Consider the following 110,850-nt stretch of genomic DNA (forward strand, 5'->3'; position numbering starts at 1 on the left):
CAGAACTGGATCGGCAAGAGCTTCGGGGTGAACTTCGGCTTCCCGTATGAAATCGACGGCGAACAGAAGCTGCTGCGCGTGTTCACCACGCGCGCCGACACGATCATGGGCGTGACCTTCTGCGCGATCGCCGCCGAGCATCCGCTCGCCACGCGCCTCGCGCAAGGCAAGCCGGAGCTGCAGGCGTTCATCGAAGAGTGCAAGCGCGGCGGCGTGGCCGAAGCCGACGTCGCGACGATGGAAAAGAAGGGCATGGGCACCGGCTTCTACGTCACGCATCCGCTGACGCAGGAACAGGTCGAAGTGTGGATCGGCAACTACGTGCTGATGAGCTACGGCGAAGGCGCGGTGATGGGCGTGCCCGCGCACGACGAGCGCGACTTCGCGTTCGTGAAGAAATACGATCTGCCGATCAAACAGGTAGTGGCAGTCGAAGGCAAGGAATTCTCGACTGACGCCTGGCAGGAATGGTACGGCGAGAAGACCGGCACGCTGGTCAACAGCGGCAAGTACGACGGCCTCGCATACGAAGCAGCAGTCGACCAGATCGCGGCAGACCTGAAGGAACTCGGCCTCGGCGACAAACAGATCACGTGGCGTCTGCGTGACTGGGGCGTGTCGCGTCAGCGCTACTGGGGCACGCCGATTCCGATCATCCACTGCCCGGCGTGCGGCGACGTGCCGGTGCCGGAAAAAGATCTGCCGGTGGTGCTGCCTGAGGACCTCGTGCCGGACGGCACGGGCAATCCGCTCGCGAAGTCCGAAGCGTTCGTGAACTGCGCCTGCCCGAGCTGCGGCGGCGCGGCCAAACGCGAAACCGACACGATGGACACCTTCGTCGACTCGTCCTGGTACTTCTACCGTTACGCGTCGCCGGATGCGAAGACCATGGTCGATGAGCGCACCGACTACTGGGCGCCGATGGACCAGTACATCGGCGGTATCGAGCACGCGATCCTGCACCTGCTGTACTCGCGCTTCTGGGCGAAGGTGATGCGCGACCTCGGCCTCGTCAAATTCGGCGAGCCGGCCAAGAACCTGCTCACGCAGGGCATGGTGCTCAACGAAACGTATTACCGCGAAAACGAAGCGGGCAAGAAGACCTGGTACAACCCGGCCGACGTCACCGTGTCGTTCGACGACAAGGGCCGCCCGGTCGGCGCGATCCTGAACGTGGACGGCCAGCCGGTGGTACTCGGCGGCGTCGAGAAGATGTCGAAGTCGAAGAACAATGGCGTCGATCCGCAATTGCTGATCGATCAGCACGGCGCGGACACCGCGCGTCTGTTCGTGATGTTCGCGGCTCCCCCCGAGCAACAGCTCGAGTGGTCCGGTTCGGGCGTGGAAGGCGCGAGCCGCTTCCTGCGCCGCGTGTGGAATTTCGGTCACACGAACGAAGCCGCGTTGCGTGCGGGCGGTCAACTCGACGCCGCGCAATTCGGCGAGGCCGACAAGCTGCTGCGCCGCGAGATCTACAGCGTGCTGAAGCAGGCCGACTTCGACTATCAGCGTCTGCAGTACAACACGGTGGTGTCGGCCGCGATGAAGATGCTCAACGCGCTCGACAGCGCGAAGAGCGCCCAGCCGGCCGTGCTGCGCGAAACCTACAGCGTGATGCTGCGCGTGCTGTACCCGGTGGTGCCGCACCTGACGTTCCAGCTGTGGCAGGAACTCGGTTACGCCGACGAATTCGGCTCGCTGCTCGACGCGGCATGGCCGAAGGTCGACGAGAAGGCGCTGGAGCAGGCCGAGATCGAACTCGTGCTGCAGGTGAACGGCAAGGTGCGCGGCGCGATCACCGTGGCGAAAGACGCGACTCGTGAAGCGATCGAGCAGCTCGCGGGCGCGCATGAGATGGTCGCGAAGTTCAGCGAAGGCAAGGCCCCGAAGAAGATCGTCGTGGTGCCGGGCCGTCTCGTGAACGTGGTCGTTTGACGGTCCACGAAAACATGTCGGCAGACAGGACGCCGCCGCGCGCGGCGGCGTTTGTCTGCGCTGCGGAATCTACTGCGAACCGGGAGCCAATGTGACTCGCAGATCGTTTTTGACGCTGGCTTGCAGCGTGATGATGTTGTCGGCCTGCGGCTTCCAGCTGCGCGGCCAGCAGGACTACGCATTCAAGCGCCTCTATGTTTCGGGCGGTTCCCCGGCCGCCGTCGCGCGGCTCACGCGCATGGTGCAGGGTGGCAGCGACACGGTCGTGGTCAACTCGCCGGCCAATGCCGACGCGCTGCTGCGGATCACGCAAGGCCGTAGTACCAGCACGCTGACGCTGAACTCGCTGGGCGTGGTCGCGGAATATCAACTGAATCTGTCGATGACCTACACGCTGACCGGCAAAGACGGCACCATCCTGATTCCGTCGAGCGTGATCGCGCTGAACCGCGCGATGACCTATAGCGACCAGTTCTCGCAAGCGAAGGCCGCCGAGTCCGACATCCTCTTCGCCGATATGGAAAACGACGCGATCGACCAACTGATTCGCCGGTTGGGGGTCGTGCGCTCGCTGAATCCGGCGCCGGGCGAAGGTGTGCCGGCCGTCGCGCCGCGTGCGCCGTTGCCGCCGCCGCCGCTGTGAGCGTGATGGCGTATCCGCTGCCGTGTGTGATTCACCACACCTGTTCAACCTCGCCGACCAGTAGCCATGCAACTGCGACTTGACGCGCTCGAAGCGCATCTCGCGAAGGGACTCGCCGGACTGTACGTCGTGTACGGCGACGAGCATCTGCTCGCGCAGGAAGCGTGCGACCGGATTCGCGCGACGGCACGCGCGGCGGGGTTCACCGACCGCTCGGTGTTCACGGTCGAGCGCGGTTTCGACTGGAGTTCGCTGCTCGGCGCGAGCCAGTCGATGTCGCTGTTCGGCGACCGCCAGCTGGTCGAGCTGCGCATTCCGTCGGGCAAGCCCGGCAAGGAAGGCGCGGATGCGCTGAAGGCGCTCGCCGCCGCCGTCAACGACGACGTGCTGACGATGGTCACGCTGCCGCGGCTCGACGCGGCCACGCAAAAGTCCGCGTGGTTCACGGCGCTCGCCGATGCGGGCGTTGCGTTGAAGATCGATCCGGTGGAGCGCGCACAGTTGCCGAACTGGGTCGGGCAGCGGCTCGCAGCCCAAGGCCAGCGCGTCGCGGCCGGCGAAGAAGGGCGGCGCGCTTTGGCGTTCATCGCCGAGCGGGTGGAAGGCAATCTGCTCGCCGCGCATCAGGAAATCCAGAAGCTCGGGCTGTTGTATCCGGCCGGCACGCTCGGCTTCGAACAGATTCATGACGCCGTGCTCAACGTCGCGCGCTACGACGTCTTCAAGCTGAACGAAGCGATGCTGGCAGGCGACGTCGGCCGCCTCGCGCGCATGCTCGACGGGCTGCGCGGCGAGGGCGAGGCGTCGGTGCTGGTGTTGTGGGCGGTCGTCGAAGAAGTGCGCACGTTGCTGCGGATCAAGCGTGGCGTCGCTGCCGGCAGGCCGCTCGCGATGCTGGTGCGCGAGAACCGCGTGTGGGGTCCGCGCGAGAGGCTGATCGGGCCGGCGCTGTCGCGCGTCACCGAAGGGGCGCTGGAGAAGGCGCTCGCTTTGGCGGCGCGGCTGGATCGGCAGGTGAAGGGTTTGTCCGGCAGCACGCCGGGCAATCATCGCAACGATCCGCCGCCCGATCCGTGGGACGGTCTCTTCGAACTCGCCATGACGGTGGCCGCGCCGAAAGCCGCGCCGGTTCCGCCGCCGCGACCTCGGGCTGGCACCATGACGCCGGCGCGAAGGCCAGCGTGAACCGGGGCGTGAAGGGCGCGTAGCGGCGCTGGATCGCTTCGCGCAAAGGTTGGTCAAGTGCGGCGCCGTCAGCGTGTCGCGATGTGCTCCTCAAGCGCCGCATTTGCCGCGCTGTTCGCCACCGCGTCTGCCAGCGCATTAGCCCATTCAGGCGCGCGCAGGTTCGACTCAGGCCACGCAGCCCACACCGCCTTCGCGAGCAAAGCACCTGCACCCGACTTACAATCGTTTCTTCTTTCGCCAATCCTGCCAGTCCGCCGCACATCGACGTGCGCGGCACCACGAGAATGACCATGGATATCGACCAGTACATGACCGACCTCGGCCGGCGCGCGCGCCAGGCTTCGCGCGCGATGGCGCGAGCCTCGACGGCGGCGAAGAACGCCGCGCTCGCGGCCGTCGCGCAGGCTATCGAGCGCGATGCCGCGCTGCTCAAGGAAGCCAATGCGCGCGACCTCGCGCGCGCCCGCGACAAGGGACACGACGCCGCGTTCATCGACCGTCTCACGCTGTCGGACAAAGCGTTGAACACGATGGTCGAAGGCTTGCGGCAGGTCGCGTCGCTGGCCGATCCGATCGGCGAGATCAGCAATCTGAAGTACCGGCCGAGCGGCATCCAGGTCGGCCAGATGCGCGTGCCGCTCGGTGTGATCGGCATCATCTACGAATCGCGTCCGAACGTGACGATCGACGCCGCGGCGCTGTGCCTCAAATCCGGCAACGCGACGATTCTGCGCGGCGGCTCGGAAGCGCTCGAATGCAACACCGCGCTGGCGAAGCTGATCGGCGAAGGGTTGCAAGCCGCCGGTTTGCCGCAGGACGCCGTGCAGGTGGTCGCCACGTCGGATCGCGCGGCGGTCGGCAAGCTGATCACGATGACCGAGTATGTCGACGTGATCGTGCCGCGCGGCGGCAAGAGCCTGATCGAGCGGCTGATCAACGAAGCGCGCGTGCCGATGATCAAGCACCTCGACGGCATCTGCCACGTGTATGTCGACGATCGCGCGGATCTCGCCAAGGCGCTGAACGTCTGCGACAACGCGAAGACGCACCGCTACGGCACCTGCAATACGATGGAAACGCTGCTGGTCGCGCGCGGCATCGCGGCTGACGTGCTGCCGCCGCTCGGCAAACTGTATCGCGGCAAGGATGTCGAGCTGCGCGTGGACGCGGCGGCACGCGCGGTGCTGGCGGATGCGGGTGTCGGTCCGCTCGTCGATGCGACCGAGGAAGACTGGCGCACCGAATACCTCGCGCCGGTGCTCGCGATCAAGGTGGTCGACGATCTCGACGCGGCGATCGATCACATCAACACCTACAGCTCGCACCACACCGACGCGATCGTCACGGAAGACCACGATCGCGCGATGCGCTTCCTGCGCGAAGTGGATTCGGCGAGCGTGATGGTCAACGCTTCGACGCGTTTTGCCGACGGCTTCGAGTTCGGCCTGGGCGCGGAAATCGGCATTTCGAACGACAAGCTGCATGCGCGCGGCCCGGTCGGGCTGGAAGGCCTGACCTCGCTCAAATACGTCGTGCTGGGTCACGGCGAAGGCCGTCAATAAGGCGGCATCATTTCTGGGCGCGGTGACAGGCGGGTGTGCCTGGCTGCGCCAGCCACAACGTTGCACGAGGACCGCTGATGCTTTGGGTAAAAACGTTTCACATCGTCCTGGTTGCCTCCTGGTTTGCCGGCCTGTTCTATTTGCCGCGCATCTTCGTCAATCTGGCGATGGAAACGGAACCCGCCGCTACCGCGCGCCTGCTGATCATGGCGCGCAAGCTGTTCCGCTTCCAGACGCTGATCGCGGTGCCGGCGCTGGTGTGCGGATTGTGGCTGTGGCTCGTGGTCGGCATCGGCAGCGGGCAGGGCTGGATTCACGCGAAGGTCGGCGTGGTCGTGCTGCTGGTCGTTTATCACGCGTATTGCGGCGTGCTGCTGCGGACATTCGAGCGCGGCGAGAATCGTCGCTCGGACAAGTGGTATCGGATGTTCAATGAGTTGCCGGTGTTGGGGATGCTCGCGGCGGTCGCGCTGGTCGTGATCAAGCCGTTCTGATTCCGCGCTTTTCATACGCGGCAGTGAACAACGAAGAAGGGCGGTTTGCCGGTTGATCGGCAAACCGCCCTTGTCGTTTCTGGCGTGCTGCTTTGCATGGGCGCTGCCGCGCCTCACCCGTGCGAGTCCACCCTGCGCCGGTGAATCACCTCCTTGGTCTGCGCGAGCTTTTCCAGCAGTTCCGGACCACGGCTGAGCGCCACGCCCACCGCCAGAATGTCGCCGATCGCCAGATGCGACACGCGCGAGGTCATCGGCGAAAAGATATCCGTGTCCTCGTCGACGTTCGCGAACAGGCCGACCGTCGCGAGGCGTGCCAGCGGCGAATTGCCGTGCGTAATCGCAATCACCTTCGCGCCCGCGTTGAGCGCGGCCTTCGCGGCGTCGATGATGTCGCGCGTGCGGCCGGTGTTCGAAATCGCGATCACGACGTCGCCTTCGCCCAATAGCGCCGCCGACATCAGAAACGTATGCGGGTCCGAATACGCGACGCTTGGCATGCCGAGCCGGAAGAACTTGTGCTGCACGTCGAGCGCGGCGATGCCCGAGCCGCCCGCGCCGTAAAACTCGATGCGACGCGCCTGCGCCAGCATCTCGATCGCCGCCGCCACGCTGTCCGACGACAGATTGTTGCGCACCTGGATCAGCGCGCCGATGGTCCGGTCGAGCACCTTAGCGGCGACGCCCGGCGTCGGCTCGTCGGGCCGCACGTCGCGATAGACGGCGGGCACCTCGGCGGCAATGCCCTGCGCGAGCCGGATCTTGAACTCCCGAAACCCCGAAAAGCCGAGCGCATGACAGAACCGCGCGATGGTCGGCTGGCTCACGCCCGCACGGGCGGCGACTTCGGTCATCGACAGGTCGAGCACCTCGCGGGGTGCTTCGATCACGTAATCGGCCAGCTTGCGCTCGGAGGGGCGCAGCTGCTCGCGCATCTCTTCCACCTGGGACAGCATCATTGGAAAACTCGCACTATGCTGAAGAATGCGTGGACTATATCTGATTGCATGAGAAGGTACAAAAACTACATATCTGGCTCTAGGTGTAATCCCTAGGTTTTTATCATTCAGCGCTTACTGGCTTCCAGTAAGGCGCAGCGCGACATGACCCAATGCCGCGGCGCAACAGGAAGCGGCGTTGCGATCGTGTAGTTTTTCTACTAAGATGGCGTCGTCGGTTGATCCGACGCCCCGCGATACCTACCTGGCAAAGTGCGCGCGCGCCTGCCGCCAGCGACGAAGGAGCTCCGATGGTTTCCCCGCATTCGCAATTGTTGAAGGTCACGCGGCGCGTGATCGAGCGCAGCAAGCCCACCCGTGACGCGTATCTGGCCCGCATCCACCATGCGCAAGGCAAGTTCCCGGCGCGCGGCGCACTCTCGTGCGCCAACCTGGCTCACGGTTTCGCCGGTCTCGAGGGCAACGACAAGCTCGTCATCAAGCAGATCCGCGAGCCGAACATCGGCATCGTGTCCTCGTACAACGAGATGCTGTCGGCCCACGCGCCGTACAAAAACTACCCGGACATCATCAAGCAGGCCGCGCGTGAAAACGGCGGCGTCGCGCAATTCGCGGGCGGCGTGCCGGCCATGTGCGACGGCATCACGCAGGGCAACGCGGGCATGGAGCTGTCGCTGTTCTCGCGTGAAGTCATCGCGATGGGCACGGCTGTCGCGCTCACGCACAACATGTTCGATGCCGCGCTGTGCCTCGGCATCTGCGACAAGATCGTGCCGGGTCTGCTGATCGGCGCACTGCAATTCGGTCATCTGCCGACCATTTTCGTGCCGGCCGGCCCGATGGCGAGCGGCCTGTCCAACGACGACAAGGCGAAGACGCGCCAGCAGTTCGCCACCGGCCAATGCGGCCGCGACGCGCTGCTCGAAGCGGAAGCGGCCGCGTACCACAGCCACGGCACCTGCACGTTCTACGGCACCGCCAACAGCAACCAGATGCTCATGGAAGTAATGGGCCTGCATCTGCCGGGCTCGGCCTTCGTGCATCCGCATACGCCGCTGCGCGACGCGCTGACCGCGCAGGCCGCGCGCCGCGTGCTCGATCTGACGGTGGAACGCGGCAACTACATGCCGATCGGCCACGTGGTCGACGAGAAGGCGGTGGTCAACGGCATCGTCGCGTTGCTGGCGACAGGTGGCTCGACCAATCACACGCTGCACCTCGTGGCGATTGCGCGCGCGGCGGGCATCGTGATCGACTGGGACGACTTCGACACGCTGTCGCAAGTGGTGCCGCTGCTCGCGAAGATCTACCCGAACGGCAAGGCCGACGTGAATCACTTCCACGCGGCCGGCGGCGTCGCGTTCCTCGTGCGCAATCTGCTCGAAGGCGGCTTGCTGCACGACGACGTGAACACGGTCGCGGGCAAGGGGCTCGCGCATTACACCGAAGAGCCGAAGCTGCTCGACGGCAAGCTGCAATGGGTGCCGGCCGTCGAGGCGAGCGCGGACACGGCGGTGCTGCGCGGCATCGACGAGCCGTTCCAGCCGGACGGCGGCTTGCGCCTGATGCAGGGCAAACTCGGTCGCGGCGTGATCAAGATTTCGGCGGTGGCGGCGGCGCATCGCAAGGTGAAAGCGCCGGCGATCGTGTTCGATTCCCAGGAAGCGGTGCAGGAGGCGTTCGACAAAGGCGAGCTGAAGCGCGATTTCATCGCCGTGGTGCGCTTCCAGGGCGCGCGGGCAAACGGCATGCCCGAGCTGCATCGTTTGACGCCGCTGCTGGGTGTGTTGCAGGATCAGGGTTTCCATGTCGCACTGGTGACGGACGGCCGCATGTCCGGCGCGTCGGGCAAGGTGCCGGCGGTGATCCACCTGTCGCCGGAAGCGTTGCTGCAAGGCCCGATCGGCAAGGTGCGCACGGGCGACATGCTGGTGATCGACGCCGAAGCGGGCGTGCTCGACATCGAGATCGACGCGGCCGAATGGGCCGCGCGCCCGAACGCCGAGCCGCTGCATCAGGCGGAAAACGAAGTCGGCTTCGGCCGCGAACTGTTCGGCGTATTCCGCGCGGCGGCGGCGCCGGCGGAGCAGGGCGCGTCGGTGTTCGGCAAGATGGTGGGTGAAGACGCAACCCCGCGCGCGGATCAGCATGCAACGCATCGCGGTGCCGCGGCCAAAGCGCATACCGACAAACACACAAGCACCACGCAAACGAGCTAAGTGCTGCAGAAACAAGGAGTCTGACTATGACGTCGAAAACAGTAAGCGATATCGTGCGCCTCGGCCCGGTGATTCCGGTGCTCGCGTTCGACTCGGTCGACCAGGGCGAACACGTGTCGCGCGCGCTGCATGCGGGCGGCGTGAAGGTGCTGGAAATCACATTGCGCACGGCGGCCGGGCTCGAAGCGATCGAGCGCGCGAGCCAGCTGGCCGAGGACATCGTGGTCGGCGTCGGCACGATCACGAAGCCCGAGCACTGCGCGCAGGCCAAGAAGGCGGGCGCGCAATTCGGCGTCTCGCCGGGCCTCACGAGGGACATGCACAAGGCCGCGCAGGATGCGGGCTTGCCGCTGCTGCCGGGTGTGATGACGCCCACCGACATCATCACGGCGCTGGAGCTCGGCTACGAGATCGTGAAGTTTTTCCCGGCGCAGCAAGCCGGCGGCGTGCCCATGCTGCAGGCCTTCCACGGCCCGTTCCCGACGTTGAAATTCTGCCCGACCGGCGGCATCACGGCCGAAACGGCGCCGCATTTCCTGTCGCTGCCGAACGTGGTGTGCGTGGGCGGTTCCTGGCTCACGCCGAAGGCCGCGCTGGCCGCGCAGAACTGGGACGAAGTCACGCGTCTCGCACGGGCCGCCAGCCAGTTGGCCGCGCCGGCTCACTGAGCGCCGCGCGCACAACAAGCTGCCCAGCAGCGCTGACACGCAAAAGAGCCTCGCCGATACAGCCGCCCGGCTGTCGCGCCGAGGCTTCTTTGCGACTTGCATAGCGGATTCACGCGCGCTATCAGGAAACAAACAGTAAAATTCAGCGTCCGCGCGGTCAGCCGGGTTTTCGGCACCGCACAGGCCGCCGCGAGACGAAGTGCTGACCGTGTTCCGCACTCAAAATCAATAACGCAAAGGAGGAGCTTCATGGAAGCTGTCCACGGCAGCATGCTGCTGGTTTACGGGGTGATCGCGATCGCCTTGCTGATCTTGCTGATCACGCGCTACAAGGTTTATCCGTTCCTTGTTCTCATCATGGTGTCGCTGCTGCTCGGCCTCGTCGCCGGCATGCCGATGGCCACCATCGTCAAATCGTTCGAAACGGGTAACGGCAACACGCTTGGGCATATCGCGATCGTGGTCGGTCTCGGCACGATGCTCGGCAAGATGATGGCCGAATCGGGCGGCGCCGAGCGCGTCGCCACCACGCTGATCGACTTCTTCGGTGAGAAGCACATTCACTGGGCGATGATGGTCGTCGCGATCATCGTCGGCTTGCCGGTGTTCTTCGAGGTCGGTTTCGTGCTGCTGATTCCGATTGCGTTCAACGTCGCGAAGCGCACCAACAAATCGCTGCTGCTAGTCGGCCTGCCGATGGTCGCGGGTCTGTCCGTCGTGCACGGCCTGCTGCCGCCGCACCCGGCCGCGATGCTCGCGGTGCAGGCGTATCACGCGGATATCGGGCGGACCATTGCTTATGGTCTGATCGTCGGTGTGCCGACCGCGATCGTCGCCGGTCCGCTGTTCGCGCTGATGATCAGCCGCTACATCAAGTTGCCGAAGGAAAACGCGCTGGCCGCGCAATTTCTCGGCAGCGCCGCCGACAACGGCGACGCGAAAAACGGCGCGGCAAGCACGGCGCCGAAGCGTGAATTGCCGAGCTTCGGCGTCACGCTGTTCACGATCCTGTTGCCGGTGATCCTGATGCTGATCGGCAGCTGGGCCGATCTGATCTCCACGCCGAAGACTCTGCCGAACGATCTGCTGCGTTTCTTCGGCAACTCGGACGTCGCGCTGTTAACGGCCGTGCTGGTCAGCTTCTGGACCTTCGGCGCGAGCCGCGGGTTCAACCGCGAGCAGATCCAGAAGTTCTGCGGCGAATGCCTTGCGCCGATCGCGGGCATTACGCTGATCGTCGGCGCGGGCGGCGGCTTTGGCCGCGTGCTGATGGATAGCGGCATTTCGAAGGAAATCGTCAACGCGGCGACGTCGGTGCATATGTCGCCGCTGCTGTTCGGCTGGCTGGTCGCTGCGCTGATCCGTCTCGCCACCGGGTCGGCCACGGTCGCGATGACCACCGCATGCGGCATCGTCGCGCCGATCGCGGCGGCGGGCGCGGTGCAGGTCAAGCCGGAATTGCTCGTGCTCGCCACCGGTTCGGGCTCGCTGATCTTCTCGCACGTGAACGACGGCGGCTTCTGGCTGATCAAGGAGTACTTCGGTATGACGGTGGGGCAGACCTTCAAGACATGGTCGCTCCTCGAGACCATCATCTCGCTGATGGGTTTGGGCCTGACCTTCGCGCTCGCGGCGGTCCTGTAAAGAAGTAAGGAGTTTCTGATGATTTTGATCGCAATGGGCGTGTCGGGCGCCGGCAAGACGAGAATTGGCGAAATGCTGGCGGAGCGCCTGCACTGCGCATTCACCGACGGCGACGCGTTTCACAGCGCCGCCAACAAGGAGAAGATGCACCACGGCATTCCGCTCACCGACGAAGACCGTTGGCCGTGGCTGAAAACCATCCGCGCCGCGATCGAAGGCAAGCAGAAGGCAGGCGAGACGGCGGTGTTCACGTGTTCGTCGCTCAAGCGCTCGTATCGCGACATCCTGCGCGACGGCGACAAGGACGTATGCTTCGTCTACCTGAAGGGCTCGCGCAAGGTGCTCGAAGAGCGTCTGACTACGCGCACCGGACACTTTTTCGATCCGTCGCTGCTGCAAAGCCAGCTCGACACGCTCGAAGAGCCGGGTGCGGACGAGGCGATCACGGTGAGCATCGAACTGTCGCCGGAAGCAATCGTCGACGACGTGTTGAAGCAGGTCGAAGCGCGGTGAGTTTGCGCTGGCTCATTCGCTCGTCGTTGTAGAGACGAAAAAAAGCCGCTCCTCGGAGCGGCTTTTTTATGCCCGCCTCTCGCGCGGACGAGGCGGCCTTGCATCGAGCGGCGAATCAGCCGATGCGCTTCGCCAGTTCGACCGCCTTGCCGATGTACGAACCCGGCGTCATCGCGAGCAGGCGGTCTTTTGCGTCCTGCGGAATCGCGAGGCCGCTCACGAAGGTTTGCAGCGCTTCACGCGTGATGCCCTTGCCGCGCGTCAGTTCCTTCAACTGCTCGTACGGGTTCTCGATGCCGTAGCGGCGCATCACCGTTTGCACCGGCTCGGCCAGTACTTCCCAGCAGTTGTCGAGGTCTTCGTTCAGACCCTGCGCGTTCACTTCGAGCTTGTCGAGACCGCGGATCAGCGAGTCGTACGCGAGCAGCGAGTAACCGAACGCGACGCCGATGTTGCGCAGCACCGTCGAGTCGGTCAAATCGCGCTGCCAGCGCGACACCGGCAACTTGTCGGCCAGATGGCGTAGCGTGGCGTTCGCGAGACCGAGGTTGCCTTCGGAGTTTTCGAAGTCGATCGGGTTGACCTTGTGCGGCATCGTCGACGAGCCGATTTCGCCGGCCTTGGTGCGCTGCTTGAAGTAGCCGACCGAGATGTAGCCCCACACGTCGCGGTCCAGATCCAGCAGGATCGTGTTGGCGCGCGAGACCGCGTCGAACAGTTCGGCCATGTAGTCGTGCGGCTCGATCTGGATCGTGTACGGATTGAACGTGAGCTTCAGGCGCTGCTCGACCACTTCGCGCGAGAATGCTTCCCAGTCGAACTCCGGATACGCCGAGAGATGCGCATTGAAGTTGCCGACCGCGCCGTTCATCTTGCCGAGCAGTTCGACCTTCGCAATACGGTCGATCGCGCGTTCGAGGCGCGCGGCGACGTTGGCCATTTCCTTGCCGAGCGTGGTCGGGCTGGCCGGCTGGCCGTGTGTGCGCGACAACATCGGTTGAGCGGCGTGAGCATGTGCCAGCGCGACGAGGCGTTGATGCACCGAGCGCAGCGCGGGCAGGATCACGTGTTCACGCGCGCCGGCGAGCATCAGGCCGTGCGACGTGTTGTTGATGTCTTCCGAGGTGCACGCGAAGTGGATGAACTCGCTCGCGCGTTCCAGTTCTTCCTGACCCTTGACCGATTCCTTCAGCCAGTACTCGACCGCTTTCACGTCGTGATTCGTTACGCGTTCGATGTCCTTGATGCGCGCGGCGTCGTGCGCGGTGAAGCGCTCGGCCAGTTGCAGCAGGAATTGCTCGGACGCTTCGGAAAAGCGCGGCACTTCGGCGAAGCCGGCGCGCGACAGCGCGATCAGCCAGTGGATTTCAACGGTCACGCGATTGCGCATGAAGGCGGCTTCCGAGAGCCAGTCGCGCAGGGCTTCGGTTTTCGACGCATAGCGGCCGTCGAGCGGGGAGAGCGCGTTGAGCGCGAACAGGGTGTCGGGGCGGGTGTCGGACATGATGGGGACCGGGTCGAAGCGTTGAGCGCTCAGAGAGCGGATCGGGAACGGAGGGAACCGCGAATTTTACCACTGTGCGGGTGGCAGGCCGTTGGCGGCCGCGAATTTGCCGCGCGCGAGGCCGTGAGGCGCGGAGCGTGGCGGCTTTGCAGCCTGTTCGTAGCTTCCGCTGCGTGACCGCGGCACGCCGCCCCGCGACCTGGCTCGTCACGCTGGAGGCGGATCCACAGCCACAGCCACAGCCACAGCCACAGCCACAGCCACAGCCACAGCCACAGCCACAGCCACAGCCACAGCCAAAGCCAAAGCCAAAGCCAAAGCCGCGCCTCGACCCGCAGCGCCACGCTGCGCCCGCGCCGCTAGAATGCTGTCTTCTTCCTCCTGCCCGGCAGCACACTTCGCATGGAACTGAAATGGCTCGAAGACTTCGTTTCGCTCGCGGAAACGCGTAGTTTCAGCCGCTCGGCCGAACTGCGCCACGTCACGCAACCAGCTTTTTCACGGCGCATCCAGGCACTCGAAGCGTGGCTCGGCACGGAACTGATCGACCGTTCGGTTTATCCGACGCGGCTCACGGCGGCCGGCCAGGTGTTCAACGAGCAGGCGCTCGCGATGCTGTCGCAATTCCACGAGGCGCGCGCGCTGCTGCGCGGCCATACGGCGACGCCCCAGGCAACCATCGAATTTGCCGTGCCGCATACGTTGTCGCTCACGTATTTTCCGCGCTGGCTGCAACGCATCGAAGCGCAGATGGGCCCGATCCATACGCGGCTGCGCGCGCTGAACGTGCACGACGCGGCGTTGTCGCTGGTGGAAGGCGGCTGCGATCTGATGATGGGCTATCACCATCCGAGCCATCCGGTCGCGCTCGATCCGGCTCGCTACGACATGCTGACGCTCGGCAACGAGCCGATCAGCCCGTTCTCGGCGCCGGGCCGCGCCGGCCGGCCGCGCCACACGTTGCCGGGCACGGCCGAGGCGCCCGCGCCGTATCTGTCCTACACGCCGAACGCGTATCTGGGGCGCATGACCGAAGTGATCCTCGCAAATGCGCCCGAGCGTCTGTACCTGGACCGGTTGTACGAGACCGACATGGCCGAAGGGCTCAAGGCGATGGCGCTGGCCGGCCATGGCATCGCGTTTCTGCCGCACAGCGCGGTGGAAGACGCGGTCGCCGACGGCAAGCTGATCCGCCTCGATCGTGCGACACGCGGCACGCCGGAAGGACAGCTCACGCTGAGCATGGAGATTCGCCTCTACCGCGACAAGCTCGCGGCGAAAAGCGACGATGCGCGGCAGATACTCGTGCGGCAGTTGTGGGAGGTGGTGTCGGCGGAACTGGGGCAGGACGCAGCATAAAAGGCACCGCGAGGGCACCGCCAGGGGACGGTGAAACCTGCGCCGCCACGACGTGAATTTGCAGCTTTCCGAAGGTTATGCAAAAAAAACATAATCGGATAAGGAAACGGCATTGGATTTCAAAACGACGTTTTTCGACAATGCACGTATTCGATCAACGCCGGAGCGTTCATGTCTTCCCAGCAGCAAGCCGCCCAAGCAGTCCAATCCGCAGCATCGTTGCAGTCCGTTCCCTCCTACCTCAACAGCGAAGACCTCGGCCCCTGGGGCAACTATCTGCGCCAGGTCGACCGCGTCGCGCCGTACCTCGGCTCGCTGTCGCGCTGGCTCGAAACCCTCAAGCGCCCGAAGCGCATCCTGATCGTCGACGTGCCCATCGAACTCGATAACGGCACCGTCGCGCACTTCGAAGGCTATCGCGTACAGCACAACGTGTCGCGCGGTCCGGGCAAGGGCGGCGTGCGGTATCACCAGGACGTGACGCTGTCGGAAGTGATGGCGCTGTCCGCGTGGATGTCGGTGAAGAACGCGGCCGTGAACGTGCCGTACGGCGGCGCGAAGGGCGGCATCCGCGTCGATCCGCGCACGCTCTCGCGGGGCGAACTGGAGCGCATGACGCGCCGCTACACGAGCGAGATCGGCATCATCATCGGACCGAATACCGACATTCCCGCGCCGGACGTGAACACGAACGAGCAGATCATGGCGTGGATGATGGACACGTACTCGATGAACCAGGGCCAAACGGCGACCGGTGTGGTGACCGGCAAGCCGATCACGCTCGGCGGTTCGCTCGGCCGCCGCGAGGCGACGGGCCGCGGCGTGTTCGTGGTGGGCTGCGAAGCGGCGCGCCGCATCGGCTTCGATATCGAAGGCGCGCGCATCGCGGTGCAGGGCTTCGGCAACGTCGGCGGGATTGCCGCGCGGTTGTTCCAGGAAGCGGGTGCGAAGGTGGTCGCGGTGCAGGATCACACCGGTTCGCTGTACAAATCGACCGGCATCGATGCGGGCGCGTTGCTCGAACACGTCGCGAAGACGGGCGGCGTGGGTGGTTTCCCTGAAGCGGACGCCGTGAGCAACGAGGAATTCTGGACCATCGAATCGGACATCCTGATTCCGGCTGCATTGGAAAACCAGATCACCGAGAAGAACGCCGGCAAGATCAGGACCAAAATCATTGTGGAAGGCGCCAACGGCCCGACCACCACGGCGGCCGACGACATCCTGCACGATCGCGGCATTCTCGTGATTCCGGACGTGGTGGCCAACGCGGGCGGCGTGACGGTGTCCTATTTCGAATGGGTGCAGGACTTCTCGAGCTTCTTCTGGACCGAGGACGAGATCAACCAGCGTCTGGAGCGCGTGATGCGTGAGGCATTTGCCGCGGTATGGCAGGTGTCGAGCGAACAGAACGTGTCGGTGCGGACCGCGGCGTTTATCGTCGCTTGTAAGCGGATTCTGCAAGCGCGCGAAATGCGCGGCCTGTATCCCTGATTTACGTTTGAACGGCGAGTGCGCTACCCTGCGGATTCGCCGGCAATTTTTGCCTTGACGCGGTCCACGAGACGGCGTGTCGTACCCGGCGGGCGGCATCGGATCGATGCCGCCCGCCTTTGCATATCCGGAACCGGTCCGCGGATCGGTCGAAGGCGTCCCGCGCCCGTAGCGGCGCGCGCGCAACAACATGGTTTATAGCCATACTTTCAGAATAATTACTTTGCTAAACTGGCGCCGGTTCTTGCCAAGGAGATCACAACATGAAGGTTAAAAAAGCTGCGCTGCTGCTCGCGACTCTCGGACTGTTTACGGTTGGCGCGCAGGCGCAAGACGCGGGTACGCTGAAGAAGATCAAGGACACGGGCGTCATTTCGCTGGGCCACCGCGAATCGTCCATCCCGTTCTCGTACTACGACGACAAGCAGAATGTCATCGGCTACTCGCAGGAATTCGCCATGAAAGTGGTGGAAGCCGTCAAGCAGAAGCTGAACATGCCTAACCTGAAGGTGAAGCTGACTCCGGTGACGTCGCAAAACCGTATTCCGCTCGTGCAGAACGGCACGGTGGACATCGAATGCGGCTCGACCACGAATAACCTCGAGCGCCAGCAACAGGCCGCGTTCTCGAACACGATCTTCGTGATCGGCACGCGCATGATGACCAAGAAGGACTCCGGCATCAAGGACTGGGCGGACCTGAAGGGCAAGACGGTCGTCACGACCGCCGGCACCACCTCCGAGCGCCTGCTTCGCAAGATGAACCAGGACAAGAGCATGGGCATGAACATCATCAGCGCGAAGGACCATGGCGAGTCGTTCCTGACGCTGTCGACGGGCCGCGCCGCGGCGTTCATGATGGACGACGCACTGCTCGCGGGCGAACGCGCGAAGTCGAACAACCCGAACGATTTCGTGATCGTCGGCACGCCGCAATCGCGTGAAGCGTACGGCTGCATGATGCGCAAGAACGATCCGGAATTCAAGAAGGTCGCCGACGACGCGATCGCCAAGGTCCAGACCTCGGGCGAAGCCGATGCGATCTACAAGAAGTGGTTCGAATCGCCGATCCCGCCGAAGGGCCTGAACCTGAACTTCCCGCAAAGCGACGATATGCGGGCGCTGTTCAAGAATCCGAATGACAAGGCAATCGATTAAACCTCAGGTGTTTTTTTGAAACGCTGAACGAAACGGAAGGAGCCACGCGCTTCTTCCGTTTCTTTTTGCTGGAGTCTTGGTCATGTCATATCACTGGAACTGGGGCATTCTGCTGAGTCCGGTCTCCACCGGCGAGCCGACCACGTATCTGGGCTGGTTGTTCTCGGGCCTCTGGGTGACGATCACCGTGTCGCTGGCGGCATGGGTGATCGCGCTGATCGTCGGCTCGCTGTTTGGCGTGCTGCGCACGGTGCCGAACAAGTGGGCGTCGGGCATCGGCACGGTCTACGTCGCGATTTTCCGTAACATTCCGCTGATCGTGCAGTTCTTCATCTGGTATCTGGTGATACCGGAGCTGCTGCCCGTGTCGATAGGCAACTGGTTCAAGCAACTGCCGCCAGGCGCGCAGTTCTTCTCGTCGTCGATCATCTGTCTCGGGCTGTTCACTTCTGCGCGCGTATGCGAGCAGGTGCGCTCGGGCATCAACGCGTTGCCGCGCGGCCAGCGCGCCGCGGGTCTCGCGGTGGGCTTCACGCAATGGCAGACGTATCGCTATGTGCTGCTGCCGGTCGCGTACCGGATCATCGTGCCGCCGCTCACGTCCGAATTTCTGAACATCTTCAAGAACTCGGCGGTCGCCTCGACGATCGGTCTGCTGGATCTGTCCGCGCAGGCGCGCCAGCTGGTCGACTACACGTCGCAGACCTATGAGTCGTTCATCGCGGTCACGGTGGCGTACATGCTGATCAATCTGGTCGTGATGCAATTGATGCGCTGGGTCGAAGCCAGAACCCGGTTGCCCGGCTATATCGGAGGCAAGTGATGCACCATTTCGACTGGAGCGGTATTCCGGGCGCACTGCCTACGCTGTGGACCGGCGCCATCGTCACCTTCAAGATCACGCTGATCGCGATCGTGTTCGGCATCGTCTGGGGCACCATTCTCGCGATGCTGCGGTTGTCGTCGTTCAAACCCTTCGAGTGGTTCGCGAAGGGTTACGTGACGATCTTCCGTTCGATCCCGCTGGTGATGGTGCTGCTGTGGTTCTTCCTGATCGTGCCGCAAGTGCTGCAGAACGTGCTCGGGCTGTCGCCGGATATCGACATTCGCCTTGCCTCGGCAATGGTCGCTTTCTCGCTGTTCGAGGCCGCGTACTATTCGGAGATCATCCGCGCCGGCATTCAATCGGTGCCGCGCGGCCAGGTCAACGCGGCGTTCGCGCTCGGCATGACCTACGCGCAGTCGATGCGCCTGATCGTGCTGCCTCAGGCGTTCCGCGCGATGGTGCCGCTGCTGCTCACGCAGGGTATCGTGCTGTTTCAGGATACGTCGCTCGTCTACGTGATCAGCCTCGCCGACTTCTTCCGCACCGCCACGAATATTGGCGACCGTGACGGTACGAACATCGAGATGGTACTGTTCGCGGGCGCGTGTTATTTCGTGATCTGTGTGGTCGCGTCGAGCCTCGTCAAAGGTCTTCAGAAAAAGGTCGCAAGATGATCTCTATCAAGAATGTTTCGAAGTGGTACGGTCAGTTTCAAGTGCTGACCGACTGCACGACGGAAGTCAAAAAAGGTGAAGTGGTGGTGGTGTGCGGGCCGTCAGGCTCGGGCAAGTCCACGCTGATCAAAACCGTCAACGGTCTCGAGCCGTTCCAGAAGGGCGAGATCGTCATCAACGGCCAGTCGCTGACCGACAAGAAAACCAATCTGTCGAAGCTGCGTTCGAAGGTCGGCATGGTGTTCCAGCACTTCGAGCTGTTCCCGCATCTGTCGATCGTGCAGAACCTGACGCTCGCGCAGGTGAAAGTGCTCGGCCGCTCGAACGACGAAGCCACCGCGAAGGGGCTGAAGCTGCTCGATCGGGTGGGCTTGCGCGCGCATGCGGACAAGTTTCCGGGGCAGTTGTCGGGTGGTCAGCAGCAGCGCGTGGCGATTGCGCGCGCGTTGTCGATGGACCCGATCGCGATGCTGTTCGACGAACCGACTTCGGCACTCGATCCGGAAATGATCAACGAAGTGCTCGACGTGATGGTCGAACTCGCACAGGAAGGCATGACCATGATGTGCGTCACGCACGAAATGGGCTTCGCGAAGAAGGTCGCGCACCGCGTGATCTTCATGGACAAGGGCTTGATCGTCGAAGATGACCGCAAGGAAGACTTCTTTGCGAATCCGAAGTCGGATCGTGCGAAGGATTTTCTGGCGAAGATCCTGCACTGAGTTTCGTGTGCGGACCGGCCGGTATGGGCGGGCTCGTGCTGACCGAAAAAAAGCCGCTCCCTGGAGCGGCTTTTTTTTTGCTGGCGGGTGCGCGATCAGTCGCTCAGGACTCGAAGGCCGCGGCGTCGTCAGCCGCTTCGAGGTCGGCTTCGCTGTCGTGAGCCATGATTCCCGTCCCGGCGGCCGACGCCGCGATCGTCGTGGCCGAGGCCGACGCATCCAGCGTGGGATTGCGCAGCTTCTCCAGGACCGATGCCGGCACCGGCACGTTGATGCGGCCGATCACTTCGCCATGCTGGAACATCATCAGGTCGCCCGGCTCGAATGCGCTCCAGATTTCGTTGTCGGTCAGCGGCTTGGTGGCGATCACCGCGACGCGGTCTTCGGGCGTCGTGTACTTGGCGAAGTCGATCGAGACGTCGGCGTCGACCAGATGCGCGGTCGAAAACGGCCAGCGCCGCACGATGTAATGCAGATGCGTCGAGCAATGCGCGAACAGCGCCTGGCCGTTCGACATCAGAAAATTGAACACGCCGAATTGCGTGATTTCACGCGTGAGCGTTTCGAGCGTGGCGAACAGTTCGTCGAGCGGCGGCTGTTGCGCGCCCGGAAACGCCTTGCGCAAACCCTCCAGCAACGCGCAGAAAGCGAGTTCGCTGTCGGTCGTGCCGACCGGCTGATACACGCCCGACAGTTGCGGCGCATAGTCTTTCAGATCGCCGTTGTGCGCGAAGATCCAGTGACGCCCCCACAGTTCGCGCATGAACGGATGGCAGTTTTCGAGCAGGATGTGCCCTTGCGTCGCCTTGCGGATATGCGCGATGGTGTTCTTCGATTTGATCGGATAACGCTTGACCATCTCGGCGATCGGCGAGGTGGCCGACGATTGATGGTCGATGAACAGGCGGCAGGCTTTATCTTCGAAGAAGGCGATTCCCCAGCCGTCGGCATGGTGATCGGTGACGCCGCCGCGCGCCGCAAAGCCGGTGAACGAGAACGTGACGTCCGTCGGCGCGGCGCAGTTCATTCCGAGAAGTTGGCACATGTTGCGGGTAAGCCTGTGAACGGGGCGAGCCGTTACAATGATGATTTTCCAAGCATATCACCGAGCCAGAAACGCCAAATAGCGAAATTGACGTGTGTTTGGGCCGCAACAGGGCGGTTTGACCGGGTCGATTGGCTTTTGTCGCCGAATCTCGTTCCCCCTTTCGCCATGACCGCTCCCAACGTTTCCCTCGATTCCCGCGATTCCATTACGCTCGCCCGTCCCGACGACTGGCACCTGCACGTTCGCGACGGCGCGATGCTGGCCGCCGTGCTGCCGGACACCGCGCGCCAGTTCGCCCGCGCGATCATCATGCCGAACCTGAAGCCGCCGGTCACGACCACGGCGATGGCCCAGGCATACCGCGAGCGGATCGTCGCTGCGATCCCCGAAGGCGCGAAGTTCGAACCGCTGATGACGCTGTACCTGACCGACAACACGCCGCCCGACGAAATCCGCCGGGCGCGCGAGAGCGGCTTCGTGCATGGCGTGAAGCTGTATCCGGCGGGCGCGACCACCAACTCGGACGCGGGCGTCACCGACATCATGAAGTGCGCGAAAACGCTCGAAGCGATGCAGGAAGTGGGCATGCCGCTGCTGGTGCACGGCGAAGTAACGGATTCGTCGATCGATCTGTTCGACCGCGAGAAGGTGTTCATCGACCGCGTGATGACGCCGCTGCGTCGCGCGTTCCCGGCGTTGAAGGTCGTGTTCGAGCACATCACGACGAAGGACGCCGTGGACTACATCCGCGAAGCCGGTGTCGCGCCGGAACTGCTGGGTGCGACGATCACCGCGCACCATCTGCTGTACAACCGCAACGCGATCTTCCAGGGCGGCATTCGTCCGCATTACTATTGTTTGCCGGTGTTGAAGCGCGAAACGCATCGTGTGGCGCTGGTCGAAGCGGCAACATCGGGCAATCCGCGCTTCTTCCTCGGTACCGATAGCGCGCCGCATCCGAAGGGTTTGAAGGAGCACGCGTGCGGTTGCGCGGGCTGCTATACGGCGCTGCATGCACTGGAGCTCTACACGGAAGCATTCGACAAAGCCGGCGCGCTCGACAAGCTCGAAGGTTTTGCGAGCTTCTACGGTGCGGATTTCTACGGCCTGCCGCGCAATGCGGAGCAGGTCACGCTGTGTCGTGAGGAATGGACGTTGCCGGCCGAACTGCCGGTCGGCGATACGCCGGTGGTGCCGCTGCGCGGCGGCGAGTCGATCGGTTGGCGTCTGGTTTGAGGTTGAGCTAGATGCAGGTGCAAGACGCGGGGCAGAGAGAAGGGCAGCAGGTGGGGCCGCAAGCGGGCTTCGCCGCGATCGACTGGTCGCAGCCCTGGTTCGCGCAGTTCGCCGGACGCGGCCGGCGCTGGCAGCAGGCCGCGCTGACGAGCTACGCCGCGTTGCTCGCCGAAATGAACGCCGATGCCGCCCAAATGCGGCAGACCACGGGGCGTGGCCAGCGCCTCGCGTTCATCGCGCAGGACGATCTGCCGCCCGGCGCAGCGTACGAAGCGCACATCGCGTCGACCGGCTGCGTGCCGACGCGCCATAACCTGCACGACTTCTTCAATGGCTCGATGTGGTTTGCGTTTCCGCGCATCAAGGCGGCGCTGAACGCGCGGCAGTCGGCGGCCATCGACGTGTTGGGCGTCGGCCCGACCCGTGGCGGCGTGCGCGATACGCTGACCTTGTTCGACGAGAACGCATTGCTGTTCGCCTGTGCCGATCCCGCCTTGAGTGCCGCGCTGCGCGGCTTTGACTGGCGGACCTTGTTCGTGACCCGGCGCGAGGCGTGGGGTTCGAGCTGCGAAGTGCGCTGCTTCGGCCACGCGTTGCTCGAAAAATCGATCGTGCCGTTCAAGGCCTGCACCGGGCATGCGTGGATCGTCGACGTTCCGCCCTCGTACTTCGAATGGAACGCCGCCGCGCGCGATGCCTGGCTCGATGAATCGGTCAGCACGGCGCTGCTCGACACCGACGTGCTGACGAGCCGGATGTTCGCGCCGCTGCCGGTGCTGGGCATTCCGGGCTGGTGGCCCGAGAACGGCTCGCCCGCGTTTTACGACGACGTGTCCGTGTTTCGCGCGGGTCGCCGTAGCCGTCTGGCCTAGGCACCCGAAAGTTTCGTGCGGGTCGTGCCGCACGAGCCCACCCTCGCTTTGGCGGCTTGTTCGAATCCCACGCGGCCCTTTCTCTAGCCATTCGGCTATTTCCACCGTCGAAACGGCTCGCCTGCCGCGCAGGTGTTAAAATCCGCCGCAGCAAAGCAGGCCAGGCAGTCGCGGCCTTGGCGGCTTCGGCCAAAGAGGGCGAGGAAAGTCCGGACTCCACAGGGCAGGGTGATGGCTAACGGCCATCCGTGGCAACACGCGGAACAGGGCAACAGAAAGCAAACCGCCGATGGCCCGGCGCAAGTCGGGATCAGGTAAGGGTGAAACGGTGCGGTAAGAGCGCACCGCGGCTGCTGCAAGGCAGACCGGCACGGTAACCTCCACCCGGAGCAATTCCAAGTAGGCAGGCGCGCATCTTCGAGATGCAGGACGGGGCCCCCGTCTCGTCTGCGGGTAGGAAGCTTGAGCGCGTCAGTAATGGCGCGCCTAGAGGAATGGCTGCCACGCGCGTCGCGTTTTCGGACGTTGCGCGTGCACAGAATCCGGCTTATCGGCCTGCTTTGCCACCCCAACAAGAAATGCCGGCGTCCGTGAGGACGCCGGCATTTTCATTTGCTGCGCGTAGTTCGTGCGGGAGTACAGCGGCTGCGGGGGCGCCAGGCCTGGCAGTCCACCGCCGCGCTCAGTTCGCGACGATGTCGAACGAGTGCGTGAGTTCGGCAGTTTTGGCGATCATGATCGACGCCGAGCAGTATTTGTCGTGCGACAGATTGATTGCGCGCTCCACGGTGGCCGGGTTCAGATTCTTACCCGTCACGGTGAAGTGAAAGTGGATCTTGGTGAACACCTTCGGATCTTCGCTGGCGCGTTCCGCCTTCAGCGTGACCGAGCAGCCGGCGATTTCCTGACGGCTCTTCTTCAGAATCATCACGACGTCGTAGGCGGTGCAGCCGCCCGTGCCGAGGAGAACCATCTCCATCGGACGCGGCGCGAGATTGCGGCCGCCGCCTTCGGGCGCGCCGTCCATCGCAACCAGATGGCCGCTGCCCGTCTCGGCCGCAAATGCCATCCCGTCCTGCCCCATCCAGCTTACTTTGCATTCCATGCTGTGCTCCACCGCGCTTCGCTAATATCGAGACGGCATTGTAGCCCGCGATCTGCGGATCCGCCCGGGGCGACTTCCGTCGAAAATTATGCGGGATGGCGGCTTGTGTGTTGCGGTGCGGCATGTTCAGCCGGGGTCGGGAATTCCCTGGCGTGTTTAGGGGTTTTACTCTAGAAGATGTTCGCTGGAGGAGGCCGGCAGAAGGGTGTTGGTGTTTGATCTAAAAGGAAATTTGAGGTGCCTGACAGTCTTCGCTCGAATGTCACAATGTGAAATCGCATTTCGCAATTCAAATGTTCTTGCATCGCACAAGGGTGACTCATATAATCCATCCCATCGTTGCAGCAGTTTTGCAACTCCGCTGTCTCCTCCACCTCCTCCTTTGGTGGATTAAACCCGAACCAATCGTTCGGGTTTTTTTTCGCCTGCGGTAAGCGTGAACTTATCTCGCCTCAAGGCCGATTCCGGACGCTCCGGGCTCGAAATAGCCGCTGTCGCCGGCCGGATCGCCCGCCCGGTTTCGTCAAACTTCCGTACGTTTTGACTTGCCGTAGCAAATTCCTTTATAATTCAGGGCTTTTCCGCATCCGCGCCCGCGGAGGAAGAACCAGGGAGAGCCTGCACGCGCCTCGATGCGCACATTACAAGCAGGAAAAAACACATTGGGCGCAGCAATTTTTTTGGATCGATCATGAAGACGTTTTCCGCAAAAGCCCATGAGGTGACGCGCGAATGGTACGTGATTGACGCGACGGATAAGGTTCTCGGGCGTGTCGCCAGCGAAGTGGCACACCGTCTTCGCGGCAAGCACAAGCCTGAATTCACTCCCCACGTCGACACCGGTGATTTCATCATCGTTATCAACGCCGGCAAGCTGAAGGTCACGGGCAACAAGGCTACTGACAAGAAGTACTATCGCCACTCGGGTTACCCGGGCGGTATCTATGAAACGACGTTCGGCAAGATGCAGGAACGCTTCCCGGGCCGCGCGCTCGAGAAAGCGGTCAAAGGCATGCTGCCGAAGGGCCCGCTCGGCTACGCGATGATCAAGAAGCTGAAGGTCTACGCTGAAGCAACGCACCCGCATTCGGCGCAACAGCCGAAAGCGCTCGAGATCTAAGGGGAGCCCACATGATCGGTAACTGGAATTACGGCACGGGCCGCCGCAAGAGCGCCGTCGCACGCGTGTTCATCAAGGCAGGCAAGGGCGAGATCATTGTGAACGGCAAGCCTATCGCCGATTACTTCTCGCGCGAAACGTCGCTGATGATCGTGCGTCAACCGCTGGAACTCACGAACCACGGCGTCACGTTCGACATCAAAGTCAACGTGAACGGTGGCGGTGAAACGGGTCAAGCCGGTGCGGTTCGCCACGGCATCACCCGCGCGCTGATGGACTACGACGCAACGCTGAAGCCGGAACTGTCGAAAGCAGGCTTCGTGACGCGTGATGCTCGTGAAGTCGAACGTAAGAAGGTCGGCTTCCACAAGGCACGTCGCCGGAAGCAATTCTCGAAGCGTTAATCGTTTCGAGTGCGAGCCGGCTGCAAGGCCGGTGCGCAGCAAAAGCCGCCAACGCTTTCGCGAAGGCGGCTTTTTTTATGCTTTTTGATGGTCATGCGGTCCGACGTCGTGACAACGGCGTGGCCGCTGGAGCGAAGATTTTCGCCGTTCGGGCCGGCTGGTGGCGGCAATCGCGCCGACTGTGCGTGTCCCGCGAAGAACCCATTGATTTTGTGGGCTTCAGCACGATATCGAGATCAGCCCTACAATAGCGGCTAGAAGCTTTTTGGAGAGTTCGAATGAACGCAGTCACCGAAACACCCGTGACCGAGATGCCCGCCCCCTTCGTTTTCACCGACGCAGCGGCTGACAAGGTCAAGCAACTGATCGAAGAAGAAGGCAATGCGGACCTCAAACTGCGCGTTTTCGTGCAGGGCGGCGGCTGCTCGGGCTTTCAGTACGGTTTCACGTTCGACGAAGCCGTCAACGAAGACGACACCGTCATGAACAAGAGCGGCGTCCAGCTGCTGATCGATTCGATGAGCTACCAGTACCTGGTCGGCGCTGAGATCGACTACAAGGACGATATCAACGGCGCGCAATTCGTCATCAAGAACCCGAACGCTACGACCACGTGTGGTTGCGGTTCGTCGTTCTCGGTTTGATCGCCGTCAGGAAACAGGTTGTGTAAAAAACGGGGCCACGCGGCCCCGTTTTTTATTGTCCGCGCTCGTCACCGCGCTTCACTCATCGCGGATAAACCGCTCCGAGCACGCGTTCAGCCGTCGCGCCAGTGACGGCCGGCAAATTGCCCGGCGCTCGCGCGATGCAGCGCATCGCGAGCCACGCGAAGGCCAGCGCCTCGACCTGGCTCGGTGGCACGCCCAGCGCGTCGGTCGTCATGACCGGCACGCCGCTCACGCCGCTGTCTTCCAGCGCCTGCTTCAACGCCTTCAGGAGCTCAGGATTCCGAGCACCGCCGCCGCAAACATAAACCGCTCTCGCATCCGACGCGTGCCGCTCGATTTCGCGAGCAATCGTCACCGCTGTCAGCGCGACGAGCGTCGCCTGCACATCGGCCGGTTCGAGTGCGGAGAACGGTTGAAGCTTCGCGTCGAGCCATTCGGCATTGAACAGATCGCGGCCGGTGCTTTTGGGCGGCTGCTGCGAGAAAAACGGTTCGTCGAGCAAGGCGTTCAGCAGCTTGCGATCGACCTGGCCGCCGGCCGCGAAATGGCCGTTCTCGTCGAACGGCTTGCCGAGATGGCGCTGCGCCCATTCGTCGAGCAGCGCGTTCGCCGGTCCGCAATCGAAACCGCGCACGCTGCCGGTCGCGTTCAGGATCGTGATGTTGCTGATACCGCCGAGATTGCAGACCACACGCGTTTCGTTGTCCGCGCCGAACACCGTCGCGTGAAAAGCCGGCACGAGCGGCGCGCCCTGGCCGCCGGCCGCGACATCGCGGCTGCGGAAATCGGCGACCACGTCGATGCCCATCATCTCCGCGAGCAGCGCGGGGTTGTTGATCTGCCGCGTGTAGCCTTTTTCCGGCCGATGCCGCACGGTCTGCCCATGCACCCCGATCGCGCGCACTTCGGCGGCCGAGATGTGGCTGTTGCGCAGCAGTTCATGGCAGCACACGGTGTAACGCGTGGCGAGCGCATTGGCGGCCAGCGCTTCGCGCTCGATCTCGTTCTCGCCCGGCTGCTGCAGCGCGAAGAGCGCCTCGCGGATGCCCGCGGAAAAGCCGACAAACGCCTCGGCCAGTACCTCCGGCGGCTTTCCTGCGGCAAACCGGACAGCCACGCCGTCCACACCGTCCATGCTCGTGCCGGACATCAAGCCAAAGTAGATGCCGTCTGCGGGGTCTTGCGCCACGTTGCTGCTCCTCTCGAGGGTTCGATGCGATCCGTTTTAGCAGATTATCGGTGCAAGCGCGGTCGAAATATCAGCGCCACGACGCTGCCTGCGCGCCGCACCGCGCGCAAATCATGCGCTGCCGTCCCGCTGCGGGGCTGCTTATAGCCAGCTTATGGCCGCGTCAGTGGGCGCGGCGGCGCGTATCTATGGGACAATCTCACTTTTTCGCGACTTCACGTTTCCAGCATGAGCACCGAGTCCACCAAGCCCAATCCCGCCACCGCTTTTCCGATCACCGATGAAGTCCGCCACGCGCTCGCCGTCACCAAGCGCGGTGTCGACGAACTGCTGATCGAAGACGAATTCGCGCAAAAACTCGCGAAAAGCGCGGCGACCGGCAAGCCGTTGCGCATCAAGCTCGGGCTCGATCCGACCGCGCCCGACATCCACATCGGCCACACGGTTGTGCTGAACAAGATGCGCCAGTTGCAGGATCTCGGCCACACGGTGATCTTCCTGATCGGCGATTTCACCTCGCTGATCGGCGATCCGTCGGGCCGCAACGCGACCCGTCCGCCGCTCACGCGAGAGCAGATCGAGTCGAATGCGAAGACCTATTTCGATCAAGCCGCGCTCGTGCTCGACCGCGACAAGACCGAGATCCGCTACAACAGCGAATGGTCGATGCCGCTCGGCGCCGACGGCATGATCAAGCTCGCGTCGCGCTACACGGTGGCGCGCATTCTGGAGCGCGAAGACTTCACCAAGCGTTTCCAGGGCGGCGTGCCGATCTCGATTCACGAGTTCCTGTACCCGCTGATGCAAGGCTACGATTCGGTCGCGCTGAACGCCGACCTCGAACTCGGCGGCACCGACCAGAAATTCAACTTGCTGGTGGGTCGTGAGTTGCAGAAACAGTACGGGCAGGAACAGCAGTGCATCCTGACGATGCCGCTGCTCGAAGGGCTCGACGGCGTAGAGAAGATGTCGAAGTCGAAGAACAACTACATCGGCATCAGCGAAAAGCCGACCGACATGTTCGGCAAGCTGATGAGCATTTCCGACGTGCTGATGTGGCGTTACTTCGAACTGCTGTCGTTCCGTCCGATGGACGAAATCGCCGGCTTCAAAAAAGAGATCGAAGCAGGCCGCAATCCGCGCGATTTCAAGGTGCTGCTCGGCCAGGAAATCGTCGCGCGCTTCCACTCGCAAGCCGACGCCGAGCGTGCGCTCGAAGATTTCAACCATCGCGCGAAGGGCGGTGTGCCGGACGATATCCCGGCGGTGACGCTCGCGGGCGCGCCGCTCGCAATCGGCCAGTTGCTCAAGCAGGCCAATCTCGTGCCGTCCACCAGCGAAGCGCTGCGCAACATTGAGCAGGGCGGCGTGAAGATCGACGGCGCGACCGTGTCCGACAAGGGCCTGAAGGTCGAAGCGGGCGAGTACGTGGTGCAGGTCGGCAAGCGCCGCTTCGCGCGCGTCACGCTGACGGCCTGATCGTCCGCTGATGCGTCGAACCTTGCCCCCGTCGAAGACGAGCCGCCGATGATCGCGCTGATCCAACGCGTGCGGCGCGCCGAAGTGCGTGTGGCCGATCGGGTGACCGGCGCGATCGACGCGGGTCTGCTCGCGCTCGTGTGCGCCGAACGGGGCGACACGGAGGCCGCCGCCGACCGGCTGCTCGCCAAGGTGCTCGGCTACCGCGTGTTCAGCGACGCGGCGGGCAAGATGAATCTCTCCGTGCAGAATCTCGACGGCGCCGGGCGCGCGGGCGGCCTGTTGCTCGTATCGCAATTCACGCTGGCCGCGGATACCAACAGCGGCCTGCGGCCGAGCTTCACGCCGGCCGCGCCGCCGGACGAAGGCAAGCGATTGTTCGACTACTTCGTGTCTGCCGCGCGCGGGAAGCATCCGATTGTCGAGACCGGCGAATTCGGCGCGGATATGCAGGTCTCGCTCGTCAACGACGGGCCGGTCACGTTCTGGCTGCAGACGAACGCCTGAGCCAGCCGTCGCGTCTCCATCCCGATGCGCGTCGCCTCGCGCGCCTTACCCTCCAGCCGTTTTTGCGACAATAGCGGCTCGGCATAACCGGCGAACGACGCCCACTTCCATCTCATGACTACGCAGATCCTGTTCATCCGGCACGGCGAGACCGACTGGAACCGCATCAAGCGCATTCAAGGCCACATCGACATTCCGCTCGCGACGACCGGGATCGCCCAGGCGCAACGTCTCGCGCGCCGCATCGCCGGCGAGGCGGAGCAGGGCGCGCGGCTCGACGCGATCTATTCGAGCGACCTGCAACGCGCACAGCAAACCGCCCAGCCTATCGCCGACGCACTCGGCTTGCCGCTGCAATTGCGCGAAGGTCTGCGCGAGCGCTCCTACGGCGCGTTCCAGGGCCACGACAGCGACGAGATCGCGCAGCGTTTCCCCGATGAATATGCGCACTGGCAAACCCGCGATCCCGGTTTCGCGCCCCCTGAGGGCGAGTCGCAGCGCGTGTTCTACCATCGCGTGGTGCACGCTATCGAGCCGCTGATTGCCGCGCATCCGGGCGGGCGCGTCGCCTGTGTCGCCCATGGTGGCGTGCTTGACTGCGTGCGCCGGCTCGCGAGCGGTTTGCCGCTCGATGCGCCGCGTGACTATCCGTTGCTGAACACGAGTGTGAACGTGGTCGATTTCGACAACGGCGCGGCGACCATCGTGTCGTGGGCGGACGTGGCGCATCTCGACGCGCCTGCCGAGGACGACGGTTTCAGAAAGGCAATCCCGCAACCGGGACGGTAATTGAATTGAAGCGCTGCGGTTCGGGCGGAGTCGCCCGCCGCACGCATATCGAGCGGCGCGGTGACGTACGGAACCGCACGCGCAGGCCGGGTGGTTAGCCCGCCGAAACCTCCATCAATCAGATTCGGGCGCGGCAGCCACACGACGCCGTGCGCGTTTCGACACGCCATTCACCAGCGCCCAACGGATAACCGGCGCGACGACGCGCACACCCGGCCGCGCGAACGTACGGCGCAGCGCCGCATAGCGTTCGAATCCCAGCATCGACTGCGCCCAGTCCGGCAGAAGATCGACCCCGGCGTTGAGCATCAACGTACCGGCGGGCCGCATCGCGATGCTCGGCGCGGGCGCGCTCATCAGAATTTTCGCGACTTCGTGGGTGCGTTCGCTTGCTACCAGCGCAGGCCGCATCGCCTGCAAGTAGGTGTCGATCTCGGCGCGCGAGCGCGGAATGTGCTCCGCGCCAAGCATCTCAGCGACGCGCGCGGTTTCCGCAAAATACTGATCTTGCGCGGCGACCGGCAGCCGCGGATTCACGTAGCGCAAGTGCGCGGTCATGAAGCTCGACACTTCGGCGACATGCACCCACATCAGCAGCGCAGGCTCGCTCGCGCGATACGGCTGCCCGTCCGGCGCAATGCCGCTCACGCCGAGGTGGATGCGCTTCACGCGTTCGATCAGCGCCAGCGCATCGTGCTGGTTGCCGTAGGTCGTACCGGCGATGAAAGTCGCGGTGCGGCGCAAGCGCCCGAGAATATCGGTGCGGAAGGTCGAATGGTCCCACACGCCGGCGAGCGCCAGCGGGTGCAATGCCTGAAGCAGCAGCGCGCTGATGCCGCCCGTCATCATCGAGGTGAAGTCCGCGTGGACTTTCCAGCAGACGGAGTCCGGCCCGAAGAGGCCCGGGTCGCCCGGCGGCGACGAATAGTCGAGCATGGGGCCGCTGCCGCTCGTCAGATGCGTGACGCCGGCAGCGAGTTTCGAGCGGAGTCTGCGCGTGAGCAACTGGGCGATTCCACCCGATGAGCCGGAGCGCCGCGTCGTCTGGTCGGACATGCTCGGCGGCCCCGTTACGTGCGGCTCACGGCGTGCCTCACTGCGCGGCCGAATCCCACAGGCCGGGCAGTGCACTCGACGCGTCCGGCGCGGCGAGACCGAAATGCCGGTAAGTCAGCAGCGTGGCGACGCGGCCGCGCGGCGTGCGCTGCAGGAAGCCTTGCTGGATCAGATACGGTTCGAGCACGTCTTCGATCGTGTCGCGCTCTTCGCCGATGGCCGCCGCCAGATTGTCGACGCCGACCGGGCCGCCGTCGAACTTGTAGAGGATCGCTTCGAGCAGCTTGCGGTCCATCAGGTCGAAGCCGACTGCGTCGACGTCGAGCATTTTGAGCGCGGCGTCGGCCACTTGCGCGGTGATGTTGCCGTCCGCTTTGACCTCGGCGAAGTCGCGCACGCGCCGCAACAGACGGTTCGCGATACGTGGCGTGCCGCGCGCGCGTTTGGCGATTTCGAACGCGCCGTCCGGATGAATCTGCGCGTTCAGCAGCGACGCCGAACGCGTGACGATGCGCGCCAACTCCTCGGCGTTGTAGAACTCGAGCCGCGCGACGATACCGAAGCGGTCGCGTAGCGGATTGGTCAGCATGCCCGCGCGGGTGGTCGCGCCGACCAGCGTGAACGGCTGCAGGTCGAGCTTCACGCTGCGCGCGGCGGGCCCTTCGCCGATCATGATGTCGATCTGATAATCCTCCAACGCCGGGTACAGGATTTCTTCGACGACCGGCGAGAGCCGGTGGATTTCGTCGATGAAGAGGACGTCGTTGGCTTCGAGATTGGTCAGGAGCGCGGCGAGGTCGCCGGCGCGTTCGAGCACCGGCCCCGACGTTTGCCGCAGATTGACCCCCATCTCCCGCGCGATGATGTGCGCGAGCGTGGTCTTGCCGAGGCCCGGCGGGCCGAACAGCAGCACGTGGTCGAGCGATTCGGAACGGCGTCTGGCGGCCTCGATGAAAATTTCCAGCTGGCCGCGGACTTTTTCCTGCCCGACATATTCTTCGAGCTGGCGCGGGCGCAACGCGCGCTCGAACGCTTCTTCGTTCGGCGAGACGGGCGTGGCCGCGATGATGCGCTCGGCGGCGAGTTTGTCGGTTTCGATCATGCGGGCATTGTACCGCGCGTGGTTCGGAGGAAGGCCCGTTGGGGGCGTTCCAAAGGAAGTCCGTTTTGAAGGGGAGGCCGCTGCGAGATCAGGCCGGGAACGGCCGAGTGGCGCCGCTACCCATCGATGCTGCCTTCCTCAGCGTGCGCCCCGCAAGTGCGCTTCCTTCGGAGAGTGAGCGTGCGAAGTTTTATCCATCGCATGCGGCGCACGTTTCCACAGCCCCATCACCCCTTCGACAACGCCTTCAACGCGAGCTTGATCCCCTCGGAAACGCCAGTGCCGGCCGGCACGTTCTTGACGGCCGCCAGCGCTTCTTTTTCGGAGTAGCCCAAGGCGAGCAGCGCGTTGAGGATGTCGGACGCGTGGTCGGATGCCGAGGCCGCGCCCGCCATCGCGCCGAGGTCGGCGCCGAGCTTGCCCTTCAATTCGAGGAGCAGCCGCTCAGCCGTCTTCTTGCCGATGCCCGGCACACGCGTGAGGCGGGCCGCGTCCTGCATCGTGACGGTCTGTGCGAGTTCGTGGACGCTCATGCCCGACAACACCGCGAGCGCCATGCGTGCGCCGATGCCGGAAATTTTCAGCAGTTCGCGGAAGGTCGAACGCTCTTCGGCGGTACCGAAGCCGTACAGCAGATGAGCGTCTTCGCGCACGATCATCTGCGTGAGCAAGACGACGCGCTCACCGTTCGACGGCAGGTTGTAGAACGTGCTCATCGGCACATCGACTTCGTAACCGACGCCGTTGCAGTCGATGAGCAGATGCGGCGGGTTTTTTTCCAGCAGAACGCCGGCAATGCGACCGATCATGGCGAATTCAATTTCGAGAGAAAGGGCGAGTGTAGCGCAGCGAGTGAGCGGCGCGCGATGCGCAATCGCGTCGACCGACGTCGACCAGCGTCGACCAGCATTGGCCGCCGTTGACTCGCGCGAGCCGCGTCCCTGGACGGGGATCCCTTTTGGCGGGTACTCAACCCATTCACGCGCGGCGTTGCTGCTGGGCATGCGTCGCGTGGCGAGCGACAGGCGGGGTGCCCGGCACTCTCGAAAGCTGCGAGGCGTAGCCATTGCAGTTCGTGCCGCGCCGCGCAGTGCGAATAGCACGCTGGCGTTTTGCACAGCCACCAAAGTGACCAAAGCGCTGACAGCTGTTGTCGATCAACGCACCCAGCCGCCCACCTGCTACCCCACCAACCGTCCGCGCCTCACCCGCAGCCCCTTCTTCGCCAGCGCAGGCGCGATGCCCCCCAGCGTGCTCAGCGTCGTGCCGCCATGCGCATGACAGATCGCCATGCCGAGCGCGTCGGCGGCATCGGTGCCGGGTACGCCCGACAGGTTGAGCAGCCGCACCACCATCTGCTGCATCTGTTCCTTGGTCGCGCGGCCGTAACCCACCACGGCCTGCTTCAACTGCAGCGCCGTGTATTCGGCGACCGGCACGCCGCCCGCCACCAGTCCGCAGATCGCCGCGCCGCGTGCCTGGCCGAGCAGCAGCGTGGATTGCGGATTGACGTTGACGAACACTTTTTCGATCGCCGATTGATCCGGTGAATGCTGGCGGATCAGCGTCGAGATGCCTTCGAAGATGGTGCCCAGACGCGAGGGCAGATCGGCGTCGGCGGTTTTGATGACGCCGCTCGCGACGTAGCTGAGGGTATGACCGCTTTGGTCGATCACGCCGAAGCCGGTGACGCGCAAGCCGGGGTCGATGCCGAGAATTCTCATGAGGTGCCGCAGATGCGCTAAAAACCAGGTGCTTGCGATACTACAACACGCACGCCGTATGACGGTCGGCAGGCGGCGTTGCCGGCGGAATAAAAACTGCTGCAGCACGGCGAGGAGGCTTTTCGCAGATGGAGCGCTATCGGAATCTCAGCGGCGATTCGGGCGTCGATGCGTATGAACTCGGCGACGACTTCATCAAGGTTCGCTTCAGGCCGGGCGTCGTGTATTGGTACACGACGGCGAGCGTCGGCGCGCGGCATCTCGCGGTGCTGAAGCGTCTGGCGCAACGCGGGCAGGGGCTTGGCACTTACATCAGCCAGCATCCGGATGTGAAGGGCGGCTACGCCAGAAAAGAGCCGGACGACTGAGTTGCGCGCAGAGCGTGCGACGCGCGCATGCACCTGGCCAGCCAGGCAAAGCGGCGACACCGCGGCGCCAAAGCAAGGAGACGGCTCTGATACGAAGCGAAAGCGGTCCAAAAAAGAAAACGGCCCAGTGGAAAATCCACCAGGCCGTTTTTCTGAACTTCAGCACCTCAACCGTCATCCGGCAAGATGCACCGCATCAGGTACGAGAAAGGGGCACTAGGCAGCAAACACCGCCGGTCAACCCCGCGTCGATCAATGACGGAAGTGACGCACACCCGTCAACACCATCGCGATGTTGTGCTCGTCTGCGGCGTTGATCACTTCGTCGTCGCGCATCGAACCGCCCGGTTGAATCACGCAGCTCGCGCCTGCCGCCACGACCACGTCGAGGCCGTCGCGGAACGGGAAGAACGCGTCCGACGCCACTGCCGAACCCGTCAGCGTCAAACCGGCGTTCTGCGCCTTGATGCTGGCGATGCGCGCCGAGTCCACGCGGCTCATCTGGCCCGCGCCGACGCCGAGCGTCATGCCGTTCGCGCAGAACACGATCGCGTTCGACTTCACATACTTCGCGACGCGCCATGCGAACAGCAGATCATCCATTTCCTTCGGCGTCGGATGACGCTTGGTCACCACGCGCAATTCATGCGGCTGCACGTTCTTCGAATCGAGCGATTGCACCAGCAGGCCGCCGCCGACGCGCTTCAGATCGAACGCGTTATGGCCTTCGCCCAGCGCAATTTCGAGCAGACGCACATTCTGCTTCGCCGCGAACACCTGGCGTGCTTCGGTGCTGAACGACGGTGCGATCAGCACTTCGACGAACTGCTTGGCCACCGCTTGCGCCGCCGCTTCGTCCACTTCGCGGTTGAACGCGATGATGCCGCCGAATGCCGAGGTCGGATCGGTCTGGAACGCCTTCGAATACGCTTCATGCGCGTTTGCGCCGACTGCCACGCCGCACGGATTCGCGTGCTTGACGATCACGCAGGCCGGCACGTCGAAGGTCTTCACGCATTCCCACGCCGCGTCGGAATCGGCGATGTTGTTGTACGACAGTTCCTTGCCTTGCAACTGGTTGTAGTTCGCCAGTGCGCCGGCCGGCACGCTGAGGTCGCGGTAGAACGCGGCGCTCTGGTGCGGGTTTTCGCCGTAGCGCAGGTCCTGCACCTTGTCGAACGCCAGGTTGAACGTGGCCGGGTACGTGTTGCGCGAGGCGTGTTGCAACTCGTCGGTCAGGCTCGTCAGGTAGTTCGTGATCGCGCCGTCGTATTGCGCGGTATGCGCGAACACCTTGGTGGCGAGGCGGAAATTCGTCTTGTACGACACCGCGTTGCCGTTCGCGCGCATTTCCTCGAGCACGACCGCATAGTCGGCCGGATCGACCACCACGGTCACGTCCCGATGATTCTTCGCGGCCGAGCGCAGCATGGTCGGGCCGCCGATGTCGATGTTCTCGATCGCGTCTTCCAGCGAGCACTCTTCCTTCGACACCGTCTGCACGAACGGGTACAGGTTCACGACCAGCAGGTCGATGGTCGGAATGTCGTGCTTCTCAAGCGCCGCCATGTGTTCCGGCAGGTCGCGGCGCGCGAGGATGCCGCCATGCACCTTCGGATGGAGCGTTTTCACGCGCCCGTCGAGCATTTCCGGGAAGCCCGTGTAGTCGGCGACTTCGGTGACGGAGAGGCCCGCGTCCGCGAGCAGTTTCGCGGTGCCGCCGGTCGACAGGATCTTGATGCCGAGGTCCGACAGCGACTTGGCGAAGTCGACGATGCCGGACTTGTCGGAAACGGAGATGAGCGCTTGCTTGATCATGATGAAGACGAAAAGCCGAAGAGAAACGTGGCGGGGCGCCCGAAAATTACAACAAACCGTGCTGTTGCAGTTTCTTGCGCAGCGTATTGCGGTTGATGCCGAGATACTCGGCGGCCAGCGACTGATTGCCGCCGGCCTGCTCGAGCACCACTTCGAGCAGGGGTTTTTCCACGCATGAAATGACCATGTCGTAGACGTCGTGCGGATTGGAGCCGTCGAGATCCTGGAAGTACATACCCAGGCTGTCGCGGACAGATTGTTCGATATTGTTCTTGCTCATGCTGCCAGTCGGTCGGTGTGATCCTCGCCCTTGTTGTCGAGCCCGGGGTTGCCAGGTGACTCGTCGACGTAGACGAGGCGGTCGGAGATCGCCTTTTGTGCGTCAAAGAATTCGTTGACGGCGAGGAGTTGTTCGCGCGTGGTGTCCAGCGTATTCATGCGATGCCGGAACACGTTGGCGCCAGAAAGGCCGCGAGTGTACCAGCCGATGTGCTTGCGCGCAGTGCGGACACCCGTAAATTCCCCGTAGAACGCGTAGTGATCTTCGAGATGCTCGTTCATCACCTGCTGGATTTCGTCGATGCGCGGCGGCGGCAGCAACTCGCCCGTCTGCAGGAAATACTCGATCTCGCGGAACAGCCACGGGCGCCCCTGCGCCGCGCGGCCGATCATGATCGCGTCGGCGCCGGTGACGGCCAGCACCTCGCGCGCTTTGTGCGGCGAGGCGATGTCGCCGTTGGCGACCACCGGGATGCGCACCGACGCCTTGACTGCGGCGATGGTCTCGTATTCGGCGTCGCCGTGATACAGGTCGGCGCGCGTGCGGCCGTGCACGGTCAGCATCGAAATGCCGGCGTTCTCGGCCAGATGCGCGACGCTCAACGCATTTTTGTTGTCGCGGTCCCAGCCGGTGCGAATCTTCAGCGTGACGGGCACCGCGTCCGGGCCGACGCCCACCGCGCCGACCACCGCCTCGACGATGCGCTGCACCAGCGGCTCGTTCTGCAGCAAGGCCGAGCCCGCCGCCACGTTGCACACCTTCTTGGCCGGACAGCCCATGTTGATGTCGATGATCTGCGCGCCGTTCGCCACGTTGTAGCGGGCCGCTTCGGCCATCATGGCCGGATCGGCGCCGGCGATCTGCACGGCGATCGGCTCGACCTCGCCCGTGTGGTTGGCGCGGCGCATGGTCTTTTCGCTCTTCCACAGTTGCGCGTTCGAGGCGACCATTTCCGATACCGCATAGCCCGCGCCCAGCCGCTTGCACAGCTGCCGGAACGGCCGGTCGGTCACGCCGGCCATCGGGGCGACGAACAGGTTGTTACGCAGATTGTGCGAGCCGAGAGTGGGCATGACGTGGACGCGCGCCTGGCCGATCGTTCAATATTTGACAATCGGCACAACGCGAAATGCGAGGGAAAACCGGTATTTTAGCGTTAACAGCTAAGCGACACCCGACATGTCCGTGTCGTAACCCATTAAATCTTCTATGAAAGTGCGCCGGTTCATAGAACCGGCGGCACTCGTATGGCTTTCCCGGAGCTGCTCAAAAAAGCCGCAGCGTGGAACCCAACAGCATGTTCAGCGGCGCTGTCCGAACATCATCTGGCGCGCCAGCGCGGTTTTCACCGGCGGCGCGAACTCGAGCGCGGTGAGCGCGAGGCCGCGCATGATCGCGAGCGGCGCGAAGTCGACGGTGAACAGGCGCGCGAGCGTGTCGGTGGCGCCGATCGTCATGCGCCGGTCGAGCGCGCGGCGTTGTGCGAAGGTCGCCAGCGCAAGCGGAGTCGGGCCTTCCGCCGACAGCGCGTCGGCGAGCGCGTGCGCATCGCGCAGGCCGAGATTCAAGCCCTGGCCGGCGACGGGATGCAGGGTCTGCGCTGCATTGCCGATCGCGACGATGTGGCCGTTCACGAGCGTTTCGACCGCGTTCAGTCCCAGCGGGAACGACGCGCGGCCCTTGATGTGCGTGAAGCGTCCCATGCGGTCGCCGAACGCGGCGCCGAGTTCGCGCAGGAACGCGTCGTCGGAAAGTTGTGCGCGGCGGGCGGCTTCGTCGGGCGCGCAGCACCAGACCATCGCATAATCGGCGCCGCGCACGCCGCCCATCGGCAGCAACGCGATCGGGCCTTGCGACGTGAAGCGCTCCCACGCCACGTGCGGTTGCGGCGCGGACACGCTAACGGTGCCGACCAGCGCGGTTTGACCGTAGTCGCGCGAGCCCTTACCGGCGGCGCTTCCAGTCGCGCTTGCGGCCGCGCTCGTACCGGCTTCGGCTTTGGCATTGCCGGCGCCGTCCCCGGTCGCGTTCTTGCCATCCTCTCGCTTGCGCATTTTCTGATCGCCGAACAACCCGCCTTCGGCATTGACCAGAATGCGCGTGCGCAACCGGCGCGTGACGCCCGCGGTTTCTATCGGCAGTGTCACGCCGTCGAGTTCCTGGACCGGCTCGGCGGCGGCCGTGGAGCGGAACCAGTGCACGGAGGTGGCGCGCACGGCGTCGGCGAGACCGTGCACGATCGAGCCGTAGCGCAGCACGTAACCGAGCGCGGGCAAGCCGTGCTCGCCGTGATCGATCAGCGTGCGGCCGAAGTGGCCGCGCTGCGACACATGGATGCGCTGGATCGCGGTGGCGTCGGCGGGCCAGCGCAGCGGTTCGAGAATCATGCGGCTGCCGTGCGACACGGCGATCGCGCGCGGATCGGCGATCGAATCTTCCGGCTCGCGCGCGTCGATCAGCGCGATCTTCAGCGTGCGCGTCACGCTGCGCCGCGCGAGCCAGCCGGCGAGCGCGAGCCCGACCGGGCCGGCGCCCACGATCGTCACGTCGAAATCGAAGGAATGAGCGGCGGGCTTCAGAATCACCGTCGACGGAGAGGCCTCGTGCATGGCGGGTTAAATCCTAGTTCCGTGAGCCGCGTCATGGGCCGCGCGGGCTTCCTGCATCAGCGCTTCGATCTCGTCGGCGGCGACCGGCACGTCGCGCGTGATCAGCTCGCAGCCGTCCGGGGTGACGATCGCGTCGTCCTCGATGCGGATGCCGATGTTCCAGTAGCGCTCGGGCACGCCTTCGCCGGGCCGAATGTACAAGCCAGGCTCGATGGTCAGCGTCATCGACGGCTGCAGCGTGCGCCATGGCAGCGCGCCTGCTTCGTCGCGCGGCGCGCCGCGTTCCCGATAGTCGCCGACGTCGTGCACGTCCATGCCGAGCCAGTGGCCGGTGCGGTGCATGTAGAACGGTGCGTACGCGCGCTCGGCGATCACGTCGTCGACCGACGCGAACTTCTCGCGCCCGATGATGCCCGTGTCGAGCAGCCCTTGCGCCAGCACGCGCACGGCGGCCTGGTGCGGATCGTCGAAGGTGGCCCCGGCACGGGTCGCGTCGACGGCGGCCTGCTGCGCGGCCAGCACGATGACGTAAAGCTCGCGCTGCGCCGGCGTGAAGCGGCCGCTCGCCGGGAAGGTGCGGGTGATGTCCGACGCGTAGCCGTCGAGTTCGCAGGCCGCATCGATCAGGATCAGGTCGCCGTCCTGCGCGATTGCGTTGCCGGCCGGGTAGTGCAGCACGCAGGCGTTCGCGCCCGCCGCGACGATCGACGTATAAGCCGGCGCCTGCGCACCGAATTTGCGGAACGCGTAGAGCAGTTCCGCTTCGAGTTCGTACTCGCGCACGCCGGGGTGGCAGGCGGCCATCGCACGGCGATGCGCGACGGCGGAAATCTGCCCGGCCCGGCGCATGATGGCGAGCTCGTGGTCGTCCTTGACGAGCCGCATCTCGTCGAGCAGCGGCAGCAGGTCGCGTGCGGCCATCGGCGCGACGATGCCGCCGCGGCTTTGCGCGCGCACCGCGTCGAGCCAGCCGCGCACCTGTTCGTCGAGTTGCGCCGAGCTGCCGAGCGCGTAGTGCAGCGCCGGTTTGTCGGCGAGCAGTCGCGGCACTTGCGTGTCGATTTCGCTTACCGCGAACGCGGCGTCGAAGCCGAACGCCGTGCGCGCGCCGTCGGGTCCGAAACGGAAGCCTTCCCACGTTTCGCGCTCGACGTTTTTCTCGCGGCAGAACAGTACCGAGGCCGGCTCGCCGGGTGCGGCGCTTGCGTCGAGCACCAGCAGCGCCTCGGGTTCGGTGAAGCCGGTCAGGTAGTAGAAATAGCTGTCGTGCCGGTACGGATAGTCGGCGTCGCGATTGCGCAGCGCTTCCGGTGCGGTGGGAACGATGGCGACGCCGCCGCCCGCGGCGCGCAGCGCGGCGAGTACGCGCTCGCGGCGCGTGCGATAAACGTCGATGGCGATGGTGGGTTCGGTCGGCTGGTTCATCGTGCGATTGTAGCGCCCAACGCGCGGACTTATTTTGCGCGCGCACCGGTGGCGGGACGGTCGCCGGCATGTTGCAATCCGTCCACAGCGCGCCCGCGCACCGCTTGCGAAGACAGGGCGTGACGCTCGTGAAAGCCCCGGAGCACTTATACTTTCGCCGGATTCAGTTAAAGGCAGATGGTCATGATGAAACTCATCGGTTCGCTCGGCAGCCCCTTCGTGCGTAAAGCGCGGATCGTGCTGGCCGACAAGAAGATCGACTACGAACTGGTGCCCGAGAACGTCTGGGCGCCGGACACCCGGATTCACACGTTCAATCCGATCGGCAAGGTGCCGTGCCTCGTGATGGAAGATGGCGAAGCCGTGTTCGACTCGCGGGTAATCTGCGAATACGTGGATATGCTGTCGCCGGTCGGCAAGCTGATCCCGCAGTCGGGACGCGAGCGCGTCGAAGTGCGCTGCTGGGAAGCGCTCGCCGACGGCGTGCTGGACGCGGCGGTGCTGATCCGTCTCGAAGGCACGCAGCGCACGCCCGAGCAGCGCGTGGAGGCATGGGTCGCGCGGCAGCAGCGCAAGATCGACGAAGGTCTGATTGCGATGTCGCAGGGGCTGGGCAGCAAGTCGTGGTGCGCGGGTAATCACTACACGCTCGCGGACATCGCGGTGGGTTGCGCGCTGGGTTATCTGGACTTCCGCATGCCGGCGCTCAACTGGCGCGAAGCGCACCCGAATCTGGACAAGCATTTCCAGAAGCTTTCGCTGCGGCAGTCCTTCATCGACACGGTGCCGGCGAATTGAGCGGAGCGCTCAGTCGCGGCAAGATTGAGTTCAGGCGAGCGGAAAGAGGTTGTTCAAGCTCCTGAAAGCCTGAACGAAATAGTGCGTGCGAGTTGAAAAGTCGAAAAGTTGAAAATGCGCCTGCCCGTCAGGCGCATTTTTTTGCGCGGATGATTCGCAGCGGCGTTCCCCGCACGGCCCGGTGCCGGAACCGCGCACGTGAATCGCCCACGTGAACCGCGTGCAAGGGCGGCGGCGCCTATGATTTTGCGTAGGTGATTCGCCGCGCCGCTCGATGCCGCAAGCCGCAAGCCGTATGCATGACCCACATGCCCGAGCGGCGGCGCGCACGCATGCGGCCTGTCGCGACGCCCCGCCGCTTAATGCTTGCCGTTGCGGCGCCGTGTAATCCCCGGTCCGAACGCGAAACCGAACGCGAGCATCAGCAGCGACACCGCGAGCACCGTGTTGTTGCCGCTCGTCACATACGGCGTGTTGCCCGAGGTGCCTTGCACTTTCAGGTCGAGCGAGCCGACCGTGTACGGTGTCAGGCGGCCGAGCACCCGGCCGTTCGCATCGATCGCGGCGGTCATGCCGGTGTTGGTCGCGCGCAGCATCGGCCGGCCGGTTTCCAGCGTACGCATGCGCGCAATCTGCAGATGCTGGTCCAGCGCGATCGTGTCGCCGAACCATGCGAGATTGGTCGAGTTGACCAGCACGCCGGCGGGCGTGGTGCTCTCGCGGATGGTCCGCGCAATCTCTTCGCCGAAGATGTCCTCGTAGCAGATGTTCACCGCCACCGGCTGGTTGTGCACCATGAACGGCTTCTGCACCGGCGCGCCACGGAAGAAGTCGCCGAGCGGAATGTTCATCAGATTGACGAACCAGCGGAAGCCCCACGGCACGAATTCGCCGAACGGCACGAGGTGATGCTTGTCGTAGCGGTACACGTCGTGCGAGCCGGGCGTGACGCCGAACAGGCTGTTCGTATAGTCGACCACCCGGCCATCCGGGGTGATCGTGCCGCCGATCGCGCCGAACAGGATCGCGCTGCCGGTCGAGTCGGAGAACTCGCGGATCGACGCCGCGAACGGCGCAGGCAATTGCTGTGCGAGTACGGGAATCGCGGTTTCCGGCGTGACGATCAGATCGGCCGGCTTCGACGTGATCATCTGCTGATACTGGTCGATCGCCGCGCGCATGCCGGCTTCCTCGAACTTCATCTCCTGCTTGACGTTGCCTTGCAGTAGGCGCACGGTCAGCGGCGCGTTGGCCGGCACGGTCCATTGGACGAGCGGCAGCAGCAGGCCGGCCGCAATCAGCGCCAGCGCGACGCCGCCCGGCACAGCGCTGCGCGCCGCGCCGCGTGGCGCTGCTTGCCCGCCGTGCCCGGCAACATTGCGGTTGGCGCGCGCCGCCGCGCCGCGCGGCTCGCGTGAAGACCCCGAAGACCGTTGAGGCAACAGCGGCAACACTGCCTGCGCGATCAATGCGGCAGCCAGCGCCAGCACCCAGCCGACGCCATAGACACCCGCCACCGGCGCAAACCCCGCGAACGGGCCGTCCACTTGCGCGTAACCGCTCGCGAGCCACGGAAAGCCGGTGAACACCGTGCCGCGCAACCATTCGCCGATTGCCCAGGCGCTCGCAAAGGCCAATGCGCCGTGCCAGGTGGGGGAGAACGGCTGGTCGTCAGCCGCCGCGCCGTTACGCGCATGACCCGCGCAGAACGACCAGATGCCTGCGGCCAATGCCGGATAGAGCGCCAGATAGAGCGAAAACAGCACGACCGCCGCGCCCGCGAGCGGCGCGGCCATGCCGCCGTAGTCATGCATGCTGACGTACAGCCACCACACGCCCGTTATGAAATTGCCGAAGCCGAACGCGCCGCCCGTCAGCGCGGCGCTTTTCCAGCCGGTGGCGCGGGTGAGCCACCCAAAGAAGAACACGAAGATCGCGAGTTGCAGCCAGCCGCCGTGCGGCGTCGGCGCGAACGACAGCGTGTTGGCCGCACCCACGGCCAGCGCGACCAGGTAATGCCAGCGCGGCAGCGTGCGGCCACGCGGTTCGTCGGCAGCAGCAGGAGAAGTGCTCACGCCGCGGCGCGAACGGGAAGTCATCGGGTCGGCCATTGTTGCGCGGTCGGCTTGAGAAGTTGAAAAAGCGGGTTGAAAACTGAAGACGTGCGAGCAGCGAGGCTCAGGTCTGCACGTGCTGCGCGTCGCGCTCGCGCTGGCCGGCCAGCGGATCGCGGCGCACCAGCAGCATGTGAATCTGGCGGGCGTCGCCGCGCAGAATCTCGAAGATCAGATCGTCGATGCGGACTTTTTCGCCGCGATGCGGCACCCGCCCGAAGTGATGCGTGACGAGCCCGCCGATGGTATCGACTTCCTCGTCCGAGTAGTGCGTGCCGAAGGCCTCGTTGAACTGCTCGATCTCGGTCAGCGCGCGCACGCGGAAACGCCCGTCCGGCGAGGCGATGATGTTGCCGCTTTCCTCGTCGAAATCGTATTCGTCCTCGATGTCGCCGACGATCTGCTCCAGCACGTCTTCGATCGTGATCAGGCCGGCCACGCCGCCGTATTCGTCGACCACCACCGCGAGGTGATTGCGATTCACGCGGAAGTCGTGCAGCAGCACGTTCAGCCGCTTCGACTCCGGGATGAATACCGCGGGGCGCAGCATGCCGCGCACGTCGAATTCTTCTTCGGCGTAGTAGCGCAGCAGGTCTTTGGCCAGCAGCACGCCGATGATGTTGTCGCGATTGCCCTCGAAGACCGGATAGCGCGAATGCGCTTTCTCCAGCACGTACGGGATGAATTCGGCGGGATTGTCCGCGATGTTGATCGCGTCCATTTGGGCGCGCGGCACCATGATGTCGCGCGCGCTGAGTTCGGTCACCTGGAACACGCCTTCGATCATCGACAGCGAGTCGGCGTCGATCAGGTTGCGCTCGTGCGCGTCCTGCAGAATTTCCAGAAGCTCGGCGCGCGAGTCGGGCTCGGGCGAGATGAAGTCGGTCAGACGCTCGAGGAGCGAGCGCTTTTCCTGCGGTTTGTCGGTTTGGCGTCGACTGGGATACGTGTCGTTCATGGTAGTGCGCCCGGCAAGACTGGGCGCGCTGTTACAGAGCATTAAGGATACACCAGGCACATGGCAGGACCGTGTCCCGCCGGGCTGGGCGATGGGTGAAGCGGCGCCGTCGCGAGCGGCGGGGCGTGGGTCCATCCTAACTGATTACGCGCGGAAAAGCGGTTTTGGGCAAAAAAGTGGTGGTTGTGGCGGGAGGAGCGGGCGGATGCAGGGGCTGCGTTTTCTCTGCGAGTTGAGGGCAAACGGACGCGGGGCCAAGGCCAAAGGTTCGGAGTCGGGGGCAAGACGCTGGAGGCTCGCTCGCTCTTGCAGGCTGCAACGGTTTTCCGCGCCTCGCGCGCAAACACGAGGGGACCGCAGGACTGCCGGCTAACAGCGCATCGGAAGCAAAAAATTCAGCGAACGTATCGCGCTCGTCTGCCTCAACGCCCTCATTGCGCCGATTCTTATCCGGACACCTGCCCGGCTTGCCGAGCGGCGTCGCGTTCGCGGCCTTCCTCCTGGCAACGTTCCAGCAGCGCTTCGAGCGCGCGGTCGGGCATGCCGCTTTCGCGCAGCGCGTGGACCGTGCGGCTGACGTAATCGAGCGTGGTGCCATAGCGGCCGCACGCGCAGCCGAACACGGTCTTGACGACTTCGTCGCGCAGCTTGCCGGTGTAGCTCGGCACGTCGCGGCGCATCACGAACGCCAGCGCGTCGACGCGCCGGCCGTCGGCGAGCACGCACGGCAGCCAGGCGGGGCGATAGGAGCCCATCGCCATTTCACGGCGCCACAGGGCTTCGAGGTGCGGTGCCGAACCCTCGGCGGCGAGCCGGAACGCGATGCCGGTGCAGGAGCCGCCGCGATCGAGAGCCAGCACGAGGCCCGGCTGCTCGGGCGTGCCGCGATTCACACGCGACCACAGATACAGCCCGCGGTGATAGCCGTGCACCTTCGATCGGCTCGCCTCGACGGTGGGCAGGCCGGGATTCCAGATCAGCGAGCCATAGCCGAACAGCCACAGGTCGCTCTTGCGGTCCCAGTCTCGCAGGGTGCATTCGAGCGACGCGCGCAATTCCTCGTCGCTCAGAAGCCGCGACTCTCCGAGCGCCGGCGGATAGTCCGGGCAGGGCGTGCGGGTGTCGGCTTCAGGGGACGAGGTGCTCACGGTGTGGGTTCGAACGTGGATGGACGTTGGCGAGAGGCGGGCGGCGCGACGCTGATCGACGCCTACTGATACGGATCGGGAAACCCGAGCTTACCGAGGATCTCGGTTTCGAGCGCTTCCATTTCCTCGGCTTCTTCTTCGACCTCGTGGTCGTAACCCTGCGCGTGCAGCGTGCCGTGCACGAGCAGGTGCGCGTAGTGCGCGACCAGCGGCTTGCCCTGCTCGGCGGCTTCCTGCTCGATCACCGGGCAGCACAGGATCAGATCGCCGGTCACCGGATCGTCTTCCGACTCGGCGTACGCGAAGGTCAGCACGTTGGTCGAGTAGTCCTTGCCGCGATAGGTGCGGTTCAGCGTGCGGCCTTCTTCGGCATCGACGAAACGCACCGTCAGTTCGCCGTCCGCGAACAGCGCCGCTTTGACCCAGCCGGCCACGGTGGCGCGCGGCAGTAGCGCCTTGTGTTCCGGCCAGGCTTTGGCGGCGGGGAATTGCAGATTCAACGTCAGTTTCGGGGCGCGGCTCATGCGGTGTCGGTGTGGTGCGTGGTTGGCGTGTCTTGCGCTTGCGCTTGCGACGGCGGCAGCGCCAGTGCGCGCGGATTCGCGTCAATCACCGCGAATCCGCCGGACTGGCGGTTTTCTGCGAATGCGCATCGTACGCCTCCACAATTCGCGCGACCAGCGGATGCCGCACCACGTCCGCGCTCGTGAAGCGCGTGAGCGCAATGCCGCGCACGTCCGCGAGCACCTGCTGCGCTTCGATCAACCCGCTCTTGTGGCCACGCGGCAAGTCGACCTGGGTCGTGTCGCCGGTGACGACCGCCTTCGAGCCGAAGCCGATCCGCGTGAGGAACATCTTCATCTGCTCGGGCGTGGTGTTCTGCGCCTCGTCGAGGATGATGAACGCGTGGTTCAGCGTGCGCCCGCGCATGTACGCGAGCGGCGCGATTTCGATCATCTGCCGCTCGAACATCTTCGCGGTCTTGTCGAAGCCGAGCAGGTCGTACAGCGCGTCGTACAGCGGGCGCAGATACGGATCGACCTTCTGCGCCAGATCGCCCGGCAGGAAACCGAGGCGCTCGCCCGCTTCGACCGCGGGCCGCGTCAGCACGATGCGTTTGACCTGGTCGCGTTCGAGCGCATCCACCGCGCAGGCCACCGCGAGGTAGGTCTTGCCGGTGCCGGCCGGCCCCACGCCGAAGGTGACGTCGTGCGAAATGATCTGCTTCAGATACTCGCGCTGCGCCGGCGTGCGACCGCGCAGATCCGCGCGCCGCGTGTAGAGCTTCGGGCCGAGTTCTTCGAGGTCGTCGTCGGCTGCGTCGGCGGGCTGATCGAACGGATGGTCCGGATTGCCGGGGAAACGCGGGTCGCCGGCTTCGTCGCCATTGCCGTTCGGGCGATGGCGCGCCGGATGCCGCACTTCGACGAGCGCGAGCTGGATGTCGTCGACCGACAGCGGCTCGCGCGCGTTGTTATAGAAATTTTCGAGCGCGGTGAGCGCGAGTTTCGAGCCGCGTCCGCGGATCGCGATGCGGTGGCCGCGGCGCTGCAAGGTCACGTCGAGCGCCTGCTCGATCTGCCGCAGATTTTCGTCGAGCGGTCCGCAGAGGTTGGCGAGCCGCGCATTGTCTTCGCGCGGAGCGGTGAATTCCAGATGCTGCTGAGCGGTCTTCAAGGCGGTGGGTCGATCCTGTCGGTTTCAGTACGGCTTAGTGAGTGGTGGTGGCGTCGTCATGCACCAGCACGAGCTCACCACGCAGCGAATGTGGGTACGCGTGAACGATTTTCACGTCGACCATCTGGCCGATCAGCCGCGCGTGCGAGGCGAGCGGCGCCGGGAAATTCACCACGCGGTTGTTCTCGGTGCGGCCCGCGAGTTCGTTCGGGTCCTTGCGCGCCGGGCGCTCGACCAGAATGCGCTCGATCTTGCCGACCATCGACGCGCTGATGCGCTGCACGTTTTCTTCGATGGTCGCCTGCAGATGCTGCAGACGCTTGAGCTTCACTTCGCGCGGCGTGTCGTCGTGCAGATTCGCGGCCGGCGTGCCGGGACGCGGGCTGTAGATGAACGAGAAGCTGGTGTCGTACTTCATCTCGTGCACCAAAGCCATCATCTTGTCGAAGTCTTCTTCGGTCTCGCCGGGGAAGCCGACGATCATGTCCGTGGACAGCGACAGGTCCGGGCGGATCGCGCGCAGCTTGCGGATCACGGACTTGTATTCGAGCACCGTGTAGCCGCGCTTCATCGCCATCAGGATGCGGTCGGAGCCGTGCTGCACCGGCAGATGCAGGTGGCTGACGAGCTTGGGCACCTTCGCGTAGGTGTCGATCAGACGCTGCGTGAATTCCTTCGGATGCGACGTGGTGTAGCGAATCCGTTCGATGCCCGGAATGTCGGCGACGTATTCGATCAGCGTCGCGAAGTCGGCGATCTCCGATGAGCCTAGCGTCAGGCCGCCACGATAGGCGTTGACGTTCTGCCCGAGCAGCGTGACTTCGCGCACGCCCTGGTCGGCGAGACCGGCGATTTCGGTGAGCACGTCGTCGAGCGGACGCGACACTTCCTCGCCGCGCGTGTATGGCACGACGCAATAGCTGCAGTACTTGCTGCAGCCTTCCATGATCGACACGAACGCGCTCGGGCCGTCGACACGCGCGGGCGGCAGGTGATCGAACTTCTCGATTTCCGGGAACGTGATGTCGACTTGCGCGCGGCCGCTTTCGCGACGCTTGTCGATCATTTGCGGCAGACGGTGCAGCGTTTGCGGACCGAACACCAGATCGACATACGGCGCGCGCGCGACGATCGACGCGCCTTCCTGGCTCGCCACGCAGCCGCCCACGCCGATGATCAGATTGGGATTCGCTTCCTTCAGCTCGCGCACGCGGCCGAGGTCGGAGAAAACTTTCTCCTGCGCTTTTTCGCGCACCGAGCAGGTGTTGAACAGGATCACGTCGGCGTCTTCCGGCGTGTCGGTCTTGACGAGCCCTTCAGCCGCGCCGAGTACGTCGACCATCTTGTCGGAGTCGTACTCGTTCATCTGGCAGCCAAAGGTCTTTACATAAACTTTCTTGGTCATCGAATTTTCGCCGGTCGCAGTGGTTGATCTGGGGGCGTCGTTTAAGAGGTGAAGGGGCCGAACGTGCGGGCGGCGGGCGGAGCAGGCCGCCGGGCGGCGATTCAAGCGCTTTGGGGCTCGAAGCCCGCGCGAGGCCTGCTGTTCGAGGCCGACTCGAGGGCCCAATGCCTTGCGCCTGCGCGATCCGCATGCACGTCTGCAGCGTAACGCAACATTATAGCCCTTCACGGCATGCGGGTTTCGGTGCCCGCACCGCGGCCCGGCCGCTCCGGCGGCAAGCCCAGCAGGCTTTCCAGTTCGCCCGACACCTGCGCGAAACGCTCGCTCAGGAAATCCAGCAGCACCCGCACGCGTGGCGCCATGAAGCGGTTGCGGTGATAGAGCGCGTGCAGCGGCGCATCCGGATAGCGCCACTGCGGCAGCAGGATTTTCAGCCCGTCGGCGCGCAGGTCCGCTTCCACGTCCCACATCGACTTGATCACGATGCCGTAGCCGCGCAGCGCCCATTCGCGGGCCACCGCGCCGTCGTTGGTCTCGCGGGCCGACTCGGCTGGCACGGTGTAGTTCTGCTCCTCGTCGCCGCGCGTGAAACGCCACTCGTTCGCAAGCCCCGAGGCTGTGCTCAGCACGATGCAATCGAAGTTGACGAGGTCGTGCGGGTCTTTCGGCTCGCCCTTGCGAGCGATGTAAGCCGGCGACGCGCACAGCACGCGCCGGTTCGGCGCGAGCTTCCTCGCGACCAGCGAGCTGTCCTGCGGCACGCCGAAGCGGATCGCCAGATCGATGTCCTCCGCCACCAGATTCGCCAGCGAGTCCGACAGCGTCAGCGCGAACGTCACTTCCGGATAAAGCGCGTTGAATTCGTCGAGCCAGTGCATCAGCAGATTGCGGCCGAAGTCCGAGGTCGCCGACACCCGCACCTTGCCGCGCACCACGCCCTGACCGGCTTGCAGCGCCGCTTCGGCGTCGTCGAGCGATTGCAGCGCCTGGCGGCAGCAGTTCAGGTAGAGGCGGCCTTCGTCGGTGAGCCGCAACTGGCGCGTGGTGCGCTCGAAGAGGCGCGCCTTCAGCCCGGCTTCGAGCTTGGCGAGCCGCGCGCTCGCGGCGGCCGGGGTGAGCCCCATCTTGCGGCCCGCCGCCGAAAGGCTGCCTTGCTGCGCCGCTTCGACGAAGAGGCGAATGTCACCGAGGTTATCCATCGTGGTCTCTTTCAAATAGCATTTGAAAATGCTTCAAATGCTACGCCAATTATCAAATTGTCGTCGCCCCGTGACAATGCACTCCTCGAAAACCCTGATTCCGCGCGCATAGCAGCCCGCGCCACCCCAGCCATGCAACTCGATCACGCAACGATCGTCACCCCCGATCTCGACACCGTCCGGCGTTTCTTCGTCGAGATCGCCGGACTGACCGAAGGCGCGCGGCCGCCATTTCCGGTGGCCGGTTACTGGCTGTATGCGAACGGCCGGCCGGTGCTGCATCTGATCGGCACAACCGCAACCGCCGCGGCCGGCAGGTCAGCGTCACGCATCGACCATCTCGCTTTCCGGCTGGACAGCGCCGCCGAATGGCAGGCCTTGCTCGCGCGCCTGCACGCGGCCGGCATCGACTACCAAACCGCGCAAGTCCCGCAGATGGGCGCGCAAGCCGCCGAACAGCAACTGTTCGTCGCGCTGGCGCCCGGCGTCGTCATCGAATTCGTGACGGCGTTGCCGCATGGCCAACGTCACGCACAACGTTAAAACCTGGAGTAGAAAAAATGCCCATTCCATTACTGGCGCTGGCGATCAGCGCATTCGCGATCGGCACGACCGAGTTCGTCATCATGGGTCTGCTGCCCGAAGTCGCGCACGATCTCGCGGTGTCGATTCCGTCGGCGGGTTTGCTGGTGAGCGGCTATGCGCTCGGCGTCGCAGTCGGCGCGCCGCTGCTCGCAGTGGTCACCAGCAAGATGCCGCGCAAGCTCGCGCTGCAATTGCTGATGGGTGTGTTCATCGTCGGCAATACGCTGTGCGCGGTGGCGTCGGGCTATTCGGTGCTCATGATCGCGCGCGTGGTCACCTCATTCGCGCACGGTTCGTTCTTCGGCATCGGCGCGGTGGTGGCGGCGTCGCTCGTGCCGGCCGAGAAGCGCGCGAGCGCCATTGCGCTGATGTTCACCGGCTTGACGCTCGCGAACGTGCTCGGCGTGCCGTTCGGCACTTTCATCGGCCAGCAGTTCGGCTGGCGCATGGCGTTCTGGATCGTCAGCGCGTTCGGCGTGGTGTCGCTGCTGGGTGTCACGGCACTGGTGCCGGATCGTCACGATGCGGGCCCGGTCGGGCTCGGTCATGAAGTGCGCGTGCTGAAAGACCCGCAAGTGTGGACGGCGCTCGCGATGACGGTGCTCGGCTTCGGCGGCGTGTTCGTCGTGTTCACCTATATCGCGCCGATTCTCGAACAGGTGAGCGGCTTCTCGCCGCGTGGCGTGACGCTGATCCTGGTGCTGTTCGGCGTGGGGCTGACGATCGGCAACATGGTCGGCGGCAAGCTCGCGGACCGTGCGCTGATGCCTTCGCTGATGGGCATTCTCGCCGCGCTCGCGGTGGTGATGGCGCTGTTCGCGCGCACCAGCCATTCGCAGGTGGCCGCGGCGCTGACGATTTTCGTGTGGGGCATTGCCGCGTTTGCCACCGTGCCGCCGTTGCAGATGCGCGTGGTCGAGAAAGCGGCGGCAGCGCCGAATCTGGCATCGACGCTGAACATCGGCGCGTTCAATGTCGGCAATGCGGGCGGCGCGTGGCTCGGCGGGCTGGTGATCGATCACGGTCATTCACTCGATACGCTGCCGTGGGTCGCGGCGGCGGTCAGCGTAGCGGCGTTGCTGCTGACGTGGTTCGCGGCGCGCATGGATGCACCGGCAGCGAGTGTGGCGCAGCGTGTAGGCGTGCACGAGCGCGTGTGATCGGCTAAGCCACGCGGACACTCGACGACAATGTTCGCGCGTCCGCATGACGACGTGCGACCGCCGCTAACCAGCGCCCCCGCCCATATGAAAAATGCGCACAAGCTTTGCGGGAATCGTCCTCCGCAATGCTGATAACAGTGTGAAGATAACTTCGTTGGGCACGGCGGGACGCGATGCTATCTTGCTTCCACTAACCGCTTGCGCGCCGTCAGGTGGCGCTTTGGAGGCAATCATGCATTCCCCGCTCGCGCTGGTTCGCGACCCCTCGGCCGACCTCGATGCGTTGCCGCGTGCCGTCGAACCCTTCGATGCACTGGAACATCTGGTCGGCGTCAACCTCGCCCGCCTGCGCGCCGAACGGCAACTGTCGCTCGATGCGCTGGCCCGCGCCTCCGGCGTGTCGCGTGCGATGCTCGCGCAGATCGAATCGGCGCGCAGCGTGCCGTCCATCAAGGTGTTGTGCAAGGTGGCGGCGGCGTTGAAGGTGTCGGTGGCGGCGTTCTTGCGGCGTCACGCGACCAACGGCTTCGAGCATCTGCCCGCGGAGCGCTCGACGCGCGTGGTCAGCTCGAACGGGCGCTATTCGGCCCGGCCGCTTTATCCCGATGCCGAACCGGCTGCCGCCGAGTTTCACGAGCTGCGTATCGCGCCGTTGCATACCGAAGCCGGCATCCGCCGTGCGCCGGGCACGACGGTCAACCTGGTGGTCAGCGAAGGCACGCTGGAAGTCAGCGTGCACGACCAGCGCCAGTTGCTGGCGACCGGCGACGCGATTGTGTTCGATGCCGATCAGCCGCACAGTCTGCGCAATCCGGGCGACACCGAAGCGCGTGCGTTTCGCGTGACGCTGAACGCGGAGACGCCGCCGCGCTGGGACGTGCCGGCGCAGCACGAAGCGCGCGACGGACGTCATGAAGCGCGGCACGAAGCCCGGCATGAAGCCCGGCACGCCACGCCGCACGAGAGCGCGCCGCTCTGATGGCTTTTGCCCGATGCAGGCGCCTCGCGTGGGAGCCTCCATCGGACCAGTAGGGTTGCGCTGCAGGTCTCGCGCGACTGTTGTATGCTTCGCCAGCCGGTCGATCCGGCAATCAGTGCGTCTTCAGGGCGGGGTGAAATTCCCCACCGGCGGTAGGCCGGCAGCGCGAGAGCGTGAGCCGGTGAGCCCGCGAGCGCCCGCGTCGTGCGGTCTTCGGAGTATCGGAGGACCCAGCGGGGTCAGCAGATCTGGTGAGAAGCCAGAGCCGACGGTCAGAGTCCGGATGGAAGAAGATGTGCAGATAGTCATGTGCGTGTCCGTGGCGCCGCCCGTGGTTGGGGCGGGGCGTGAGCTTCGCCTCGCGCGGAGCTCGACGGCGCGTCGCTGTCTGTTTGCAATGCCCTGAAACGTTTTTCGCCCAACTTTTGCGATGAGCGTTTCAACCATGTCCTTTGCTACTTTTCCTGCTCCGTCGACGTTTGCGCCCGACGCATCCGCCGATCTCCCGCTGCTCGACACCGAAGTTCCGCCGCGTATCGCCGCCGCATTGCAAGCGATGCGCGATGGCCGCGCCGTCGTTCTGCAAGACGACCACGACCGCGAGAACGAAGCCGATCTGATCGTGTCGGCCGAGCGTCTTTCCGTCGAAACCATGGCTTTGCTGATCCGCGAATGCAGCGGCATCGTTTGCCTGTGCCTGCCCGACGACAAGATCCGCGCGCTCGAACTGCCGCCGATGGCCGTCAACAACGAAAGCCGTCACGGCACCGCGTTCACAGTGTCGATCGAAGCACGCGAGGGCGTGACCACCGGCGTGTCCGCGCTCGATCGCGTAACGACGATTCGCGCGGCGATCGCCGATCACGCGAAGCCCGCCGACATCGTGCGTCCGGGCCACGTGTTCCCGTTGCGGGCAATGCCCGGCGGCGTGCTGGCCCGCCGCGGCCACACCGAAGGCACGGTGGACCTCGCGATTCTCGCAGGTCTGAAGCCGGCCGGCGTGCTGTGCGAATTGATGAACGCGGACGGCACGATGACGCGCGGCGCGGACGTCGAGCGCTTCGCGGCGCAACACAATCTGCCGATGCTGACGATTGCCGAGCTCGCCGAGTTTCGTGAGGCGCTGGCGCAGGCGCGCGAATGCGTCGCCGACGAAGCGTGAGATGCGACGCGCGTCGCGTCGTGTTGGTGTGACGTGATGGGTGCTGCAAAAACGAAAGGCCGGTTCTTTCTCGAACCGGCCTTTGTTTTGTCGGCGCCGCTTGAGTTGAAGCTGGAGACGCCTGCATAACGGCTACATGACGCGTTCTACAACGCCGGCCCGCTACGACTGCACGTCGCCGAACTCGCCGCGCACGCCGGCTTCGATCAGCGCGGGCAATTCATCCATGTGCCGCATGATGCGCGTCATGCCCATCCGGCGCAGCGCGTCCGCATAGCCGTTGGGGATATGGCTCGCGCCGACGAACGCGATCGTCTTCATGCCCGCCGCGCGCGCCGCGTTCAAACCCGCGACGCTGTCCTCGACGACGACGCAGCGCGACGGCTCCACGCCGAGCGTTTGCGCGGCGAACAGATAGACATCGGGATAGGGCTTCGGCCGCGCCACCTGTTCGGCGCTGAAAATCCGTTCGCCGAAGATCTGTTGCAAACCTGCGCGCCGCACCGACGCGCTCACGCGCGTCATGCGGCTGTTCGACACGACCGCGGCCGGCAGCGTCACGCGTTGCAAAGCCTCGCGCACGCCGTTGATCGGGCTCAGCGACGCCGCGAGCTCCAGCTCGACGTTGTGTTCGATGGTGTCGAGAAAATTGGCGGGCAGCGTGATGTCGAAGGACTTTTCGATGCCTTCGAGAAAGCGCGACGTCTGCTGGCCAAACGCGGTTCTGACGACGGGCTCGAAGTCGAGGCCGGGAAAGGCCACGGTGAGCGTTTCAAACATCACGCGGTCGGCGATGACTTCGCTGTCGACGAGCACGCCGTCGCAATCACAGATGAGGTGGTCGATCATGCCTGGAAACGGAAAGCGGGGAACGCGGGAGCAGGATGGTTGCAAGCTCGGGCGCGGAGATTGAAAGCGTCATGATACGTGCTTTCAATTTCCGCGCAGCTGGATGCCGGAGATGATCGGTGAAGCCGCCGAATTCGCGGCGTCGCGATGGCGAACGCGGGTTGGCAATGAAGCGGACGGGACACTCGTGCACTCAGGGTGCCCAGAGCACTCGAGTGCCGGGGCGAGCCAAGGCACTCAGCACCTCCAGCGCCCTCAGTGCATATCCGCCCACGCCTTCGCGGCGCGGACCGCGCGCCTCCAGCCGTCGAGGCAGGCCTTGACTTCAGCGTGCGGCAACGCCGGCGAGAAGCGGCGCTCGAGCTTCCACTGCTGTTGCAGTTCGTCGACGTCCTTCCAGTAGCCGACCGCGAGACCGGCGAGATACGCGGCGCCCAATGCGGTCGTTTCCGGCACCTTCGGGCGCACGGCATCGACGCCGAGAATGTCCGCCTGGAATTGCATCAGCAGATTGTTCGCGCAGGCGCCGCCGTCCACGCGCAATTCGCCGATGCGAATGCCGGCGTCCGCTTCCATCGCCTGCAACACGTCGAGCGACTGGTAGGCGATCGAGTCGAGCGCGGCGCGCGCGATATGCGCGGAGCTCGTGCCGCGCGTCACGCCGAACAGCGTGCCGCGCGCATGCGCGTTCCAGTGCGGCGCGCCGAGGCCGGCGAAAGCGGGCACCAGATACACGCCGTCGCAATGCGGCACGCCGCGCGCGAGCGTTTCGATCTCGGCGGCGTTCTTGATGATGCCGAGGCCGTCGCGCAGCCATTGCACCACCGCGCCGCCGATGAAGATGCTGCCTTCGAGCGCGTAGTTGATCTTGTCGCCGATCTGCCACGCGATCGTGGTGACGAGATTGTTCTTCGATTCGATCGGCTTGTCGCCGGTGTTCATCACGAGAAAGCAGCCGGTGCCGTAGGTGTTTTTCACCATGCCCGACTTCGTGCACATCTGGCCGAACAGCGCGGCGTGCTGATCGCCGGCGATGCCCGCGAGCGGAATCTTCGACGCGAATACGGTGGTCCTGGTCGGCCCATACACTTCCGACGACGGCCGCACTTCCGGCAGCATGCTGCGCGGAATGTCGAGCGCGTCGAGCAGTTCGTCGTCCCACTTCAGCGTGTGGATGTTGAACAGCATCGTGCGCGACGCGTTGGTCACGTCGGTGACGTGCAGGCTGCCCTTCGTGAAGTTCCACACCAGCCAGCTGTCGACAGTGCCGAACGCGAGCCGGCCTTGCCGTGCTTTTTCGCGCGCGCCTTCGACGTTGTCGAGAATCCAGCGGATCTTGGTCGCCGAGAAATAGGAGTCGATCGGCAGGCCGGTTTTCGCGCGGACCTTCTCTTCGAGCCCTTGCACCTTGAGCTGGTCGCAGAAATCGGCGGTGCGGCGGTCCTGCCAGACGATCGCGTTGTAGACCGGGTGACCGGTTTCCCGATCCCACACGATGGTGGTTTCGCGTTGATTGGTGATGCCGATCGCGGCGATCGAGGTGCCGTTCATGCCGGCGCGCGTCACGGCTTCGGCGGCGACGCCGGCCTGCGTCGACCAGATTTCCTGCGGATCGTGCTCGACCCAGCCGGGGTGCGGATAGATTTGCTGGAATTCTTTCTGGGCGATCGACACGACATTGCCGAGCCGGTCGAACAGCATCGCACGCGAGCTGGTGGTGCCTTGGTCAAGCGCGAGGATGTACTGATCCTGCATTGTCTCTTCTCCATGCGTGGGCGTTTCCCCGGCTTGCCGACCGGCGCTGGGAGCCGCCTGTTGTTTTAGCCGGGCTGCAATCGTGAATGAGATTGTGCGGCCCGAGCTGGTCCAGCCGAAAGGGGGAGTTGACCGGAGGCGGGGCCGGTCTTCGCAGACTATGCGCGCAGTCTATGCGCTTTGCCGCGCGGGTTCGCGGGCGAACCACGCGTCGATGTCGTGCGTGATCGACGCGAGCGTGCCCGGCTCGACGTGCAGCCCGAGTTTCGAACGGCGCCACAGCACGTCCTGGGCGCTGCGCGCCCATTCGGTGTCGCGCAGGTAAGTCAGTTCGGCTTCGTAGAGCCCCGGCGCGAACGCCCGGCCGAGATCGGCCACCGAGCGCGCTTCGCCGATCACCCGTGCGGCGCGCGTGCCATAGGCGCGCGCGAGCCGGTGCGCCAGCTCGGCCGGCAGCCACGCATGCTGCTGCCTGAAGCCGGCGAGGAAGCGGTCGAAGTCCGCGTGCGGAATATCGCCGCCCGGCAACGGCGCGCCGACGGTCCACGCGGGCGCGCCATTGTGCAACGCCTGCGCGAGCGTGTCGACGGCTTGCTCCGCGAGTTTGCGGAAGGTCGTGATCTTGCCGCCGAACACCGACAGAAGCGGCGCTTCGCCCGCGGGTGCGTCGAGTTCGAGCGAGTAATCGCGCGTGACCGCCGACGGGTTGTCCGCGCCTTCGTCCTCGAGCAGCGGACGCACGCCGGAATAGGTCCAGCGCACATCGGCCGGCGAGATCTTCTGCTTGAAGTAGCGGTTGATCGAGTCGCACAGATACTGCGTTTCGCCGGCGTCGATCGCCACTTGCGACGGGTCGCCGCGATATTCGAGGTCGGTCGTGCCGATCAGCGTGTAATCGCGTTCGTACGGAATCGCGAAGATGATCCGCTTGTCCGGGTTCTGGAAGATGTACGCGTGGTCGTGTTCGAACAGGCGCCGGGTGACGATATGGCTGCCTTTCACGAGTCGCACGCTGTGCGACGCCTGGCGGCCGAGCGCGCCCTGCAACAACTCGCCGACCCATGGGCCGGCGGCGTTCGCTATCGAGGCGGCGCGCACGTCGAGGGTGGTGCCGTCAGCGCGCCGCAGTTGCGCGCGCCATTCACCGCCCGCGCGCACCGCGCTCATGAGCTTCGTGCGCGTCAGAATCGTCGCGCCGTGCTCCTGCGCGTCGAGTGCGTTCAGCACGACCAGACGCGCGTCGTTGACCCAGCCGTCCGAATACACGAAACCGCGTTTGATCGAGTCGATCAGGGGCGCGCCGGCCGGATGTTTGCGCATCGAGATGCCGCGCGAACCGGGCAGCAGTTCGCGTTTGGCGAGGTGGTCGTACAGGAACAGGCCCGCGCGAATCAGCCAGGCCGGGCGCAGATCGGGCATGTGCGGCATCACGAAGCGCAGCGGCCACATGATGTGCGGCGCGGCGCGCAGCAGCGTTTCGCGCTCCTGCAGCGCTTTGCGCACCAGGCCGAACTCGCGGTATTCGAGGTAGCGCAGGCCGCCGTGGATCAGCTTGGTGCTGGCCGATGACGTATGCGCGGCCAGATCGTCCTGTTCGCAGAGCAGCACCGACAGGCCGCGACCGGCCGCATCGCGTGCGATCCCTGCGCCGTTGATTCCGCCGCCAACGACGAGCAAATCGTATCTCGAGCCTTGCGTCACCTGCTGTGTCCCCTGCGTCACGTTTGAAAAGTCGTATGGAAAGTTCACCGAACACCGTGTGTTCGTTTTCGAACTTTAATGAACATATTCGAAAAAGTAAAGTTCGCTTTATCTGAACGCGCCTTGGCCGAACGACCAGGGGAGTGGCGCAACGGGCGGCCACGGACGATACTCTCGGCAGCAGCCATTTCGAGGTGAACTAATGCGTGGACTTTTGATGATCGGCGCCGCAGCGCTTCTCACGGGGTGCGTCAGCTCGCCGAGCCTGACGGGAACAATGGGCGCGCCGTCGTTCGAAGCGTTGCAGCAGATGTGCACGGCGCAACCCGTCGACTACGGCAAGGACGCGCAAGGCGTCTACGCGGCGCTGTTCGACGCCTACGTGGCGAACCGGCGCGGCGCGTTGTCGAAGGACGATTTCTGCGCGTTCCAGGCGGCCATCGCCCAGCGTCATGCGAGCGAAGGTATGAGCGCCGATCCGCAGGTGCGCAATCAGTGGGTCGAGTTTTTCACCGCCCAGCGGGCCAAGGCGCTGAGCTGGCGCTCGGCGGTCGATCCGACCTTGCGCAGCGGTTGAGCGGTCTTCGCTGCGTTTTCTTTTCCGCGCAGGCTGGCTGCATGGGCCCCTATCTTTAGCCGGGCGGGGCGGCGGGGCGGACCAGATCGCGCATCGTCAAGCTTCGCGCGCCGCGCGTGGCGAACGCATTCCCGGCCAAGCGTCGCGTCGCGGAATTGCCGGATGCCGGCCGGGGAGAGCGGTTTTGACAGGCGCGAGGGCCTGAGGTCCGTCGCGTCAATTCACGGGTGTCAATGAGTCGGACACGACGACGCGACAAAGCGGCCGCCTGACCGGCGGCCGCTTCGTTAAGGCATAGAAAATACCAGGCAATCGACAGGGAGCGAGGGTGCGTACGAACTGCGTACGACGCACCCTGCCGTCATTGCAAGACCGCGCGCCGACTGCACAAAACAGCGACAAGCTTTCGCGACATCAGGAAAAACGCTTGATAGCCCGCAGCGCGTTATCGCCGGTTTCCGTCACACGCCACTGTTCGTTGCCCGACGCGAGTCGTTCGAGCTCTACCAATTGGCGTTCCAGCAGCGCGTCGAGTTCTTCCCGGCCCATGTCGACCTGATTGGGGGCGTCCTTGACGAGCAACAACGTGGCGAATTCATGCGGACTCAGCATCGTTCTCTCCATGTCAAGCAAACGCGGACGGCCTTGCCGGCGACTGGCCAGATGCCAGTGAAGTCCGCTAGAGGATCAGGCGGGAAGTACGGCTCACACGACACATTCACGCAACTGGCGCTACGCAGAACGCGGAACGCACAGCGGGAACTGGAGTGTAGTCAACCGCACGTTAAACGCCAAATGCGCCCCCGCAAATATTCCCTTTGACAATTGGAGGGGCCGGCGGCGGTTGGGAATCGCGGCCTGATCCTTGATTTCACTCGAAGTTTTGCGTGCGCTGCAGCATGACGCAGAACGCATGTCTAACCCGCGACGTACACCTGACAGTTGGCGGCGGTGAGGGTTTCGACCATCTCCGCGGGGGGCGCGGCATCCGTGAAGAGTGCGTCGACCTGGTCGAGATGGCCTTGGCGGACCAGCGCCGGGCGGCCGAATTTCGAGCTGTCGGCGGCGAGGAATACGGTGCGCGCGTGCTGGATGATTGCCTCGGCCACGCGCACCTCGCGGGTATCGAAGTCGCGCAGGGTGCCGTCCGTTTCGATGCTCGACGTGCCGATGATCGCGAAATCCACCTTGAACTGACGGATGAAATCGATCGCCAGTTCGCCGACGATGCCCTTGTCCCACGGCCGCACGATGCCGCCCGTCACCAGCACCTCGCAATCCGGGTAGCCGCTCATCATGCTCGCGACGTTCAGATTGTTGGTGATCACGCGCAGCCCGCGATGCCGGTTGAGTGCGCGGGCGACTTCCTCGGTCGTCGTGCCGAGGTTGATGAACAGCGACGCCTGATCGGGAATGTGAGTGGCCACTAGCGCTGCGATGCGCCGCTTCTCGTCATGGAACATCCGCTGGCGGGCGGTGTACGAGACGTTCTCGGAACTGGTCGGCAGACTGGCGCCGCCGTGATAGCGGCGCAGCAGGTTCATGTCGGCCAGCCAGTTGACGTCGCGGCGGATCGTTTGCGGCGTCACGTCGAAGTGCGCCGCGAGGTCGTCCACGGTCACGAAGCCGTCGCGTTGCACCCACTCCAGCAATTCCTGTTGCCGGGCATTGAGAGTGAGGCGGGGGTCTCGGGTCATGTGTCTCGGGTCGTGGGATTTTTCGGGCGCTGCCCGCCGCCGGCGCGATGCGCCGAGCCGGAAACGGGTCATGCGTGAACGGGTTGTGACTATTGTAAGACCATCGGACCCCATGTCTGCCAACTCGTGCGACATGCATAAGCCGCGTGACGGCAATCGTCTGACCCATTCAGGCGCCAAGCGCATTTATTCATTTGATAAATGAATTTGTTTTTTGGGCCGGTTCGCGCTGCAATCCACGGTTTCGCGTTTTACCCCTGTTTTCATGATTCCCCTCGTATCCGGCGGTTTTCCTCGCGCCGGATCGCGCTTTCGAGAGTGTTCGACATGACTGGCTTCAACTGGCAAAACCCCTATCCGACGCCGCGTCTGCCTGTATTCGCGCGCAACATCGTTTCGACTTCGCATCCGCTCGCCGCGCAAGCCGGGCTGCGCATGCTGTGGAAAGGCGGCAATGCCGTCGATGCGGCGATCGCAGCGGCCGCCGCCATCACGGTGGTCGAGCCGGTGTCGTGCGGCCTTGGCGGCGACGCGTTCGCGCTGGTGTGGGACGGCAAGAAGCTGCATGGCCTGAACGCGTCGGGCGTGTCGCCGGCGGCGTGGAACGTCGACTACTTCAAGCGCAAGTACGGCGAAGAAAACGGTCTCGCGAAGCAGCCCAAGCGCGGCTGGGATGCGGTGACGGTGCCCGGCGTGATCGCGGGCTGGGAAGCTCTGCATCAGAAGTTCGGCACGCTGCCGTTCGCCGACCTGATGGAGCCGGCCATCGAAATCGCCGAGCGCGGCCATGCGGTGGCGAGCATCGTCGCCTACAAGTGGGCGGCAGCGGTGCCGGAGTTGAAGGACCTGCCGGGCTTCGCACAAACCTTCATGCCGCGGGGCCGCGCGCCTGAAGTGAGCGAGCTGGTGCGCTTTCCCGGCCACGCGAAGACGCTGCGCAAGCTCGCCGAGCAAGGCCCGCGCGCGTATTACGAAGGCGAGATCGCCGAGCAGATCGCGGCGTTCGCGCGCGAAGGCGGCGCGGCGCTCACGCTCGACGACCTGCGCAACTACCGCGCGGACTGGGTCGAGCCGATCGGCAAGGAATATCGCGGTCACACCGTGCATGAGATTCCGCCGAACGGCCAGGGTATCGCGGCGCTGATCGCGTTGGGCATCCTCGAAAAGTTCGACGTGAAGTCGCTGGCGGTCGACAACGTCGAGTCGCAGCACTTGCAGATCGAAGCGATGAAGCTGGCGTTCGCCGACGTCTACCGCTACGTCGCCGATCCGGGCTCGATGGAGGTCACACCGGAGCAGATGCTCGACGACGCGTATCTCACGTCGCGCGCGAAGCTGATCGACCACAAGCGCGCGACGCAGTTCGACTTCGGCATGCCGAAGGCGGGCGGCACGATCTACATGTCGGTGGCGGACGAGCGCGGCATGATGGTGAGCTTCATTCAATCGAATTACATGGGCTTCGGCTCGGGCATCGTGGTGCCGGATAGCGGCATCGCGATGCAGAACCGCGGCTGCGGCTTCTCGATGGACCCGAAGTCGCCGAACGTGGTGGAAGGCGGCAAGCGCCCGTTCCACACGATCATCCCGTCGTTCCTCACGCAGCAGGTGAACGGCCAGCAGGAAGCGGTGATGAGCTTCGGCGTGATGGGCGGCGACATGCAACCCCAAGGCCATCTGCAATCCATCGTGCGGATGCTCGATTACGGTCAGCAACCGCAGGCCGCATGCGACGCGCCGCGCTGGAAGGTCAACCGCGACTTCACGATCGACATTGAATCCACGCTCGATCCGAAAACCGCCGAGGCATTGCAGAAGCTGGGCCACACGATCAAGTCGGTCGACGATCCGTACATGGACTTCGGTTCGGGCCAGTACATCTGGAAGCTCGATCGCAACGAGCCGGAGCGCGGCTATGTGGCGGCAAGCGACAGCCGCCGCGACGGGTTGGCCGCCGGGTTCTGATCCATCCACACGTGAGGCGCGGCGCAGCCGGGGAGGCCGCTTCGGGCAGCGCGCCGGCGGCGCCTCGCTGCGTTTGGGGAGGCCGCGGGCGGCGCGCATGGCATAGCGCCGAATGGCTCCCGTCGCATTCGCGGTGGTCGGTATGTGAGCCACCCGGGGCGCCGCTTCGCGTGAGCGCCGCCGTCGAACGACATCGGCCGCCTCGCGCGTCACGCACGTCAGTCACGTTTCAGATACACCCCGCACGCCAGGCATCGGGCGTCAAAGCAGGCATTGAACAAGGCAGGAGACATCATGCACACCCACGCGTCGCCATCCGCGACAGTTTCCCCTCACGCGTCGTCCGCACCGCTTTCCAAAGCGATGGTGCGGCGGATCGTGTTTTCGTCATCGGTCGGCAATGCGCTCGAATGGTTCGACTTTCTGGTCTACGGCTATTTCGCGACCATCATCGCCAAAGAGTTTTTCCCGATGCAGGACGAGTGGCTCTCGACGCTGCTCGCCATCGCCACGTTCGGCATCTCGTTCCTGATGCGTCCGTTGGGCGCGGTCGTGCTGGGCATCTACGGTGACCGCAAGGGCCGCAAGGCGGCGCTCACGCTCGCCATCGCATTGATGATGGTCGGCACGTTCACGATGGCCGTGATGCCGCCGTATGCGTCGATCGGCATCGCGGCGCCGTTGCTGATCCTGCTCGCGCGGCTCGTGCAAGGCTTCGCGGTGGGCGGCGAGTTCGGCAGCGCGACGGCCTTCATGGTCGAGCACAGCGCGTCGCGCCGTGGTTATTACGCGAGCTGGCAATTCGCGAGCCAGGGCCTCGCGGCGATCACCGCCGCCACCTTCGGCTCGCTGTTGACCGCATGGATGTCGCCCGAGCATCTCAGTAGCTGGGGCTGGCGCCTGCCGTTCGTGTTCGGTTTGCTGGTCGGGCCGGTGGGCTTCTACATCCGTTCGCATCTCGACGAGACGCCGGAGTTTATCGAGTTGCGCAAAGCGCGCGAAGCGGCCGGCGAGCGCAAGGACGCAAGCGAAGCAAAGGGCGTATCGTTTGCCAACCAGTGGGTCAACCTGGTGCTCGCGATCGGCATCGTCGCGCAGTCGACGGTCGGCGTGTACGTGCTGCAACTCTACATGCCGATGTACGCGGTCAAGCAGTTGCACATGTCGGCGGCTGCGTCGTTCGGTGTGGTGGTGCTTAACGGCGGACTGCAATTCATCTTCTCGCCGGTGATGGGCGCATTGTCCGACCGCATCGGGCGAATTCGCATCATGCTGACTACGTCGATCCTGATGGGCGTGATGATTTACCCGATGTTCGCGTGGCTGCAGTCTCATCCCACGATCGGCTGGCTGATGGCGCTGCAGGCCGTCGCGGGCATCTTCAAGGCCGCTTACTCCGGACCGATGCCCGCGCTGATGTCGGAGATCTTCCCGACGCACGTGCGCTCGACCGGTCTCTCGATCGGCTATAGCATCGGCGTGACGATCTTCGGCGGCTTTGCGCCGACGATCGTCGAGACCTTCATTCATTTGACCGGCGACAAGCTTGCGCCAAGTTATTACGTGCTGCTTGCAGCGGTGCTGTCGGGCGTGTCGTTGATCATCGTGGCGCAGCGCATGCGCCGCGTGCGTCCGCTCCAAGGCGTGCAGCCTGCCTGAGCGCCGCGCATCGCGGCGTGTGCGGGCGGGGGCGCGGTCGCTTGATGGCTCCGGCGTTTGCGCGGTGACTCACGAGGTTCACAGGCTTGATGCCCTGCCTTAAAGCCAGCTCTTCTGAGCTGGCTTTTTTACGTCTGGCGCCCGATGTTTTTTCTTCGACCGAGCGTGTCGACTATCTCCGAATTGGAACTGAGTCCGTCCGGCATGGTCTGTGCTGAGTTGTCTGCAGAGTTGGTTAACACCGGCTAAGATGCAGACAGAAGGGGTTAACTCTAATTCAAGCGCTGTGTCCGACATAGCGAACCGTCACGGCGCATGCGGGGCGGTTTCGCGCAGGCAGCACGAGTCGGGGCAGCATTCGGAGCAAGACACGATGCATACCGAGCTGAACCATGTCATGCCCTGGCGGATCGAGGACATCGACCTCACCCGGATTGATCGGCAGAAGGCCGTCGCTAACGAAGACCTGCTGCTGCTCCTGTGCGCGGCTTCGTTCATTGAAAGCGGCACCGATCTTTACACGAGCAATCTGAGTACTTTTTTCAACGGCGATCCCGAAGTCTCGGCCTGGCTGAACAACGAGTGGGAGCCGGAAGAAATGCAGCATGGCCGGGCGCTCAAGACGTATGTCGCCTACGTGTGGCCCGAATTCGACTGGGACACCGCGTTCCGCAACTTCATGGACGAGTATTCGCTGACCTGTTCAGTCGAAGACTTCGAGAAGACCCGCGCGCTCGAAATGGTCGCGCGCTGCGTGGTGGAGACCGGCACGGCGACGTTGTACCGCGCAATCGGCGAATGTTCTGATGAACCGGTGCTCAAGCAGATCACCGACAACATCCGCACCGACGAAGTCCGTCACTACAAGCACTTTTTCAAGTTCTTCAAGAAGTACAACCGGATCGAAGGCAACGGACGGCTCGCGGTACTCGGCGCGTTGATGCGCCGCGTGATGGAAATCAAGAACGAAGACTCGGAGATAGCGCTGCGTCATGTGTTCGCGATTCGCTATCCGGAGCGCGTGCACGATTCGGCGTATAACCGTGAACGCGCCGCGCGTATCAATGCGCTGGTGCGGCGCAACCTGTCCGCCGACATGTGCGTGAAGATGCTGCTCAAGCCGCTCAATCTACCGGCGAAGATTCAGCCGGGCGTGCACTATCCGCTCGCGAAGATCACGCAGCATGTGTTCTTTCGTTGAGTCGCCGGCGAGCCGCGTGTCTTAGGCTGACTCACGCGCAATTACGCAACGACATGCAGAAGAATGGCCCGTCAACGCGGGCCATTCCTTTTTCGAGGCATGATTGAGCCTTACCCACTTTCAATCGGATCGACAGCATGAGCGATTCTTCCGCACCTGCACGCCCGCTCGAACAGAACGTGTTCGACGAATGGCCCGATGCGGTGCGTGCGTTGTTCGACGGTTCGTCGCTGGCGAGCAAGACGGGGTTCACCGCGTCGCTGCTGAGCGTCGATACGAACGGCCACGTGCGCACGTCGTTGCTCGGTGTCGGCGAGTTGTATGCGCCCGATTCGCGCACGCTGTGCATTGCGTTGTGGCCGCAAGCGCGGGCGGCGCGCGCGATCGCGCAAAGCGGACGCGCCGCGCTGAGCTTCGTCTGCGACGCAGCGTTCTATCAGGTGCAGTTGCTTTTCACGCCGCTGGCCAGTGTCGCTGGAGACGACAGCGGGTTGGTCTATCTGATCGGTTCGATCGATACGGCCGAGGCGCAAAGCGTACGTTATGCGCGCCTGACGAGCGGCATCACGTTCGAACTGGAGGGGGAGGGAAGTGCGGTGCTCGACCGTTGGGAACGGCAGATCGAGCACTTGAAACAGGCGGCCGCTTCGGCCGGCCGTTAGTCCTCGACTCGCGAGGACTGAGCGGCCGGCCGGCAGCCTTGCCGCTTAACGGCCGCGCTGGCCGCTGCGCGACGGCTGGCCGCCACGCGGTGCGTCGTTGCGCGGCTTCGCGCCGCCCAGCAATGCACCCGGATTGCCGCCTTGCGGCTTGTTGGCGTGCGGCTTGCGCGGCGCATGTTGCGCAGCGCTGCCTTCATGTGCGACGGCGCGCGGTCGGTCGTCATGACGCTGACCGTCGCGGCGCGGCTGACCGCCGTTGCCCGCCGGCTTCGCACCCTGTGGCTTCGGCTGCTGCTGGCCGTTCGCCGGACGCTGGCCCGAACGCTGAGCAGGTTTCGCCGCAGCGGCGCCATCACGCTTCGGCGCGCCTTGACCTTGACGCGGCGAACGACCACCGCCACCGCCGCCACCACCCTGGCCGCGGCGCAGGATCGGTTCCGGCTTCGCGGTCGGGTCCGGTTCGAAACCGGCGATCACTTCCTGCGGCACCGGTCGCTTGATCAGCTTCTCGATGTCCTTCAGCAATTGCAATTCATCGACGCACACCAGCGACACAGCTTCGCCCCTCGCGCCCGCGCGGCCCGTGCGGCCGATGCGGTGCACGTAGTCTTCCGGTACGTTTGGCAGGTCGAAGTTGACCACGTGCGGCAACTGATCGATATCGATGCCGCGTGCGGCGATGTCGGTCGCGACCAGCACCTGCAGCGTGCCATCCTTGAACTCGGCGAGTGCGCGCGTACGGGCCGACTGGCTCTTGTTGCCGTGAATCGCGAGCGCGCTGATGCCGTCCTTGGTCAGTTGCTCGGCAAGGCGGTTCGCGCCGTGCTTCGTGCGCGTGAACACCAGCACCTGGAACCAGTTGTGCTGCTTGATCAGATGCGTGAGCAGCTCACGCTTCTTGTCGCGGTCCACCGGGTGAATCTTTTGCGCGACCGTCTCCGCCGTCGTATTGCGGCGGGCCACTTCGATCAGCGCCGGCGAGTCGAGCAGGTTGTCGGCGAGGGTCTTGATCTCGTCGGAGAACGTGGCCGAGAACAGCAGGTTCTGGCGCTTCGGCGGCAACTTGGCGAGCACGCGCTTGATGTCGTGGATGAAACCCATGTCGAGCATGCGGTCGGCTTCGTCGAGCACGAGAATCTCGAGATGCGACAGATCGATGGTCTTCTGCTGCATGTGATCGAGCAGGCGGCCGGGCGTCGCGACGACGATGTCCACGCCGCTGCGCAACGCGCCGATCTGCGGATTGATGCCCACGCCGCCGAACATCACGGTCGACTTCAGCTTCAGATACTTACCGTAAGCACGCACGCTTTCTTCGACCTGCGCGGCCAGCTCACGCGTCGGCGTGAGGATCAGGGCGCGCACCGCGCGCTTGCCCGAGCCGGTGGCGACGGCCGGCATCGAATTGAGACGCTGCAGGATGGGCAGCGTGAAACCGGCGGTCTTGCCGGTGCCGGTCTGCGCGCCGGCCAGCAGGTCGCCGCCATTGAGCACGGCGGGGATTGCTTGCGTCTGGATGGGAGTCGGAGTGGTATAGCCGAGTTCGTGTACAGCGCGGACCAACGGTTCGGACAAGCCGAGGGAATCAAAAGACATAAATGCTCTTTGCAATGCAGTTTCGCGAACGGCACACATGGGCTCGGGCAGGCATGAATGCAGCATGAACATGCCAGCATGGCACGTTCGATGCCCAAGCCCAGTTCCGGTCGCAGAGAAATCGGCGGCACGCTCAAACACGTGCCGAATGCTTCAACGCGCTATGCAGACACGTTGACTGGCCTTAAGTTGCATTTCGTCGCCGTGGGGTGTCACGCGACATAGCGCGCAACACTGACGAATTGACACAGACTGCCCGCCAGTACGAACAGGTGCCAGATACCATGTCCATGCCGGATGCGCTCGTCGTTGATGAAGAAGTAGATGCCGGCGCTGTAGATGACCCCGCCGGCCACGAGCCAGGCGGTACCCGCTGCGGGTAAGGCTTGCAGCAGCGGATGGACGGCAACGAGCGCGAGCCATCCCATCAGGACATACAGCACCATCGAAACGCTGCGGGTGCGTCGCCCGAGCGTCAGTTCCTGCACGATGCCGAGAGCGGCAAGCCCCCAGCTCACGCCGAATAACGACCAGCCCCACGGCCCGCGCAAGGTGACAAGCGTGAACGGAGTGTAGCTGCCGGCGATCAGCAGGTAGATCGCCGAATGGTCGCATTTCTGCAGGACCGCTTTGACACGCGGGTTACGCGCGCTGTGGTAAAGCGTCGAGATAGCATACAGCACGAACAGCATCGCACCGTATACCGCGAAGCTGACCACCTTGTACGCGTCGCCGTCGAGCGCGCCCATCGTGACGAGCGTCACCAGCCCCACCACCGACAGCACGGCGCCGACGAGATGGGTCATGCTGTTCAAACGCTCACCGACATGCACGGCTCTTTCCTCCTGCGCGGTTTCATCAGGGTAAATACCGACATGATACCGGTCTTGCAAAAACGAAGGGCGCGGCCGCGAATTTCGCAGGCCGCGCCCCGGGTGCAACGAAGGCTGCTTAGTCGAGCGGCGCCGAACGCAGATCGGACACTTGCTGCGGCGACACCGCCGTGCCGTGGTTGCCCCACGACATACGGATGTAGGTCACGACCGCGGCGACTTCCGTGTTCGACAGCGACTGTGCAAACGGCGGCATGCCGTACGGATGCGGGTTCGCTTCCGTGCTCGGCGGATAACCACCGTTCAGCACCATGCGGATCGGGTTGACCGCCGACGGCATCTGGATCGACTGGTTGTTCGCGAGCGGCGGGAACGACGGCGGCATGCCGAGGCCGTTTTCCGCGTGGCACTTGGCGCAGTTGTCAGCGTAGATCTTCGCGCCTTGCTTCAACAGTTCACCGCCGAACTTTTCCGACGTTTCGAGCTGCAGCGGTTCAGGTGCCTCGCTCTTTTGCGGAATCGTCTTCAGGTACGTGGCCATCGCGTTGATGTCCTCGTCGCTCATGTACTGCAGGCTGTTGTGAACCACTTCAGCCATCGGACCGAACACGGCGCCGCGATTCGACACGCCGGTCTTCAGCAGGTCGGCGATGTCCTTCAGGTCCCAGTCGCCGAGGCCGGCTTCACGGTTCGACGTCAGCGACGGCGCGTACCAGTTCTGCAGCGGGATCAGGCCGCCCGCGAAGGCCGCCGAATTGACCGGGCCGCCCATCGCGTTGATCGACGTGTGGCACATGCCGCAATGGCCGAGGCCTTCGATCAGGTAGGCGCCACGGTTCCATTCGACCGACTTGGTCGGATCCGGCTTGAACTCGCCTTCACGGAAGAACAGCGTGCGCCAGCCGATCAGCATGTTGCGCTGGTTGAACGGGAATTTCAGTTCGTGCGGACGGCTCGGCACGTTGACCGGCGGGACCGAGCGCAGGAACGCATAGATCGCGTCGGAGTCGGCACGCGTGACCTTCGTGTAGCTCGTGAACGGGAAGCCCGGATACAGCAGGCTGCCGTCCTTCGAGCGGCCGGTGTGCATCGCGCGATAAAAGTCGTCCTGGGTCCACTTGCCGATGCCGTACTGGTCGTCGGGCGTGATGTTCGGCGTGAACATCGTGCCGAACGGCGTGGCCATCGGCAGGCCGCCGGCGAACTGCTTGCCGCCGCGCACCGTGTGGCAGGCGATACAGTCGCCGGCGCGGGCGAGGTACTCACCCTTCTTGATCAGTTCGGCCTGATCGGCGGGCGTGGCCGCCATCGCCGAGCCGTTATGCAGGTTGTCGCCGCCCGACCACAGGACGGGAACGAGTGCGGCAGCCGCAACCACGACGACTGCCGAGAGGGCGAACAAGGACTTGCGTTTCATGTGAGTGTCTCTCCCGGTGCCTTATTGCGGTTCGCTGCCGCAGGCAAGCGGAGTCTTCAACGAGCGGGCCGGAGCCGGCACGGGGTTTTGTGGGGCCTGCTGCGTGGAAAGCCATGCCGCAACGGCGTTCACGTCTTCGTCGCTCAGGCGCGTGGCGATGGTGTGCATGCAATCAGGCGCGATGGCATGACGTGTACCCGAGCGCCATGCGCCAAGCTGCGCGCTGATGTAGTCGGCGTGCAGGCCGACCAGACCGGGGATGGCCGGCTCCATGCCGGTCAAGGCCTTGCCATGGCAGGCCGCGCAAGCCGGGATCTGCTTGCCCGCGTCGCCGTTCAGCACGAGCTGCTGGCCGCGCGCGAGCGTGGCCGACGACACCGTCGGCTTGGCCGGCGGCGGATACGGCGGGCGCTGCTGCGAGAAGAACGTCGCGATCTTATGAAGGTAGTCATCCGAAAGATACGTGACGAGGTAATTCATGGGCGGATACTTGCGACGCCCTTCGCGGAAGTTCTGCAACTGGTTGAACAGATAGTCGGCCGGCTTGCCCGCGAGGCGTGGGAAGTAGTCGTTGTCGGTACCTTGCCCATGCGAGCCATGGCACGCCGTGCAGCCCTGCACGCGCGCTTCCATTGTGTCGGGGGCCTTCGGTTGAGTCTGCGCTTTCGCAGCGCTATAGACACCCGCGGAGCCGATCAGGAGAAGGGCGAGCAACGGGCGGAAAAGGCGTCTAGAAGACACGCGTAACTCCATCAAAATCGGGGACCTGACCGAACTTCGAGCGGCTCGGTGTGAAGGGCAGCCGGCGCTGCGGCGACGCAGCATTCTATCATTGAAGGGTCATGGTGACTATTTGCCACATTAGAGAAGGTTCCTGGTGTAACAGCTATGCGACAGTTTGACGCGGAATACCGCCTCCTGCGGCGTTTTTCGTTATCTCAATTTAGCTGTTCCTTGCTTTTCCGTTCCTCCCCGTCAACGCCCGCGCGCGCCATGCCGTTCAACAAACCTGGTTGAACCGATGCCCGCGCGATCCATCGAAGCGTACACTTCCGGGCTCGCCGGCCGCTGTCCGAGCCAGATGCGCCCGGCTCGACACTCACCGTTTTCCTGTTCATCCGCTATCGGCCTTACATGAAGCTATTCCATTTTTCCCGTCCGGCGCTGCGTGCGTTGATGGTCGGCGCTGCGGCGCTGGTTGTGACGTCCGCCGCATCCGCGCATGCGCATCTGGCGTCGAGCGACCCGGCGGCCAACGCCGACGCCGTTGCGCCCACCGCGGTGACGATCCATTTCACCGAGCCGCTCGAGCCGGCGTTCAGCAGAATCACGCTGGCCGATGCGAGCGGCAAGGCGGCCACGCAGGCCGTCTCGGAAGTCGATAAGCAGGATGCCAGGGTAATGCGCCTGCCGCTGCCGCAGTTGAGCGCGGGCCGCTATGCGGTGCACTGGATCGCGGTCGCCACCGATGGCCACCGTACTCAAGGCGACTTCGCGTTCAACGTCAAATGAGCGTCGACGGATTGTGGATCGGGCAGGTCGCCATGGCCGCGCTCATGAACGTCGCGTTTGCGTTTGCCGTCGGTTCAGCGCTGCTCGGCGCGTGGCTCGCGAACGACGCCCAGCAGAAAATCTCCCCCGCGCGCCCGGCCTGGATGCGCGCGCAACGTTCGCTGCTGACCGCCACAGTCGTGCTGGTCCTCGCGGACCTCGGCTGGCTGCTGTATCAGGCGGCGTCGATGGGCGGCGTCGCGTTGCCGGCCGCGTTCGGCGTCGTGCCGACCGTGCTGACGCAAACGCATGTCGGCTACGGCTGGAGCGTCGCGTTTGCCGGCGCGCTGGTGCTGCTCGGCACGGCGATGACCAGTCACACGGGCATGCTGCGCAATGCGCTGCTGTGGCTCGCCGTGATCGCGGTCGCGGCGGGCAAGGCATCGCTCGGGCATGCGGCCGATGCCGGCGTGGCGTCGGCGGCAATCGGCATGCAGACGCTGCACGTGCTCGTCACCAGCGTGTGGGGCGGGCTGGCGATGGCGGCGGGGCTGGCGGTCCTGCCGGCGCTCGGCACCTCGACCGCGCGCGGCATGCTGATCCGTACCGCGACCCAGGTGTCGAATGTGTCGGTGATGGCGGTGGGCTTCGTGTTGCTGTCCGGCATCTTCAATGCCGTGCGCGGCTCGGGCGGCTCGCTCCAGGCGATTCAGTTCAGCACGTGGGGTCATGTGCTGACGCTGAAGCTCGTGCTCGTCGCGATGGCGCTCGTGCTCGGCGGACTCAACCGTTTCCTCGCGCTGCCGCGCCTGCGCCGCACGGCGTCGACGATGGATGCGCATACCTTCGTCAACGTGCTGTACCTGGAGGCGCTGGCGATGATCGGTGCGTTCGTCGCGGCGGCGGTGCTGTCGCATAGCGTGCCGGCGTTCGCGGCATTGGGGTGAAGCCGGCGGGCGGTCGAGCCGGGTTGAATTGAGCTGGGCAGGCGGGGGAGGGCGAGGCGTGTGATGTTGCGCGGATCTGTGCAACGCGCGCGTGAAATCGCCAACGCCTGGGTGCGGGACAGCCGCGCCGCGCAAGGATTTTTACGGCGACAAGCGTCTGCGCCTCAGGCTTGCAAACGGCTGCGTCTCAAGACTCTTGCGGTGCGCGTCCGGGCGCCCATTGTCCGCTCGTCCGCCTTGCTTCATCCCTGCAACGGGACACCACAAAAAAGCGCCGCACCGCCAGAGCATGCGGCGCGATACACACGGTCGCCTGGCGGTGGCCAGCAATCCGCGACTGCTCTTCAGGCGGCGAGCGCGTCGTGGCTCACCCGTTCCAGCGTCTCCTCCGGAAACATCTCCTGCTGCAACTCGCCGCTGTCGCCGAACCATTGGCAGATCAGCCACTTGCCCGGCGCGAACAGCATCGGGCCGCGCCAGGTGGTGGTCATTGGGTGTCCGCCGGATCTGAGCTTCAGCGTTTCGCCCATGTGATACGCAGGTTTCGCGCATCTCTTTGCCAGTCGCATGGTGAGCATTCGCTTGATGAAGCCGCTTATTCGAGACCGAGCCGATGGCCGACGATCGGCGCGCAAAAGAGCGCGATCGCGCAGCCTGCGGCCTTGCCTTCGAGTTCGGCGCTGGCAGCGCGTGTGCCGTACGCATGCGTCAGCAGATCGAAGAGTTGTGGCAGGCAGTAGACGACGGCGGCGGCAATGAAGCATTTCTCGACCACCGAGATGCGCCAGCCGCGTTCGAACGCCAGCATCGCGCCGAGGATGCGCAGCACGCCGAACGCGACCAGTGCGCCGACGGCCGCCTGTTCGCGGATCAGATAGTCCGGAAGGAATTCGCCCATGATGTGCCCCGATGCGTGCGTTGTTTGCAAGCATTTGAGCGAGGAGCGGGCCATGCGTATGTCTGATGCCGTACAAATGGCTTGAAAGCCTTGATGGATAAGGCTTTGCGAGAAGTGAAGCCGGGCGATTAAAGGGCCGTGAATGGTGTGTTTCAGCGTACGCGGCCCGGGATGTTACGTTACTGCGAAGGCCCGCGCGTCACGTCGCCGTAACACACGGGCGGGTCGTCGTAACGAGGCTTAAGCGGTCCGCTTGATCTTGCCCAGGACGAGTAGAGGACCATGCGCAGACCGCGCCGGGCGCATTCATGAACGTTGACGCGAGGCCGGCATCGCAGGCCGACACCGGCTTGCCGGTCAAAGCGAACATGCCGCCCGCAGGCGGCATATCTTCACACTCTTACCATTCGGCGACGCTGCCGTCCTCGTGACGCCACACCGGGTTGCGCCAGCGATGTCCGACCTTGGCCATCTCGCGCACCTTCTCCTCGTTGACCTCGATGCCGAGGCCCGGGCCTTGCGGAATCGACACGAACCCGTCTTCGTACTTGAAGACTTCCGGATTCTTGATGTAGTCGAGCAGGTCGTTGCCCTGGTTGTAGTGAATGCCGAGGCTCTGTTCCTGGATGAACGCGTTGTAGCTGACTGCGTCGATCTGCAGGCAGGTTGCCAGAGCGATTGGGCCGAGCGGGCAATGCAGCGCGAGCGCGACGTCGTACGCTTCGGCCATCGATGCGATCTTGCGGCACTCGGTGATGCCGCCCGCGTGCGACGCGTCCGGCTGGATGATGTCCACGTAGCCGCCCGACAGAATGTGCTTGAAGTCCCAGCGCGAGTACAGACGCTCGCCCAGCGCGATCGGCGTATTGGTCTGGTTGACGATGTCGCGCAGCGCTTCGGCGTTTTCCGACAGCACCGGCTCTTCGATGAAGAGCAGCTTGTACGGGTCGAGCTCTTTCGCCAGCACCTTCGCCATCGGCTTGTGCACGCGGCCGTGGAAGTCGACGCCGATACCGATGTTCGGCCCGACCGCCTCGCGCACCGCCGCGACGTTGTTGATCACGCCTTGCACCTTGTCGAACGTGTCGATGATCTGCAGTTCTTCCGAGCCGTTCATCTTCACCGCCTTGAAGCCGCGTTCGACCACCGCGCGCGCGTTGTTCGCAACGTCGCTCGGACGGTCGCCGCCGATCCACGAGTACACCTTGATCTTGTCGCGCACCTGGCCGCCGAGCAGGGCATGCACCGGCACGCCGTGATGTTTGCCCTTGATGTCCCACAACGCCTGGTCGACGCCGGCGATCGCGCTCATCGTGATCGGACCGCCGCGGTAGAAGCCCGCGCGATACATCACCTGCCAGTGGTCTTCGATCAGCAGCGGGTCTTTGCCGATCAGATAGTCGGACAGCTCTTCCACCGCGGCCGCGACCGTGTGCGCGCGGCCTTCGACCACCGGCTCGCCCCAACCGACGATGCCTTCGTCGGTCTCGATCTTCAGGAAGCACCAGCGCGGCGGAACGATGAAGGTTTCGAGCTTGGTGATTTTCATGGTGTGCGTCTCCTTGCGGCCTGGGTGCCATGCGAAATATTTCGAGGATTCACATGCTACAACAAAAGTACGTTTAAGTACTATTAATAGTATTATTCGCCAAATAGTGGCCGCGGGTGGCCGCAGAGGGAGGGCGCCGGGTTAAAGCGGCCGGTCGTCGAACGCGGGATGATGCCCGGACGCTCCCGTCGGACGCTGCGTTCCGTGATCAATAAAAGGCGCCGCAAGGCCGTTGGGAGAAAGCTATTCAGCACGATCTGCATGGGCGCGTCGCCCATCTGCTGGCGACCGCGATTCTGCGCGGCGACTACGCGCCCGATTCGATTCTGCCGCGCGAGGCGGAGTTGATGGAGACGTTCGGTGTCAGCCGCACCGTGCTGCGCGAAGCGCTGCGCACGCTGACATCTAAAGGGCTGATCGAATCGCGGCCGCGCGTGGGCACACGCGTACGGCCGAAGCCCGCGTGGAATCTGCTCGATGCCGATCTGCTCGACTGGTACTCGCGCGTCGCCGAGCCGATGGCGTTTGCGCTCAAGCTGCAGGAAATGCGCGAGATGATCGAGCCGTATGCCGCGGCTCTGGCGGCGGCCTCGCACACGGACGACACCTTCCGCGCGCTCGCGGCCGCACATGCGGCGATGGCGGCGGCGCGCAACGTCGATGAGTGGGTGCGCGCCGATCTGGCATTTCATTTGAGCGTGCTGACCGCGTGCAGCAACGAATTGCTGATCCCGCTCGGTACGCTGATCGAGCGTACGTTGGAGGCGCAACTGCGCCTGAATGCGAAACGCGCGGACGTGTTCAACGCGTCGCTGGCCGAGCATACGGCGGTGTTCGACGCGATTCGCGAGCGCAACGCCGATGCGGCGCGTGCGGCGATGGCGTCGTTGCTCGGGGTGACGCGAGGGCGGATCGAGGGGTGAGCGTAGGCGCGTGGCTGCGTTCAATCCATCGCGGCATGCGCGACCGACGCATCGGGCGCCTTGTGCGAAGGGCGGATCAACAGCAGCAGCGGGATCACCAGCAACGTCGCTACGAACATCAGCTTGAAGTCGTTCAGGTAGGCGATCATCGAGGCCTGCTGCGTGATCGACGCGTTCAACGCCGCGATGTCGTAGGCCGAGCCGCTGCTGAGCATCGGCTGCATCGCCGGATTGAACGGCGTGACGTTTGCCGCGAGATCCGCGTGCGAGATCTGCGTGTTGCGCGTTATCAGCGTCTGCACGATCGAAATGCCGATACTGCTGCCGATGTTGCGCATCAGGCTGTAGGTCGCGGTGCCGTCTGCGCGCAGCTCGGGTGCGAGCGTCGAGAAGGTCAGCGCGCTCAGCGGCACGAACACGAGACCGAGCCCGAAGCCCTGAATCACGCCCGGCCACACGATGTCCGACGCCGACAGCACGATCGTGTAATGCATCATCTGCCACAACGCGAACGCCGAAATCAGAAAGCCGGCGAGCAGCAACAGCCGCGCGTCGATCCGTTTCAGCAGGCGTCCTGCGATCAGCATCGCGACCATCGTGCCCGCGCCGCTTGGCGCGGTGACGAGGCCGGTGGTCGCGACCGGATAGTTCATCAGATTTTGCAGCATCGGCGGCAGCAGCGCGCGCGTCGCATACATCACCGCGCCGATCACAAAGATGAAGAAGGTGCCGGTCGCGAAGTTCGGGTCTTTCAGCAGCTTGTATTTGAAGAACGAGCGCTCGCCGACTGTCGCCGTGTGCACGAGGAAAAACGCAAAGCTGATCGCCGCGACGAGCGCCTCGATGACGATCTCAGTCGACGCGAACCAGTCGAGCTGCTCGCCGCGATCGAGCATCGCCTGCAATGCGCCGATCGCGAGACCGAGCGTGATGAAGCCGAACGCGTCGAACTTGACGTCGTGTTTCGGCTCGCGCGAGGGCAGGAAGGACGCCACGCCGAATAGCGCGAACGCGCCGATCGGCACGTTGATGAAAAACACCCAGCGCCAGTTATAGCTGTCGGTGAGCCAGCCGCCGAGCGTCGGCCCGAGAATTGGCCCGACCATCACGCCCATGCCCCACACCGCCATTGCCTGGCCCTGCTTTTCGCGCGGGTTGATGTCGAGCAGGATCGACTGGGACAGCGGCACGAGCGACGCGCCGAAAACCCCTTGCAGCAAACGCGACGCGACGATCTGCGTCAGCGTTTCCGACAACCCGCACAGCGCCGACGACACCGTGAAGCCGCCGATCGCGACGATCAGCAGGCGCTTCACGCTCAGTCGGTCGGACAGCCAGCCGGTGAGCGGTGTGGCGATGGCGGCGGCGACGATGTACGAAGTCAGCACCCACGTGATCTCGTCCTGCGACGCGGACAGTGTGCCCTGCATATGCGGCAGCGCCACGTTCGCGATCGTGCTGTCGAGCGTCTGGATCAGTGTCGCGAGCATGATCGAGAGCGTGATCATCGGCCGGTTGAGCGGCGTGGTCGCGCTCGCCGGTGAGGAGGCGGAGGACATGAGTGAGCGGGGAAGTCGATATAGTAAGCATGCTTAGTATATCGGGTGCACGCGCGGCCGCCATCAGGAGTTATGCGGAGGCTGAATTACGCCCGCAGCCGCGCTCGAAGGCGCGAGGCTTTCGTATAATCCGCGCATGAAAACCCAACTCGAAGAGCGCTTCGGCTTTCTGGTTTCCGACGTCGGCCGGCTGGCAGGCAAGCGCTTCGACGACCTCGCGAAATCCTCGGTCGATCTGACGCGCGCGCAGTGTCGCGTGCTTGCTTATCTCGCGCATTACGGCGACATCAATCAGGCGCGGCTCGCGGATCTGCTCGAAGTCGCGCCGATCTCGGCGGGCCGGTTGCTGGACCGGATGGCGGAGGGCGGCTGGATCGAGCGGATCGCCAATCCACAGGACCGCCGTGAGTATCTGGTGCGTATGACGCCCAAAGCGGGGCGTACGCTCGGCAAGGCGCGCAAGGTGGGCGATGAGGTCGCGCTCGAAGCGCTCAACGGCTTCACCGATGAAGAGGCCCGGCAACTGATCGCGCTATTGCAGCGGGTGCGCGGCAATCTGAGCCGGCTGGTGGATCGCTGAGGCACGCAGGCGGCGCGGTGGCCCGTGCTTGACGATGCGCGGGCTCATCGCCTGTGCCGTCACTTCGATTCGCTAGCCGGTGCTGTCCCCGATGGCGGGACCAGTTCGAAGCAGGCGGGCGCTTTCGTTCGCGCGTCCGGCTGCTGCGGGTCGATACATTTGAACGCGCTCTGATCGCGCTGCACGAAGATCGTGTCGGCCGGACCGGCGGCGCCGTGCGCGCCATTCACGACGGCGGCGATCTTGTAGCCGTCCTGCAGCAGCGTGGACAGGGTGATCGGGCTTGCGCGCCACTGACTGTCCGTCGGTGTCTGGGCCTGCGCCGTCAACGTGGACGTGACGCCTAGCAGCGCGATGGAAACGGTGGCCGCGGCGAGCGCGGTGGTGCGGAACGTCATCAAGAAACCTCCTTGAAGTTGCGATCGGGAAAGTCAAAATAAAAAAGCCGCTAAACCTTGAGGGTCAGCGGCTCTTTTGCAACTGGCGAAGAATCAATGGGAGGACGATAACTCACTCCATTGAAGACATCGGTTTGACGATGGTAACACGAGCGGGAGTGACGGCTTTGCGGGCAGTAGTTCGCAAGAGACTGGCGCAACTCGCACGCCGATTTGCCGCAGCACATTCGTCGCTGAAAAACGAAAGGCCCGCTCTCGGTTAAGAGAAGCGGGCCTTGCGAGTGATGCTGGTGGCGAATCAGGGACTCGAACCCCGGACCTGCGGATTATGATTCCGTCGCTCTAACCAACTGAGCTAATTCGCCGAAAGAAGCGAGATTATGCTGACCGCGCCGGAGGCTGTCAACCCCCGGCGCGCAACTTTTTTAAATTACCCGGGCCATCATACGCATCAGTCCTTCGCGTAGATGTCCGAGTCTTTGGTCTCCCGCACGAACAGCATGCCGATCACGAACGTAACTAGCGCGATCACTATCGGATACCACAGCCCCGAATAGATGTTGCCCTTTGCCGCGACGATCGCGAACGCCGTGGCCGGCAGGAACCCGCCGAACCAGCCATTGCCGATGTGATACGGCAGCGACATCGACGTATAGCGAATCCGCGTCGGGAACATTTCCACCAGCATCGCCGCAATCGGACCGTAGACCATCGTCACGTAGATCACGAGGATCGTCAGGATCACCACGCTCATCGGCCAGTTGATCTGCGAGGGATCGGCCTTCGCCGGATAGCCCGCGGCCTTCAGCGTCGCGGCGAGCGTCGTGTCGAACAGCTTGCCTTGCTCCTTCGCATCGGCGGCGCGGCCGTCGAACGTGTTGACCACCGTATCGCCGACCCGGATCTGCGCCTGCGTGCCCGCCGGCGCCGCGACGTTCTCGTAGTTCAGGCCCGCCCGCGACAGCGCGCTCTTCGCGATGTCACAGGAGCTCGTGAACTTCGCCGTGCCGACCGGATTGAACTGGAACGAGCACTGCGCCGGGTCCGCGATCACGACGATCGGAGCCCGCAGCGTTGCGGCTTCCAGCGCCGGGTTCGTGTAGTGCGCGAGCGCCTTGAACAGCGGGAAGTAGGTGAGCGCGGCGATCAGCAGGCCCGCCATGATGATCGGCTTGCGGCCGATGCGGTCCGACAGCGAGCCGAAGAACAGGAAGAATGGCGTGCCGATCAGGAGCGCGATTGCGATCATGATGTTGGCGCTGCTGCCGTCGACCTTCAGTGTTTGCGTCAGGAAGAACAGCGTGTAGAACTGGCCCGTGTACCACACCACGGCCTGGCCGGCGGTCAGACCGATCAGCGCGAGAATCACGACCTTCAGATTCTTCCATTGGCCGAATGCTTCGGAAAGCGGTGCCTTGGACGTCTTGCCCTCCGCCTTGATGCGCTCGAACACCGGCGATTCATGCAGTTGCAGGCGAATCCACACCGACACGGCCAGCAGCAGAATCGAGGCGACGAACGGAATGCGCCAGCCCCATGCGCCGAACGCGTCTTCGCCCATTGCCGTGCGCACGCCGAGAATCACCAGCAGCGACAGGAACAGGCCGAGCGTGGCGGTGGTCTGGATCCAAGCCGTATAGAAGCCGCGGCGTCCCGCCGGCGCATGTTCCGCCACGTAGGTCGCGGCGCCGCCGTACTCGCCCCCGAGTGCGAGGCCTTGCAGCATCCGCATGGCGATGAAGATCACCGGCGAAGCGATGCCGATCGCCGCGTAGCCCGGCAGAAAGCCGACCAGGAACGTCGACAGGCCCATGATCACGATCGTGACGAGGAACGTGTACTTGCGCCCGACCATGTCGCCGAGCCGCCCGAACACGATCGCGCCGAACGGCCGGACCGCGAAGCCCGCGGCAAAGCTGAGCAGCGTGAAGATGAAAGCGGCCGTCGGATTGACGCCGGAGAAGAAGCTTTTGCTGATGAAGGCCGCGAGCGAGCCGGCCAGATAGAAGTCGTACCACTCGAAAATCGTCCCTAGCGACGATGCGAAGATCACCCGCTTCTCCTCGCGCGTCATCGGCACGTGCGAGATTTGCCCGCCAACGGTAGCCATATGCTGTCTCCAATATTGATATGCACGCGGAGCGCCGGTAAAAGCGTTCCCGTGAAACCGATTATTGGAGTGGAAACTTACGGCGCACTGACGTGGCGAGGTGAATGAGCAGAATCCGAAATGCAGGCTTCGGTTTGGCAACGTCTGTTAAATGCCTGGAAAATTTCCGCAAGATTCGCCTAACGTATCTCAAAAACCCGTGTGCGAGTTTTGCCGTTCAGGGCGCGTTAGGGTAAGTCCCGCCCCGCTCATGCACATGCAAACTGACACGCACGAGCGTCCCCGCAAGCCGCGGCGACTCCTGATAGACGTTGTCTTCGATGGCCAGCACGCCGCCGTGCATGGTCGCGATCTCGCGGACGATCGCCAGCCCCAGCCCGCTGCCGTCGCCTTCGCGGCCGAGAATCCGGTAGAAGCGCTCGATCACCCGCGACCGTTCGGCGACCGGAATGCCGAGGCCGGTATCTTCGACTTCCAGATGCACCAGCCGTGCCGCCGCTTCGTGTCTCACCCGAACGGTGATGCGCCCGCCCGTCGGCGTGTAGCGGATCGCATTGTCGATCAGGTTCGACAGCATTTCGCGCAGCATCACCGGATTGCCGTCGACTTCGACGGGTCCGTCGGGCGCTTCGTAGCCGAGGTCCATCTGCTTGGCGAGCGCGGCCTGCACCCAGTCGCGCACGGCGTTGCGCGCGACCTCGCTTACCTCGACCGGCGCGAATATCTGCCCCGACATACGGTTTTCCGCACGCGCCAGCGCCAGCAACTGCGTGACGAGCCGCGCGGCGTGCTCCGAACTGGTGGCGATCTGTTCGAGCGAGCGGTGCACTTCCGCCGACACGTCCTGGCGCAGCGCCAGTTCGGCCTGCATGCGCAAGCCGGCGAGCGGGGTTTTCATCTGATGCGCGGCGTCGGCGATGAAGCGCTTCTGCAACTCCATGTTTTGTTCGAGGCGCGTCAGCAGATCGTTGAAGGACGTCACCAGCGGCTCGATTTCCGGCGGCGCGCGGCGCGCTTCGAGCGGCGACAGATCGTCCGGGCGCCGCGCGCGGATGTGCGCCTGCAGCGCATGCAGCGGCGCAAGGCCGCGCGACAGGCCGAACCACACCAGCAGGATCGCGAGCGGCAGAATCACGAACTGCGGCAGGATCACGCCTTTGATGATGTCGTTGGCCAGCTGGCTGCGCTTGTCGAGCGTTTCGGCGACCTGCACCAGCACGGGCTGCGCGCCGGGCGTGCGCGGAAACTCGACGGTCGTGTAGGCGATGCGGATGTCGTTGCCGTGCAGCATGTCGTCGCGGAATTCGACGATGCCCGGCGGCGGCCGGTCCTCTTCATGCGGCAGCGGCATGTCGCGCTCGCCGCTCACCAGTTCGCCGCGCGTGCCGAGCACCTGATAGAACACGCTGTCGACGTTGTCGGCGCGCAGGAAGTCGCGCGTCGAGTCGGGCAGCGACAGTTCCGCGACGCCATTGACCGGATGGATCTGGCGGGCGAGCACGTAGGCGTCGGTTTCGAGCGCGCGGTCGAACGGGCCGTTCGCAATCGATTTGGCGACCAGGTAGGTGACCGCGAGGCTCATCGGCCAGAGCAGCAGCAGCGGCGCCAGCATCCAGTCGAGAATTTCGCCGAATAGCGAGCGCGGGCGGGCTGCGGCGGCGGCCTCGGTTTCGTCGGGCGGGGCGAACGGATTGGCGTAGCGCTCGTCGCGCGCCTCGTCGAGGTCCGCCGCGTGCGCCGCCGGGGCGCGATCTGCGCGCGCGGACATGGATGCCCTCTATTTGTAGTGATGGCTCGCCGGCATCGCGCCGGACGGCGGCGAGGCGGGCGGGTCGGGCTCGGCGGGGGCGGGGGTGCCGGCGCCCGCGCCGGCGGGCGCCGCGGCTTTTTCGAGGCAGTAGCCGAGGCCGCGCACGGTGATGATGCGCACGCCGCTCGGCTCGATCTTCTTGCGCAGGCGGTGCACGTAAACTTCGATCGCGTTATTGCTGACTTCCTCGCCCCATTCGCACAGGTGGTCGACGAGTTGTTCCTTCGAGACCAGCCGGCCGATCCGTTGCAGCAGTACTTCGAGCAAGCCGAGTTCACGCGCCGACAAGTCGATCACCTGCTCGTTCACATAGGCGATCCGGCCAACCTGGTCGAACGACAGCGAGCCGTGCCGCACGACCGTCGGGCCGCCGCCCGCGCCGCGCCGCGTCAGTGCGCGCACGCGCGCTTCGAGTTCGTTTAGCGCGAAGGGCTTTGCCATGTAGTCGTCGGCGCCGAGGTCGAGGCCTTTGACGCGTTCGTCGACGCTGTCCGCGGCGGTCAGGATCAATACCGGCATGTGCGAATTGCGCGCGCGCAGGCGGCGCAGCACCTCGAGCCCGGACATGCGCGGCAGGCCCAGATCGAGGATCAATAGGTCGAAAGTCTGCATTGACAACGCGGTATCGGCTTCCACGCCGCTCTTCACGTGATCGACCGCATAGGCCGATTGGCGGAGTGATCGGACCAGACCGTCCGCGAGTATGCTGTCGTCTTCGGCAATCAGAATTCGCATGATGCGCCAGCCTGGCCTTGCCGGCACCGTGGGTGTTCCCGGCGCACAGCGGTCTCCGAAAATTATTGTGGGTAGTTTGGGCAGTGCGACGGTAAAAATGCGCGTTCGCATGAGAATCGCACTTGCCAAAACTACTGTTTTTTTATACAGTGTCTGGGTTTCGTGTGCTGTCCTTCAAAAATGGACGGTACACCTGCCTCAGACGCCGTTCATCATAGCAAAGGACGATTCATGGAAGAAAGCAAGAAAGGCTCGGCTGGACTGACTGCTGAAAAGAGCAAGGCGCTGGCTGCCGCGCTCGCGCAGATCGAAAAGCAGTTCGGCAAAGGGTCGGTCATGCGGCTCGGCGCAGGTGAGGTAGTCGAAGACATCCAGGTGGTTTCAACCGGATCGCTCGGCCTCGACATCGCGCTGGGCGTCGGCGGTTTGCCGCGTGGCCGTGTGGTCGAAATCTATGGTCCGGAATCGTCCGGTAAAACCACGCTGACGCTGCAGGTCATCGCCGAAATGCAGAAGATCGGCGGCACGGCGGCGTTCATCGACGCGGAACACGCGCTGGACATCCAGTACGCGGGCAAGCTTGGCGTGAACGTGAACGACCTGCTGGTTTCGCAGCCGGACACCGGCGAACAGGCGCTCGAAATCGCCGACGCGCTGGTGCGTTCGGGCTCGATCGACATGATCGTGATCGACTCGGTCGCGGCACTCGTGCCGAAGGCTGAAATCGAAGGCGAAATGGGCGACTCGCTGCCGGGTCTGCAAGCGCGTCTGATGTCGCAAGCGCTGCGCAAGCTCACCGGCACGATCAAGCGCACGAACTGTCTCGTGATCTTCATCAACCAGATCCGCATGAAGATCGGCGTGATGTTCGGCAACCCGGAAACCACCACGGGCGGCAACGCGCTGAAGTTCTACGCATCGGTGCGTCTGGACATTCGCCGGATCGGTTCGATCAAGAAGAACGACGAAGTGATCGGCAATGAAACGCGTGTGAAGGTCGTCAAGAACAAGGTGTCGCCCCCGTTCCGCGAAGCGATTTTCGACATTCTGTACGGCGAAGGTATTTCGCGCCAGGGCGAAATCATCGACCTGGGTGTACAGGCCAAGATCGTCGACAAGGCCGGTGCCTGGTACAGCTACAGCGGCGAGCGGATTGGTCAGGGCAAGGATAACGCGCGCGAATTCCTGCGTGAAAATCCGGACATCGCTCGCGAGATCGAAAACCGTATCCGCGAATCGCTGGGCGTCAATGCAATGGCGGAAGCCGTGACCGGCGCAGGCGCTGAAGTCGCGGACGAAGAAGAGTAAGCATCAAGTGATACGCAAGGGCCGACCGTTGTCCGATGGCGGACGCCATTCGGCCGGCCCGCGCGATGAAGGCGACGATCCGTTCGATCCATTCGAATCGTTCGACGCACACGACCGCGCTGCGGGCCACGGCCAGCAGCGCGCGCAGTCTGAACCCTCGCAGTCCTCAACCTCGGACCCTTCCGAGACCACCTACACCCGTTCGCGTCGCACACCTGGCGAAGCGAGACCGGGGCAAGATGAAGCAAAAAAATCCCAACGTCCGGCACGTTCGCTGAAAGGGCGCGCGCTCGGCTATCTGTCGCGCCGCGAATACAGTCGCGCCGAACTCGCACGCAAACTGAAGCCATTCGTTGAAGAAAGCGATTCGCTCGACACGGTGCTCGACGCGCTGGAGGCCGAAAACTGGCTGTCCGACTCGCGTTTCGCGGAAAGCCTGGTTCATCGTCGCTCGTCGCGGCTGGGCGCGAACCGGATTCTCGGCGAACTGAAGCAGCACGCGCTCGACCAGACACTCGTCGAAGAAGCCAGCGCGCAATTGCGTGAGACCGAACTCGTGCGTGCTCAGGCCGTCTGGCGCAAAAAGTTCGGCCAGCTTCCCGAGACGCCCGCCGAGCGGGCCAAGCAGACGCGATTTCTGGCGGCGCGCGGTTTTTCGGGCGCCACGATCGGCAAAATCCTCAAAGGCCTCGACGAGGAGTGGGGCGGCGAATAGCCGCGTTGACTTCGGGCATCGTTTTTGGGCCGCCCCTTCCGGCCTCACACCCATTTCCTTCGAGATAGGCGCCCAGCCTCGCTGCCCGTCCTTGCGGATTCCAACCTGTCTCAAATACCCAGTATGCTAAAATTCGTGGGTTTTCCAATCCGGCCTTTCCTTCCCGCATGCCGCTTTCCCCGCCAGTGTCCCGTCAGTTGCGCCATCGTCGCGCAATCAGAGCGGAAGCCTATGAGCGAGCCGATGGCCTGTGGGATGTGGAAGCGTGCTTGACCGACGAAAAACCACGCGATGTGGCGCTTGCGTCGGGCGTCCGGCCCAATGGTCAGCCGATCCATGAACTCTGGCTTCGCATCACCATCGATCGCAAGCTCAATGTCGTCGACGCCGAGGCGTCGTCCGACTGGGTGCCCTATCCTGGTTTGTGCCAAGTCAGCAATCCCGCCTACCGTGCCCTCATCGGGCTCAATCTCCAGCACAATTTCCGTCGCGATGCTGCCCGTTTGCTCGGCGGCACGGCCGGTTGCACGCATCTCACCGAGCTGTGTGCGATTCTGCCGACCGCCGCGATTCAGGCATTCGCCGGCGACGTGTGGAACACCGGTGACTCCAATGGCGGCACGCGAGGCGCGAGCGCAGGTTCAGGAGACGAATCGTCTAACAGCACAGGCGAGCATTCCAACGACAAACCGCCATTCCAGCTGGGACGCTGCCACGCGCTGCGTTTCGACGGCGAGGCGGTGCAACAGTTTTATCCGCGCTGGTATGGCCACGCACCGCATTCAGTGGATCGCGCGGCATCGTCAGGCGAGGGCGGCAACGCGTCCGGCATGAACGACGGCAGCGGAAACGAAGTTCAATCCAACTCTCAGACTGAAGGGAATCACGCATGAAGATTCACGAGTACCAGGGTAAGGAAATCCTGCGGAAATTCGGCGTCGCGGTACCGCGCGGCAAGCCGGTCTTCTCGGTGGATGATGCGGTCAAGGCCGCGGAAGAGCTCGGCGGCCCGGTATGGGTCGTGAAGGCTCAGATCCACGCGGGTGGCCGTGGCAAGGGCGGCGGCGTGAAGGTCGCCAAGTCGCTGGAACAGGTTCGCGAATACTCGAACCAGATCCTCGGCATGCAGCTCGTCACGCACCAGACCGGTCCGGAAGGCCAGAAGGTGAACCGTCTGCTGATCGAAGAAGGCGCTGACATCAAGAAGGAACTGTATGTCGGCCTCGTGATCGATCGCGTTTCGCAGAAGATCGTCGTGATGGCATCGAGCGAAGGCGGCATGGACGTCGAGGAAGTCGCGGAAAAGACGCCTGAGCTGATCCACAAGATCGCCGTCGACCCGGCGACCGGTCTGAAGGATGCTGAAGCCGACGAACTCGCAACGAAGATCGGCGTGCCCGCCGCTTCGCTGCCGCAAGCGCGCGCGATCCTGCAAGGCCTGTACAAGGCATTCTGGGAAACCGACGCATCGCTGGCCGAAATCAACCCGCTGATCCTGACCGGCGACGGCAAGGTCATCGCGCTCGACGCCAAGTTCAACTTCGATTCGAACGCACTGTTCCGTCATCCGGAAATCGTCGCGTACCGCGATCTGGACGAAGAAGATCCGGCTGAAGTCGAAGCATCGAAGTTCGACCTCGCATACATCTCGCTCGACGGCAACATCGGCTGCCTCGTGAACGGCGCTGGCCTCGCAATGGCAACGATGGACACCATCAAGCTGTTCGGCGGCGAACCGGCGAACTTCCTCGACGTGGGCGGTGGCGCCACGACCGAGAAGGTCACGGAAGCGTTCAAGATCATGCTGAAGAACCCGAACCTGACCGCGATTCTGGTCAACATTTTCGGCGGCATCATGCGCTGCGACGTGATCGCGGAAGGCGTGATCGCGGCGTCGAAGGCCGTGTCGCTGAAGGTGCCGCTCGTGGTCCGCATGAAGGGCACGAACGAAGACCTGGGCAAGAAGATGCTCGCCGAATCCGGTCTGCCGATCATCGCGGCGGACAGCATGGAAGAAGCGGCTCAGAAGGTCGTCGCGGCCGCTGCGGGCAAGGCGTAAGCCAAACCCCAAGCGCGTTTACCAGGATTACGAATGGCGGCGTGCGAGCGACGCGGGCGAGAACATTCCGCCTCGCGGCGCAACCGCATGACGCCAAACGAACAGAGGTTTATACATGTCGATTCTGATTAACAAAGACACCAAGGTCATCACGCAGGGCATCACCGGCAAGACCGGTCAGTTCCACACGCGTGCTTGCCGTGAATATGCAAACGGCCGCGAAGCGTACGTTGCAGGCGTGAACCCGAAGAAGGCCGGCGAAGATTTCGAAGGCATTCCTATCTACGCTAGCGTCGCGGAAGCCAAGGCTGAAACGGGCGCGACCGTGTCGGTGATTTACGTTCCGCCGGCAGGCGCTGCTGCGGCAATCTGGGAAGCGGTCGAAGCCGACCTGGACCTCGCGATCTGTATCACGGAAGGCATTCCTGTCCGTGACATGATCGAGCTCAAGGCACGCATGCGCGCAAAGAACAGCAAGACGCTGCTGCTCGGACCGAACTGCCCGGGCACGATCACGCCGGACGAACTGAAGATCGGCATCATGCCGGGTCACATCCACCGCAAGGGCCGTATCGGCGTCGTGTCGCGTTCGGGCACGCTGACGTATGAAGCAGTCGGCCAGTTGACGGCGATTGGCCTCGGCCAATCGTCGGCAGTCGGTATCGGCGGCGACCCGATCAACGGTCTGAAGCACATCGACGTGATGAAGATGTTCAACGACGATCCGGATACGGACGCCGTCATCATGATCGGCGAAATCGGCGGTCCGGACGAAGCGAACGCCGCTGAGTGGATCAAGGACAACATGAAGAAGCCGGTGGTTGGCTTCATCGCGGGCGTCACGGCGCCTCCGGGCAAGCGCATGGGCCATGCCGGCGCGCTGATCTCGGGCGGTGCGGATACGGCTGAAGCGAAGCTGGAAATCATGGACGCGTGCGGCATCAAGGTCACGAAGAACCCGTCGGAAATGGCGCGTCTTCTGAAGGCGATGCTGTAAAAGCAAAATTCGCGTGCTGTTATGGCGCGTTTTTTGTTACGCTTACGAAGTCCTTTCGTGAGCGGGCGGTCCCGAAAAGCGGGGGAGTTTTAGGCTCCCCCGCTTTTTTATTGTCCGCGCGGCAGATTTTTTCTTATTCTTCTTCTCATGCTCGAGTTCCTCACCACCCTCCATTGGGGCGCGGTCTTCCAGATCATCGTCATCGACATCCTGCTGGGTGGCGATAACGCCGTCGTGATCGCCCTGGCCTGCCGCAATCTGCCGCCCGCGCAACGCATACGCGGCGTGCTGTGGGGCACGGCGGGGGCGATCGTGCTGCGAGTGGCGCTGATCGCGTTCGCCGTCGTGCTGCTCGACGTGCCGCTGCTGAAGTTCACGGGCGGGCTGTTGCTGCTGTGGATCGGCGTGCGTCTGATGGCGCCCGCGCACGACCCGCATGAGAGCATCAAGCCGGCCGACCGGCTGATGTCGGCGATCAAAACCATCATCGTCGCGGATGCGGTGATGAGCCTCGATAACGTGATCGCCATTGCGGGCGCCGCCGAAGCGGCCGATGAACAGCATCGCCTCGCGCTGGTGATTTTCGGCCTGGTGGTGAGCATTCCACTGATCGTGTGGGGTAGCCAGATCGTCCTCAAGCTGCTCGACCGTTTCCCGATCATCATCCTGCTCGGTGCTGCTTTGTTGGGCTGGATCGCTGGCGGCCTGATCATCAACGACCCGGCCGGCGACCGTTGGCCGATTCTCGACACGCCCGCCGCCGAATACGGGATGAACATCGCGGGAGCGTTGTTCGTCGTGATCCTTGGCTACCTGTTAAAGCGTCGCAATGCCAATCGTGCGGCGGCGTGAGGCGCACGGGCCGCATGTGCGCATGTGCTGGAACCTGAACCAGAACTCGCCGCTGCTATAGCGCTTGAGCGCAACGTTAGCCGTTCGGCTGACTGTGGGCCGGGAGCGTCGCTGGCTACGATTGAAACGCCTGTCCCCGATTCGAGGGCCAGGCGTTTTTCGTTTCAGGAGCCTGCCGATGATCGTTACCTTGCCGTATTCCCCTTATTGCCAGTCCTCGCTTGCCGCGCGCTCCCTGTTTGGGCGAGCGGCCTGGTCCGCGCGGCTCGCGCGCGTTTGCCGCCGCTTCGGCGTCGGCTTCACGCTGATCGAACTGATGATCGTGCTGGCGATCGTCGGTGTGATCGCGGCCTATGCGATTCCCGCGCACCAGGACTATCTGGCTCGCAGCCGGGTGGGCGAAGGCCTGTCACTTGCCTCGTCCGCGCGGCTCGCGGTCGCCGAAAACGCCGCGAGCGGCAATGCGTTCAGCGGCGGTTACGCGTCGCCGCCCGCGACCCGCAACGTGGAGTCCATCCGGGTCGACGACGACACCGGTCAGATTACGATCGCCTTCACGACGCGCGTCGCGCCCGCCGGTTCGAACACGCTCACGCTGGTGCCGTCGGTGCCCGACAATGCGGACGCACCGACCGCGCGGGTCGCGTTGCCCAAGGATTCGGTGCAAGCCGGCGCGCTGACGTGGGAGTGCTTCACGAGCGGCAAAACGGCGTCTTCGTTGCCGGCGCCGGGCGCGGGACCCGCACCTGCGGAGGCGCCCACGCTGGCGTCGAATCTCGCACCGCCGGAATGCCGCTCGTGAGTGAGCGCGTGATTCGGCCAACGCTTGCCGCATGAAGGCGGAGCGCACGTAAAAGGGTGATTTTCGGCATATTTCGGCCGGGCCGGCGCACAGCGCAAGGAATTTTTTGTATAGTGCGCCGGTTGCTTGACGCCCTACCGGTTACTCGATGCCCACCCCATTTGCGCGCTACCTTTCTCTCATTCTGTTGGCTCTCGCGTTGGTGCTGCCGTATGCGGTCGCCAACCATACGTACCCGATTCCGACCTTCTACGCTGAGTTCACCGCGCTCGCGCTGTATCTGCTGACCGGTGCAGGTGTCGTGCTGCTGATGGCGACGGCGAGACCACGCATTACGTTCGCCTCGCCGACGGTCGCGCTGGTGCCGTTGCTGTTCGGACTGGTGCTGGTCGCGCAAGCGGTGCTGCTGCCGGTCGCGCAACCCTCAATGAACTGGCTCGGCGGCGGGTTCCTGCTCGCGGGGTTCATGGCGGTTCATGCCGGCTACGGTTTTTCGCGCGCCAAGCTCGACGAGACGGCATTGCGCTGGGCGGCTGGCGCGCTGATCGTGGGTGGGTTGTTCGCGGTGTTCAGTCAGGTGATCCAGCTCTTTCACCTGGAGACGCGCGTGGCGCCGTTCGTCGTTGCGTATAACGTGACGGTCGAACGCCGGCCGTTCGGCAATATGGCGCAGGCGAACCACCTCGCCACCTATATCGCGTTCGCAATGGCGGGCGCGCTGTTCCTCGTGCAGACGCGGCGGCTGGCCGTCGGCATCTGGCTGCTCGTATCGACGATCTTCGCGGCGGGACTGGCGCTGACCGTTTCGCGCGGCCCGTGGCTACAGATGGGGGTGATCGTCGTTGCGGGTTTCTGGATGGCGTTCGCGCAGGTTCGCAGCGAACCGCTGCTACGCCGCAGCAACCGTGAGTGGCTCATCCCGATCGCTCTCGCCGTGCTGTTCTTCGTGGTCAATGCGCTGATCCGCTGGGCCAATGTGCACTATCACCTGGAGCTCGGACAGTCGGCGGCGGACCGCTTCAAGGACGCCGGTCAGATCGCGCCGCGCCTCGCGCTGTGGAAGTACGGCTGGACGATGTTCAGGACCCATCCGCTGCTGGGCGTCGGTTGGGGCGAATTTCCGAGCTACCAGTACGAACTGGTGAGGACGCTCGGCGGCGTCGAGATCGCCAATAATTCGCACGACATCTTCATCGATCTGCTTGCGAAGACCGGCCTGATCGGCGTAGCGATCGTGCTGCTCGGGCTCGTCGCCTGGCTGGTGCGCGTGGTGCGTGCCCCGCAAAGCGCGACGCGCGTGTTCGGCATCGCGCTGATTGGCGTGCTGACGATGCATGCGCTGGTCGAATATCCGCAGCAGTACATGTTCTTCCTGTTGCCGGCGATGTTCGTGTTCGGCTTGCTCGAAACGCGCCCGCTGCGGCTCGTGCCCGCACGTTTGTCGTTCGGCGCGTTTGCTGTGGTGGTGTTCGGCGGGCTGGCCGCGCTCTATCCGGTATATCGCGACTATGCGCGCGCGGAGGTGCTGTATTACGGCTCGCGGCCGGCGGAGCAATACACGGCGGCGCCGTCGTTCCTGTTCCGGGCGTGGGGCGAGTACGGCCTTGCGACGTTGCAGCCGATGAATTCGGTCGACCTGCAACGCAAGCTCGCGATGCACAGGCAGGCCATTGCGCTGCTGCCGGGCGAAACCGTATTACGACGCTATGCGGTGCTGCAGGCGCTGAGCGGAGATACGGCGGCGGCGCTCGACACCGTCGAACGCCTGAAGATTTTTGCCGAGGAGTTGAAGGACTGGCCGTCGCAACTGGGTTATCTGTACCAGTTGACCGATGAGCACAAGTCGCTGGCCGCCTTCAAGGCGGAACTCGTCAAGCGCTATGGCATGCCGTCGTCCGACGTCAATCAGGACGACGACGAGAGCGACGAGGAGTGACGCCGGTCGCGTCCGTCGCAAAGAATCAAAGCGTCAGGGGGAAGGGGCTTGATGGCGTAAGCCGCCGTCAACCCGCTACCCAATCCCCAGACTTTCCGCCGTGCTTCTCCAGCACGCGCACGTCGGTGATCGTCATGCCGCGATCCACCGCCTTGCACATGTCGTACACCGTCAGCAGCCCCACCTGTACGGCGGTCAGCGCTTCCATCTCCACACCCGTTCGGCCAAGCGTTTCCACCTGAACCGTGCAGTGCACGCCAGGTAGCGTTTCATCGAGTTCGAAGTCCACTTTTACGCGCGTCAGCGCGAGCGGGTGACAAAGCGGGATCAGATCGGCGGTGCGCTTCGAGCCTTGAATCGCCGCAATGCGCGCAATGCCGATCACGTCGCCCTTTTTGGCGTTGCCGTCGCGGATCAGCGCGAACGTCTGCAGCAGCATGCGGATCGAGCCGCGCGCGACAGCGATGCGCTTGGTCTCCTGCTTGCCGCCGACGTCCACCATATGCGCTTGGCCCGCGGCGTCGAAATGAGTGAGTTCAGGCATGGTTGGCTCCTTCAGAGGGCGCCTATCATAGCAGTGCGACGCAACCCACCCGGATCACCGCATCGACTGATTACAATTGCCCTGTGCCCGCTATCTTAGTCCGAGCCGCGGGCGTCGCTTTCCGACTTCGTTATCGACCTCGCGATGCGTCTGAAACGGTTTCTTGCTGCGTTGTTGTCTGTCGCGCTCGCGGCGCCGCCGGGCGCGTTCGCGCAATCGCATGCCGCGCCGAAACTCGCGCTCAACGCGCAGCCGGCCGAATCGCCGTTGATCAGCGGCCCGGCCGATGCCTACGCCGACCCGCTCTTGCCACCCGACATCGCGCAAGGCGTGTTCGGCGTGTACGGCGGCGCGCAGAGCCGCCTCTCCGGCAACGCCGGTGTGAACAGCAGTTTGCGCGCGCCGATCGCCACCCAGCAATTGCCCGATCTCGGCAACGGCGGCTCAGGTGCGTTGACGCCGCAGGCCGAGCGCAAGCTCGGCGAGCGCGTGATGCGCGAAGTGCGCCGCGACCCCGACTATCTCGACGACTGGCTCGTGCGCGACTACCTGAATTCGGTGGCCGCCAAACTCGCGGCGGCGGCGAGCGCGCTGTATATCGGCGGCTATCGCCCGGACTTCGAGCTGTTCGCGGTGCGCGATCCGCAGATCAACGCGTTTTCGCTGCCGGGTGGGTTCATCGGTGTGAACACCGGCTTGATCGCGGCGACGCAGACCGAGTCCGAACTGGCGTCGGTGCTGGGTCACGAAATGGGCCACGTGTTGCAGCGTCACATCTCGCGGATGATCTCGGCCAGCGAGCGCAGCAGCTATGCCGCGCTCGCCGGCCTGCTGTTCGGCGTGCTGGCGGGCGTGCTTGCGCACAGCGGGGACCTGGGCAGCGCAATTGCGATCGGCGGCCAGGCGTATGCGGTCGACAACCAGTTGCGCTTTTCGCGTTCCGCCGAGCACGAGGCCGACCGGGTCGGTTTTCTGCTGCTGGCCGGCGCGGGCTACGACCCGTACGCGATGGTGACCTTCTTCGGCCGGCTCGATCGCGCGGCGATGAGCGACACGGGTGTTCCCGCATACGCGCGCACGCATCCGTTGACCGGCGAGCGGATCGCGGACATGGAAGACCGCGCGCGCCGCGCGCCCTACCGGCAGCCGCATCAGGCGCCCGAATACGGTTTCGTGCGAGCACGGGCGCGTTTGCTGCAGGACCGCTCGCGCAGCGAGTACGCGGACGAAATTTCGCGCCTGCGCTCGGAGATCGACGACCGCACCGCGGTCAACGTCGCGGCGAACTGGTACGGCATTGCGTATGGACAGATGCTGCTCGACCGTTATGACGACGCGGTGGCGTCACTCGCGACTTCGCGTACGGCATTCGCGACCGGCGAGCGCACCGAAGGCGAACCCGCGCGCAGTTCGCCGAGCCTCGACCTGCTGGCCGCCGACATCGCCCGGCGTACTGGCCGCAACGACGAAGCCGCGCGTCTCGCGGAGTTTGCGCAGAAGCGCTGGCCGCAGTCGAATGCCGCGATCGACATGCACATCCGCACCTTGCTGACCTTGCACCGTTTCGCCGACGCGCAGGCGCTCGCGCAGAACGAAACGCGCGCGCACCCGGATCAGCCTGCCTGGTGGCTGTATCTCGCCCAGGCGAGCGCGGGCAGCGGCGATGCGTTGACGCAGCATCGGGCGATGGCGGAGAAGTTCGCGCTGGAGGGCGCGTGGTCGTCGGCGATCCGGCAACTGAAGGACGCGCGCGATCTGAAGACGATCGGCTATTACGATCTCGCGACCGTCGATGCGCGCCTGCACGAAATGGAGAGCCGCTACAAGGAAGAGCGGCTCGATGAGAAGAGCTAGTTCGCGGTTAAGGCGGGTCCGGTGTCATCTGTGCGCGCTGGCTGAGGCACGAACGTCGTGCGCGCCAAGCCCTGGACCTACCTAAACCCTCGCCGCCGGACTCGGCTCGAACCCGAAGCGCGTGGCGACCTCGCCGCGCCGTATCGCTTGCAGCGGCAACACGGTCTCGTTGTTCCAGTGGAACTCGCCGCTCATCGAATCGTCGGCGAGCGTCGCGTGATTGGAGAAGATTTCCAGATCGTGATCGTGCAGAACCGCGACTCTCGGGTGCGCAGAATTGTCGGCACCGTCGGCACTGTCGGCAAACAGAATCCCGCCCTCTTCGTCGACAAACGCAGCCGCGGGCTCAAAGGCGCCGCCTGCCTGGTCCTGCAGCGCGAGCGTCCCATCGGCGTTCGCCGACAACCGCACCACCCACGGCGTGTAACCCAACTCGACGTAGACCCGTTGCGGGCCATTCTGGAAAAACCACTGCCCGTGTTCGTCGGCGCCGTAGTTCCGGTTAATGAAGCCGAGCAGTGCCTCATGCCGGATCGGCGTGCCCGGCGAGCCGCTCGCCTGGGCCGTTTCGTCACGCATACGCCAGTTGCCGCGCCGGTCCAGCATCAGCCAGCCCGTGCAGCTCGGCACGTTCGGCCACTTGGCCAAAGCCTGTTTGACGATGTCATCCATGATCGACGTGCCGCTCCAGGTAGCCGAACACGCGCCGCGACAGCCAGTCGATGCGGCCCGGGAACGGTCCGGTCATGAAGCCGGCGTGGCCGCCATGCTTCGGTTGGTCGAGCTCCACCGCCGCCGAGACTTCATGCCGCGATGGCAGGGCCTCGGCCGGCAGGAAAGGGTCGTTGCGCGCATTGAGCACCAGCGTCGGCACCTGAATGTGCGGTAATAGCGGCCGCGTGGTCGCGCTGCTCCAGTAGTCGTCGGTATCGCGAAAGCCGTGCAGCGGCGCGGTCACCACGTTGTCGAATTCGTACATGGTGCGGCTCGCCAGCATCGCGTCGCGGTCGAACAGGCCGGGAAACTGGGCCAGCTTCTGCTCGGCCTTCTGCTTGAGCGTCTTCAGGAAACTGCGCGTGTAGACGAGGCCGAAGCCCTGCGACAATGCACGGCCGCCGGCATGCACGTCGATCGGCGTCGAAATCGCGGCCGCCGCCGCGACCACTGACGCGGCGTCCTCGCGCCGTTCGCCGAGCCAGCGCAGCAGCACATTGCCGCCCAGCGACACACCCGCCGCCACGACCGGACCGCGATGCGCGGCGCGCAAACGGCGCAGCACCCAGTCGACTTCGTTGCTGTCGGCGAGGTGATAAAAGCGCGGCAGGCGGTTCATCGTGCCGCTGCAACTGCGAAAGTGCGGCACGACGCCGTGCCAGCCGTAGTCGCGCGCGGCCGCCATCAACGTCGCCGCGTAGTGCGAACCCGAACTGCCTTCGAGGCCGTGAAACAGCACGAACAGTGGGGCGTCGGCGGCGGGCGTACGGGGCGCGGCGGGCTGGCCGTCCGGCACGACCCAGTCGAGATCGATGAAATCGCCGTCGGGCGTATCCCAGCGCTCGCGGCGAAACGACACCGCCGGGCGGCGCGCGAACAGCGACGGGACAATGGTCTGCGCATGCCGGTTCGGCAGCCACAGCGGGGCACGGTAGAGCAGCTCGACAGTGGCCTCGACGGCGGCCGCGACCGTGGCCTGGGCCGTGCCGGAGGAAACGGATTTATCGTGCGTCGAACTCATGCCGGCGTTGGAGCAAAAAATAAAGCGCGAATCTGAATCTGAAACCGTGCCTGAAACTGAACCGCAAGCGTGCGTCAGTGCAGCGAGCCCTGACCATGCCGCATCTTGGTGGCGAACTGGCTCGCGGCCTCGTTCGGCATCGGGCTCGCGTGAATGTGCGCGATGCGCCACTCGCCGCGTTCGTGGACCATCACGTAAGTCGTGAAGACCATCGCGGGCGTGGCGGTGGGACCAGCTGGCCGATGCGCCTCGGCAATTGCATAGACGACGGTGCCGAGACTGTCGTAGACGCGGATGTCGAGCGGCTCGATCGACACGGGCGCGGCCTCGAGCTGGCTCTGCAAGCCGGCGCGAATGCTGTCGAGACCGTGCAGGTGCGAGCCGTCGGCGCAGATGCAGCTGACGAACTCCTCATCGATCCACAGGCCCATCAAACTGTCGATATTGACCTCGGCGACGGCCTGATAGTAGGCGTTCAGGGTGTCGGCGGCGGCTTCGAAGATATGGGCAAAACGTGGCATGGCTCGTCAGTCTCTTGTGCGCGGCGCGCGGTTGCGGGGCAGCGGTCAGCGGGACAGTCCGGCGCACCGGACCTGTCGGCCCCGGAGCGTCAGCATGCCCGTGCCGCAAGGCGCGAACATGACGCGACGCACACGGGGGCGTGCGGTGTTGCGTGCAAGTACCAAGTCGACTATCAGTCGGTTCAGCGTTGCGCGAGCAGCATGCCGCGCAAATCGCTGAAGACCTGTTCGGCGCTCAGTTGCTTCAGGCAGTTCAGATGCCCGAGCGGACATTCGCGCTCGAAACAGGGGCTGCATTCGAGATGAAGCCATTGTACCTTCGCAAGCTCCGACAAGGGCGGGGTGTGGCGCGGATCGGTCGAACCGTACACGGCCACCAGCGGCCGGCGCAGCGCGGCGGCGACGTGCATCAGGCCGGAGTCGTTGGTGACGACCGCGTTGGCCCGTGAGATCAGCGCGCAGGCTTCGCCGAGCGCGGTCTGGCCGCACAGGTTGCGCACGTTCGGTGCCTTCTCGGCGATCGCCTGGGCGAGCGGCGCGTCTTTCGGCGAGCCGAGCGCGACGATCTGCGTGTACGGGAACGACTGGCCGACCATCTGCGCGAGCGCGGCGAAGTGTTCGGGCGGCCAGCGCTTGGCCGGCCCGTACTCGGCGCCCGGGCAGAACACCAGCAGCGGCACGCGCGTGTCCAGATTGAAACGCGCCGACACGCGCGACGCTTCGTTCAGGTCCGTGTCGAGGCGCGGCATCGGCAGGTCGTCGGGGAGCTTGGCGCCGGGCGCGTAGGCGAGGGCGGCGTACTGGCCGACCATCGGCGGGCGCTCGTCCTTGCGCGGATTCGCGTGCCGCACGTTCAGCAGGCCGTAGCGGCTTTCGCCGGTGTAGCCGATGCGCAGCGGAATGCCCGCCAGCCACGGAACCAGCGCCGACTTGAGCGAGTTCGGCAGCACATAGGCCGCGTCGTAGCCGACGTCGCGCAAATCGCTCGCCAGCTGCCAGCGGCGCAGCATTTGCAGCTTGCCGTGCGCGAGGTCGGTGGCGTAGACGTCGCGGATTTCCGGCATGCGTTCGAGCACGGGCGCGACCCACGAGGGCGCGACCGCGTCGATGACGATGCGCGGATGCAATTTCACGAGGCGCGCAAACAGCGGCTGCGCCATCAATGCGTCACCGATCCAGTTCGGTGCGATAACCAACGCGCGACGCATCAGAGTGAGTGTCCGGTGTCGAAACGAAACGCCGCGCGCGCGATGCGCGTAGCGTTCGGATTGATGAAAAGGGAAAAGCCGCGAACCGCGTGGCGCGCTTCCGGTTGGCCGGAGGCGCCGCGGTGGCGGCCCGATTTGGGGCGCCGTTGGAGCGTGCTGGCCTTTGAGCTTGCGTGCGCGTCGGCGTTGTGTGCGTTTGCTGTGTAATCCCGCCCGGCCCGCCTGACGACAAGGCGGACAGCATCATCCTCAGCCTGTCAGCAAGCCAACCACACACGACGAAGCGGAGGACGGGGCGACCTGAAACACCGATTAACCCGCACCCATCGAGCCGCACACGACATCTCTAGCCAGCACCGCCGGCAACCAACGCTCAATGCGCCAGGTTCAATGACCCCTGACCACTTCGCCGTCGCGCAGCTTGTAACGCGTGCTGCAGTACGGGCAACGCGCTTCGCCGTGCGTGACATCGATAAAGACGCGCGGATGCGCGCTCCAGCGCGGCATGGCCGGATTCGGGCAGTACGCCGGCAGGTCTTTTGCCGACAGTTCGACCAGCGGCATTTCCTTGATTTCGCTCATGGGCTTTCTCGTTGTATGCAGGGTGCGAGCGTTGCGCCGGTAGCCGGCCCGAAAGGGCAACGGGCCCGGAGATATCGGCGCAGCGCGCGTTAGATCTTGGTCAGCCAGTGCGCGTACTTGTCGCTCTTGCCGTTCACGATGTCGAAGAAGCCCGATTGCAGCTTCTCGGTGATCGGGCCGCGCGCGCCCGAACCGATCGTGCGGTTGTCGAGCTCGCGGATCGGCGTGACTTCGGCCGCGGTGCCGGTGAAGAACGCTTCGTCGCAGGTGTAGACCTCGTCGCGCGTGATGCGCTTTTCGATCACCTGGATGCCGGCGTCGCGCGCAAGCGTGATGACCGTGTCGCGCGTGATGCCGTCGAGGCACGACGACAGGTCCGGCGTGTACAGCTTGCCGTTGTTCACGAGGAAGAAGTTCTCGCCCGAGCCTTCCGACACGTAGCCGTCGACGTCGAGCAGCAGCGCTTCGTCGTAGCCGTCGGCGATCGCTTCCTGGTTGGCGAGGATCGAGTTCACGTACCAGCCCGACGCCTTGGCGCGGACCATCGACACGTTCACGTGATGGCGCGTGAACGACGACGTCTTCACGCGGATGCCCTTGGTCATGCCGTCTTCACCGAGGTATGCGCCCCACGGCCACGCGGCGATCGCCACATGAATGGTGTTGCCCTTGGCCGACACGCCGAGCTTTTCCGAACCGACCCAGATGATCGGGCGCAGGTAGCAGGACTCGAGCTTGTTCTCGCGGACCACTTCGCGTTGCGCGGCGGCAAGCGTTTCGTGGTCGAACGGCACGTCCATCTGGAAAATCTTGGCGGAGTTCAGCAGACGCTTGGTGTGCTCCTGCAGACGGAAAATCGCGGTGCCGCCGTCGGCCGTCTTGTAGGCGCGTACGCCTTCGAAAACGCCCATGCCGTAGTGCAGCGTGTGGGTGAGCACATGGATTTTGGCGTCGCGCCAGTCGATGAGCTTGCCATCCATCCAGATCTTGCCGTCGCGGTCGGCCATTGACATACGATTCTCCAGCGGGTGCGTTGTGAAGTGTGGCTACGCGCGTCAGGGGCAGCCAAGAGCGTTATTTTAGCGTCTTTTGCACACGGAACGGGCATTTGGGCGCATCCGGGACGCTATAATCCGGCACACGCATAATTCACATCCGGATGCGCCAGCGGGTGCCTGACGACCTGGCGTCGACTTCCCTTCGTTGCGGCGCCTTGCGCCGGCTCGTTTCGCCTCATGCTCGCTCGTCTGTCTGATACCGATCGTCGTGCCTTCCGTGAGGGCGCGCGCGACTACTCGCCCACGCTGATGGCGATTTTCTCGTGGGGGCTCGTCACCGGTATCGCGATGAGCAAATCCGTGCTCACGCTGCCCCAGGCGCTCAGCATGTCGCTGCTGTGCTATGCGGGCTCGTCGCAACTGGCGGTGCTGCCGCTGCTCGCCGCCAAGCTGCCGATCTGGACCGTGCTGCTCACCGCGGCGATGGTCAACACGCGGTTCGTGATCTTCAGCGTCGGGCTCGCGCCGCACTTCTCCTATCTGTCGATGTGGCGGCGCATCGTGCTCGGCTATTTCAACGGCGACGTGATCTATCTGCTGTTCCAGAAAAAGAGCTTCCCGACCGGTTACGTGCCGGGCAAGGAGGCGTACTTTTGGGGCATGGCGGTGTGCAGCTGGCTCTCCTGGCAGGTGTCGTCGATCGCCGGCATCCTGCTCGCGAGCCTGATTCCCGACAATTGGGGGCTCGCACTGGCGGGCACGCTGGCCCTGCTGCCCATCATGGTGTCGGCGATCGCGACGCGCTCCACGCTGGTCGCGGTCGGCGTCGCCGGGGTCGTGTCGCTGCTCGCTTTCGACCTGCCGTACCGGCTCGCGCTGCCGCTCGCGGTAATCGCGGCGATCATCGCCGGCAGCGCCGCCGACCTGATGGTCGAGCACGCCGATCTGCGCCGTATCCGCAACAGCGCCGGAGATTCCCGATGACATCCACGCAAGTCTGGCTGGCCATTTTCGGCATGACCTTCGTCACTGCGGTGACCCGCGCGATGTTTCTGATCGGCGGGGAGCGCACGGTGCTGCCCGCGCGCGTGCAGCGGATGCTGCGCTACGCACCGGCCGCGGCGCTGGCCGCCGTGGTGCTGCCCGACGTGCTGACGACGCCGGACGGCGCTCTGTCGTTCGCGCCGTCCAATCACGAGTTTTACGCGACGCTGTCCGGTCTCGGGTGGTTTTTGTGGCGGCGCACCATGCTCGGCACGATCGTCACGGGGATGATTGTGTTCACGCTATTGCGCATCTTCATATAACAGGACGGGTGGCGAATGCTGCGCCGCGCCATGGACGGAGTTATCTCCAAATACGCGAGATTCGCCTGCGTGCGGGTCAGAAGGGAGTGTGGATCAGTTAAAATGCCAGTTTCCGGGTTGAGCGCGCTGCTGTAAGCGCGAGAGCCGCGGCCCTGCCGCAGGCGCCCGATCACGTGGATCCGCTGCCGTGTCACAGCGCTGGAATTCGCCGCGCTCGACGCCTGCGCGCCGTCCGCCACCGCCTTCTCATCAACTCGCACACACACGCCCATGAACAAGGTATTGCGTCTCTCCGATCTGATCGCCGAAGGCAAGCTATCCGGCAAACGCGTGTTCATCCGCGCCGATCTGAACGTGCCGCAGGACGATCAAGGCAACATCACCGAAGACACCCGCATCCGCGCGTCGGTGCCGGCTATCAAGGCGGCCCTCGACGCGGGCGCCGCCGTGATGGTCACGTCGCACCTCGGTCGCCCGACCGAAGGCGACTTCAAGCCGGAAGACTCGCTCGCGCCGGTCGCGAAGCGTCTGGCCGAACTGCTTGGCCGCGACGTGCCGCTGGTCGCGAACTGGGTCGACAACGGCGTGAACGTCGCGCCGGGCTCGGTCGTGCTGCTGGAAAACTGCCGCGTCAACAAGGGCGAAAAGAAGGATTCCGACGAGCTCGCGCAGAAAATGGCGAAGCTCTGCGACGTCTACGTGAACGACGCGTTCGGCACCGCGCACCGCGCTGAAGCAACCACGCACGGCATCGCGAAGTACGCGCCGGTCGCCTGCGCCGGCCCGCTGCTGGCGGCTGAGCTCGAAGCGCTGGGCCAGGCGCTGGGCGCACCGAAACGCCCGCTCGTGGCGATCGTCGCCGGGTCGAAGGTGTCGACCAAGCTGACCATTCTGAAGTCGCTGGCCGACAAGGTCGATCAGCTGATCGTCGGCGGCGGCATCGCGAATACGTTCATGCTGGCCGCCGGCCTGAAGATTGGCAAGTCGCTCGCCGAAGCCGATCTGGTGAACGAAGCCAAAGCGATTATCGACGCGGCCAAGGCGCGCGGCGCATCGGTGCCGATCCCGACCGACGTGGTCACGGCCAAGGAGTTTTCGCCCACAGCCAAGGCTGAAGTCAAGGCCGTCGCCGATGTCCAGGACGACGACCTGATCCTCGACATCGGACCGGAAACGGCCAAGCTGCTCGCAGCGCAGCTGGAAAAGGCCGGCACGATCGTGTGGAACGGCCCGGTCGGCGTGTTCGAATTCGACCAGTTCGGCAATGGCACGAAGACGCTGGCGGACGCGATCGCCAGGTCGTCGGCGTTCTCGATCGCAGGCGGCGGCGATACGCTCGCGGCGATCGCCAAGTACGGCATCCACGACAAGGTCAGCTACATCTCGACGGGCGGCGGCGCTTTCCTCGAGTTCCTCGAAGGCAAGAAGCTGCCGGCGGTCGAAGTCCTGGAATCGCGGGCTTAACGTGGCGACGCGCTCCCTAACGGCAAAGTCAGCGAAAGCGCGTAGCGGCCAGCGTGCCAGCCAGCCGCGCGATACCGCGGCAGCGACGGCAGGGGAGCGCGCGGCGCGCTCCGCCGCCACTCCGGCGGCATCCGCCGCAACAGAAGAATCCGGCTCGTCTCTCGCGCTCGCGGCGTTGACCACCGCCGGCGACGCAGCGGAACTGTCCAGTGGACAATCCGTGCCGCCGCCCGCGGAACTCCCCGCTGAAGAGACCGTCCCTCCACCGGCACCCTCCGTGCCGGTATCGAACACCGCTGCAACCTATAAAGCGACGCTGGTTTCAACCGGCGCGCAACCCCTGTCAGCATCTTTCGGTGCGCAGCCTCCGCATCCGACTCGCAGCGTTCTATCCAGCGATCCTATCCAGACGAGGAGACTCATGCATCGCGCCACCAAGATTGTCGCTACCATCGGACCGGCTTCCAACACGCCGGAAATCCTGCTGCAAATGATTCAGGCAGGGTTGGACGTGGTGCGGCTCAATTTCTCGCACGGCACGGCCGACGACCACCGCCAGCGCGCCGAATTCGTGCGCGAGGCGGCCCGTCAGGCCGGCCGTGAAGTCGCCATCATGGCGGACCTGCAAGGCCCGAAGATCCGCGTCGGCAAATTCGAAAACGGCAAGATCACGCTGGTCGCCGGCGAGCCGTTCATCCTCGACGCCGACTGTGAACTCGGCAACGAGCAACGCGCCGGTCTCGACTACAAGGATCTGCCGCGCGACCTGAAGTCGGGCGACGTGCTGTTGCTCAACGACGGCCTGATCGTGCTGAACGTCGCGCGCGTGATCGGCAATGAAATCCACACGATCGTGAAGATCGGCGGCGAGCTCTCGAACAACAAGGGCATCAACCGCCAGGGCGGCGGCCTGTCCGCGCCCGCGCTCACTGCGAAAGACATGGAGGACATCCGCACGGCGATGTCGCTCAGCGTCGATTACGTCGCGGTGTCGTTTCCGAAGAACGCGACCGACATGGAAATGGCCCGCCAGCTGGCGAATATCGCTGGCGCGCCGTTCGGCATCAAGCCGAAGATGATCGCCAAGATCGAGCGCGCGGAAGCGATTCCGGCGCTGCAGGGCATCCTCGACGCGTCGGACGGCATCATGGTCGCGCGCGGCGATCTGGCCGTGGAAGTGGGGAATGCCGCAGTCCCCGCGCTGCAAAAGCGGATGATCCGTATGGCGCGCGAATCGAACAAGTTCGTGATCACCGCGACCCAGATGATGGAGTCGATGATCTACGCACCGGTGCCGACCCGCGCCGAAGTGTCGGACGTCGCGAACGCGGTGCTCGACGGCACGGACGCGGTGATGCTGTCGGCGGAATCGGCAGCGGGCAAGTATCCGGTGCAAACCATCGAGACGATGGCCGCGATCTGCGTGGAAGCCGAGAAGTCGGAGCAGTCGGAGCTGGACCGCGATTTCCTCGACCGCACGTTCACCCGGATCGACCAGTCGATCGCGATGGGCGCGCTCTTCACGGCCTATCACCTGGGCGCGAAGGCGATCGTGGCGTTGACCGAATCCGGCTCGACCGCGCTGTGGATGTCGCGTCACTGGACCCACGTGCCGATCTTCGCGCTCACGCCGCGAGTCGGCAGCGAACGGGCGATGGCGCTGTACCGCAACGTGACGTCGCTGCATCTGGACACCAACACCGACCGCGACACGGCGTTGCAACAGGCGTTGGAGACCGTGGTGAGCAAGGGTTACGCGTCGCGCGGCGACATGGTGGTGCTGACCGTCGGCGAACCGATGGGGCAGGCCGGCGGTACCAATACGTTGAAAATCGTGCGGGTCGGAGAACCGTACTGATCAGGCAGCAGATTGCTCGATCGGCACAGGCTTGATTGAGCGAAGCAGGCCCGCATGCCCCGCGAGAGGCGGCGCACCGTCTTCAATCGCATCTTGAGCGGACAAGGACCGCTCGGCGCGTTAAGACCCGTGCGACAGGGTACGCGGCTTGCTTCGCGATAAAATCGCCCAAAAAGATGCCGACGGCACAAGAATTCGTTTCAATCTAAGGAGTTAAGCATGCCTCTCGTATCAATGCGTCAACTGCTGGACCATGCCGCCGAAAACGGTTATGGCCTTCCGGCATTCAACGTGAACAATCTGGAGCAGGTTCAGGCGATCATGGCGGCGGCCGACAAGGTCAACGCCCCGGTCATCATGCAGGCTTCCGCCGGCGCGCGTAAGTACGCGGGCGAGCCGTTTCTGCGCCACCTGATCGAAGCGGCAGTGGAGTCGTATCCGCATATTCCGGTCGTGATGCACCAGGACCACGGGCAGTCGCCGGCGGTCTGTATGGCGGCGATCCGTAGCGGTTTCACCAGCGTGATGATGGACGGTTCGCTGGAAGCCGACGGCAAGACCGTCGCGTCGTACGAGTACAACGTCGAGGTGTCGCGCAAGGTCGGGGAAGCGGCTCACTCGATCGGCATCACGGTGGAAGCGGAACTGGGCGTGCTCGGCTCGCTGGAAACCATGAAGGGCGACAAGGAAGACGGCCACGGCGCGGAAGGCACGATGACCCGCGAGCAACTGCTGACCGATCCGGAGCAGGCTGCCGACTTCGTCAAGCTGACGCAGTGCGACGCACTGGCGATCGCGATCGGTACGTCGCACGGCGCGTACAAGTTCAGCAAGAAGCCCACGGGCGACATCCTGTCGATCCAGCGCATCAAGGAAATCCACCAGCGCATTCCGAACACGCACCTCGTGATGCACGGTTCGTCGTCGGTGCCGCAGGAATTGCTCGCGGAAATCCGCGAATTCGGCGGCGACATGAAGGAAACCTACGGCGTGCCGGTCGAGGAAATCCAGGAAGGCATCCGTAACGGCGTGCGCAAGGTCAACATCGACACCGACCTGCGTCTGGCGATCACCGGCGCGATTCGCCGCTACATGGTGACCAACCCGGGCAAGTTCGATCCGCGCGATTACCTGAAGCCGGCGCGCGAAGCGGCGATGAAAATCTGTGTCGACCGTTACATGCAATTCGGCTGCGAAGGCCAGGCCGGCAAGATCAAGCCGCTTTCGCTTGATAAAATCGCGGAGAAGTACAAGTCGGGCGAGCTTGCGCAAGTCGTCCGATAAGCTATAACTGCTCTGCACCTGGCCGTTTGGCCAGGTTGTCGTTCGATCGCCGTTCCCGCATCATCCGGGGAACGGCGTTTCCCTTTTGTTCCGCACACACTTTTTGCCTCACTTTTAGCGAACCACGACGATGTCTACCCTCTACGAATCCACGCTCCGCTCGCTGCCGCTGCTCGGCCGCGGTAAAGTCCGCGACAACTATGCGGTGGGCAACGACCAGTTGCTGATCGTCACGACCGACCGTCTGTCGGCGTTCGACGTCATCATGGGCGAGCCGATTCCGAATAAGGGTCGCGTGCTCAACGAAATGGCGAACTTCTGGTTCGAAAAGCTGAAGCATGTGGTGCCGAACCACCTGACGGGCGTGGCGCCCGAATCCGTGGTCGCGGCGGACGAAGTCGAGCAGGTCAAGGGCCGTGCGGTGGTCGTCAAGCGCCTCGAACCGATCCTCGTCGAAGCGGTGGTGCGCGGCTATCTGGCCGGCAGCGGCTGGAAAGACTACCAGGCAACCGGTTCGGTGTGCGGCGTCGAATTATCGCCGGGTCTGCAGAACGCGCAGAAGCTGCCCGAGCCGATCTTCACGCCGGCCGCCAAGGCCGAAATGGGCCACCACGACGAAAACATCACGTACGACGAGATGGAACGTCGCATCGGCACCGAGCTGTCGGCCACGATCCGCGACATCTCGATCAAGCTGTACAAGGAAGCCGCTGACTATGCCGCGACGCGCGGCATCATCATCGCGGACACGAAGTTCGAATTCGGTCTCGACAACCACGGCAAGCTGTACCTGATGGACGAGGCGCTGACCGCGGATTCGTCGCGCTTCTGGCCGGCCGATCAATATCAGGTCGGCACCAACCCGCCGTCGTTCGACAAGCAGTTCGTGCGCGACTGGCTCGAAACCCAGGACTGGAAGAAAGAACCGCCGGCGCCGAAGCTGCCGGACGACGTGGTCACGAAGACGGGCGAGAAATACCAGGAAGCGCTCGAACGCCTGACCGGCCACAAGCTCGCCTGACCACGCGTGGGTCACCAGAAGCGCCGTTCGGGAAACAAGGAAGCCGTAAAGATGAGTGAAGCTCAAACCGCCCATACGCATGGCGCGCCGGTCGTCGGCGTGCTGATGGGCTCCAGTTCCGACTGGGAAGTCATGAAGAACGCCGTGGCGATTTTGCAGGAATTCGGCGTGCCGTACGAAGCGAGGGTCGTGTCCGCGCACCGCATGCCGGACGAAATGTTCGCCTATGCTGAAAGTGCGCGTGAGCGCGGCATTCGCGCGATCATCGCCGGTGCGGGCGGCGCAGCGCATCTGCCGGGCATGCTGGCCGCCAAGACCACGGTGCCGGTGCTCGGCGTGCCGGTTGCGAGCAAGTACCTGAAGGGCGTCGATTCGTTGCATTCGATCGTGCAGATGCCCAAGGGCGTGCCGGTCGCGACATTTGCAATCGGCGAAGCGGGCGCGGCCAATGCGGCGCTGTTCGCGGTGTCGCTGTTGAGCGGCACTAGCACCGAGTATGCGGAAAAGCTGGCTGCGTTCCGCGTCCGGCAGAACGAAGCGGCCCACGCAATGGTATTGCCGGCGCTGTAATCGCGCACCGGCTGATTGCTTTAAGACGTCCCCCCGTCCGACCCCCGGCCGGGTGTTTGCAGTTGCACGACCGTGTACACAACTGCGCATCCGGCCGCGACCGACCACTAAGATGAACCCAGACAACACACCGGTTTCACCGATTCTGCCCGGCGCATGGCTTGGCATGGTCGGTGGCGGCCAGCTCGGCCGCATGTTCTGCTTTGCCGCCCAGGCGATGGGCTACCGCGTCGCCGTGCTCGACCCGGACGAAAACAGCCCGGCGGGCGCCGTCGCCGACCGCCATCTGCGCGCGGCCTATGACGACGAAGCGTCGCTGACCGAACTCGCGCGGCTGTGCGCAGCGGTGTCGACCGAATTCGAGAACGTGCCGGCCGCGAGCCTCGACTTTCTCGCGAAGACCACCTTCGTGAGTCCGGCGGGCCGTTGCGTTGCCGTCGCTCAGGACCGCATCGCCGAGAAGCGCTTTATCGCGTCGTCGGGCGTGACGGTGGCGCCTCACGTGGTGATCGAGTCGTCGGACGCGTTGAGCGGGCTCGACGATGCCCAACTCGAAGCCGTGCTGCCCGGCATTCTCAAGACCGCCCGCATGGGCTACGACGGCAAAGGCCAGATTCGCGTGCGCAACGCGGAGGAAGTGCGCGAGGCGCATGCGTCGCTCGGCGGCGTGCCTTGCGTGCTGGAAAAGCGCCTGCCGCTGAAGTTCGAAGTGTCGGCGTTGATCGCGCGTGGGTCGAGCGGCACGTCGGTGGTGTACCCGCTTGCGCAAAACACGCACCGCGACGGCGTGCTGTCGCACACCATCGTGCCGGCGCCGGACGCAAGCCCGACGCTGGTCGAGCAGGCGCAACAGGCCGCGCTGCAGATCGCCGACAAGCTCGGCTACGTCGGTGTGCTGTGCGTCGAGTTCTTCATTCTCGAAGACGGTTCGCTGGTGGCCAACGAAATGGCGCCGCGTCCGCACAACTCCGGCCATTACACCGTCGACGCCTGCGCGACCAGCCAGTTCGAACAGCAGGTGCGCGCAATGACCGGCATGCCGCTCGGCGACACGCGCCAGCATTCGCCTGCGGTGATGTTGAACATTCTCGGCGACGTGTGGTTCCCGGACGGTCCGAAGCGCGCGGTGGTCACGCCGCCGTGGCACGAAGTCGCGGCGATGCCGGCGGCGCGTCTGCACCTCTATGGCAAGGAGGAGGCGCGGTGCGGCCGCAAGATGGGTCACGTGAACTTCACGGCGGCAACGCTCGAAGAAGCCCGCACGGCTGCACGCGATTGCGCGCGGCTTCTGCACATCGTCACGAGCTGACGCGCGCGCCATGCCGGATCAACAGAACCCCCCCGCTGAAAACGCTGCGAGCGCGTCGCCGGTGAGCGCCGCGCAGATCGAGCACGCGGCGGCGCTGCTCGACGCGGGCGGCCTGGTCGCGTTCCCGACGGAAACCGTGTACGGGCTTGGCGGCGACGCCGAAAGTCCGGACGCGGTCGCGCGCATTTACGCGGCGAAGGGCAGGCCGGCGAATCATCCGGTCATCGTGCATCTGGCGCCGCAAGGCGATCCGAACTACTGGGTCGAACAGTTGCCCGAGCACGCGCAGCGTCTGATTGACGCCTTCTGGCCAGGCCCGCTCACGCTGATACTGAAGCGTGCCGCGCGGATTCCGGCGGCGGTGAGCGGCGGTCAGGATTCGGTCGGGCTGCGCTGCCCGTCGCATCCTGTCGCGCAGGCTTTGCTGGAGGCGTTCAGCGCATTGCGCGGCGGACATGGCGGCGTGGCCGCGCCGTCGGCGAATCGCTTTGGGCATGTGAGCCCGACCACCGCGCAACACGTGCGCGACGAGTTCGGCAGCGCGATTCATGTGTTGGACGGCGGCGCGTCGGATGTCGGCATCGAATCGACCATCGTGGATCTGTCGCGTGGTTTTCCGGCGCTCTTGAGGCCGGGCCGCGTCACGCCGCAAGATATCGCCGACGTGCTCGGCGAGGCGCCGCGCTTGCCGGACGGCTCGGACGCGACCGCGCCGCGCGCTTCCGGCACGTTGAAGGCGCATTACGCGCCGCGCACGCCGCTGGCCCTGTTGCCGTTCGGTGCGCTGGAGCCCTTGCTTGCCGCGCGTGAAGCGGGTGAGCGTGTGGCGTTGGTCGCGCGCGCTTCGCGAGCCGGCCATTGGGCCGATGCCGAGGGCGTGCATTTCATCGCCGCGCCTGAAGATCCGCACGTGTACGCGCGTGAGTTGTACGGTTTGCTTCGCGCGCTGGATCGCGCGAATGTCACGCGGATTCTGATCGAGAAGCTGCCCGATACGATCGAATGGATCGCGGTGAACGACCGCTTGGGTAGAGCCGCGGCAGCGTTCGAAGCGCAAGGCTAGCGGCAGGTTTTTATCCGTGCGCACACGCGCAATGCTGCCGCTCACGTATCGCCAAAAACAATAACGCCCGGCTTGACACACCAAGCCGGGCGTTCTGTTTTGCCGAACCGCTACTGCCGCCGCGAGGCGGCCAATTCCACCTTATTTTCCGAGCCCGCTAGCAGCGATCTGCTGCTGCACGTATTGCGCGAACAACGCGTGCAAGTGCGTGCTCGGGTGGACCGTATCCGCGAACATATAGGTCTGGTCCGCGCCAGCCACCGTATAGGTTTGCGGCGAGCAGAACAGCGATGAGCCGAACTGGGCGCCGTACTGCTCCGGGGTCAGCCCGTTCGTCGCGCTCGGATTGGCCTTAGCGTAGGCGGTTGCGTTGCTCTCCATCGACGCCAGGTTACATGCCGTGCCGGTATTGGACACCGTGAAGCCCAGCGCCTGGTAGTTCGGCACCTGCTGATCCAGCCACGTGAACGCATCGACCACGATCACCTTGCCCGTACCCGCGACGCCGAGGTCCTTCAGCTTCTGGCCCAGCATGTAGTTATAGGCCGCGGTAATCGCCGACAGCAGCGCACCCGAGCCCGCCGTTTGCGCTTCGGCTGCGACGCCGAGCGGCGCATTGCCGATGTCCGGCACCGTCGACACCACCACGTGAGTCGCACCCGCGTTGACGATGGTCTGGACTTTCGTGGCGAGCGCGGCAGCGGCTTGCGCGATCTGCGGGTTGGCCAGTTGCTGCAGATAGCCGACGATGAACGCAACCTGGCCTGCCTGCGAGTTCGGCAGTAAGCCGTTTTGCACGGCCACAGGGAATTGAGTCTTCAGCGCGGTGGCTAGCGCTGTCAGATTGGCGGTGGTCTCCGCGAACTGGAAGATGTCGTTCGCGCCGCCGTTCACCAGCACGAGCTGGTTCGAATTGAAGCTCGTATGTGCGCTAAGGTATTGGTCCACCTGCGTCACAACCGGCACGGTCGTCGCCGCCATGTTGTTCGGCGCCCAACCCTGGCCTTGAGCGTTGACGACGTCCGAGCCGCCCTGTGCATAACCGTAGCCGCCTGCCGCGGCGAGCGGTTTGCCGAAGCCGCCGAGGTATGCCGGCGTCAGCGTGTCGCCGTAGTACTCGGCAACCTTCTGCGTCCACACCTCGCCCGGGTTGGTCGTGAAGCGGCCGCCGCCGAAGCTCGACTGAATGACCGGCGAATATGTGCCGACGTCCGACAGGCTGTCGCCGAACGACACCACCTGCAATTTGACGCCGCCTGCCGGCGTGCTGCTGTTCGAGTTGTTGTCATCGCCGCCACCGCCGCAGGCCGCGAGCAGGGCGAACGCGGCGCTGGCCAGCGCGATCTGCGTGACGCGAATGAATTGATGTTTCTTCGATGCTGATTGATTCATGTTGACTACATCTCCTCGTTTATGTGGCCCTTGCGCCATGTGTTGCAGGCAGCGCCCGCCGCGTCGGCGGCGTGGCGACAGCTTACAGAATCTTCTACGGCCTGCGCTGCGTTTGAAGCGCGGCCGTATGGTTTGCACTCGCGTGTGACTGCTTGTTCGTGTCTTCGCTCGAAGCCGCACCGGGCGCAGCCGGACCGGCCACGCGGCGCGCATGATAATCCGTGGCCCACGCAGGCGGGGCAAACAACGCGCGCAACTTGTTGCGCCCGCCGCGCACGCTTGCGAAGTCGACGGCCATCGACGCCCATTCGTGAAACGTCGCCTTCAGCGGGTTGTACGTGTGCAGCGGTTCGACGATGCCGTATACCGGCGCGTCGTGCGGGTGCTCGTCGACATAGCTGCCCAACAGGCGGTCCCAGACCACCAGCACGCCCGCGTAATTGCGATCGATATAGCGGTCATTGCGCGCGTGATGCACCCGATGGATCGACAGCGTATTGAACACGTATTCGAGCCAGCCGAGCCTGCCGATGGCCTGTGTATGCACGAAGAACTGGAAGCCGAGATTGATCAGCACGATGGCAACGATCTGCTTCGGCGCAAAGCCGAGCACGGCGAGCGGAATCCAGAACAGCCACATGCCGGCGACCGGGTACATCAGGCTCTGACGGAACGCGGTCGAGAAATTCATGCGCTCCGACGAGTGATGCACGACGTGCGCGGCCCACAGCCAGCGCACGCGATGGCTGCAGCGGTGAAACACGTAATAGAGCAGATCCTGGGCGACGAACAGCACGACGAGCGAGACCCAGCTCGCCTGCCACGTGTGGACGCGGTAGTGCTCGTAGAAAAACGCGTAGACGGGAATGATCGCGAGCCACGCGAGCTTGTCGGCGGCTTGTTGCATCAGCGCGAGCGCGGCATTGCAGAACGTGTCGCTCCAGCTATAGATCTGCTCGCCCGGGCGAGTGCGCCGCAGGTGCCACGCCTCCCAGCCGATACACGCGAGAA

The 110,850-nt window shown here is 64.4% G+C and carries 103 protein-coding genes, 1 tRNA gene, 1 other RNA gene and 1 riboswitch (2 of these 106 running past the window's edge); of the genes, 57 read left to right on the forward strand and 48 right to left on the reverse strand.

Annotation, left to right across the window (positions count from 1 at the left end; all coding sequences use genetic code 11):
* The 5 genes from leuS to ACZ9H4_RS11440 form a co-directional block, all read left to right on the forward strand.
* A protein-coding gene (gene leuS / locus ACZ9H4_RS11420) for a leucine--tRNA ligase (RefSeq protein WP_476119079.1) crosses the window boundary here: on the forward strand, positions 1 to 1,935 show its 3' portion. 657 nt of this gene lie to the left of the window's left edge; only the last 1,935 of its 2,592 coding nucleotides appear in the window; the start codon falls outside the window, past its left edge; its stop codon occupies positions 1,933 to 1,935.
* Between the two features lie 91 nt (positions 1,936 to 2,026).
* A complete protein-coding gene (locus tag ACZ9H4_RS11425; protein WP_408147786.1) occupies positions 2,027 to 2,578 on the forward strand; it encodes an LPS-assembly lipoprotein LptE in 552 nt (183 codons plus the stop codon).
* Between the two features lie 66 nt (positions 2,579 to 2,644).
* The gene (gene holA / locus ACZ9H4_RS11430) at positions 2,645 to 3,763 is read left to right on the forward strand and encodes a DNA polymerase III subunit delta (RefSeq protein WP_476119080.1); all 1,119 of its coding nucleotides are present in this window, start codon (positions 2,645 to 2,647) and stop codon (positions 3,761 to 3,763) included.
* A 293-nt stretch (positions 3,764 to 4,056) separates the two neighbouring features.
* Positions 4,057 to 5,328 carry a glutamate-5-semialdehyde dehydrogenase gene (locus tag ACZ9H4_RS11435; RefSeq protein WP_408156479.1) on the forward strand — a complete coding sequence of 424 codons (1,272 nt, stop codon included), beginning with the start codon at positions 4,057 to 4,059 and terminating at the stop codon, positions 5,326 to 5,328.
* Positions 5,329 to 5,405: 77 nt separating this feature from the next.
* The gene (locus ACZ9H4_RS11440) at positions 5,406 to 5,822 is read left to right on the forward strand and encodes a CopD family protein (protein ID WP_476119081.1); all 417 of its coding nucleotides are present in this window, start codon (positions 5,406 to 5,408) and stop codon (positions 5,820 to 5,822) included.
* A 113-nt stretch (positions 5,823 to 5,935) separates the two neighbouring features.
* Here ACZ9H4_RS11440 and ACZ9H4_RS11445 read toward each other — a convergent pair whose 3' ends face one another.
* On the reverse strand, positions 5,936 to 6,781 hold the full coding sequence (locus ACZ9H4_RS11445) for a MurR/RpiR family transcriptional regulator (protein ID WP_408156481.1): 846 nt from the start codon (positions 6,779 to 6,781) through the stop codon (positions 5,936 to 5,938).
* A 290-nt stretch (positions 6,782 to 7,071) separates the two neighbouring features.
* On the opposite strand from ACZ9H4_RS11445, the gene edd reads away from it, so the two are divergent.
* The 4 genes from edd (at position 7,072) to ACZ9H4_RS11465 (ending at position 11,825) form a co-directional block, all read left to right on the forward strand.
* Positions 7,072 to 9,000 (forward strand): phosphogluconate dehydratase, encoded by a 1,929-nt coding sequence (gene edd / locus ACZ9H4_RS11450; protein ID WP_408147796.1) that lies wholly within the window; start codon positions 7,072 to 7,074, stop codon positions 8,998 to 9,000.
* Positions 9,001 to 9,026: 26 nt separating this feature from the next.
* Complete coding sequence (gene eda / locus ACZ9H4_RS11455) at positions 9,027 to 9,668, forward strand: bifunctional 4-hydroxy-2-oxoglutarate aldolase/2-dehydro-3-deoxy-phosphogluconate aldolase (protein WP_408147798.1); 642 nt, start codon at positions 9,027 to 9,029, stop codon at positions 9,666 to 9,668.
* 249 nt (positions 9,669 to 9,917) lie between these two features.
* Positions 9,918 to 11,312 carry a GntP family permease gene (locus ACZ9H4_RS11460; RefSeq protein WP_408147800.1) on the forward strand — a complete coding sequence of 465 codons (1,395 nt, stop codon included), beginning with the start codon at positions 9,918 to 9,920 and terminating at the stop codon, positions 11,310 to 11,312.
* A gap of 18 nt (positions 11,313 to 11,330) precedes the next feature.
* A complete protein-coding gene (locus ACZ9H4_RS11465; RefSeq protein ID WP_408147802.1) occupies positions 11,331 to 11,825 on the forward strand; it encodes a gluconokinase in 495 nt (164 codons plus the stop codon).
* Positions 11,826 to 11,940: 115 nt separating this feature from the next.
* Here the strand turns inward: ACZ9H4_RS11465 and purB are convergent, their stop codons facing one another.
* Positions 11,941 to 13,329, reverse strand: coding sequence for an adenylosuccinate lyase (gene purB, locus ACZ9H4_RS11470; RefSeq protein WP_408156483.1), 1,389 nt, complete (start codon positions 13,327 to 13,329; stop codon positions 11,941 to 11,943).
* A gap of 402 nt (positions 13,330 to 13,731) precedes the next feature.
* Between purB and ACZ9H4_RS11475 the strand changes: the two genes are divergently transcribed.
* From ACZ9H4_RS11475 to ACZ9H4_RS11500, 6 genes are all read left to right on the forward strand, one after another.
* Positions 13,732 to 14,688: a LysR family transcriptional regulator gene (locus tag ACZ9H4_RS11475; protein WP_408147805.1), complete on the forward strand. Its 957-nt coding sequence runs from the start codon at positions 13,732 to 13,734 to the stop codon at positions 14,686 to 14,688.
* 171 nt (positions 14,689 to 14,859) lie between these two features.
* Positions 14,860 to 16,182: a Glu/Leu/Phe/Val family dehydrogenase gene (locus ACZ9H4_RS11480; RefSeq protein WP_408156487.1), complete on the forward strand. Its 1,323-nt coding sequence runs from the start codon at positions 14,860 to 14,862 to the stop codon at positions 16,180 to 16,182.
* Between the two features lie 263 nt (positions 16,183 to 16,445).
* Positions 16,446 to 17,339 carry a glutamate/aspartate ABC transporter substrate-binding protein gene (locus tag ACZ9H4_RS11485; protein ID WP_168665274.1) on the forward strand — a complete coding sequence of 298 codons (894 nt, stop codon included), beginning with the start codon at positions 16,446 to 16,448 and terminating at the stop codon, positions 17,337 to 17,339.
* 82 nt (positions 17,340 to 17,421) lie between these two features.
* Entirely contained in the window at positions 17,422 to 18,162 is a 741-nt protein-coding gene (locus ACZ9H4_RS11490; protein WP_408147809.1) for an amino acid ABC transporter permease, read from the forward strand.
* The gene (gene gltK / locus ACZ9H4_RS11495; RefSeq protein ID WP_408147811.1) at positions 18,162 to 18,839 is read left to right on the forward strand and encodes a glutamate/aspartate ABC transporter permease GltK; all 678 of its coding nucleotides are present in this window, start codon (positions 18,162 to 18,164) and stop codon (positions 18,837 to 18,839) included. The genes ACZ9H4_RS11490 and gltK overlap by 1 nt, the downstream gene beginning before the upstream one ends.
* Positions 18,836 to 19,561, forward strand: coding sequence for an amino acid ABC transporter ATP-binding protein (locus ACZ9H4_RS11500; RefSeq protein ID WP_042320997.1), 726 nt, complete (start codon positions 18,836 to 18,838; stop codon positions 19,559 to 19,561). Before gltK ends, ACZ9H4_RS11500 begins: the two co-directional genes overlap by 4 nt.
* Before the next feature lie 103 nt (positions 19,562 to 19,664).
* Here the strand turns inward: ACZ9H4_RS11500 and ACZ9H4_RS11505 are convergent, their stop codons facing one another.
* Entirely contained in the window at positions 19,665 to 20,606 is a 942-nt protein-coding gene (locus ACZ9H4_RS11505; RefSeq protein ID WP_408328178.1) for a class II glutamine amidotransferase, read from the reverse strand.
* Positions 20,607 to 20,774: 168 nt separating this feature from the next.
* On the opposite strand from ACZ9H4_RS11505, the gene pyrC reads away from it, so the two are divergent.
* The 3 genes from pyrC to rnpB all read left to right on the forward strand — a co-directional run bounded on the left by pyrC (position 20,775) and on the right by rnpB (position 23,283).
* Positions 20,775 to 21,845: a dihydroorotase gene (pyrC, locus tag ACZ9H4_RS11510; RefSeq protein WP_476119084.1), complete on the forward strand. Its 1,071-nt coding sequence runs from the start codon at positions 20,775 to 20,777 to the stop codon at positions 21,843 to 21,845.
* An 11-nt stretch (positions 21,846 to 21,856) separates the two neighbouring features.
* Positions 21,857 to 22,717 carry a DUF3025 domain-containing protein gene (locus ACZ9H4_RS11515; protein WP_476119085.1) on the forward strand — a complete coding sequence of 287 codons (861 nt, stop codon included), beginning with the start codon at positions 21,857 to 21,859 and terminating at the stop codon, positions 22,715 to 22,717.
* 152 nt (positions 22,718 to 22,869) lie between these two features.
* Positions 22,870 to 23,283, forward strand: an RNA gene (rnpB, locus tag ACZ9H4_RS11520) — RNase P RNA component class A.
* 116 nt (positions 23,284 to 23,399) lie between these two features.
* On the opposite strand, the gene ACZ9H4_RS11525 is transcribed toward rnpB, so the two are convergent.
* On the reverse strand, positions 23,400 to 23,822 hold the full coding sequence (locus ACZ9H4_RS11525) for an OsmC family protein (RefSeq protein ID WP_025602559.1): 423 nt from the start codon (positions 23,820 to 23,822) through the stop codon (positions 23,400 to 23,402).
* A gap of 691 nt (positions 23,823 to 24,513) precedes the next feature.
* Between ACZ9H4_RS11525 and rplM the strand changes: the two genes are divergently transcribed.
* From rplM to erpA, 3 genes are all read left to right on the forward strand, one after another.
* Positions 24,514 to 24,942: a 50S ribosomal protein L13 gene (gene rplM / locus ACZ9H4_RS11530; protein WP_020069304.1), complete on the forward strand. Its 429-nt coding sequence runs from the start codon at positions 24,514 to 24,516 to the stop codon at positions 24,940 to 24,942.
* 11 nt (positions 24,943 to 24,953) lie between these two features.
* Positions 24,954 to 25,346, forward strand: a complete 393-nt coding sequence (rpsI, locus tag ACZ9H4_RS11535) for a 30S ribosomal protein S9 (RefSeq protein WP_007180423.1) — start codon at positions 24,954 to 24,956, stop codon at positions 25,344 to 25,346.
* 278 nt (positions 25,347 to 25,624) lie between these two features.
* Positions 25,625 to 25,990: an iron-sulfur cluster insertion protein ErpA gene (gene erpA, locus ACZ9H4_RS11540; protein WP_013340463.1), complete on the forward strand. Its 366-nt coding sequence runs from the start codon at positions 25,625 to 25,627 to the stop codon at positions 25,988 to 25,990.
* 82 nt (positions 25,991 to 26,072) lie between these two features.
* On the opposite strand, the gene ACZ9H4_RS11545 is transcribed toward erpA, so the two are convergent.
* Complete coding sequence (locus tag ACZ9H4_RS11545) at positions 26,073 to 27,203, reverse strand: anhydro-N-acetylmuramic acid kinase (RefSeq protein WP_476119086.1); 1,131 nt, start codon at positions 27,201 to 27,203, stop codon at positions 26,073 to 26,075.
* A gap of 228 nt (positions 27,204 to 27,431) precedes the next feature.
* Between ACZ9H4_RS11545 and tyrS the strand changes: the two genes are divergently transcribed.
* The 3 genes from tyrS to ACZ9H4_RS11560 all read left to right on the forward strand — a co-directional run bounded on the left by tyrS (position 27,432) and on the right by ACZ9H4_RS11560 (position 29,978).
* A complete protein-coding gene (gene tyrS, locus ACZ9H4_RS11550; protein ID WP_408147822.1) occupies positions 27,432 to 28,682 on the forward strand; it encodes a tyrosine--tRNA ligase in 1,251 nt (416 codons plus the stop codon).
* 48 nt (positions 28,683 to 28,730) lie between these two features.
* Positions 28,731 to 29,189: a D-aminoacyl-tRNA deacylase gene (gene dtd, locus ACZ9H4_RS11555; RefSeq protein WP_121315672.1), complete on the forward strand. Its 459-nt coding sequence runs from the start codon at positions 28,731 to 28,733 to the stop codon at positions 29,187 to 29,189.
* Between the two features lie 114 nt (positions 29,190 to 29,303).
* The gene (locus tag ACZ9H4_RS11560) at positions 29,304 to 29,978 is read left to right on the forward strand and encodes a histidine phosphatase family protein (RefSeq protein WP_408156497.1); all 675 of its coding nucleotides are present in this window, start codon (positions 29,304 to 29,306) and stop codon (positions 29,976 to 29,978) included.
* A 114-nt stretch (positions 29,979 to 30,092) separates the two neighbouring features.
* On the opposite strand, the gene ACZ9H4_RS11565 is transcribed toward ACZ9H4_RS11560, so the two are convergent.
* The 4 genes from ACZ9H4_RS11565 to ruvC form a co-directional block, all read right to left on the reverse strand.
* Entirely contained in the window at positions 30,093 to 31,034 is a 942-nt protein-coding gene (locus tag ACZ9H4_RS11565) for an oxygenase MpaB family protein (protein ID WP_476119087.1), read from the reverse strand.
* A 37-nt stretch (positions 31,035 to 31,071) separates the two neighbouring features.
* The gene (gene ruvB, locus ACZ9H4_RS11570; RefSeq protein WP_408147828.1) at positions 31,072 to 32,136 is read right to left on the reverse strand and encodes a Holliday junction branch migration DNA helicase RuvB; all 1,065 of its coding nucleotides are present in this window, start codon (positions 32,134 to 32,136) and stop codon (positions 31,072 to 31,074) included.
* Between the two features lie 227 nt (positions 32,137 to 32,363).
* Positions 32,364 to 32,945, reverse strand: a complete 582-nt coding sequence (gene ruvA, locus ACZ9H4_RS11575; RefSeq protein WP_408147829.1) for a Holliday junction branch migration protein RuvA — start codon at positions 32,943 to 32,945, stop codon at positions 32,364 to 32,366.
* A 372-nt stretch (positions 32,946 to 33,317) separates the two neighbouring features.
* A complete protein-coding gene (gene ruvC / locus ACZ9H4_RS11580) occupies positions 33,318 to 33,860 on the reverse strand; it encodes a crossover junction endodeoxyribonuclease RuvC (protein ID WP_042321028.1) in 543 nt (180 codons plus the stop codon).
* Positions 33,861 to 33,988: 128 nt separating this feature from the next.
* Here ruvC and ACZ9H4_RS11585 point away from each other — a divergent pair, with 128 nt between their 5' ends.
* The gene (locus ACZ9H4_RS11585) at positions 33,989 to 34,228 is read left to right on the forward strand and encodes a hypothetical protein (protein ID WP_408147832.1); all 240 of its coding nucleotides are present in this window, start codon (positions 33,989 to 33,991) and stop codon (positions 34,226 to 34,228) included.
* 252 nt (positions 34,229 to 34,480) lie between these two features.
* Here the strand turns inward: ACZ9H4_RS11585 and purH are convergent, their stop codons facing one another.
* The 5 genes from purH to ACZ9H4_RS11610 form a co-directional block, all read right to left on the reverse strand.
* Positions 34,481 to 36,046: a bifunctional phosphoribosylaminoimidazolecarboxamide formyltransferase/IMP cyclohydrolase gene (gene purH / locus ACZ9H4_RS11590; protein ID WP_408147833.1), complete on the reverse strand. Its 1,566-nt coding sequence runs from the start codon at positions 36,044 to 36,046 to the stop codon at positions 34,481 to 34,483.
* A gap of 46 nt (positions 36,047 to 36,092) precedes the next feature.
* A complete protein-coding gene (locus tag ACZ9H4_RS11595) occupies positions 36,093 to 36,326 on the reverse strand; it encodes a Fis family transcriptional regulator (protein ID WP_007180440.1) in 234 nt (77 codons plus the stop codon).
* Entirely contained in the window at positions 36,323 to 37,399 is a 1,077-nt protein-coding gene (gene dusB / locus ACZ9H4_RS11600) for a tRNA dihydrouridine synthase DusB (protein WP_408328158.1), read from the reverse strand. Before dusB ends, ACZ9H4_RS11595 begins: the two co-directional genes overlap by 4 nt.
* A 228-nt stretch (positions 37,400 to 37,627) precedes the next feature.
* Positions 37,628 to 38,935 (reverse strand): UbiH/UbiF/VisC/COQ6 family ubiquinone biosynthesis hydroxylase, encoded by a 1,308-nt coding sequence (locus ACZ9H4_RS11605; protein ID WP_476119088.1) that lies wholly within the window; start codon positions 38,933 to 38,935, stop codon positions 37,628 to 37,630.
* 6 nt (positions 38,936 to 38,941) lie between these two features.
* Positions 38,942 to 40,360 carry an aminopeptidase P N-terminal domain-containing protein gene (locus tag ACZ9H4_RS11610; RefSeq protein ID WP_476119090.1) on the reverse strand — a complete coding sequence of 473 codons (1,419 nt, stop codon included), beginning with the start codon at positions 40,358 to 40,360 and terminating at the stop codon, positions 38,942 to 38,944.
* Between the two features lie 183 nt (positions 40,361 to 40,543).
* Between ACZ9H4_RS11610 and ACZ9H4_RS11615 the strand changes: the two genes are divergently transcribed.
* A complete protein-coding gene (locus ACZ9H4_RS11615) occupies positions 40,544 to 41,158 on the forward strand; it encodes a glutathione S-transferase C-terminal domain-containing protein (protein WP_408147842.1) in 615 nt (204 codons plus the stop codon).
* Between the two features lie 359 nt (positions 41,159 to 41,517).
* Here the strand turns inward: ACZ9H4_RS11615 and lnt are convergent, their stop codons facing one another.
* The 7 genes from lnt to ACZ9H4_RS11650 all read right to left on the reverse strand — a co-directional run bounded on the left by lnt (position 41,518) and on the right by ACZ9H4_RS11650 (position 49,659).
* Positions 41,518 to 43,269: an apolipoprotein N-acyltransferase gene (gene lnt, locus ACZ9H4_RS11620; protein WP_476119091.1), complete on the reverse strand. Its 1,752-nt coding sequence runs from the start codon at positions 43,267 to 43,269 to the stop codon at positions 41,518 to 41,520.
* Between the two features lie 67 nt (positions 43,270 to 43,336).
* Positions 43,337 to 44,230 (reverse strand): HlyC/CorC family transporter, encoded by an 894-nt coding sequence (locus ACZ9H4_RS11625; RefSeq protein ID WP_408147846.1) that lies wholly within the window; start codon positions 44,228 to 44,230, stop codon positions 43,337 to 43,339.
* Positions 44,231 to 44,676: 446 nt separating this feature from the next.
* Positions 44,677 to 45,378, reverse strand: coding sequence for a gamma-glutamylcyclotransferase (locus tag ACZ9H4_RS11630; RefSeq protein WP_408147848.1), 702 nt, complete (start codon positions 45,376 to 45,378; stop codon positions 44,677 to 44,679).
* 62 nt (positions 45,379 to 45,440) lie between these two features.
* Positions 45,441 to 45,902, reverse strand: a complete 462-nt coding sequence (gene ybeY, locus ACZ9H4_RS11635) for an rRNA maturation RNase YbeY (RefSeq protein WP_476119092.1) — start codon at positions 45,900 to 45,902, stop codon at positions 45,441 to 45,443.
* A gap of 85 nt (positions 45,903 to 45,987) precedes the next feature.
* Positions 45,988 to 47,055: a PhoH family protein gene (locus ACZ9H4_RS11640; RefSeq protein WP_408147851.1), complete on the reverse strand. Its 1,068-nt coding sequence runs from the start codon at positions 47,053 to 47,055 to the stop codon at positions 45,988 to 45,990.
* A 34-nt stretch (positions 47,056 to 47,089) separates the two neighbouring features.
* Entirely contained in the window at positions 47,090 to 48,460 is a 1,371-nt protein-coding gene (gene miaB / locus ACZ9H4_RS11645; RefSeq protein WP_408156513.1) for a tRNA (N6-isopentenyl adenosine(37)-C2)-methylthiotransferase MiaB, read from the reverse strand.
* A 224-nt stretch (positions 48,461 to 48,684) separates the two neighbouring features.
* Positions 48,685 to 49,659 carry a LysR family transcriptional regulator gene (locus ACZ9H4_RS11650; RefSeq protein WP_408147855.1) on the reverse strand — a complete coding sequence of 325 codons (975 nt, stop codon included), beginning with the start codon at positions 49,657 to 49,659 and terminating at the stop codon, positions 48,685 to 48,687.
* 132 nt (positions 49,660 to 49,791) lie between these two features.
* Between ACZ9H4_RS11650 and ACZ9H4_RS11655 the strand changes: the two genes are divergently transcribed.
* The 4 genes from ACZ9H4_RS11655 (at position 49,792) to ribB (ending at position 53,548) form a co-directional block, all read left to right on the forward strand.
* Positions 49,792 to 50,202 (forward strand): VOC family protein, encoded by a 411-nt coding sequence (locus ACZ9H4_RS11655; RefSeq protein ID WP_476119093.1) that lies wholly within the window; start codon positions 49,792 to 49,794, stop codon positions 50,200 to 50,202.
* Positions 50,203 to 50,219: 17 nt separating this feature from the next.
* Complete coding sequence (locus ACZ9H4_RS11660; protein WP_408156518.1) at positions 50,220 to 51,404, forward strand: MFS transporter; 1,185 nt, start codon at positions 50,220 to 50,222, stop codon at positions 51,402 to 51,404.
* A 235-nt stretch (positions 51,405 to 51,639) separates the two neighbouring features.
* A complete protein-coding gene (locus ACZ9H4_RS11665; protein ID WP_408156520.1) occupies positions 51,640 to 52,386 on the forward strand; it encodes a helix-turn-helix domain-containing protein in 747 nt (248 codons plus the stop codon).
* A 115-nt stretch (positions 52,387 to 52,501) separates the two neighbouring features.
* Positions 52,502 to 52,685: riboswitch (FMN riboswitch) on the forward strand.
* Between the two features lie 146 nt (positions 52,686 to 52,831).
* Positions 52,832 to 53,548 carry a 3,4-dihydroxy-2-butanone-4-phosphate synthase gene (gene ribB / locus ACZ9H4_RS11670; RefSeq protein ID WP_408156522.1) on the forward strand — a complete coding sequence of 239 codons (717 nt, stop codon included), beginning with the start codon at positions 52,832 to 52,834 and terminating at the stop codon, positions 53,546 to 53,548.
* 162 nt (positions 53,549 to 53,710) lie between these two features.
* Here the strand turns inward: ribB and ACZ9H4_RS11675 are convergent, their stop codons facing one another.
* The 3 genes from ACZ9H4_RS11675 to glpD form a co-directional block, all read right to left on the reverse strand.
* The gene (locus tag ACZ9H4_RS11675) at positions 53,711 to 54,397 is read right to left on the reverse strand and encodes an HAD family hydrolase (RefSeq protein ID WP_476119095.1); all 687 of its coding nucleotides are present in this window, start codon (positions 54,395 to 54,397) and stop codon (positions 53,711 to 53,713) included.
* Between the two features lie 255 nt (positions 54,398 to 54,652).
* Positions 54,653 to 56,152 (reverse strand): glycerol kinase GlpK, encoded by a 1,500-nt coding sequence (gene glpK, locus ACZ9H4_RS11680; RefSeq protein WP_476119097.1) that lies wholly within the window; start codon positions 56,150 to 56,152, stop codon positions 54,653 to 54,655.
* 171 nt (positions 56,153 to 56,323) lie between these two features.
* Complete coding sequence (gene glpD, locus ACZ9H4_RS11685; RefSeq protein WP_408147867.1) at positions 56,324 to 57,853, reverse strand: glycerol-3-phosphate dehydrogenase; 1,530 nt, start codon at positions 57,851 to 57,853, stop codon at positions 56,324 to 56,326.
* Positions 57,854 to 58,055: 202 nt separating this feature from the next.
* Here glpD and ACZ9H4_RS11690 point away from each other — a divergent pair, with 202 nt between their 5' ends.
* Positions 58,056 to 58,430 (forward strand): hypothetical protein, encoded by a 375-nt coding sequence (locus ACZ9H4_RS11690; protein WP_408147869.1) that lies wholly within the window; start codon positions 58,056 to 58,058, stop codon positions 58,428 to 58,430.
* A gap of 414 nt (positions 58,431 to 58,844) precedes the next feature.
* Here the strand turns inward: ACZ9H4_RS11690 and ACZ9H4_RS11695 are convergent, their stop codons facing one another.
* Positions 58,845 to 59,042 carry a hypothetical protein gene (locus ACZ9H4_RS11695; RefSeq protein WP_408147871.1) on the reverse strand — a complete coding sequence of 66 codons (198 nt, stop codon included), beginning with the start codon at positions 59,040 to 59,042 and terminating at the stop codon, positions 58,845 to 58,847.
* Between the two features lie 305 nt (positions 59,043 to 59,347).
* Positions 59,348 to 60,127 (reverse strand): DeoR/GlpR family DNA-binding transcription regulator, encoded by a 780-nt coding sequence (locus tag ACZ9H4_RS11700; RefSeq protein WP_408147873.1) that lies wholly within the window; start codon positions 60,125 to 60,127, stop codon positions 59,348 to 59,350.
* Between the two features lie 327 nt (positions 60,128 to 60,454).
* On the opposite strand from ACZ9H4_RS11700, the gene ACZ9H4_RS11705 reads away from it, so the two are divergent.
* The 4 genes from ACZ9H4_RS11705 (at position 60,455) to ACZ9H4_RS11720 (ending at position 65,614) form a co-directional block, all read left to right on the forward strand.
* Positions 60,455 to 62,092 carry a gamma-glutamyltransferase family protein gene (locus ACZ9H4_RS11705; RefSeq protein ID WP_476119098.1) on the forward strand — a complete coding sequence of 546 codons (1,638 nt, stop codon included), beginning with the start codon at positions 60,455 to 60,457 and terminating at the stop codon, positions 62,090 to 62,092.
* Positions 62,093 to 62,386: 294 nt separating this feature from the next.
* Positions 62,387 to 63,751 carry an MFS transporter gene (locus tag ACZ9H4_RS11710; protein WP_408147877.1) on the forward strand — a complete coding sequence of 455 codons (1,365 nt, stop codon included), beginning with the start codon at positions 62,387 to 62,389 and terminating at the stop codon, positions 63,749 to 63,751.
* 373 nt (positions 63,752 to 64,124) lie between these two features.
* Positions 64,125 to 64,952, forward strand: a complete 828-nt coding sequence (locus ACZ9H4_RS11715; protein ID WP_408147878.1) for a ferritin-like domain-containing protein — start codon at positions 64,125 to 64,127, stop codon at positions 64,950 to 64,952.
* Positions 64,953 to 65,089: 137 nt separating this feature from the next.
* On the forward strand, positions 65,090 to 65,614 hold the full coding sequence (locus ACZ9H4_RS11720; RefSeq protein ID WP_476119101.1) for a hypothetical protein: 525 nt from the start codon (positions 65,090 to 65,092) through the stop codon (positions 65,612 to 65,614).
* Positions 65,615 to 65,659: 45 nt separating this feature from the next.
* Here the strand turns inward: ACZ9H4_RS11720 and ACZ9H4_RS11725 are convergent, their stop codons facing one another.
* The 4 genes from ACZ9H4_RS11725 to ACZ9H4_RS11740 all read right to left on the reverse strand — a co-directional run bounded on the left by ACZ9H4_RS11725 (position 65,660) and on the right by ACZ9H4_RS11740 (position 70,213).
* On the reverse strand, positions 65,660 to 67,210 hold the full coding sequence (locus ACZ9H4_RS11725; RefSeq protein WP_476119102.1) for a DEAD/DEAH box helicase: 1,551 nt from the start codon (positions 67,208 to 67,210) through the stop codon (positions 65,660 to 65,662).
* 212 nt (positions 67,211 to 67,422) lie between these two features.
* Positions 67,423 to 68,043, reverse strand: coding sequence for a PAQR family membrane homeostasis protein TrhA (gene trhA / locus ACZ9H4_RS11730; protein WP_121315644.1), 621 nt, complete (start codon positions 68,041 to 68,043; stop codon positions 67,423 to 67,425).
* A gap of 118 nt (positions 68,044 to 68,161) precedes the next feature.
* Positions 68,162 to 69,460: a c-type cytochrome gene (locus ACZ9H4_RS11735; protein ID WP_175158166.1), complete on the reverse strand. Its 1,299-nt coding sequence runs from the start codon at positions 69,458 to 69,460 to the stop codon at positions 68,162 to 68,164.
* Between the two features lie 21 nt (positions 69,461 to 69,481).
* Positions 69,482 to 70,213 carry a c-type cytochrome gene (locus tag ACZ9H4_RS11740; protein WP_175158167.1) on the reverse strand — a complete coding sequence of 244 codons (732 nt, stop codon included), beginning with the start codon at positions 70,211 to 70,213 and terminating at the stop codon, positions 69,482 to 69,484.
* Between the two features lie 381 nt (positions 70,214 to 70,594).
* Here ACZ9H4_RS11740 and copC point away from each other — a divergent pair, with 381 nt between their 5' ends.
* Both copC and ACZ9H4_RS11750 read left to right on the forward strand, forming a co-directional pair.
* Positions 70,595 to 70,972, forward strand: coding sequence for a copper homeostasis periplasmic binding protein CopC (copC, locus tag ACZ9H4_RS11745; protein ID WP_408140416.1), 378 nt, complete (start codon positions 70,595 to 70,597; stop codon positions 70,970 to 70,972).
* Complete coding sequence (locus ACZ9H4_RS11750) at positions 70,969 to 71,898, forward strand: CopD family protein (protein WP_408140418.1); 930 nt, start codon at positions 70,969 to 70,971, stop codon at positions 71,896 to 71,898. The genes copC and ACZ9H4_RS11750 overlap by 4 nt, the downstream gene beginning before the upstream one ends.
* Before the next feature lie 344 nt (positions 71,899 to 72,242).
* Here the strand turns inward: ACZ9H4_RS11750 and ACZ9H4_RS11755 are convergent, their stop codons facing one another.
* The 3 genes from ACZ9H4_RS11755 to dgoD form a co-directional block, all read right to left on the reverse strand.
* Entirely contained in the window at positions 72,243 to 72,476 is a 234-nt protein-coding gene (locus ACZ9H4_RS11755) for a YodC family protein (RefSeq protein ID WP_408140419.1), read from the reverse strand.
* Positions 72,477 to 72,493: 17 nt separating this feature from the next.
* Positions 72,494 to 72,796, reverse strand: coding sequence for a hypothetical protein (locus ACZ9H4_RS11760; RefSeq protein ID WP_408140421.1), 303 nt, complete (start codon positions 72,794 to 72,796; stop codon positions 72,494 to 72,496).
* A 400-nt stretch (positions 72,797 to 73,196) separates the two neighbouring features.
* Entirely contained in the window at positions 73,197 to 74,345 is a 1,149-nt protein-coding gene (gene dgoD / locus ACZ9H4_RS11765) for a galactonate dehydratase (protein ID WP_064268791.1), read from the reverse strand.
* Between the two features lie 245 nt (positions 74,346 to 74,590).
* Between dgoD and ACZ9H4_RS11770 the strand changes: the two genes are divergently transcribed.
* Positions 74,591 to 75,268: a FadR/GntR family transcriptional regulator gene (locus ACZ9H4_RS11770; RefSeq protein WP_476119291.1), complete on the forward strand. Its 678-nt coding sequence runs from the start codon at positions 74,591 to 74,593 to the stop codon at positions 75,266 to 75,268.
* A gap of 20 nt (positions 75,269 to 75,288) precedes the next feature.
* On the opposite strand, the gene ACZ9H4_RS11775 is transcribed toward ACZ9H4_RS11770, so the two are convergent.
* A complete protein-coding gene (locus tag ACZ9H4_RS11775; RefSeq protein WP_408140423.1) occupies positions 75,289 to 76,827 on the reverse strand; it encodes a DHA2 family efflux MFS transporter permease subunit in 1,539 nt (512 codons plus the stop codon).
* Between the two features lie 136 nt (positions 76,828 to 76,963).
* On the opposite strand from ACZ9H4_RS11775, the gene ACZ9H4_RS11780 reads away from it, so the two are divergent.
* Positions 76,964 to 77,407 (forward strand): MarR family winged helix-turn-helix transcriptional regulator, encoded by a 444-nt coding sequence (locus ACZ9H4_RS11780; protein WP_408140425.1) that lies wholly within the window; start codon positions 76,964 to 76,966, stop codon positions 77,405 to 77,407.
* A 59-nt stretch (positions 77,408 to 77,466) separates the two neighbouring features.
* Here ACZ9H4_RS11780 and ACZ9H4_RS11785 read toward each other — a convergent pair whose 3' ends face one another.
* From ACZ9H4_RS11785 to ACZ9H4_RS11805, 5 genes are all read right to left on the reverse strand, one after another.
* Entirely contained in the window at positions 77,467 to 77,805 is a 339-nt protein-coding gene (locus tag ACZ9H4_RS11785) for a hypothetical protein (protein ID WP_408140427.1), read from the reverse strand.
* A gap of 288 nt (positions 77,806 to 78,093) precedes the next feature.
* Positions 78,094 to 78,170: transfer RNA gene (locus tag ACZ9H4_RS11790), tRNA-Met, on the reverse strand.
* 86 nt (positions 78,171 to 78,256) lie between these two features.
* Complete coding sequence (locus tag ACZ9H4_RS11795) at positions 78,257 to 79,915, reverse strand: MFS transporter (protein WP_408140429.1); 1,659 nt, start codon at positions 79,913 to 79,915, stop codon at positions 78,257 to 78,259.
* Between the two features lie 217 nt (positions 79,916 to 80,132).
* Positions 80,133 to 81,683 carry a sensor histidine kinase N-terminal domain-containing protein gene (locus ACZ9H4_RS11800; protein WP_476119106.1) on the reverse strand — a complete coding sequence of 517 codons (1,551 nt, stop codon included), beginning with the start codon at positions 81,681 to 81,683 and terminating at the stop codon, positions 80,133 to 80,135.
* 9 nt (positions 81,684 to 81,692) lie between these two features.
* Entirely contained in the window at positions 81,693 to 82,460 is a 768-nt protein-coding gene (locus tag ACZ9H4_RS11805) for a response regulator (RefSeq protein WP_408152369.1), read from the reverse strand.
* A gap of 231 nt (positions 82,461 to 82,691) precedes the next feature.
* On the opposite strand from ACZ9H4_RS11805, the gene recA reads away from it, so the two are divergent.
* From recA to ACZ9H4_RS11845, 8 genes are all read left to right on the forward strand, one after another.
* Positions 82,692 to 83,768 (forward strand): recombinase RecA, encoded by a 1,077-nt coding sequence (gene recA / locus ACZ9H4_RS11810; RefSeq protein ID WP_042321135.1) that lies wholly within the window; start codon positions 82,692 to 82,694, stop codon positions 83,766 to 83,768.
* A gap of 7 nt (positions 83,769 to 83,775) precedes the next feature.
* The gene (recX, locus tag ACZ9H4_RS11815) at positions 83,776 to 84,483 is read left to right on the forward strand and encodes a recombination regulator RecX (RefSeq protein WP_476119108.1); all 708 of its coding nucleotides are present in this window, start codon (positions 83,776 to 83,778) and stop codon (positions 84,481 to 84,483) included.
* Between the two features lie 167 nt (positions 84,484 to 84,650).
* Positions 84,651 to 85,376, forward strand: a complete 726-nt coding sequence (locus ACZ9H4_RS11820) for a DUF2889 domain-containing protein (RefSeq protein ID WP_408140437.1) — start codon at positions 84,651 to 84,653, stop codon at positions 85,374 to 85,376.
* Positions 85,373 to 86,542: an ADP-forming succinate--CoA ligase subunit beta gene (gene sucC, locus ACZ9H4_RS11825; RefSeq protein ID WP_064268774.1), complete on the forward strand. Its 1,170-nt coding sequence runs from the start codon at positions 85,373 to 85,375 to the stop codon at positions 86,540 to 86,542. Before ACZ9H4_RS11820 ends, sucC begins: the two co-directional genes overlap by 4 nt.
* A gap of 115 nt (positions 86,543 to 86,657) precedes the next feature.
* Entirely contained in the window at positions 86,658 to 87,539 is an 882-nt protein-coding gene (sucD, locus tag ACZ9H4_RS11830; RefSeq protein WP_228875199.1) for a succinate--CoA ligase subunit alpha, read from the forward strand.
* A gap of 147 nt (positions 87,540 to 87,686) precedes the next feature.
* Positions 87,687 to 88,391 (forward strand): TerC family protein, encoded by a 705-nt coding sequence (locus tag ACZ9H4_RS11835; protein WP_476119110.1) that lies wholly within the window; start codon positions 87,687 to 87,689, stop codon positions 88,389 to 88,391.
* Positions 88,392 to 88,569: 178 nt separating this feature from the next.
* The gene (locus ACZ9H4_RS11840; protein WP_476119111.1) at positions 88,570 to 89,193 is read left to right on the forward strand and encodes a pilin; all 624 of its coding nucleotides are present in this window, start codon (positions 88,570 to 88,572) and stop codon (positions 89,191 to 89,193) included.
* Between the two features lie 148 nt (positions 89,194 to 89,341).
* Positions 89,342 to 91,129, forward strand: a complete 1,788-nt coding sequence (locus ACZ9H4_RS11845; protein WP_476119112.1) for a PglL family O-oligosaccharyltransferase — start codon at positions 89,342 to 89,344, stop codon at positions 91,127 to 91,129.
* A gap of 67 nt (positions 91,130 to 91,196) precedes the next feature.
* Here ACZ9H4_RS11845 and moaC read toward each other — a convergent pair whose 3' ends face one another.
* Positions 91,197 to 91,673 (reverse strand): cyclic pyranopterin monophosphate synthase MoaC, encoded by a 477-nt coding sequence (gene moaC, locus ACZ9H4_RS11850; protein ID WP_408140446.1) that lies wholly within the window; start codon positions 91,671 to 91,673, stop codon positions 91,197 to 91,199.
* Positions 91,674 to 91,817: 144 nt separating this feature from the next.
* Between moaC and ACZ9H4_RS11855 the strand changes: the two genes are divergently transcribed.
* Entirely contained in the window at positions 91,818 to 93,527 is a 1,710-nt protein-coding gene (locus ACZ9H4_RS11855) for a M48 family metalloprotease (protein ID WP_476119113.1), read from the forward strand.
* An 81-nt stretch (positions 93,528 to 93,608) separates the two neighbouring features.
* Here the strand turns inward: ACZ9H4_RS11855 and ACZ9H4_RS11860 are convergent, their stop codons facing one another.
* The 6 genes from ACZ9H4_RS11860 to ACZ9H4_RS11885 form a co-directional block, all read right to left on the reverse strand.
* The gene (locus ACZ9H4_RS11860; protein ID WP_408323551.1) at positions 93,609 to 94,199 is read right to left on the reverse strand and encodes a DUF2946 family protein; all 591 of its coding nucleotides are present in this window, start codon (positions 94,197 to 94,199) and stop codon (positions 93,609 to 93,611) included.
* Positions 94,192 to 95,262, reverse strand: coding sequence for a hydrolase (locus ACZ9H4_RS11865; RefSeq protein ID WP_408140452.1), 1,071 nt, complete (start codon positions 95,260 to 95,262; stop codon positions 94,192 to 94,194). Before ACZ9H4_RS11865 ends, ACZ9H4_RS11860 begins: the two co-directional genes overlap by 8 nt.
* A 74-nt stretch (positions 95,263 to 95,336) precedes the next feature.
* Positions 95,337 to 95,783, reverse strand: a complete 447-nt coding sequence (locus ACZ9H4_RS11870; RefSeq protein ID WP_408140453.1) for a nuclear transport factor 2 family protein — start codon at positions 95,781 to 95,783, stop codon at positions 95,337 to 95,339.
* Positions 95,784 to 95,965: 182 nt separating this feature from the next.
* Positions 95,966 to 96,991, reverse strand: a complete 1,026-nt coding sequence (gene waaF / locus ACZ9H4_RS11875; protein WP_408140458.1) for a lipopolysaccharide heptosyltransferase II — start codon at positions 96,989 to 96,991, stop codon at positions 95,966 to 95,968.
* Positions 96,992 to 97,378: 387 nt separating this feature from the next.
* A complete protein-coding gene (locus ACZ9H4_RS11880; protein ID WP_035548391.1) occupies positions 97,379 to 97,573 on the reverse strand; it encodes a zinc-finger domain-containing protein in 195 nt (64 codons plus the stop codon).
* 89 nt (positions 97,574 to 97,662) lie between these two features.
* Entirely contained in the window at positions 97,663 to 98,586 is a 924-nt protein-coding gene (locus tag ACZ9H4_RS11885) for a branched-chain amino acid transaminase (protein ID WP_408140460.1), read from the reverse strand.
* Positions 98,587 to 98,808: 222 nt separating this feature from the next.
* Here ACZ9H4_RS11885 and ACZ9H4_RS11890 point away from each other — a divergent pair, with 222 nt between their 5' ends.
* From ACZ9H4_RS11890 to ACZ9H4_RS11930, 9 genes are all read left to right on the forward strand, one after another.
* Positions 98,809 to 99,555 carry an AzlC family ABC transporter permease gene (locus ACZ9H4_RS11890; RefSeq protein ID WP_476119114.1) on the forward strand — a complete coding sequence of 249 codons (747 nt, stop codon included), beginning with the start codon at positions 98,809 to 98,811 and terminating at the stop codon, positions 99,553 to 99,555.
* Positions 99,552 to 99,878: an AzlD domain-containing protein gene (locus ACZ9H4_RS11895; protein ID WP_408140464.1), complete on the forward strand. Its 327-nt coding sequence runs from the start codon at positions 99,552 to 99,554 to the stop codon at positions 99,876 to 99,878. The genes ACZ9H4_RS11890 and ACZ9H4_RS11895 overlap by 4 nt, the downstream gene beginning before the upstream one ends.
* A 270-nt stretch (positions 99,879 to 100,148) precedes the next feature.
* Positions 100,149 to 101,342, forward strand: coding sequence for a phosphoglycerate kinase (locus tag ACZ9H4_RS11900; RefSeq protein ID WP_408152378.1), 1,194 nt, complete (start codon positions 100,149 to 100,151; stop codon positions 101,340 to 101,342).
* A gap of 421 nt (positions 101,343 to 101,763) precedes the next feature.
* The gene (gene pyk, locus ACZ9H4_RS11905; protein ID WP_408140468.1) at positions 101,764 to 103,200 is read left to right on the forward strand and encodes a pyruvate kinase; all 1,437 of its coding nucleotides are present in this window, start codon (positions 101,764 to 101,766) and stop codon (positions 103,198 to 103,200) included.
* 219 nt (positions 103,201 to 103,419) lie between these two features.
* Positions 103,420 to 104,484, forward strand: coding sequence for a class II fructose-bisphosphate aldolase (fba, locus tag ACZ9H4_RS11910; protein WP_476119117.1), 1,065 nt, complete (start codon positions 103,420 to 103,422; stop codon positions 104,482 to 104,484).
* 130 nt (positions 104,485 to 104,614) lie between these two features.
* Positions 104,615 to 105,505, forward strand: a complete 891-nt coding sequence (locus ACZ9H4_RS11915) for a phosphoribosylaminoimidazolesuccinocarboxamide synthase (protein ID WP_476119119.1) — start codon at positions 104,615 to 104,617, stop codon at positions 105,503 to 105,505.
* A gap of 51 nt (positions 105,506 to 105,556) precedes the next feature.
* Complete coding sequence (gene purE / locus ACZ9H4_RS11920) at positions 105,557 to 106,075, forward strand: 5-(carboxyamino)imidazole ribonucleotide mutase (RefSeq protein ID WP_121315613.1); 519 nt, start codon at positions 105,557 to 105,559, stop codon at positions 106,073 to 106,075.
* 112 nt (positions 106,076 to 106,187) lie between these two features.
* A complete protein-coding gene (locus ACZ9H4_RS11925; RefSeq protein ID WP_476119121.1) occupies positions 106,188 to 107,384 on the forward strand; it encodes a 5-(carboxyamino)imidazole ribonucleotide synthase in 1,197 nt (398 codons plus the stop codon).
* 10 nt (positions 107,385 to 107,394) lie between these two features.
* Positions 107,395 to 108,447 carry an L-threonylcarbamoyladenylate synthase gene (locus ACZ9H4_RS11930; RefSeq protein ID WP_408140475.1) on the forward strand — a complete coding sequence of 351 codons (1,053 nt, stop codon included), beginning with the start codon at positions 107,395 to 107,397 and terminating at the stop codon, positions 108,445 to 108,447.
* Between the two features lie 141 nt (positions 108,448 to 108,588).
* Here the strand turns inward: ACZ9H4_RS11930 and ACZ9H4_RS11935 are convergent, their stop codons facing one another.
* Positions 108,589 to 109,839: an SGNH/GDSL hydrolase family protein gene (locus tag ACZ9H4_RS11935; protein ID WP_476119123.1), complete on the reverse strand. Its 1,251-nt coding sequence runs from the start codon at positions 109,837 to 109,839 to the stop codon at positions 108,589 to 108,591.
* A 94-nt stretch (positions 109,840 to 109,933) separates the two neighbouring features.
* A protein-coding gene (locus tag ACZ9H4_RS11940; protein WP_476119125.1) for a sterol desaturase family protein crosses the window boundary here: on the reverse strand, positions 109,934 to 110,850 show its 3' portion. 46 nt of this gene lie beyond the right edge of the window; the window shows 917 of its 963 coding nt (coding positions 47–963); its start codon lies off the right edge, out of view — the gene reads right to left on this strand; the stop codon is at positions 109,934 to 109,936.

This window comes from Paraburkholderia sp. TE9906 (assembly GCF_056279605.1).

What these genes read in the sequence shown, in the direction of transcription:
- purB (WP_408156483.1), bottom strand. Translation starts at nt 13,329, where the DNA reads ATGTCCGACACCCGCCCCGACACCCTGTTCGCGCTCAACGCGCTCTCC.
- ACZ9H4_RS11855 (WP_476119113.1), top strand. Translation starts at nt 91,818, where the DNA reads ATGCGTCTGAAACGGTTTCTTGCTGCGTTGTTGTCTGTCGCGCTCGCG.
- ACZ9H4_RS11780 (WP_408140425.1), top strand. Translation starts at nt 76,964, where the DNA reads ATGAAAACCCAACTCGAAGAGCGCTTCGGCTTTCTGGTTTCCGACGTC.
- ACZ9H4_RS11880 (WP_035548391.1), bottom strand. Translation starts at nt 97,573, where the DNA reads ATGAGCGAAATCAAGGAAATGCCGCTGGTCGAACTGTCGGCAAAAGAC.
- ACZ9H4_RS11725 (WP_476119102.1), bottom strand. Translation starts at nt 67,210, where the DNA reads ATGTCTTTTGATTCCCTCGGCTTGTCCGAACCGTTGGTCCGCGCTGTA.
- ACZ9H4_RS11710 (WP_408147877.1), top strand. Translation starts at nt 62,387, where the DNA reads ATGCACACCCACGCGTCGCCATCCGCGACAGTTTCCCCTCACGCGTCG.
- ACZ9H4_RS11440 (WP_476119081.1), top strand. Translation starts at nt 5,406, where the DNA reads ATGCTTTGGGTAAAAACGTTTCACATCGTCCTGGTTGCCTCCTGGTTT.
- erpA (WP_013340463.1), top strand. Translation starts at nt 25,625, where the DNA reads ATGAACGCAGTCACCGAAACACCCGTGACCGAGATGCCCGCCCCCTTC.
- ACZ9H4_RS11865 (WP_408140452.1), bottom strand. Translation starts at nt 95,262, where the DNA reads ATGAGTTCGACGCACGATAAATCCGTTTCCTCCGGCACGGCCCAGGCC.
- ACZ9H4_RS11435 (WP_408156479.1), top strand. Translation starts at nt 4,057, where the DNA reads ATGGATATCGACCAGTACATGACCGACCTCGGCCGGCGCGCGCGCCAG.
- ACZ9H4_RS11805 (WP_408152369.1), bottom strand. Translation starts at nt 82,460, where the DNA reads ATGCGAATTCTGATTGCCGAAGACGACAGCATACTCGCGGACGGTCTG.
- miaB (WP_408156513.1), bottom strand. Translation starts at nt 48,460, where the DNA reads ATGACCAAGAAAGTTTATGTAAAGACCTTTGGCTGCCAGATGAACGAG.
- ACZ9H4_RS11890 (WP_476119114.1), top strand. Translation starts at nt 98,809, where the DNA reads ATGCTCGCTCGTCTGTCTGATACCGATCGTCGTGCCTTCCGTGAGGGC.
- tyrS (WP_408147822.1), top strand. Translation starts at nt 27,432, where the DNA reads ATGAGCACCGAGTCCACCAAGCCCAATCCCGCCACCGCTTTTCCGATC.
- ACZ9H4_RS11505 (WP_408328178.1), bottom strand. Translation starts at nt 20,606, where the DNA reads ATGTGCCAACTTCTCGGAATGAACTGCGCCGCGCCGACGGACGTCACG.
- ACZ9H4_RS11485 (WP_168665274.1), top strand. Translation starts at nt 16,446, where the DNA reads ATGAAGGTTAAAAAAGCTGCGCTGCTGCTCGCGACTCTCGGACTGTTT.
- ACZ9H4_RS11565 (WP_476119087.1), bottom strand. Translation starts at nt 31,034, where the DNA reads ATGTCCGACCAGACGACGCGGCGCTCCGGCTCATCGGGTGGAATCGCC.
- rplM (WP_020069304.1), top strand. Translation starts at nt 24,514, where the DNA reads ATGAAGACGTTTTCCGCAAAAGCCCATGAGGTGACGCGCGAATGGTAC.
- ruvA (WP_408147829.1), bottom strand. Translation starts at nt 32,945, where the DNA reads ATGATCGGTCGCATTGCCGGCGTTCTGCTGGAAAAAAACCCGCCGCAT.
- ACZ9H4_RS11615 (WP_408147842.1), top strand. Translation starts at nt 40,544, where the DNA reads ATGATGAAACTCATCGGTTCGCTCGGCAGCCCCTTCGTGCGTAAAGCG.
- ACZ9H4_RS11740 (WP_175158167.1), bottom strand. Translation starts at nt 70,213, where the DNA reads ATGGAGTTACGCGTGTCTTCTAGACGCCTTTTCCGCCCGTTGCTCGCC.
- lnt (WP_476119091.1), bottom strand. Translation starts at nt 43,269, where the DNA reads ATGGCCGACCCGATGACTTCCCGTTCGCGCCGCGGCGTGAGCACTTCT.
- holA (WP_476119080.1), top strand. Translation starts at nt 2,645, where the DNA reads ATGCAACTGCGACTTGACGCGCTCGAAGCGCATCTCGCGAAGGGACTC.
- ACZ9H4_RS11625 (WP_408147846.1), bottom strand. Translation starts at nt 44,230, where the DNA reads ATGAACGACACGTATCCCAGTCGACGCCAAACCGACAAACCGCAGGAA.
- ACZ9H4_RS11700 (WP_408147873.1), bottom strand. Translation starts at nt 60,127, where the DNA reads ATGACCCGAGACCCCCGCCTCACTCTCAATGCCCGGCAACAGGAATTG.
- ACZ9H4_RS11775 (WP_408140423.1), bottom strand. Translation starts at nt 76,827, where the DNA reads ATGTCCTCCGCCTCCTCACCGGCGAGCGCGACCACGCCGCTCAACCGG.
- moaC (WP_408140446.1), bottom strand. Translation starts at nt 91,673, where the DNA reads ATGCCTGAACTCACTCATTTCGACGCCGCGGGCCAAGCGCATATGGTG.
- ACZ9H4_RS11480 (WP_408156487.1), top strand. Translation starts at nt 14,860, where the DNA reads ATGTCTTCCCAGCAGCAAGCCGCCCAAGCAGTCCAATCCGCAGCATCG.
- sucC (WP_064268774.1), top strand. Translation starts at nt 85,373, where the DNA reads ATGAAGATTCACGAGTACCAGGGTAAGGAAATCCTGCGGAAATTCGGC.
- copC (WP_408140416.1), top strand. Translation starts at nt 70,595, where the DNA reads ATGAAGCTATTCCATTTTTCCCGTCCGGCGCTGCGTGCGTTGATGGTC.
- ACZ9H4_RS11660 (WP_408156518.1), top strand. Translation starts at nt 50,220, where the DNA reads ATGCCCATTCCATTACTGGCGCTGGCGATCAGCGCATTCGCGATCGGC.
- ACZ9H4_RS11525 (WP_025602559.1), bottom strand. Translation starts at nt 23,822, where the DNA reads ATGGAATGCAAAGTAAGCTGGATGGGGCAGGACGGGATGGCATTTGCG.
- ACZ9H4_RS11475 (WP_408147805.1), top strand. Translation starts at nt 13,732, where the DNA reads ATGGAACTGAAATGGCTCGAAGACTTCGTTTCGCTCGCGGAAACGCGT.
- dtd (WP_121315672.1), top strand. Translation starts at nt 28,731, where the DNA reads ATGATCGCGCTGATCCAACGCGTGCGGCGCGCCGAAGTGCGTGTGGCC.
- ACZ9H4_RS11860 (WP_408323551.1), bottom strand. Translation starts at nt 94,199, where the DNA reads ATGGATGACATCGTCAAACAGGCTTTGGCCAAGTGGCCGAACGTGCCG.
- purE (WP_121315613.1), top strand. Translation starts at nt 105,557, where the DNA reads ATGAGTGAAGCTCAAACCGCCCATACGCATGGCGCGCCGGTCGTCGGC.
- ACZ9H4_RS11870 (WP_408140453.1), bottom strand. Translation starts at nt 95,783, where the DNA reads ATGCCACGTTTTGCCCATATCTTCGAAGCCGCCGCCGACACCCTGAAC.
- ACZ9H4_RS11800 (WP_476119106.1), bottom strand. Translation starts at nt 81,683, where the DNA reads ATGTCCGCGCGCGCAGATCGCGCCCCGGCGGCGCACGCGGCGGACCTC.
- ACZ9H4_RS11915 (WP_476119119.1), top strand. Translation starts at nt 104,615, where the DNA reads ATGTCTACCCTCTACGAATCCACGCTCCGCTCGCTGCCGCTGCTCGGC.
- ACZ9H4_RS11840 (WP_476119111.1), top strand. Translation starts at nt 88,570, where the DNA reads ATGATCGTTACCTTGCCGTATTCCCCTTATTGCCAGTCCTCGCTTGCC.
- fba (WP_476119117.1), top strand. Translation starts at nt 103,420, where the DNA reads ATGCCTCTCGTATCAATGCGTCAACTGCTGGACCATGCCGCCGAAAAC.
- ACZ9H4_RS11665 (WP_408156520.1), top strand. Translation starts at nt 51,640, where the DNA reads ATGCATTCCCCGCTCGCGCTGGTTCGCGACCCCTCGGCCGACCTCGAT.
- ACZ9H4_RS11500 (WP_042320997.1), top strand. Translation starts at nt 18,836, where the DNA reads ATGATCTCTATCAAGAATGTTTCGAAGTGGTACGGTCAGTTTCAAGTG.
- ACZ9H4_RS11885 (WP_408140460.1), bottom strand. Translation starts at nt 98,586, where the DNA reads ATGTCAATGGCCGACCGCGACGGCAAGATCTGGATGGATGGCAAGCTC.
- recA (WP_042321135.1), top strand. Translation starts at nt 82,692, where the DNA reads ATGGAAGAAAGCAAGAAAGGCTCGGCTGGACTGACTGCTGAAAAGAGC.
- ACZ9H4_RS11465 (WP_408147802.1), top strand. Translation starts at nt 11,331, where the DNA reads ATGATTTTGATCGCAATGGGCGTGTCGGGCGCCGGCAAGACGAGAATT.
- sucD (WP_228875199.1), top strand. Translation starts at nt 86,658, where the DNA reads ATGTCGATTCTGATTAACAAAGACACCAAGGTCATCACGCAGGGCATC.
- ACZ9H4_RS11755 (WP_408140419.1), bottom strand. Translation starts at nt 72,476, where the DNA reads ATGCTCACCATGCGACTGGCAAAGAGATGCGCGAAACCTGCGTATCAC.
- ACZ9H4_RS11925 (WP_476119121.1), top strand. Translation starts at nt 106,188, where the DNA reads ATGAACCCAGACAACACACCGGTTTCACCGATTCTGCCCGGCGCATGG.
- ACZ9H4_RS11935 (WP_476119123.1), bottom strand. Translation starts at nt 109,839, where the DNA reads ATGAATCAATCAGCATCGAAGAAACATCAATTCATTCGCGTCACGCAG.
- ACZ9H4_RS11675 (WP_476119095.1), bottom strand. Translation starts at nt 54,397, where the DNA reads ATGATCGACCACCTCATCTGTGATTGCGACGGCGTGCTCGTCGACAGC.
- glpK (WP_476119097.1), bottom strand. Translation starts at nt 56,152, where the DNA reads ATGCAGGATCAGTACATCCTCGCGCTTGACCAAGGCACCACCAGCTCG.
- ACZ9H4_RS11900 (WP_408152378.1), top strand. Translation starts at nt 100,149, where the DNA reads ATGAACAAGGTATTGCGTCTCTCCGATCTGATCGCCGAAGGCAAGCTA.
- pyk (WP_408140468.1), top strand. Translation starts at nt 101,764, where the DNA reads ATGCATCGCGCCACCAAGATTGTCGCTACCATCGGACCGGCTTCCAAC.
- ACZ9H4_RS11595 (WP_007180440.1), bottom strand. Translation starts at nt 36,326, where the DNA reads ATGAGCAAGAACAATATCGAACAATCTGTCCGCGACAGCCTGGGTATG.
- ACZ9H4_RS11705 (WP_476119098.1), top strand. Translation starts at nt 60,455, where the DNA reads ATGACTGGCTTCAACTGGCAAAACCCCTATCCGACGCCGCGTCTGCCT.
- pyrC (WP_476119084.1), top strand. Translation starts at nt 20,775, where the DNA reads ATGACCGCTCCCAACGTTTCCCTCGATTCCCGCGATTCCATTACGCTC.
- ruvC (WP_042321028.1), bottom strand. Translation starts at nt 33,860, where the DNA reads ATGAGAATTCTCGGCATCGACCCCGGCTTGCGCGTCACCGGCTTCGGC.
- ACZ9H4_RS11490 (WP_408147809.1), top strand. Translation starts at nt 17,422, where the DNA reads ATGTCATATCACTGGAACTGGGGCATTCTGCTGAGTCCGGTCTCCACC.
- ACZ9H4_RS11585 (WP_408147832.1), top strand. Translation starts at nt 33,989, where the DNA reads ATGGAGCGCTATCGGAATCTCAGCGGCGATTCGGGCGTCGATGCGTAT.
- ACZ9H4_RS11845 (WP_476119112.1), top strand. Translation starts at nt 89,342, where the DNA reads ATGCCCACCCCATTTGCGCGCTACCTTTCTCTCATTCTGTTGGCTCTC.
- ACZ9H4_RS11695 (WP_408147871.1), bottom strand. Translation starts at nt 59,042, where the DNA reads ATGCTGAGTCCGCATGAATTCGCCACGTTGTTGCTCGTCAAGGACGCC.
- ACZ9H4_RS11610 (WP_476119090.1), bottom strand. Translation starts at nt 40,360, where the DNA reads ATGAACCAGCCGACCGAACCCACCATCGCCATCGACGTTTATCGCACG.
- gltK (WP_408147811.1), top strand. Translation starts at nt 18,162, where the DNA reads ATGCACCATTTCGACTGGAGCGGTATTCCGGGCGCACTGCCTACGCTG.
- dusB (WP_408328158.1), bottom strand. Translation starts at nt 37,399, where the DNA reads ATGCCCACTCTCGGCTCGCACAATCTGCGTAACAACCTGTTCGTCGCC.
- ribB (WP_408156522.1), top strand. Translation starts at nt 52,832, where the DNA reads ATGTCCTTTGCTACTTTTCCTGCTCCGTCGACGTTTGCGCCCGACGCA.
- rpsI (WP_007180423.1), top strand. Translation starts at nt 24,954, where the DNA reads ATGATCGGTAACTGGAATTACGGCACGGGCCGCCGCAAGAGCGCCGTC.
- ACZ9H4_RS11895 (WP_408140464.1), top strand. Translation starts at nt 99,552, where the DNA reads ATGACATCCACGCAAGTCTGGCTGGCCATTTTCGGCATGACCTTCGTC.
- ACZ9H4_RS11445 (WP_408156481.1), bottom strand. Translation starts at nt 6,781, where the DNA reads ATGATGCTGTCCCAGGTGGAAGAGATGCGCGAGCAGCTGCGCCCCTCC.
- ACZ9H4_RS11720 (WP_476119101.1), top strand. Translation starts at nt 65,090, where the DNA reads ATGAGCGATTCTTCCGCACCTGCACGCCCGCTCGAACAGAACGTGTTC.
- ACZ9H4_RS11835 (WP_476119110.1), top strand. Translation starts at nt 87,687, where the DNA reads ATGCTCGAGTTCCTCACCACCCTCCATTGGGGCGCGGTCTTCCAGATC.
- ACZ9H4_RS11930 (WP_408140475.1), top strand. Translation starts at nt 107,395, where the DNA reads ATGCCGGATCAACAGAACCCCCCCGCTGAAAACGCTGCGAGCGCGTCG.
- ACZ9H4_RS11605 (WP_476119088.1), bottom strand. Translation starts at nt 38,935, where the DNA reads ATGCACGAGGCCTCTCCGTCGACGGTGATTCTGAAGCCCGCCGCTCAT.
- ACZ9H4_RS11650 (WP_408147855.1), bottom strand. Translation starts at nt 49,659, where the DNA reads ATGGATAACCTCGGTGACATTCGCCTCTTCGTCGAAGCGGCGCAGCAA.
- ACZ9H4_RS11760 (WP_408140421.1), bottom strand. Translation starts at nt 72,796, where the DNA reads ATGGGCGAATTCCTTCCGGACTATCTGATCCGCGAACAGGCGGCCGTC.
- ACZ9H4_RS11655 (WP_476119093.1), top strand. Translation starts at nt 49,792, where the DNA reads ATGCAACTCGATCACGCAACGATCGTCACCCCCGATCTCGACACCGTC.
- ACZ9H4_RS11515 (WP_476119085.1), top strand. Translation starts at nt 21,857, where the DNA reads ATGCAGGTGCAAGACGCGGGGCAGAGAGAAGGGCAGCAGGTGGGGCCG.
- ACZ9H4_RS11750 (WP_408140418.1), top strand. Translation starts at nt 70,969, where the DNA reads ATGAGCGTCGACGGATTGTGGATCGGGCAGGTCGCCATGGCCGCGCTC.
- ACZ9H4_RS11690 (WP_408147869.1), top strand. Translation starts at nt 58,056, where the DNA reads ATGCGTGGACTTTTGATGATCGGCGCCGCAGCGCTTCTCACGGGGTGC.
- waaF (WP_408140458.1), bottom strand. Translation starts at nt 96,991, where the DNA reads ATGCGTCGCGCGTTGGTTATCGCACCGAACTGGATCGGTGACGCATTG.
- ruvB (WP_408147828.1), bottom strand. Translation starts at nt 32,136, where the DNA reads ATGATCGAAACCGACAAACTCGCCGCCGAGCGCATCATCGCGGCCACG.
- ACZ9H4_RS11820 (WP_408140437.1), top strand. Translation starts at nt 84,651, where the DNA reads ATGCCGCTTTCCCCGCCAGTGTCCCGTCAGTTGCGCCATCGTCGCGCA.
- edd (WP_408147796.1), top strand. Translation starts at nt 7,072, where the DNA reads ATGGTTTCCCCGCATTCGCAATTGTTGAAGGTCACGCGGCGCGTGATC.
- purH (WP_408147833.1), bottom strand. Translation starts at nt 36,046, where the DNA reads ATGATCAAGCAAGCGCTCATCTCCGTTTCCGACAAGTCCGGCATCGTC.
- dgoD (WP_064268791.1), bottom strand. Translation starts at nt 74,345, where the DNA reads ATGAAAATCACCAAGCTCGAAACCTTCATCGTTCCGCCGCGCTGGTGC.
- eda (WP_408147798.1), top strand. Translation starts at nt 9,027, where the DNA reads ATGACGTCGAAAACAGTAAGCGATATCGTGCGCCTCGGCCCGGTGATT.
- ACZ9H4_RS11795 (WP_408140429.1), bottom strand. Translation starts at nt 79,915, where the DNA reads ATGGCTACCGTTGGCGGGCAAATCTCGCACGTGCCGATGACGCGCGAG.
- ACZ9H4_RS11560 (WP_408156497.1), top strand. Translation starts at nt 29,304, where the DNA reads ATGACTACGCAGATCCTGTTCATCCGGCACGGCGAGACCGACTGGAAC.
- ACZ9H4_RS11715 (WP_408147878.1), top strand. Translation starts at nt 64,125, where the DNA reads ATGCATACCGAGCTGAACCATGTCATGCCCTGGCGGATCGAGGACATC.
- ACZ9H4_RS11785 (WP_408140427.1), bottom strand. Translation starts at nt 77,805, where the DNA reads ATGACGTTCCGCACCACCGCGCTCGCCGCGGCCACCGTTTCCATCGCG.
- ACZ9H4_RS11460 (WP_408147800.1), top strand. Translation starts at nt 9,918, where the DNA reads ATGGAAGCTGTCCACGGCAGCATGCTGCTGGTTTACGGGGTGATCGCG.
- ACZ9H4_RS11735 (WP_175158166.1), bottom strand. Translation starts at nt 69,460, where the DNA reads ATGAAACGCAAGTCCTTGTTCGCCCTCTCGGCAGTCGTCGTGGTTGCG.
- ybeY (WP_476119092.1), bottom strand. Translation starts at nt 45,902, where the DNA reads ATGAGCCGCGCCCCGAAACTGACGTTGAATCTGCAATTCCCCGCCGCC.